We start from the raw sequence: 111,844 nt of genomic DNA on the forward strand, positions 1-111,844 counted from the left end.
GATCATGCACCCCGCTTGGCCCCCATGCTGATAGTCCATTTGAGTGAACGGACTCACTCTGAGTAGATCGAAACTGGGCAGAATTCCGCCCCGATCACCGCGGATGTCCCGATCGTGATAGCGGACCGCGATGTCACCAGTGATTACTCGACTACAGCTCCCGAAGACACCGCCAAGCGGGCTATGTGCGGCAGGAAATCCTATTTGCGATGCCGCCCCGAAGCGGAGCGCGCCGTGTCCTCCGCCTGTCCGAATCGCGCGATCGCCCGGTCCCGCATGAAGCCGAGCGGATCCGGGGCGTGCATCCGCAGCATCACGCCGTTGACGTCGTCGGGGACGCCGTACGACGTCGCCTTGCTGACCAGCCACGTCGTCAGGAACGCGGCCGGCACGGTGATCAGCGCGGGCTGAGCGGCGAACCACGGCGCCCAGCCGCCGCTGTAGCCGCTGACGATGTTGATCACCACCGCGGCGAGGACGAGTCCGCCACCGACGATCATCCCGGCCAGCGCACCCGGCCAGGTCAGCTTGCGCCACCAGATTCCGAGCACCAGCAAGGGAAAGAACGTCGACGCGGCCATCGCGAACGACATGCCGACCGAGATCGACAGGTCCTCCGAGCGCACCAGCAGCGCGACGCCCACCGCCATCCCCGAGACCAGGAAAGTGGCGAACCGGAAGTCCCGCACGCGCCCGGGCAGCAGGTCGGTCGAGAACACCCCGGCGAGGCTCACCAGCAATCCCGACGACGTGGACAGGAACGCCGCGAACGCACCGGCCGCGGTCACCGCGCTGAGGATCTGCCCCCCGACCCCCGGCAGCATCGCGGTCGGCAACCGCAGGATCGCGGCGTCGGTCTTCCCGGTCACCAGCAACTCGGGCACATACATCCGCGACAGCGCGCCCAGCATCGTCGGGAACAGGTAGAACAGGCCCAGCAGGAGCAGCACGTGCACCGTGGTCCGGCGCGCGGCTTTGCCGTCGGGATTGGTGTAGAAGCGCACCAGCACGTGCGGAAGACCCATGGTGCCAAGGAAAGTCGCGAGGATCAGGGAGTACGTCTCGAGCAGGCCGGTCAACCCGGTCGCGCTGGGCCGCAGCCAGTTCGAGTTGAGTTCCGGGGCGTCGGTGACCACCGGGACCGGCGTACCCGCGGCGAACTTCAACGTCGTGCCCTCGGAAACCGTGTGCTCGACCTCCGGTCCCCAGAACACGTCGCTCTTCGAAGGCTGGCCGTCGACCGTGCCGATGGCCGTCAGATGGGTGCCGCCCTCGACCCGCACCGACACGGTGCTCCCGACGGTGACGGTGGTGTCGTGGACGAACATCGGCGGCGCGGGGTCGCCGAGCGGCCGCACCCCGCCGGGACCGCCGCCGCCGAGGAAGATCGCGCACAGGATGAACGTCGGCGCCGCGATCGCGAACAGCTTCAGCCAGTACTGGAAGGCCTGCACCACGGTGATCGCGCGCATCCCGCCGGCGACCACGTTGAACGCCACCACGATCGTCACCAGCACCGCGCCCACCCACACCGGCACGGGCAGGATCGTGGACAGCGTCAGCCCGGCGCCCTGCAGCTGCGGGACGAGGTACAGGACTCCGATGAGCATGACGAACACGGTCGACGCCCGGCGCAGTGTCGCCGAGCCGAGCCGGGCCTCGACGAAGTCCGGCAGTGTGTAGGCACCCGACCTGCGCAGCGGCGCCGCGACGAACAGCATGAGCGCGAGATAGCCGGCGGTGAAACCGATCGGGTACCACAGCGCGTCGGCACCGTTCTTGAGCACGATGCCCGCGACCCCGAGGAAGGACGCGGCCGAAAGGTACTCGCCGGAGATCGCCGCGGCGTTGCGGCGCGACCGGACCGTCCGCCGCGCCACCAGGAAGTCGTGCGTGGTCATGGCGAACCGGGACGAGCGGTGACCGAGGAAGAAGGTCACCATGGCGACCATCGTGACCGCGACCAGCGCCCATGGGTTCAACTGCACCGCGAAATCCTCGCTCGCCGGTTCAACGGCCTACCCCACACTAGTTTTCGATCATGTCCACGAACGCTCGCTCATGTCGCTCGGCGAGCCGGTTGTACCAGAGTCCGACCGCGAACAGCAGGGGGAACGGTACGACGCCGAGGATCAACCACGGCAGCGGCACGCCGATCAGCTTGAGCGAGGAAAACGAAGGCACCAGGTAAAACAGCACCGGCAGCGGCACCAACACGAGCACGACCAGGCCCGCGAGCAGCAGGCTGGTCTTGAGCTGCGCCTTGACCAGACCGGTGATCAGCAGCTCGCCCCAGCTCGTCTGCTCCTCGAGCTCGACCCGCGCGCGCAGGGTGCTGGCGGACTGGCGCGGATCGGACAGCACCACGCGCTGGCGCCGGATCTTGGCCGGGGGCTCCTGCTCGTTCTGTTTGAGGAGCGCGGCTAGTGCGGCTTCGGCGGCGGACTCTTCTTCGACGGCGGGGCGTCCCAGGTTCCGGCCGAGCGTGGGATCCGGTTTGCGGACCCCGTCGGCATTGACGTCCTGCGGGTAGAAGTCGTCGTCGCCGGCCACGGGCTAGCCGTTTCTGGTCGAACCGACGAGCCGGTCCTTGAGTTCGCGGGTGTGCCGCCTGCTGACCGGCAGCACCTTCTCCTCGTTGCCGATGACCACCTGGTAACCGCCCTGGCCCATCCGCAGCTCGGTGATCAGGCTGAGCGCGACCAGGAACGACCGGTGGATGCGGACGAAACCCGCCTTCTCCCAGCGCTCTTCCAGCTGCGCGAGCGGAATGCGCACCAGGTGGCTGCCGTCGGTGGTGAACAGGCGCGCGTAGTCGCCCTGTGCCTCGACCCAGCGCACCGACGACCGCGGGATGAGTTTCGTGGTGCCGGCCAGCTCGACCGGGATGACCTCGTCGTCGTTTTTCACCGGCGCCGCACCCGGACCGGCCGCCGCCTCGGGCATCGGCGTGGCCTGCAGTTTCTCCACGACGCGCTGGATCGCCCTGTCCAGCCGATCCTGCTTGCACGGCTTGAGCACGTAGTCGACCGCTCCGAGCTCGAAGGCGTTGACCGCCTCGTCGTCGCGGCCGGTGACGAACACGAGCAGCGGCGCGGGCCGGAGCGCGTTGAGCACGCGTGACATCTCCATCCCGGACAGGCCGGGCATCGTGATGTCGGCGAACACGGCGTCGACCGGGGCCAACCCGCGCTCCTTGCGCGCCCGGAACTCCGGGTCGTCGGAGGCGATGAGCTTCCGCAGCGCCTCGGAAGCGTCGACCGCCTCGTGCACGGTCCCGATCACCGGGTTGGAGTTGAGGCAGTGGACTAGTTCGGACAAACCAGGGAGCTCGTCGTCCACGGCGAGGACAACGAGTCGGCGGGTATCATCGTGCGCACTCACAGTGACTCGCATCCTGCCTATTGCAAGCGGTTCTGTCCAGCCTGTCGGACCTGGTCGCACCGAAGAGATACCAGCATCCGCCCCAGAACCCACACACAGTGCTCCCTAGAGGCCGAAGCGGGACCACGCGGCTTTCTGGGTGACGGCGTCGAGGAGGGCGCTCGCGGCGGCGGGTGCGCCGATGCCGAGCTTCGCCAGCAGCGGCCGCTTCGGCTCGGCGACGGAGATCTCCGCGTCCGGGTACCGCTGGGCAATCACCTGGCGGAGGCTGCCGAGACCGTCGATCAGGCCGAGCTCCAGCGCTTTCTTGCCGAGCCAGACGTCGCCGGTGAAGAGGTCCTCGGTGTCGGTCAGGCGGTCACCACGGCGTTCCTTGACCCAGTCGACGAACAACTCGTGGAGCTGGCTGTGCATCTTTTTCAGCCACTCGACGTCCTCGGGCTTCTCCGGGCTGAACGGATCGAGCCGGGACTTGTTCGCGCCCGCGGTGTGCAGCCGCCGCTCGACGCCGAACCGCTCGAGCAGCCCGCTGAACCCGAAGCCGCCGCTGATCACGCCGATCGACCCGACCATCGACGTCCGGTGCGCGTAGATCTCGTCGGCGGCGCACGCGAGCCAGTACCCGCCGGACGCGGCGACGTCCTCGGTGAACGCCAGCACCGGCACGCCCTTGTCGTCGGCGAGCTGCCGGATCCGCTCGGCCACCAGGCCGGACTGCGTCGGCGCGCCGCCCGGCGAGTTGATCAGCAACGCGACGGCCTTGAGCCGATCGAAGCCGAATGCCCTGGTCAGCGCCGATTCCACGGCCGAGAGATTGATCGAGCCCCTGGCCAGCGGTGACGGCGAAGGCGTGATCACGCCCTGCAGCTTCACCACGGCCACCACGTCGGCACGCTCGCCGCGGTCGCCCAGCATCGGGATCCGGGAAGTCAACTTGTCCGTCACACTCATGCCGTCACACTCATGCAAACCAGCGTACTGGCGGGTCAGCGGGGCAGCGCCCCGCGACGCGTGCCGTTGCCGCCGTTGACGGCGCGCCGGTCGGAGCCCTGCGACGGCACCTCCGGCGACAGGTCCGGCAGCTTCGGCTGGACCCCGCGGAGGAACTTCGGCACCCGAAGCGTCACCTTCATGCCCGCGCCCGGCGCGGTCTCGACGGCCACCGCGTAGTTCAGGCCGTAGACGCGCTGCATGCGCTGGCTGATGTTGCCGAGGCCGACGTGCGCGCCGGTGCTGTGCGAGCTGCGGACCCCGTCGAGCCGCGCGGGATCCATGCCGATGCCGTCGTCCTCGACGCTGATCAGCGCGTCGGCGCCGGCGTCCTCGGCGATGACGGTGATCATGCCGCCGCCGGACTTGCTCGCCAGTCCATGCTTGACAGCGTTCTCCACCAGCGGCTGGATGATCAGGAACGGCACCACCACCGACAGCACCTCGGGCGCGATCTTCATCCGGAACACGAGCTTGCCGCCGAAGCGGGCGTTCTCGATGGTCAAGTACCGGTCGACGTTGCGCAGCTCCTCGGCGAGCGAGGTGTACATGCCGGAGTCACGAAACTGGTACCTCGTGAAGTCGGCGAACTCCTGCAGCAGCTCACGCGCCTCCTCCGGGTCGGTCCGGATCAGCGAGGAGATCGTGTTCAGCGCGTTGTAGACGAAGTGCGGCGAGATCTGCGCCCGCAGCGCCTTGATCTCGGCCTGCTGGAGCTGGCTCTTCGACTCGTCGAGCCGGGCGAGCTCGAACTGCGTGCAGACGAACTGCGCCACCGCGTCCGCCATCTGCACCAGCCGGCCGTGGGTGCGGCCGACCACGATCAGCGCGGCTTCGGTCTCCCCCTCGACGAGCAGCGGCACGATCACGGCGGTCTTCATCCGGCAGGTGCCACGGTGGTTGCAGGGCATCCGGTTGTGCTTGACGACCTCGCGGCGGTGCCGTCGGATGGCGGCGCCGATCCCGTCGACCAGGTCGACGTAGTGCTCGTTCGCTTCGCCTTCCCAGGACAGGAGGGTGCCCTCACTGTCCGTGATGCCCACCGCGACGCAGCCGAGCATCGCGTACATGCCCCTGGTGATCTTGTCCGCGGCGTCCTCGTCGAGCCCTTCCCGCAGGTCGGGGGTCGCTTTGGACAGACCATGGACGGCATTGAGCACCGCGTCCTCGATGATGTTGCTCGGGCGGTGCGCCTTGATCAGCAGGATCACGACCGCGACCGCGAGCAGGACGACGAGACCCCACGGGACTATCTGCGCAATCGCCAGGCCGGACACGCCGTCAATGCTCTGCGCTCGACCAACCGGGTGCAAGGGCTGCAACCCACTTTCTGTGCACTTGTGACGACAATCGGTGGGGTGGATCCTACCCAAACCCCGCCTGTTGACCTGCTGGTCACTCCCCGTGCCCAACGGCCGCGGCCTCCTGCTGAGCAGGAGCGCTACTTGAGCAGCCGGGACAGCCGGCGGTCGGCCAGCGGCTTACCGCCGGTCTGGCAGGTCGGGCAGTACTGGAAAGACTTGTCCGCGAACGAGATCTCGCGGACGGTGTCGCCGCAGACCGGGCACGGCAGCCCCGTACGCGCGTGGACGCGCAGGCCGGATCGCTTCTCGCCCTTGAGCCGCGCGGCCGACTGGCCGACCGAACGCGTTACCGCGCTGTTCAGGACTTCTTGCAGGGCGTCGGCGAGCCTGTCCAGCGCCTCCGGAGCGAGTTTGCCGACCGTCGCGTACGGGGACAGCTTGGCGGTGTGCATGATCTCGTCGGAATAGGCGTTGCCGACCCCGGCGAGCAGCGTCTGGTCCGTCAGTGCGGTCTTGAGCCGCGCGGTGCGGCCGTCGAACAGCTGCTCGAGCTGTTCACGGCCCAGCGTCAGCGCGTCCGGTCCGAGCCGCGCGATGCTCGGGACCTCCTGAGGATCCTTGACGATCCACACGGCGAGGCCCTTCTTGGTCCCGGCTTCGGTGAGGTCGAACCCTGGGCCGCCCAGGTGCACACGCAGTGAGATGGGGCCCTTGCCGGGCTTGAGGGGTGTCTGGGCGAGCGCGTCGGACCAGCGGAGCCAACCGGCACGCGCGAGGTGCGTGACTAGGTGCAGATCGCCGCAGACGAGGTCGAGGTGCTTCCCGAACCGCCCGGCGCCGGTCACTTCGTGTCCGTGGAGTTCGGTCCACGGCGGAACCGCGGTCTTCAGCACGCTCAGTGAGGCCACGTCGATGCGGCTCACCGTCCGGCCGACCGCGTGTTCGCGCAGGTGGTGGGCCAGTGCTTCGACTTCGGGCAACTCGGGCACAGCACCGAGTCTGCTTGGCTACTCGACCGGATGCAACGGGCCGTCGAAGTCCGGTAGCGAATGCCGCTGGATGGTCTTGGCGATCCTGGTGACCTCGGGACGGACGGCCATCATCCCGCGCACGGTCCCGACCCAGCGTTCCGACGGCCGTTCGCCGGTCAGGTCGCCCTCGGTCTCCGCCACGACGGTCCAGGGACGGCGAAGGATCCAGCGCAGCGGGAAGAACAGCACGATGAGCAGCAGCGCCAGCAGCACCCAGGCGGGTATCTGCACACGGTCGGGCTTCCAGATGACGAGCGCGCCCCCCAGCACCACGGCCAGTACCGCCATCGCGATGCCCGGGGTATACCCCCCTGCGGCATCATGTTCGAAGGCGGAGGAGGTCGCCGGCGGGCGCCACTCCAGTTCGGCGCGGACCACCCAATCGCGGCCGTCCTCGCCCTGCACCTGCCGATCCATCGGTCCTCCTGCGCCACGACCGCTCACGGTGAGCGCGTTCAACCGTACCGTGGTCGAGACCGCCTTCGCGAGCCCGGAAAGTGCCTTTTGTGGTTCCCCCTACGGGGTGACCGCCGAAGGACTGAACTCCGTGGTCGTCACGATCACGACCGTGGTGGTGGACGAGGTCGAGGTGATGGTCACCGTCCGGGTGGCGGTGCCGTCCGAGTACTGGGTGGTCTCGGTCCGCGTGGTCTCCGGCTGGGACGTTTCCGGCTGGGTGGTCTCGGACTGGGAGGTGTCCGACTGCCCGCTCGGGGTCGGCGTGACCGATGGTGAGTCCGGGTTCCCGTCGGACCGGCTCTCACCGGTGGACGTGGGCGTGGTGCTCGTGGTGCTCGACGGATCGGTGGTCGGGTCGGGGGTACCGCTTTCGGACGTGGCGGGCGGGTTCGGGCCGCAGCCCGTAGTCGGAGCCGGCAGCGGCGGCACGGCCTGGTTCGTGGTGGTCGCCTTCGTCGGCGTCCTGTTCGGCTTGGACAACGTCGTGACCGGCGCGTTCGTGCCTTCCGGGGTGGTTTCGTAGCCGGGGTCGCCCCCGGGCGGGGCGTCGTCACGCGCTCCCGGCGTCGACGCCTTCGTCGGCACAGCCGGCTGACCGGCTCCCGCAGCCGGCACTGCCGGAGCGCCGCCCTGAGGCTGCGCAGGCGAGTACACGTTGGCCGGGACGTAACCGGAGCCGCCCGCGGAGCGCTGCGTACCGCGGCCTGGCAGAGCCGGATTCCGCACCGAAAGCTCGCCGATACCCATCGCGACCTGCGGCGGCAGCGGGACCGGCGGAACCGGCTGCACGATCGTCAGTTCGGGCGATCGACTGCCGTCCAGTCCGACGATCTGGGTCGAATCCGGCCCGAACACCACCGGCCCGACAGCCACGCCGAACGCGCCGGCCGCGGCCGTCGACGCCAGTGCCAGCCCCACTTTGACCTTGGAGCCGAACAGCAGGCTCTTCGCCGCCGTCAGCCAGCCGCCGGCCGCCCCGCTCAGGGCGAGCCCGGCCGCGGGCACCAGCAGCACGATGACCCCGGCGTGCGCGCGCAGCGACGAGCAAACGTCCCGCAGCTCGTCGTGGGTCGCCCGACACGAGGAACAACCGAGCAGGTGGGTCCTGATGCGCTGCGCTTCGGTGCCGGTGACGCTGCCCGCGGTGAACCCGCCCAGCTTCTCGACCACCGCACGGCAGCCGTCCGAACTGCGGTTGACCGCCAGGTGAGCCTGCAAGTAAGCCGCGCGCAGCCCCTGCCGGGCCCGGCGGGCCAAAGCGGCCGTCGCGTTCGCGCTGAGGCCGAAGTGCGGCGCGACCATCGCGGGCTGCTCACCCTCGACCTCGGTCTGCCACAACACCGTGCGCCAGCGCTCGGGCAGGCTGGTGAACGCCGTGGTGATCAGCGTGTGCTCGGCGGACCGGGCGTTCGTGTCCGCCCCGGCGCCCGCCCGGAAGGTCAGCTCGTCGTCGCTGACCGGGACGTCCCGGCGCGCGCCGTGCCATTCCCAGGACACCCGGCGGGCGACTGTCAGCAGGTAGGCGCGAACGTAGTCCCGCGGCCCCGCGCCTCGGCGCAGCGCCTGCAGGACGCGGAAAAACGTCTCCGCGGTGATGTCCTCGGCCTCGGACTGGTCCGAGGCGACGCTGTGCGCCAGCCGTCGGACAGCGGCGGCATGCAGCTCGAACAACTCGCCGAAGGCGGCGTCCTCACCGTCTCTGAGCCGTTGGAGAAGCGCCTGCTCGTCGGATCCCGAGGCCGCCTGTGGCGGCATCGTGCCCTGCTCGGTCATCCGGCCAGGCACCTCCTCCCCCGAAGGACTCACCGTTCGGTCGAATGGGGACACCATACGGAGCGAAACGGCCGTCGTCACCCCTTGTACGTCAGACGTAACCCGCACGGGTCGGTCAGGGGGGTGTGAACGCCTCCCGGACCGTCGTCTATAGTTGCCTAAGCACAGAGCAACACAATGTGCGGACGTGGCGCAGCTGGTAGCGCATCACCTTGCCAAGGTGAGGGTCGCGAGTTCGAATCTCGTCGTCCGCTCAGAAGCAAAATCAGGGCCCCGGTCAGGCAAGACGACCGGGGCCCTGATTCTTGTTCCCACCTTGTTTACTCCCCCCGGAACGTTCCGGAACTGCCGGTAGACCATTTGCGAACTGGTCTAGACCATCTCGCGGAATGGGCGGTTAGTCGGATTGGGCTGATTAGTGGTTCAGACCATTTGTGGTATGCGTCACACTCGGTGACACATCCTGCGAGAGGAGTAGCGATGCGGAAGAAGCTGCTTGCGGCCATGGGGGTCGCGCTGGCCCTGCCGATCATCTTCGCCGGGTTCGCGTCCGGTCACGGCTACACCCAGAATCCGCCCAGCCGGTCCTACAACTGCGCACAGGGCGTGGTGAAGAACTGCGGAGACATCCAGTACGAACCCCAGAGTGTCGAAGCGCCGAAGGGCTTCCCGGGAGCCGGCCCGGCCGACGGGAAGATCTGCTCGGGGGCGATCGCCCGGTTCGCCCAGCTCGACGACCCGCGCGGCGGGACCTGGCCCACCAAGGCACTGACCAGCGGGGCGAACTTCACCTTCACCTGGACGCTCACCGCCGCCCACGCGTCGACGTCGTTCCGGTACTTCGTCACCAAGAACGGCTGGAACCCCAGCCAACCCCTGACCAGGGCCGCCCTCGACCCGGCCCCGTTCCTGACGGTGCCGTTCAACGGCGCCAGGCCGCCGCTGACGGTCACCCACGCGGGCAAACTCCCGTCCGGCAAGACCGGCCGCCACCTGATCCTCGGCGTGTGGGACATCGCGGACACCACGAACGCGTTCTACTCCTGCGCCGACGTCAGCTTCTCCTGAGCGGATTCGGGCCCTTGGGGTCTTTGCGCGGTAGGTGTGCACGACCCCTCAGTGCCACCTGAGGGGTCGTGCACAACCCCAGGATCAGGCGGCCTGGCGGAAGGGGTCGTGTTCGGCGAGGAGCTTGTCGAGCCTGGCCTGGTCGACCCGGCTCACCAGGTAGCTGTCCTCCTGGCGGTCGCGGACGCATTTCGCCAGCGTGAACGCCGAGGTGACGGTGAAGAGCATGCCGACGGCGAGGAAGGCGCGAACCCAGCCGTCGACGGGCAGGAACGCGATCCCGATCGAGACCGCGAGCAGTGCGAGGCCGAAGGCGAGAGCGGCCTGCGCGAAGAAGGCCGCCGTCGTAGGTGCCGAGGAAGAACCTGCTTTTGTCATGGGGAAACCCTGCGCCGAAGCGCCGGGGATGTCTTGAGTACGGCTACTCAACCCGCGGTTTCAGTACGGACACGGCGTGTCCTACTCGGTGTCGAACTCGGGGTAGACGTCCACGATCACCGGCGCGACCGGTGACAGGTAGGTGTCGGCGAGCTCGGTGACCTGTCCCCTGGCCATGCGGTGGACGCGGAACTCGTTGTCGTGCTGGAGGTCCTGGTCGTCCCAGACGTGCAGCAGCCCGTAGGAGCCCGGCGCGAGCGTGCCGACCCTGGTGAACAGCTCGAGCAGCTCCGGAGCCATGACTGCGCCGTGCTTGTCCATCCCGGCGAAGTGCAGCATGGGCACCCCGTTGGCCCAGCGCAGGTCGACCAGGTCGATATCCCCGAAGTCGCGCACCGCCCGCCGCACCCGCTCGACGATGCGATCGAGCAGTGCGGTCTCGTCGTCATCGGCCGCCGAAACGCCGATCGTCACCCAGCCGTGGTATTCGAACACGCCGTGAGCCTAGGTCCAGCGGTTTTCCTCAGACGAGCGCGGTGCCGTTGCGGCGCAGAACCGTCTTCAACACGCCATCGCCGTGCCTCGAAACGGCGTCGATAAGACCTTCGCCGAACACGCACAGGGAACGCTCCCACGGGTGCCCGAGCGTGCCGAACCTGAAGTCCTGCGCCAAGAACAGGTGATAGTCGCCCTTGGGGAAGACCGGCACCGGCCAGCCTTGGTCCTCGCCGACGCGGTGCGGCCAGAAGCGGTAGGACTGGTGTTGCCAGTGCAGCGCCCAGACCCATTCGTCCGGCTCCACACAGTCACGGAGTGCTTGCAGGGAGATACCGGCGACCTGCGCCTCGTCGACCGCGTACGGGCCGAGCCGGAATTCGGCCGACGACCGGTCCAGACCACCCGGGGACAGGTCCCAGGTGACCGAAGGCTCCGGCTCGCGGAAACCCGGCCAGGCATGCGAATAAGTACTCGGCGAGAAGCCCAGGACGTCGTAGACCCAGTACCACGCGGGTTCGTCGGCGACTCTGGACAGCGCTTCCCAAGCAGGGTTCACGATCGACCTCAAAGGTTCGGGCCGGCTAAGACCAGGAAAGTTTCATGTTCGGTGCCGGAGTTGTCCAGTCGAGTCTCCGCTCGTGGCAAAAACGTGTCCCGACAGGCCCACACGACTCCACCGCCGACCTTGATCAGCATCGCGGGCGACGCCGTTGAGCTGCGAGGCGAGCGGAAACGCCTTACGTGCCAACGGCATCCTCGCCCACCCGACGCCTCCAGCTGCCCCGTCAGCTGCGCTGCGCCATCAGCGGCCGGTCGAGCTGCGGGTCGTAACCCTCCCGGCCCGTTTCGGCCTCCACGACCTCGGCGAGCGCGTAGACGAACACCATGGTCTTGGTCGAAGCACCCTGGTGCCAGTAGGGCACGGTGATGGTGAGCTCGTTGGAGAAGGCACTCAACTGGATGCCGGTCGGCGCGTGGGTGAGCTCGAGGGACTCGTCGGTGACGCTCTCTTCGACCTCGCCGAGGATCTCCTTGGCCTTGGCCACGATGCGCCCCCACGCATCGGAAGTTTCGGGGGACAGCGGCGCGTCGGCGCCGGCTTCCTCCTCGTCGAGGGCCTCGATGGCGTCTTCCCACGACTGGCCGGGCTCGCGGTAGAGGAAATTGAGGTCGTAACTCATCCCGCACACGCTAGCGATGCTCGCAAGCGGCTCCTAGGCGGTATGCGTTGTGAGCCATATTCGCCGCTTTCCGCAGGCCACAGGTCGGGAAACCAATGGCCCCATCGCTGGCTCTTGCCTCAACACCAGCAGGAGACGTACAGTATTCTGTACAACGAAGCGAGGGTGTCAGTGAAAACCATGAGCTACTCCGAGTCTCGCGCAAACTACGCCGAGACACTCGACTCAGTGGTCAACGATCGCGAAGAGGTCGTGATCACCCGCGCCGGGCATGAACCCGTGGTGATCGTTTCGCTTGACGACTACCAATCACTGAAGGAAACCGCCTACCTGCTTCGCAGCCCTGAGAACGCGCGGCGGCTGATCACCGCCATCGAGCGGCTGGAGTCCGGCGGCGGGACACAGCACGAACTCGCCGAATGAAACTGGTCTGGGACGCACACGCCTCGGATGACTACCTCTGGTGGCAGACCGAGGATCGAAAAATTCTCAAGCGGATCAACGAATTGATCAAGGATGTCAGGCGCAACGGCAACGAAGGAATCGGCAAACCCGAGCCGTTGAAACACGGTTTCCAGAGCTACTGGTCGCGTCGGATCACCGACGAGCATCGGCTCGTCTACAAGATCGCGGACGACGAGCTCCGAATCGCCGCTTGCCGCTACCACTACGGCAAATAGTGGTAGCGGCACGAGCGGTCAACGCGACATAAGTCGACGCCGCGGATCTGAAGCGGACGTCACCGCCACCCATAAGGGGCATGTAACACTGGGGCCTCACACGGGGCAAGGGGTTCCACGATGAGCTGGCAGGACGACCTACGTCGGCTGGACGACGAGCTGGCCAACGGCCGGCTTACGCACGAAACGCATCGCAAACTGCGCGACGAGCTGTTGGCGTCCGTCTCCGGTGGCAGCGCTGCTTCACCGGTCGTATCGCCGCTCCGCCGGCCGACAGCCCAGCCCCCTCAGCAGTGGCAGAGCACCTACCCCCAGCCTGCCCAGGTACCGGTACCTTCCGCGCCTCCGCGGCCCGCCCCTCCGGTTCCGTCGGCACCACCCGCCCAGCAGACAACGCCGCTACCGCACCCACCCGCACCCCCGCCGGAGCCCGCGCCTCGGGCCAGTGCGGCGTCACTCCTGTCCACCAAACGGCAGACGACCGCGCCGAGCCCCGCGGACCACCGCGCCACGGACTCCATGCCGTACCCGCGGCGGGACACCAGCGCCTTGCCGACCCCGCCTCCCCTGCGGCCGCGGTACACAGCGGCGCCTGCCGAGTCCGCGCGGGAGTTCCCGCCGGACAACCCGTTTCCGAGCGCCCGCAAGGACCGCCGCAAGCCGACGTGGCTGTTCCTGGCACTGGGCGTGCTGCTCGTCCTCGCGCTCATCATCGCCGGGACGTGGTGGGTGGGCCGCAGTTCGAACACCGTCGCCGCTCCGCCTTCCCGGTCCGCGACCGTCCCCAACGGCGCACCGGCGCCCGTCCAGGGCACCACCGGGACTCCCGCACCGACTGCCTCGTTGGAAGACCGGCTACCAGCCCTGCCGGGAACGCCGTCGGTCAACAACTCGACGATGTCGCTTGCCAAGGGCGCCGAGCTCAACTTGTACCCACAGGCATCGGTGCAGACGTTCACCGACGACGGCGCCACCGAGGTGGTCTGCCGAGCCTCCAGTGACGGCGCGGACGCCTACTTCGTCCTCGCGTTTCCGACGAAGTCCGCGGCGAACGCGCAAGCCATCGTGTCCTACCTGGGGCAGGGAGCGTTGAGCGGTGGCTACGCCAAGACGTCGGACAGCCGGTTCACCGTGCTCGGCGACAAGGCCGGCCGTTCGATGAAGGGCACCTGGTACGTCTCGGGCACCGTCGCGATCACCCTGTGGGTCTCACAACCCGCCGGCGGGGACAAGGCGGCACTGGCGGACAAGTTCGACCGGACACTCTCAGCCCTGCAGCTGAAGCTCCCGCTGGGGTGAGTTCACGGCGGGGCGTGATGGAGCGCCGCGCAAGTACTTGGTGAGCCGCTGGGTCGGCTTCTCGATGAACGTCCACGACAGGACACCGCACAGATAAGAGGCCGGAATCGCGATCGCGGCCAGCACCCACGGGTTCCGTACCCCGGCGGCGGCGATCAGCTGCTGAACCAGGAATCCCCAGAGGTACATGCCGTAGTTCCCCCGTATCCAGGCGCCGTCGCTGCTCAGCCGCTTGGGCCAGTGGTGCACCAGCACCAGCGAGCAGTACGTCACCATCACCGGCAGCAGGTACCGCATCCCGATCGGGGTGGTACGAAACTCGAACCAGCCGACGAGCAGGGCGAGGGCCGGCAGTCGCAGGAGCGGAATGCGGTCTCGCCAGGCGTAGAACACCATGCCGAGAATGAACGGCACCATGAACGTGACGAGCGAACTCAGCGGAATCGCCAGCCACGAACCCACCGTGCCGCCATTGGCGACGGCGTCCCGGGTCAGGGTGTCGAGCACGAAAATGCCGCCGAGCAGCGGAATCAGGACCACCACCCGCGGCACGCCCACCGCGATGACCACACCGGCCACCAGCAGCAGCCCGTAACTGGCGAACTCCATCGGCAATGTCCACAGCGAGCCGTTCACCGACCAGGGGTACGGGTTGCTCCAGAACACGCCGGGCAGGTTGTGCTGCATGAGCATTATGACCGACGAACCGACCAGGTATCGCCAGGTCTGCGGATGGGACCAGTAAGCGGTCTGGGTCCAGCTGGTGAGCAGCGGACCGACGATGAACACCGTGACCATCAGGACGAACAGCAACGGGGGCAGGAGCCGCAGGAGCCGCCTGGCGCTGAACCGCCACCAGGACGGGTCACGGTCCCAACTACCGCTGACCTGGTAGCCACTCATCATGAACAGCCCCGCCAGCGCCAGATCGCCCGGTGCGAGACCCCACGACCCGGGCAGCATGGGGACGCCCTGGCCGACGGCGATCGCCGAGCTGTGGTCGAAGATCACCAACGCCGCGCAGATCAGCCGCAGCCAGCCCAGGCCGGCGGTGGGTCTCGCGTACTCCTTGGTGTTGCGCCAAGAAAGCAGCGCTCTTCGACCTGCCACTCGACTGCCCCCAGTGCTGAATTGGTGCGGCCGATCGCGGCCGGTCTTGCCCGTGCGTCAGCGTACGGAACCGAACACGCCGAGGCTCGTGATCCCGGTTACTCCACCGGGTGGTGGGGCTGGGCACGCTCGAGCAGACCGGCCAAGGTGCGACCGGCTACCGCCGGGCCGAACTGGCTGTTCACGGCCTCTTTTCCGGCTGCGGAGAGCCGCAGCCAGAGCTTCTCGTCCCCGAGCAACTGAACGATCTGCTCGGCCAACTCCTCGCTTGTTTCGCCGAGCAGGACGTCCCGGCCGGGCTCGAGGTGCATGCCCTCGGCGGCCAGCGCCGTCGCGACCACCGGAACGCCGTGGCACAGGCTCTCCCCGACCTTGCCCTTGACGCCCGCGCCGAACCGCAAGGGCGCGACGACAACCTGCGCACCGCGGTAGACGGGCGCGAGGTCGGCGACCCAGCCGTGCACGAGCACGCCGTCGCCGGCCAGTTCGAGCACTTCGGCCGGCGGGTTGCTGCCCACGATGTGCGCGACCGCGTCCGGACGGCGGCGACGGACCAGCGGCATGATCTCCCGCGCGAGCCACTTCGCGGCGTCCCGGTTCGGCACGTGATCGAAGCTGCCGACGAACAGCAGGCCGGCGCGTCCGTCCGGCAGTGCCCGGCCGCCGTCCGCGCTGTGCACGTTGGACAGCACCTCGACCCGGGCCGCGGGAACCAGCTCGGCCAGCAGGTCGCGTTCCACCTCGGACACCGTGAAGGTGACGTCGGTGGTCCTGACCAGTCCGAGTTCCTGCTCCCGCAGCACTTCGGCGCGTCGGCGCAGCGTGGTCTCCGGCACGGTCTCCCCCAGGCTTCCGGCAAGGTCCGCCTGCCTGCCCAGCCGGAGGAAGTGCAGGTCGACCGTGTCGTAGGCGACCACACAGCTCGGCGCGTGTTCGCGGATCTGCTCCAGCAGCTGGAGCGCGACATGTGGCCGCGAAAGCACTGCCACCCGCAGTTCGGCGCCCGCCTCACGCAGGAACTCGGCCTGCTCCCCGGCTCCGCCGACCACGGTCACCCCGGTGTTGTGCAGCCAGCTGGTGTAGCGCTCCGGGAGCGCGTTGTTCAGCGGGAAGAACACGACTCGCTCCCCCTGGGCGACGAGCAGCTCGAGGATGCGCGCCATCCGCACCGAGCCCGAATCCTCGTCGGTCCTGGGTACCTGGTGATCGACGACGAGCACCAGACCACCGCGGTGAGCGTCCTTCGTCCGCTGCCGGCCGAGCCAAAGGTTGCCAGTGCTCGCTTCGGGCAGGTGATCGGCGAGCTGGACCGCCCATTTGTCGACAAAAACGGCCCGGTTGAGCTCCTGGTGGCGTTTGACGCCGGACGAAACGTCAGTGCCGTTGGTGATGCCTTCGTGGTGCACGACGACGGACTCCGGCTGGACCATCGTGCGGTAGCCCGCCGCCCGGACCGCGAACGCCAGGTCCGTGTCCTCGTAGTACGCGGGCGCGAACCGCTGGTCGAAGCCACCGATCTGGTCGAACAGGTCGTGCCGGACCAGCAGTGCGGCACCGGAGCAGTAGTCGACCTCGCGCAGCGTCCGGTAAACGGGGTTGTCCGGCGACTGGTGGCGACCGTAGTTCCAGCCGGTGCCGTCGGCCCAGATGATCCCGCCGCACTCCTGCAGGCGCCCGTCCGGATAGACCAGCTTGGAGCCGACGAGTCCGACGTCTTGCCGCGTCTCGACGACGTCGACCAGCGTGTCCAGCCAGCCCTGCCGAACTTCGGTGTCGTTGTTCAGGAACATCACCAGCTCGCCACGCGCGTTCTCGGCGCCGAGGTTGCAGGCGCCGACGAACCCGAGGTTGCGCGGGGCGCGCACCAGGCGGACGCCCGCGCAGGCGGTGACCCGGTCCGCGGAGTCGTCCGGCGACGCGTCGTCGACCACGACGACCTCGAACGGCGTCGACGGCAGGTTGATCTCGATGGACTCCAGGCACTGGCGGGTGTACGCCCAGTTGCCGTAGGTCGGAATGACCACGCTGACGATCGGGGCGTCGCTGGTGGTGACCGCGATCGGCCCCGGCACGGCGGGAGCCCCGGGAACGACACCGGTGGGACGCCGGAACGCCATTTCGAGCGCGTCCCGGCGCTGGGTGCCGCGGGGAGCCAGGCGCTCGACCGTGGAACGGTATCGGCCGATCACGCGCTGCGCGAGCGCGGACATCTCCGCGCGGAGTTTCGCGTTTTCCGCACCGAGTTCGTGAGCCGACCGCGTCAGCCGGGCGTTGTTGTCCGACAGCCAGGTCAACCGGGCGGCGTCGTGCTCCGCCTTGCGACGCGACTGGTCCAGTTCGTCGGCGATCCCGGCCTGCTGCGCTTCCGCGCGTTCCGCCTGCACGATCGCGGCGTCCCGTTCGTCCGATATCCGGCGCTCGGCCGCGGTGGCCCGGGCCGCCACTTCACGGGCGCTCGCCAGCTCGCCTTCGACGCGCTGCACGGCAAGCTGCAAGCCCTCGATCTCGTCCGCGCGGGCTTGGCCGGTCTCGGCCACCAGGGTCAGTACGGGGTCGACGAGCACCGAGCTGTTCGGCAGCTCGAACGGGCGCGCGGACGCGACACCGACGAAGTAAGTGTGCGGCGCGCCGGCCGTCACGCCCCATTCCTCACCGGACTTGCGCAGTGAGTGCAGCTCGGCCGCGCCGGCTCCGCCATCGTGGATCAACGAGCCGACCGCGACGTTCTGCTTGAGCAGGGCGACATGCTCGAAGCTGGCGCTCAGCAGCTCACGAAAGTCGCTCTCGTACAGCTCACGCACGTGGAACGGATTGTCGTTGCCGTGCTCGTGGGTGTACACGGCCACGTCGGGCGTGCTGCACAGGAACACGCCGCCCGGAGCGAGCCGGTGGCGGACCAGTTCCATCAACCGGTCCTGCTCGCTGATGTGTTCCACGGCTTCGAAGCAGGTGATGACGTCGAACGGCGCCTCGACGGCCAGTGCGTCCGGGTCGGTGATCGAACCCGTCTCGAAGGCCAGGTGAGCCAGCGGGTAGCGGTTGCGCGCGTGCTCCACGGTCACCGGGTCGATCTCGAGGCCGACGACCGCGCTCGCCGTCGAAGCCAGCAGCGCGGCCCCGTAGCCCTCGCCGGACGCCAGGTCGAGGACGCGTTTGCCCTCGGCGAACCGGAGCGCGAACGCATAGCGGTGGAAGTGCTCGTAGATCACCTGGAGATCCGGCGCCCACGGCACGCAACGCTCGCCGGTCCACTCGATCAGCCGCTCGCCGGAAGGCCCCTCACCCATACCCATGACCGGCAGATTAGCGCCACCCCCGTCCACGATCGGGAACGCCTTCCCGTCCCGGCACCCGGCCGCCGGACCCGCCTCCTGATAATGGTGCGCGGCAGGGGCCGCGCCTGGGCTCGGACAACACTGTGGGGAACTCGCGCAAGGAGCGGCATGGACTTCGAAATCGTCAAGAAGCAGGCATTGGCCTACCGTGAGGAGCTCCTCGCGAAGAAGGCGGCGATCGCCCCCGCGGACTTCGACTGGTATCCGTACGACACGATGGCCAACGTCTTCCACCTGGACGCCATGCTCACCGGGCCGCGACGGGAGATCTTCACGGAGCTGGCCGGCGGCCCGGTGGCCGACATCGGCGCCGCGGATGGTGATTTCGGGTTCTTCCTGGAGCAGCAGCTCGGCTGCCAGGTCGACCTGATCGACAACGCCCCGACCAACTTCAACGGCCTTCGCGGCGCGGCGCGGATGAAGGAAGAGCTGGGTTCGCCCATCTCGATCCACGAAATCGACCTCGACTCGCAGTTCGCCCTGCCCGACGAGTCCTACCGGGCAGTGTTCTTCCTCGGCATCCTCTACCACCTGAAAAACCCGTTCTACGTGCTGGAAGCCCTCTCCGCGCGGACCGAACTGTGCTTCCTGTCTACGCGGATCGCCGAGCGGACGCCGGACCGGACGCGCATCAAGGACGCCCCGGTCGCGTACCTGCTGAACCCGGCAGAGGCGAACAACGACTCGACGAACTACTGGATCTTCTCCGAGCTCGGCCTGCGCCGGTTGTTCGAGCGCACCGGGTGGGAAGTACTGGACTTCACCACCGTCGGCTGCACGAACGGCTCCAACCCGACCGACTCCGATCGTGACGAACGGGCCTTCGCGTTGCTCCGAAGCACCCGAAACCGCGCATGAAGATCGCTCGGCAGCGTTACCTTGGACGCGTGGAGGAAGCGTTCGTTTCAGCGGAGGAGCGATGAACCCCGAGCAGAGACTGCCTCCGACGCCGGAGGCCTGGCTGCCGAATGAGCACAGCCTCTACCGCCCGCGTCACAGCCGACGGCAGCGGACGGCGTTGACCTGCGCTTTGGTCTTCTTCCTCGTGCCGACCCTCGCTTTTGTCTTCGGCGTGCGAGCCACCGCCTTCGAAAACAGGGCGCTGCGCGGGTTCCCCTCGCTCTCGGACGGCTGGAACTTCTTCCCCGACCTGTCCGGCTGGGCCACCGACCACCTGGCCCTGCGGCAGGCCGGCGTCACGGCCGCGGACGGAATCAGCACGGGCGTCTTCGGCGATCCGCCGGGATCGAACGGGTCCGGTTCCCAGAGTCCGGGTGTCGCCGGGCTGCCGCAACCGGCCCCGGTCCAGCCGCCGATCCAGTACCCGATCGTCATTTACGGTTCCGACAGCTGGCTCTACCTGGGCCAGGACGTCGGCAACAAGTGCAACGCGGTGTCGGACGTGAGCACCGTGATCGCCAAGATCAACCGGTTGCGCGAGGCCGTACTGGCCTCCGGTCGGCAGTTCGAACTCATCGTGCCACCAGACAAGTCGACCCAGGATCCCGAACACCTGCCCCCGACGTTCGCGGGCCAGCAGTGCTTCGAGGCGCGGAGCGCGGAGTTCTGGAACCGGGTGCCGGCGGCGACGGGCATGATCGACCTCAGGGCCGCATTGACCCAGAGCGCGGTCGACGTCGGCCACCCGATCTACGACACCTACGACACCCACTGGGCCTACGAAGGCGGCGTCACGATGACGTATGCGCTGGCCGACAGGTTGAACCCCGGCATCACGTCCACCTGGGTCACCAAGCCCCGGGAGACCCAGACCTGGCCTGCCGACATCGTGCTGCTGCTCAATACGACCAAGTACCGCACCTTGCGCCGCTACAGCCTCGCGCCGGACGGCAAGTCCGATCGGTCCCAGTACGTCGCCAGCGACTTCCGGGTCCCGCTACGGCTCAAGCAGCCCGCAACGGCCCCGGCGACCGGCGTCGTCAGCGAGCCGGTCGGGCTCATCGCGGACTCGTTCACCCAGTTCGCGACCCCGTTTCTCGGAGCAGGCTTCAAGGACCTGACGATCGTGCATCCGGAGACGATGGCGCAGAACACCGAGCAGAACGCGACCAACCTGCTGGTCGACCGCGACGTGATCACGGTCGAACTCGCCGAACGGAACATCGCTGGTGGTGGCAGCCCGCTGCTCCAGGATTCGGTGATCGACGCGATTTCGAAGGTGCTCGAGCAAAACCCGCGCTGACCCCCACGATCGGCAGCGCTTGTGGTTTTCGACACACTGGGTTACGAGTTGGTGGTGGCCGACCGCGCACAAGTCGATACGTGCACAATATGCGGAGTCCGCATCGTCGTGTGCGCTCGAAGTGTCGGAGATCTATCCCGAAGGGGGTGCTGGGGGTGACCTGGCAGGAAGAGTTGCGCAGGCTCGACGAAGATTTGGCGTCCGGTCGGCTGGCCGCGGACGACTACCGGGCTCGCCGCGACCAGGTTCTGTCCGCCGCGGTCACACCCAGCGCGCCTCAGCCGGCGCAGGACAGCGCTGAGAGCAGCCAGGCCAACGAGACCCAGATCATCCGCCCGGTGACGCCGCCGCAGGGCAGCGCTCCGCAGGACAACAGTCCTCAGGGCAGCAATCCTCCGCAGCCGTCGGCCGAAGCCACCCAGATCGTCTCGGCCGCCGACGTCGGCGCTGAGCGGACGCAAGCGGTGTCCAACTGGCAGACCCAGCAGCCGTCGCCAGCAGGCGGATTCCAGCAGCCGCAGTCCCCGCCCGGCGGATTCCAGCAGCCCCAGTACAACCCCGGTCCGGCGTCCCCCGCCGGCGGTTTCCAGCAGCAGTACCAGCAGCAGCCGGCATGGAACGCGCCTCAGGAGGACGTGAGCCCGCCGTGGGGCGGCTCCGACCTGCCGCCGATCACGCCGGCGCGGAATTCCGACTGGGTCGCTCAGGGACCGGAAGCGTTCGAAACCAAACAGTCGTCCGGCAAGGGACGCAAGATCGCTTTGTCGGTCCTCGGCGTCGTCGTGCTCGCCGGACTCGGCTTCGGTGTCTGGGCACTGTTCATCAACAACCCCGGCCCGGACAACCCGGTCGCCCAGCCCACCCAGACGGCTCCGGTCGCTCCGACGTCGACCCCCAAACCGCTGCCCCAACCGCCCGCCATCAAGCCGGAACCGGCGGACAACGCGACCGCACTGGTGACCCCGCCGGGCACTGTCCGCGATGGTGGCGGTTCGTTCGACCTGACCAAGTTGAAGAGCAGCAAGCTGCTGCCCGACTCGGTGGTTTCCGCGCTCGACCAGGGCTCGATGACGAGCGGCCTGCTCAAGGCCAGCACCGACGGCAGCACCACGATCGGCCTCTACGCCCTGTCACTGCCGAGTTCGCAGAGCGCTTCCACCGTGGCCCAGGCGTACGCGACCACCCAGCAGACCGGCGGCCTGCCGGCGAGCCGGGACCTCTCAATGCAGGGCGTTCCCGTCTACGCCACGACGAGTGGCGCCGGCGTGTTCCGTGCGGTGTACGTCCTCTACAACCGCGTGGTGATCGTCGAAGCGTTCGGCTCCAACCGCGCCGCGGCCCAGGCGGATTTCAAGACCCTGCTCGCCCAGCAGGTCACGAACGCACCGCCGACACAGCGGGGCAACTGAGTACTTCGTTCGAGTGATCTAGCGCGCATTGGCCCACGACCTCCCACCACGATGCGTCCTATCGACGGAGCATCCGGTGAGGAGGTAGGCCATGTGGGTCCAGATCACCATCGTCGCCGTACTCGCGCTCATCTTCCTGATTCGACTGGCCGTCCAGCTGCGGCGAGAGCACTAACGTCCCTTGGGCGTGACCAGGCCGGATTCGTAGGCCAGGACGACGAGCTGGGCGCGGTCGCGGGCGCCGATCTTCGTCATGATGCGGCTGACGTGGGTGCGCGCGGTCGCGGTGGAAATGACCAGCTGCGCGGCGATCTCGTCGTTGGACAAACCTCCTGCGACCAGAGCGAGGACCTCGCGTTCGCGGTCGGTGACCTCGCGGACGGCGCTGACGTCGATGCGGCGGTTCTCGGGGCGGCCGACGAACTCGGCGATCAGGCGCCGCGTCACGGTCGGTCCGAGCAATGCGTCGCCGTCGGCCACCACTTTGAGCGCCCGCAGCAGGTCGACGGGCTCGATGTCCTTCAGCACGAACCCGCTCGCCCCCGAACGCAACGCCTCGTAGACGTACTCGTCGACGTCGAAGGTCGTCAGCATCAGCACTTTCACGCCGCTGAGCTCGGGATTCCCGGTGATCTGCCGGGTGGCCTCCAGCCCGTCCATCCCGGGCATGCGGACGTCCATCACCACGATGTCCGGCCGGTGTTCGATGGCCTGCGCGACGGCTTCCGCGCCGTCGCCTGCTTCGCCGCAGACCTCGAACCCGTCCTCGGTCTCCAGCAGCACGCGGAATCCCGCCCGCACCAGCGCCTGGTCGTCGGCCAACACCACTCGAATCATTTCTCCCCCTCGATCGGCAGTTCGGCACGCACTTCGAACCCGCCTTCGACCGGCGACGCGTGCACCGCGCCGCCGAGAACTTCGACCCGCTCACGCATACCCCGCAAGCCGTTGCCGATCTTCGGCTGAACCGCGCCGACGCCGTCGTCACGCACTACGAGCGTCAGCGTGCCGTTGCCGCGTTCGAACCGGACGTCGACCGATTGTGGCTGGTCGGCGTGCCGGACGACGTTGGTCAGTGACTCCTGCAGGATCCGGTACGCCGCGCCGTCGGTGGGCGCGGGCAGCTCGCCGGGCTCGCCGTGGACCCGGACCGTCAGCCCGGCCGCGCGAGCGTGGTCGAGCAACTCGGTCATCTGCGCGAGACTCGGGGTCGGGGCGAGGTCTTCGCCGGACCGCAGCACCGCGACCGTGGCTCGCAGGTCGTTCAACGCCGCAGCGCTGGCCTTCTTGATGTTCAGCAGCGCCTCTTTTGCCTGCTCAGGACGTCGATCCGCGACATGCGCGGCGACCCCGGCCTGCACGTTGATCATCGCGAGGCTGTGGGCGACGACGTCGTGCACCTCACGCGCGATGCGCAGCCGCTCCTGCTCGGCCATCCGCGCCCGATGTTCGTCAGCCTGCTCGCGGCGGGCCCGCGCGGCGGCGAACCGGTCGCGGACGGCCGTGGCGATGCCGACAACCGCGATCACCCAGACGATGAACAGCCCGATCCGCGCGTCGAACGTGATGCGATGGCCGGTCACGACGTAGACCACGAAACCGGCCGCGACGGCCGCTCCGCCGGCGATGCCCGCTGTCATCGGTCCGCGTTGCCGGGTCAGCATGAACAACGCGAACGTCGGCAGCACGATCGACGGCCCGCCGGGGAAGTCCGAGAGGTAGTAAGACCAGGTCAGCGCCGCGGTGACAAGGAAAACAGTCAACGGGAACCGACGGACGACCAGCAGCGGCAGGCCCGTCGCGATCAACCAGAGCACACCGTACGGGAACAGGTGCGCGGTGTTGTGCTGCCAATGTCCGACCCCGGTCGTGACCCCCAGCACGAAGACGGACGGGAGGACGGTCCGCAGCACGTCACCCCGGGTGGGCTTGCCGCCCAGTTGGTCTTCTCGCCACACCTCAGGAAAGCTACCCGGGCTCGACGTCGGCCGCGTCCGTTCAGGAGCGGCTCTTGGGGTGCGACACCTGACGTACCCGGCTGGTGAGCGCCACCATGAGCGAGACAGGGCCGAGGACCTGGAAGCCGTCGAGGCGGACGTCTCCCTCTCAGGTGGGAATGTCGGCGAGCTTGGCCGCTGTTTCGGCGTCGGCGGGGGTGTACGTGGTCATGATCGTCTCCGAGCGACGGCCGAAGTACAGGTGCGCGAATTCGAAGTGCAGCAGGCCGACGTCGGGGTGCAGGAACCGCTTGGTCATGATCCGCGAGGACGTCACGTCGTGCTGGTTCCACAGCTGCTCGAACACCGGCGACTCCTGCAACAGGCGCTTGACCAGGCATTTCCATGAGGACTCGGCGACATGCTCGGCCATCGCGGCCCGGAACCCGGAGACGACGCGGGGGATGTTGCTCTCCCAGTCGGGCAGCCGCTTGCGCCACTCGGCGTTGGTCAGGCACTGGATGAGGGTGTTGCGGTCTTCGAAGGGGATGGCGTCGACGTCGCCCATCAGCCAGTTGTAGGTGCGGTTGTACGCCAGGAGGTCGCACCGCGCGTTCTTCACGACCGCGGGATACGGCTCGAGTTGAGCCATCATCGCGTGCACGGCCGGCGAGATCGACCGGCATTCCGACTTCATCGGCGGCTCGGGCGCGCCGGCGAGGGTGAACAGGTGCTGATGTTCGTGCGGGTCGAGCCGCAGGGTCCGCGAAATCGCGTCGAGCACCTGCTCGGAGGCGTTGATGTCCCGGCCCTGTTCGAGCCAGGTGTACCAGGTGACCCCGACCCCGGCGAGCTGCGCGACCTCCTCGCGGCGAAGCCCCGGCGTGCGGCGGCGGCCCATGTGCGGCAGCCCGACCTGCTCGGGCGTGATCCGCTCGCGGCGGCTGCGGAGGAACGCCGCCAACTCGTGGCGGCGCACCTCGGCGTCACCCTGATGAGCAGGCTCGACGGCGAAGGCGGGCTCCCTGAGCGTGGTGGTCATGCTCCCAGCATCCCACGAGTCGGAGCCAGTTACCAGGTAGTCCCAATACCCGGATAAACACACTCCTGGTACCAGTTTAAATCGAGGCGGATCGTAGTACCCATGACCACGACCCAAGAAGCGCCGGCGACGCGGAACAGCGTCGACGCGCACCCCGTCAGGTCGGCTTTGACCCCGGCCGGCCTGATCACCGTGCTGCTGGGGGCGGCACTACCTATTGTCGACTTCTTCATCGTCAACGTCGCGCTCCCGACGATCGATACCGACCTCAAAGCCTCGACGGCCACACTGGAACTGGTGGTGGCCGCGTACGGCATCACGTACGCGCTGCTCCTGGTCGTCGGCGGACGGCTGGGTGACGCGTTCGGGCGGCGCCGGCTGTTCATCGCCGGGCTCGCCGCGTTCACCATTACCTCCCTGGCCTGCGGAATCGCGCCGACCGCGGAGATGCTGGTGATCGCGAGGGCCGCGCAGGGCGCGTCCGCGGCGCTGATGCTGCCGCAGGTGCTGTCGATCATTCAGGCGACGACGCACGGCGAGAAGCGCTCCAGGGCGCTCGGCCTTTACGGCGCGACCGGTGGCATCTCGACGGTCATCGGCCAGCTGCTCGGCGGCGTGCTCGTGGCGGCCGACATTGGAGGCACCGGCTGGCGGCCGATCTTCCTGGTCAACGTGCCGATCGGGATCACCGGTCTGCTGATGGCCCGCAAGACCCTGCCGGAAAGCCGCGCGGCCAACCCCGTCGGCGTCGACCGCCTCGGGACCCTTCTGCTCGGCTTCTCGATGTTGTCGCTGCTGATTCCGCTGATGGAAGGCAAGGCGCTCGGCTGGCCGGTGTGGACGATCGTGCTGCTCGCGCTGTTCCCGTTCTCCGCGGCCGCGTTCGTCGCCGTAGAACGGCGGCACGAACGGTCCGGTGGTATCCCGCTGCTGCCGCCTTCGGTGATGCGGATGCCCAGCATGCGTCGAGGACTGACCGTCGCCGTGCCGTTCTTCGTGGGCTTCGGCGGGTTCATGTTCGTCTACGCCGTGACCCTGCAGGACGGCCTCCACCTCGGGCCTCTGGGCTCGGGCGCCGCGCTGACCCCGATGGCTGTCGGCTTCTTCGCGACGTCCCTCGCCGGCTCACGCCTGGTGACGAAGTTCGGCCACCGCGTCGTGATGCTCGGCGCCGGTGTTCAGCTGCTGGGGATCCTCACGCTGATCGGCACGACCCTGGCCGCCTGGCCGGACCTCAACGTGTTGGACCTCGCGCCCGGGATGCTGCTGCTCGGCATCGGCCAGGGCATGGCGATGACGACGTTGTTCCGGATCGTCCTGTCGAAGGTCCCGACCGAGCTCGCGGGTGTCGGCAGCGGTGTCCTGACCACCACCCAGCAGACGTCGCTCGCCCTCGGTGTCGCCACGCTCGGAAGCCTGTTCACTTCGCTCAGCGTGCCGGGAGCCATGGGCATGAAGGAGGCGTTCCTGCTGGTCATGGTCCTGCAAGCCGCACTGACCATGGTCGTCATCGCGACGGGGCGGCTGCTCCCCGACCCCCGCGACTAGGACTGTCAGCATCTCGCGCCGCAGGAGTTGCTCGGCGCCAAACGAGCCGCGCAATACCTCTCCAGCGGCGAGCCCATCACCTCGGCAAAGGCGTTGACGCTGGGCCTTGTCAACGAGGTGCTCCCGCGCGGGCAACTGCTGCCCAGGGCAGGGAAGCTCGCCGAAACGATCATGTCCCGACCACGGATCGCCCGGCGGATGACACACGCGATCGTCCAACGACCGTGGAACTCGGCCGTCCTAACGTGGGACTCGCGCGCGCGAATGTGGGACTCGCCGCGGCCCAAACAAAATCACCCGGCAACGAGGCGTCGGAAAAGGGGGGCGCGGGACGACGATGGGGGTGTGACGGAACCTCGGGTGCGACCGGACCCGGCTTTCGCGCTGCTCGGGTTGTACGAGTCCGCGTTGCCGGAGGTCTACGGGTACCTGCTGTCCCGGTGCGGAAACCACACGCTCGCGGAGGAGTTGACGTCCGAGACGTTCCTCGGCGCGGTCAGCTCGTGCCGGAAGTCGGCGGTGGCGCCGGTGAGTACGGCTTGGCTGATCGGCGTCGCGCGGCACAAGCTCGCCGACCATTGGCGACGCCGTGAGCGTGAAGAGCGCGGATTACGGCTCGTCCACGAGTCCGAGCCGGAAACCGTCGACCCGTGGGACGGCGAGCTCGACGCGATGACCGCCCGTGACGTGCTCGCGGCGCTCGGCGCGTCCCATCAGGCGGCGTTGACCTTGCGGTACGTCGACGGACTCGGCGTGTCCGACGTCGCCATGCACCTCGACCGGACACTGCACGCGACCGAGGCGCTGCTGGTGCGTGCCCGTATCGCGTTCCGCAAGGCCTACCAGGAGAGGGAGGGCAGTGATGACTGATCCGTTCGACGCCCTCCGGACGCCGGCACCCGCCGTCGACCCCGATCCGCGTTTCGCCGCCGAGTTGCGCGACAACCTGCGCCGCGCGGTCCTGAACGGAGCAGAAATGACCACCACCGAAACCCCTGTCCAAGCCGAACTGCGCTCCCTGACCCCGTACCTCGCGGTGTCCGACGCCCGCGCCGCGCTGGACTTCTACGTCGAGGTGTTCGGCGCGGTCCGCCGGGCCGACCCGATCGTGATGGAGGACGGCCGGATCGGCCACGCCGAGCTCGGCATCGGCGACACCGTGCTGATGCTCGCCGAGGAGTACCCGGAGATCGGCCACGTCGCGTCCGCCGGCGGCGCGTCGATCCGGGTCGAAGTGTCCGATGTAGACGGTTCGATGGAACGCGCGCTGGCTAGGGGTGCGGAGCTGCTGCGCGCGGTGACGGCGTCGCCGTACGGCCGCGGTGGCTCGTTCCGCGACCCGTTCGGCCAGCGGTGGATGATCGCGCAGTCGCCCGCCCGGACGGCGGAAGAGCCACTGGTCAGGCACGGGCACGCCGGGTACCTCACGCTCCAGGTGCCGGTGGCCGACGCGGCGAAAGCGTTCTACGAGTCGGTGCTCGGCTGGCAGTTCTCGCCGGGACGGACCCCGGGCGGCTGGAACGTGGAAGGCAACGGGCTGCGCACCGGACTGTGGGGCGGGCCGGGACGCCACGTCGGCTGGAAGGTGATGTACGCCGTCGACGACCTCGCCTCGGCGCTCGACCGCGTCCGCGCGCAGGGTGGGCAAGCCGGCGAGCCGGAGTCCCAGCCCTATGGCCTCATGGCCGACTGCGTCGACAACCAGGGCATCGAATTCGGGCTTTGGCAACAGTGACATACCTCGCGAGAACGCAGCGGAACGCGGCTCGGGCTGGCACAGTGAAGCGGTGTTCTGGAAGCCGCGCAACGACGCCGACCTGACTGCGGGCTGGCGACTCTGGCTTGAGCTCAGCACGCAGCCCTGGCCGGACGCGAACTGGGACGACACCCCCGCGAGCGCGGTGTGGCGGCTGAGGGAACTACTCACGGTCTGCGACGAGATCGAGGCCGAATACGTCGAGGAGTCGCCCGAGAAGTCCGGCGAGATCGTGCGGCTCCTGCGCTCGCTTTGCTTCGCTGCCAGCGCGCCCGTGGGGCTGTGGTGGGACGACATGCAACCGCTCGACGCCGAACGCGCCGCGCTGCTGCACGCGGACCTCGCCGGCTTCGCCGACCACGCCGACGGCGTCTGCACGATCCTCGCCGTCGGCGGCGGCTGGAGCGCCCTCTCGGCTGTGCTGTGACGTTAGCGCCCGGCGGCGTAACCCTGCATGCCGCGGGCGTTGGCGGCGGCGCGGAGGATGCCGGTGGCCGGGTCGCGGGAGACGGCGGAGAGGCGGCCGAGCGCCCAAGGGCCGGAGTCGACGACCTGGTGACCGCGTTCGGCCAGCTCGGCAAGGGTCGCCTCCCCGAGGCGTGACTCGACGACCAGCTCGCGCGGTGTCCACGAGCGCGGGTAGAACGAGCTCGGGAACGACGTCGTGTGCCACGCGGGCGCGTCGATGGACTCCTGCAGGTTCAGGCCGCCGACGGTGTGGGCGAGCCAGAAGCACAGCTGCCACTGGTCCTGCTGGTCGCCGCCGGGAGTGCCGAACGCGAGGGTCGGCTCGCCGTGGTGCAGCGCCATGGACGGCGACAGCGTGATCCGCGGCCGCTTCCCCGGCGCGAGCGAGTTCGGCAGGCCCTGCTCCAGCCAGAACATCTGCCCCCGCGAGTCCAGGCAAAAGCCCAGGTCGGGGATGGTCGGACTGGACTGCAACCAGCCACCGGACGGCGTCGCGGAGATGATGTTGCCCGCCGCGTCGACGACGTCGAGGTGCACGGTGTCGCCCTGGGTCTGCCCCTGCGGACCGATCGTCGGCTCCCCGGTCGCGCCGGATCCCGCCTGAAGCCCACGTAGTCGGTCGAGGATCGCGGGCAGCCGCGGCGCACGTCCGCCAGGCGAGCCCGGACGCAGTTCGCCACTCGCCTCATCGGAGATCAGTGCCCGGCGGAGCGACGTGTATTCCGGGGAAAGTAGCAGGTCAAGCGGGACGTCGGCGTCGCCGTACCAGGCTTCGCGGTCGGCGAACGCGAGCTTCGCGCACTCCGTCGCAAGGTGGACCGTACGCGCGGTCGGCACACCATCCACATAGGACAGTTCGTCGCGGAAGCCGTTGAGCAGCAGCAACTGCTGGGTCAGCGCGGGTCCCTGCGTCCAGCCACCGAGCTTGACGATGCTCCAGTCGCCGAGGTCGGTGATCAGGGCGTCCTCGTACGTCGCTTCCCAGTTCGCAAGATCGTCGCCGGTGAGCAGGCCGGGGTGGTCGTGTCCGGAATCGTCGCGGAAAGCCTGCCGCGAGAACCGGTCGACGCTTTCCGCGATGAACCCGTGCGACCAAGCCCGTCGAGCGGCGTCGATCTGCGCTTCACGGCCTTCGACGGCCTCAGCCTCGGCAAGCAGCCGTTCCCAGGTGCCCGCCAGCACGGGGTTGCGGTGCAGCGCGCCCGCGACCGGCGGTTTCCCACCCGGCAGCCACAGCTCAGCCGACGTCGGCCAGTGATCCTTGAACAGGTCAGCCACCACCGAGATCGTCTGCGACACCCGGTCGATCAGCGGAATCCCTTGCCGCGCATACGAAATCGCGTACCCGAGGACTTCCCGCAGGCTCTTCGTCCCGTAGTCGCGCAGCAGGAGCAGCCAGCCGTCCCACGCGCCGGGCACGGTCCCGGGGAGCAGACCGCTGCCCGGGATCAGCTCGAGGCCGAGGTCCGCGAAGTGCTCCGGCGTCGCCGCGGCGGGCGCGACACCCTGCCCAGCGAGGACGCGCGGAGTGCGGTCGGTCGCCGTCGCGAAGATCGCCGGGACCTGCCCGCCGGGGCCGTTCAGGTGCGGCTCGGCGACCTGGAGCACAAAACCGGCCGCGACAGCCGCGTCGAACGCGTTGCCACCGCTCTCCAGGACAGCCATGCCCGTGGCCGACGCGAGCCAGTGCGTCGACGCCACCATGCCGTGGGTACCGGACAACTCCGGCCGCGTAGTGAACACGCGGCAATCCTACGCGTTGCTAACGACTTCCCACTTTTGCACTTTTGTGGGGTGTCTTACTTTCTCCGAGACCGCAACTCGCCGTCGAGTTGCGAAACGGACATCCGGCCCGATACCCAAGGGCACTGGGTCAGGAGAGAGCGCCTTGGCGCAAGGGTGCCCGCTTGAGCGGACGCCCGATGCCCTGCCAGGACAGCCCGGCGTCGAGGACGGCGCGGGGATCGAGCAGGTTCCGGGTGTCGACCACGGTGTCGCCGTGCATCAGCTCGGCCATGTACGACCAGTCCAGCCGCTTGAACTCGTTCCACTCGGTGAGCACCACGACGGCGTCCGCGGCCTTCGCGATCTGGTACGGGTCGTCGACCACGGTCATGCCCGCGATCTCGCCGCCGACCGCCGGGTCGTACGCCGTCAGCTCGGCGCCGAGCGCGCAGAGCACGGATGACACCGCGAGCGCGGGCGAGTCCCGCAGGTCGTTCGTTCCGGCCTTGAACGCCAGCCCGAGCACCCCGATCCGCGCGCCGGCCAGCGTCCCGCCGACGGCACGGGCGATCTTCGCGACGATCCGGTCCCGCTGGGCGAGGTTCTCGTCGATCGCCGAGCTGAGCATCTGGAAGTCGTAGTCGACCGATTCGGCGATCTTCAGCAGCGCGCTGGTGTCCTTCGGCAGGCACGACCCACCCCAGCCCGGCCCGGGCTTGAGGAACGACCGACCGATCCGCCGGTCGTAGCCCATCCCCGCGGTGACCAGCGAAATGTCCGCGCCGAGCCGCTCGCACAGCTCGGCGATCGCGTTGACGTACGAGAGCTTCATCGCGAGGAAACAGTTCGCCGCGTACTTCACCAACTCGGCGCTGGCCGCGTCGGCGACGACCGTCGGCGCGGAGAGATCCGCGTACAGGTCGCCGACCCAGCGCGCGGCCTCGAGGTCGTCGGAACCGACGACGATCCGGTCCGGGCCCAGGAAGTCGGCGACGGCGGTGCCCTCGCGCAGGAACTCCGGGTTCGACACCACCGGGACGTCGACGCGGCCGAGCATCGCGCGGATCCGCCGCGACGTACCCACCGGAACGGTCGACTTCGTGATCACCGCGCAGCCGGCGGGCAGCACGTCGCCGACCTCGGCGACGACCGCCTCGACCGCGCGCAGATCGGCCGAGCCACCCGCGCCCATCGGCGTCGGCACACACAGGAAGACGCCCTCCGCCTCACGCACGGCTTCGCGCGCGCCGACGACGAAAGTCAGCCTTCCGCTGGTCAGTCCTCGGTCCACCAGTTCGGACAGGCCTGGCTCGAGAATGTCCACCCGACCAGCGGAAAGCCGGGCTACCTTCCCCGCGTCGACATCGACGCAGGTGACCCGATGTCCGAGGCTCGCCAAGCAGGCCCCCGTGGTCAATCCGACGTATCCGGTCCCCACCACCACGATCCGTGCTGCGGTCATGATCTGAAGGTGACAGGCCGAGTTGACCGTCGCGCGAACAGCAGCGGTCAGGCCCGCGTACTCCTCGCGACAGGTGAGGAGGCTCATCCCCGGTGCTATGCGAACGACCGTTAACCTGAGCCTACTAAATGAGGAAGGAACCGGAGAACATGCAGATCACCGATACCGCCGCACTCGTCACGGGCGGCGCTTCCGGGCTCGGCGGCGCGACCGCCAAGGCGCTGGCGGCTCAGGGCGCCCGGGTTTTCGCGCTCGACCTCGCGGGTTCGATCGAGAAGGCCGACCAGGTCGACGGCGTCACCTACGTCGAGGCCGACGTCACGAACCCCGAGCAGGTCCAGGCCGCGGTGAACACCGCGGCGGGCTCGGGCGTGCCGCTGCGGACCGTGGTGAACTGCGCCGGCATCGGTCCGTCCGCGCGCATCCTGTCCAAAAAGGGCACGCACGACCTCAACCTGTACGCCAAAGTCATCCAGATCAACCTGATCGGCACGTTCAACGTCCTTACGCTGGCCGCCGAGGCGATCGCGAAGACGGACACGCTGGCCGACGACGCTCGCGGCGTCATCATCAACACCGCGTCCGTCGCCGCTTTCGACGGCCAGATCGGGCAGGCCGCGTACGCGTCGTCCAAGGGCGGTGTCGTCGGGCTGACCCTGACCGCGGCCCGCGACCTCGCGTCGCACGGCATCCGCGTGATGACCATCGCCCCGGGGATCATCGACACCCCGATGCTCGCGACCGTCAGCGACGAGTTCCGCGCCACGCTGGCCGCCGGGATCCCGTTCCCCAAGCGCCTCGGCAGCCCCCAGGAGTACGCGAAGCTCGCGCTGAGCATCATCGACCACGACTACCTCAACGGCGAAGTCATCCGCATGGACGGCTCGCTGCGGATGGCGCCGCGCTAGCTCGTTTGCGACTGGTCACGCCGGCTTACAGCTCGACGTCGGCGCGCACGATGCCGTAGAGGACGCCGTCACGCCATTGTCCGGCGCGGAAACTGACTCCGCGCCGGACACCTTCCCTGGTGAACCCGGCCTTTTCCAGCGCGCGCTGCTCGGCGAGGTTCCCGATGTCGGTTTCCGCCTCGATGCGGTTCAGTTGGGTGTGCGAGAACAGGTAGCGCACGAGCAGGCGCTGGCCTTCCGTGCCGTAACCCTGTCCGCGCGCTTCCGGGGCCACGATCACGCCGAGGTTCCAGCAATGCGTGCTCGGTCCGGTCGGCATTTTGAACCAGGACAGGAACCCGAGCTGCTCTTCACCGAGCACGATCATGAGCATGCCGCGCTCCGAGCCGGCCATCCCGTCCTCGTGCAGGCGGCGGGCCAGGCGGTACGGGTCGTGCCAGCCGTCCCACTGGAACTCCCCCACCCCGTCCGGTGTGTTGGTCAGCCGTTCGAGGAACGACAGGTCGGTCTCGTCGACCGGGCGGAGGGTGACTTGGTCTTCCATGGGGCGAACTCTAGAGGTCGCCCATAAAAGGGACTTCCGTGCCGGCGCGGTCGGTCATCCAGCCGCGCAGCGCCTGGGTGGCGAGGACGTCGTCCTCGTTGTACTGCAGGAGCCGCTCGCGCTGGGTCAGGTCCGGCACGTCGCCGTCCATGCCGACGGCGTCGCGGTACCAGCCCATCGACGCCTCCCCGCCCGCTTCCGGGTCACGCCAGCCGAAGCCGGCCGCGGGTGCGATCACCTTCAGGCCCTTGCCTTGCGAGCACAGGAACTGCTCCGACACGCTGAGGAAGAGGTCCACCCACTCGTCGGAGTCTACAAAGGACTTCACTTCGGCGCGGGACGGGATTCCTTCGTGGTCGCCGAAGCGTTCCACTGAGCCGAAAAGCCAGCGGTTCTCGGCGAGCGCGTTGTAGCAGTAGGCACGAAAGGTCAGGCCCGCGGCGAGCGTCCGCTCACGCACGTCGGTGAACCACGCCCAGAACTCGGCGAACGAACGCGCCTCGTCGTTCGTCGGCAACGGATCCCACGTGACGAACGCGCGATAACCCTGCTCCAGCCCGATATCCGCGCCGGACAGCAGGCAACCCCACATGTACGCTCCCGACTCGCCGAAGCTCTCCATGTCGACGTCGACCTCGACGTCACCCCGAGACACGACGACGTCGGTGACCCGGCGGACCAGTGTCAGGTCGGCGAGCCAGGCGCGCGCCAGCATGACGGCGTCGGTGAACGAACCCGCTGTCCACGACATGGGCGGCTCGTCGGCCGGGTTGAGTGCCGCCAGCGCGTCCACAGTGGACACGCCGATCTTGCGGAGCCCGTCGGCGTCCTCACCGCGGACGACCAGGCTGACGTCACGAGTGCTCGTCAGCTCGGCTTCACAGGTCGGCCACCACGGGCAGCGGCGGCATTCCAGGATCCGCGACGGCTCCGCCAGCGCGGGCTGACCCGTCGCGGCCGCACTGGCGACGGCCACCCGATCGGCGAACCGGTTGTTGTACTCGGTCACCGCGCTCCGGCCGCCGGGCCAGGTCTTCGCGTTGAGGTCGTGCCACACCACGACGTCCGCGTCGAGGCCGATCACCCCGCCGAGCGCGCGGCCCTTCTCGGCGTAACCGCCGACCTCGAGAAGCTTCCGCAGGTGGACGAGCCGGAGCTGGTCACGCGGCTGCGCGCGCACCTTGCGCGCCGGATCGGGCGACTGGTGCGCCGGGTCGAGGTCGGTCATCGCCGTGGTCGGCGCGCCGGAACCGCGGTCGGTGATCCGGTGCCGGACGACGAGCACCGGGAGATAGCCCTGATCGGTGCGCACCAACAGATCGACCCCGCCGCGCCGGTGCCCCGCGAGGTCGACCGGCAGCAACGCGCCCCAGATGAACGGCACTCCGTCGGCCAGCGCGCGCTCGGTGGCGGCTGAGCGCTCGCCCGCAGGCAGGTCGCGGGAGATGGTGACCCAGCCGTCGCCTGCCTCCGACGCCTCCGCCAACTGCTCGGCGATGCCCAGGCGATGGGCCGTGGCGTCCGCGATCCGCTGCTCGAGCGCCGGGTCCGGCGGGGCGAGCGGGACCTCCCGTTTCCCCGGATCGTTCTCGAGGTGCACGCGGCGCCGGCAGCGGCTGACCGCTCCGGCATCGAGCAACACCTCGTATCCCATATCGATCACTCTAGAAGCTGGAGTGCCAGTCGACATGCTCGCCGTCACCAAGGCCAGTAAGTTCGTCCTCGACAGTGAGAGGTGGGCCATGGCGCGTAAGACCGAAAAGCACGAGGGTGAGCCCAGGTTCACCCCTAAGAAGGCGAAGAACGCCCTGAGCGTGGCCAAGGTGATCGCGCCCGTCGTGATCCCGGTGGTGGCGCCGTTCGCGGTGAAGGCCGCCGGTGCCGTCCGCGACGGGTACGACCGCTACCAGGCACGGAAACTCGGCGTGCCGGTCGAGCAGCTCGGCCGGTTCACCGGCCGCGGCGCCGCGTTGCACGCGAGGATCGCGGGACTCAGTGACGGACTGGACGACCTCAGGAAGTCCGCCAAGGCGACTCCGGCCGACACGCAGTTCGCCGACGACAAGCTGGCGACCCTCGAGCAGCTCGCCGCGAGCGTGCGCGCCGCCGAGCGCATGCCCACCGCGCGCCGCAAGGCTGCGCACAAGGCCGTAGACGCGGAACTTGAACTGGTGGAAACCGGCCTGCTGCACCGGCTCGGCGTGTAGGACTCGTGAGCGTTCCGGCCGCCTAGAACCTGCCTAGAACCGGCCGGAACACTCACGAGTCTGCTACTCCGTCTTCACGAAGCCCCGCGACACCATCCAGTCGCGGGCGACTGAGCCGTAGTCGCGGCCGTCGACGTCGACCTCCTTGCAGAGCTCGACCATCTGGTCGTTGGTAAGCGCCTTGCTGATCGCGTCCAGCGGGCCACGGATGTCGGGGTGCGCGTCGAGGAACGCGGTCCGTGTGGTGACGGCGGCGTTGTACTGCGGGAACGCCTTCTTGTCGTCGTCGAGCACTTTCAGGTGCTGTCCGGCGATCCGGCCGTCGGTGGTGAACACCTCGCCGATCGGGCAGGTGCCGTTGGCCACGGCGGAGTAGATCGTGCCGATGCCGAAGTTCTTGACCTTGGTGACCGGGAAGCCGTACGCCTTGACCGCCGCGGGGAATCCGTCCTGCCGGCTCGTGAACTCGGTCTCCAGGCAGAAGACCGCCTGGTCCTTTTTCTCGGTGATGAGCTTCGTCAGGTCCGACACCGTCTTGAGGTTGTTCGCCTTGGCGTACGCCTCGGTGGTGGCAAAGGCGTACTGGTCGTTGAGCGGCGAGTAGTTCAGCCAGGTGATGCCGTTCTTCTGCTTGTCGGCGCTCGCCGTCGCGTTGTACTGCGCCAACTCACCGCCCGGGACCGGCAGCTCGTTGCCCTGGTAGTTGATCCAGCCGGTGCCGGTGTACTCCCAGGTGATGTCGGTTTCGCCGTTGAGCAGCGCCTGCCGCGACGAGTTCGAGCCATGGATGTCGGTCAGGTCGATGACATTGGCTCCAGCCGCCGAAAGCGCCATCTCCGCCATGTAGCCGAGGAGGATGTTCTCGGTGAAGTCCTTGGACCCGACGGTGACCTTCACGCCTTGCAGCGACGGGATCGGCTTGATCGAGCCGGGCAGGACCTTGAACGGGAGCGCGGTGTTGACGTCCAAGCCGCAGGCGGTCACCGAGGCGCACAGCAGCACAGCCCCGATCAGGGCGGCGATCCGGCGGTTCATCATCGCAGTCCCTTCGGGCCGAGTAGTTGTTCGGCGAGCGCGCCCAGCCAGTCGACCAGCAGCGCCAGCCCGACGGCCAGTACCGAACCGGTGATCAGCACCTTGATCAGGTTCAGCTTGTACCCGGTGTCGATCAGCAGCCCGAACCCGCCGGCGTTGACGAACATGCCGAAGGTCGCGGTGCCGACGGCCAGCACGAGCGACGTGCGCAGGCCGGCCAGGATCAGCGGGACGGCCAGGGGGAACTCGACGCGCCACAGCACACCCGACGCGGACATGCCGATCCCGCGACCGGCATCGATCAACGCGGGATCGATGCCGTCCAGCCCGACCATTGTGTTGCGCAGCACCGGAAGCAGCGAGTAGAACGCCAGCGGGATGGCCGCGACCCACAGTCCGCCGACGGCCCCGGTGACGATGAACCACAGCACCAGCACACCCAGCGCCGGCGCCGCCTGGCCGATGTTCGCGATCGCCAGGAAGAACGGTGCCGCCCACCGGGCCCACGGCCTGGTCAGGATGACCCCCAGCGGCACGGCCACCACGACGACGATCGCCGACACCACGATGGTGATCAGCAGGTGGTCTCGCAACGCCGTCAAGAGCGAAGACGCGTTGAGGGTTTCCTTCTCGGTCGCGTTCAGTTTGCTGGTGAACACCCAGATCAGCACGCCGCCGACGATGACGACGACCGCCGCGGGCTGGGCGAACAGCCGGATCCGCTCGGCCCGCTTGGAACCGGATTCGGTGGAGAACGCCGTATCGACAGCCGCCGTCATGCGGACTCACCGCCCGCTTGGTCACCGACGTGATCGTCAGCGTGGTCCTCGCGCAGCTTGCGGATCGTGTCGATGACGGTGTCCAGCTCGATCGTGCCGACGAACTCGCCGCGCGCGCCGGTGACCGGAACGCTGCCGCCTTCGGCGAGCATCGCCTCCAGCGCGTCCTGCAGGGTGGACTGCAAACTGACGATGTCCCGCAGCTCGTTGCCGACGGACGCGAGCGACGTTGCCGTGGCCAGCTGGCGGATGTGTACCCAGCGCGTCGGGCGTTTGCGCTGGTCGAGGACCAGCGCGAAATGCCGGTTCTGTTCAGTCATCTTCTGCCGGACCGAGGCGGGCGTCTCGTCGATCCCGGCGGTGATCGCGTCCTGGGTGAGTTCGACATCGCGGACCCGCAGCAGCGTCAGCTGCTTGAGCGAAGCACCGGCGCCGACGAACCCGGCGACCGTGTCGTCCGCCGGGTTGGCGAGGATCGCGTCCGGGGTGTCGTACTGCAGGATCGTCGACTGGTTGCCCAGCACGGCGATCTTGTCGCCCAGCTTCACGGCCTCGTCGAAGTCGTGCGTGACGAAGACGATCGTCTTCTTGAGTTCGGTCTGCAGCCGCAACAACTCGTCCTGCAGGTTCCCGCGGGTGATCGGGTCGACCGCGCCGAACGGTTCGTCCATCAGCAGCACCGGCGGGTCCGCGGCGAGCGCCCGGGCGACGCCGACACGCTGCTGCTGGCCACCGGAGAGCTGGCGGGGGAAGCGGTCGCGGTAGTCCGCGGGGTCCAGCCCGACCAGCTCCATCATCTCTTCGACCCGGGCGTTGACCTTCTTCTTGTCCCAGCCGAGCAGCCCCGGCACCACACCGATGTTCTGCGAGACGGTGAAATGCGGGAACAGCCCGGCCTGCTGGATCGCGTACCCGACCCGGCGGCGCAGAGTGTCGGCGTTGAGCTTGAGCGCGTCCTCGCCACCGATGCTGATCCGGCCCGAGGTCGGCTCGATCAGCCGGTTGATCATCCGCATCGTGGTGGTCTTGCCGCAGCCGGACGGCCCGACGAACACCACGATCTTGCCGGCGGGCACGGTCATGGTGAACTCGTTGACCGCGGCCTCCCTGGTGCCGGGATACCGCTTGGTGACCTGGTCGAGCTGGATTTCGACCCCAGAGACTTCAGACGCGGACACCTCAGACGCTGCGACTTCGGTGGCCGTCGACTCGGAAAGTGCTTCAGACACGGACACCCCTTGAGATGGTGAGACGTTTGATCACTACGTAGATGCCGTCCAGGACCAGCGCGAGGATGACCACGCCGAGCGTCCCGGTGAGTGCCTGGTTGAGCGAGTTGGCGCTGCCGGCGTTGGTGAGCCCATCGAAGACCTCGCCGCCGAGACCCGGGCCCTTCGCGTAGGCCGCGATGACCGCGATGCCCATGAGCATCTGCGTCGCGACCCGCATCCCGGTCAGGATCGCCGGCCACGCCAGCCGGAGCTCGACCCTGGTCAGCACGCCGAAACGGCTCATCCCGATGCCCTTGGCCGCGTCACTGATCGCGGGATCCACGCCCGCCAGCCCGACGATCGTGTTGCGCACGATGGGCAGCAGGCCGTAGAGCACCAACGCGACCACCGTGGTCGTCGAGCCGAGCCCGAACACCGGGATCAGCAGGCCGAGGAGCGCGAACGACGGCACGGTCAAGATGGTGCTCGCCAGCGCGGTGGCCAATGCCGAACCGAGCGGACTGCGGTAGACGGCGATACCGATGATGACGCCGATGACCGCGGCGATGATCGTGCACTGCACGACCGCGCTCACGTGGAGCAGGCCTTGCAGCCAAAGCCGGCTCCATCGATCGGACACGTACTGGAACAGGTTCACCCGTTCCCACCCCCCTTGGGCTGTGTTGATCACTGCTGGATCACCGTCGAAGCAACGTTGGAAACAGCGAAACCCGCTGGTCCAGCGCTCGTGGCGGCGTCAACCGGCAGAACACCGATGGGCTCGCACCACCGCCGTTCGACCGTCCGATGGTGGGCTCACCGTTCCCCATCACGCGGAGTTCGGCAACCGTCACGACCTTGGAAGACACCTTTCCGCCGCTGGTCAGGAGCGGTTGACCTGGGAGTATGCGCAAACTCAACTATTTTCCTTCGAGTTTGCGACCGAGCGTGTTCACCACGCGGAACACGCTGGCGTGCCGCGTCGGCCGTCCCATACCCTCAGTGCGTGAGCAACCACCGGGCCGACTACAACGCGCTACGCGTTGTGCGCGGCGGGTTGCTCGGGGTCAGTTCCGGGGCCCTCGCCGTCACCGCCCACGCGCTCGGCGACGGCGGTCTGCCCGACGCGTCGCTGACCATCGTGCTGACGGCGCTGATCGGTTGGGTGGCCGCAGCCCTCGCCACGAAGACAAAGGGCCTTCCCGGCATCCTCGTCGTGCTCGGCGTCGGACAGTTGGTCATGCACCTCGTGCTCACCGTCCTGATGACGCACTCGGAGCACGAGGCAGCCGCGCCGATCGTCGTCCACGGCGACAAGATGACAGCCGCGCACGTGAGCGCGACGGTCGTGACGGCTCTGCTCGTCACTCGCGCCGAGGCGCTGCTGCGCGTGGCCGCCGGCGTGATGCGGATGCTGTTGCCGGTCGTCTGGCTGCCGGTGCCGGTCCCCGCGGCCGCGCCCAAGCCGCCCCTGCTCTTTCCCGCCGGTGCCAGTGACCTGGCCGGCGTCCTGATCCGCCGCGTCCACGGCAGGCGCGGCCCACCCGCTTACTCCTGAACCGAACCCTTTTCTCCCCGCTCCGGCGAACCCCCGCGGTTTGCCGGCTTCCACTCGTTCAGGAGTCGATCTTGTCCAGTAAGAACTTCCTCAAACGTGCCGGTTTCGTGTCGATGGCGGTCGCCGCCACCGGCCTGCTCGGCGCGGGCGTGGCGTCCGCGCACGTCACGGCCAACGTCTACGGCTCGCAGCCGACCAAGGGCGGCTACGCGGCCATCTTCTTCCGCGTTCCCAACGAAGACGCGAACCTCGGCACCATCGGGCTCGAGGTGGACTTCAAGCCCGAGTACGGCATCGGCGGCGTCCGAACCAAGCCGGTTCCGGGCTGGACCGCGGTGGTCACCACGTCCGACCTGCCCGCTCCGGTGAAGACCGCTTCGGGCACCGAGGTCACCAAGGCCGTCACGAAGGTCGTCTGGACCGCCCAGCCCGGCAACAAGATCGCCGCCGGCTCGAGCGAGTTCCAGGAGTTCGAGGTCAGCGCCGGCCCGCTGCCCAACAACGTCGACGAGCTGGTGTTCCCGACGATCCAGACCTACGAAGGCGGAAAGGTCGTCGACTGGACCCAGCTGAGCACCCCCGGTGCCGCCGAGCCCGAGCACCCGGCGCCGACCGTCCAGCTGGCCGCGCAGGTCAGCGGGGACGGCGACAGCCCGGCGATGAACATGGGCGGCACCACAACGACCGAAGCCGCCGCGCCGAGCGGCAGTGACAACACCGCCCGCTGGCTCGGCGGAGCCGGCTTGGTGGTCGGCGCGCTCGGACTCGGCGTCGGCGCGGGCGCGACGCTGCGGGCCCGCAAAGCGGGAGCTGCCGGATCGAACAGGACCGAAGGAACCGAATAATGCGGAAAGTGTTCACCACGGCCGGGGTGGCCCTGGTGCTGATGGTCACCATGGTCACCCCCGCGCTGGCACACGACGTGCTGATCTCGACGGACCCGGTGAAGGGCGCGCAGCTCACCACCGGTCCGGCCAAGGTCACGCTCACGTTCGACCAGTACGTGCAGACCGGCGGCGCCAACGAGGACGTCAACCAGATCGCCGTCACCGGGCCCGGCGGCCAGGGGCAGTGGGCGGACAGCCCGGTCACGGTCAGCAACAACCTGGTGAGCGCGCCGTTACGGCCGCTCGGCCCGGCCGGGGTGTACACGATCGGCTACCGGATCCTGTCGGCCGACGGCCATGCGGTCACCGGCGAGTCCACTTTCACCCTGACGAAGGCGGGCACCGGCACGCCGGCGAGCGCGTCGGCGGCTACGGCCGGAACCAGCGGCCGGCAGAGTGACTCCGGTGGGGTCCCGATCTGGGTGTGGATCGCCGGCGCGGTGGTCCTGCTGGGCCTCGGCCTCACCGTCGCTCTGCGGACCGGCAGGGAGTCGCCGAAGTCATGACCAGGGCCGAGACCACTTCACCCAGCCGCTATTCCGTTCTCTTCTGCGTGATCACGGCCGGGCTGGCCGGCGCGCTCATCGGCCTCGCGCTGTCCACCACGGCCCAGATTCCCGGGGTGGAGAACGTCAGTGAGGTGGTCACGGTCGCCATCCCGATCGTGCGCGTACTGCTGGATATCGCGGCCGTCGTCACGATCGGGCTTTCGCTGCTTTCGGTACTGGTCGGTTACGACCGCCCGAAGCTCAGCGAACCGGTGATGAAGCTGGCCCGGCCGGCGGCGGTGGCGAGCGCGCTGGTCTGGGCGGTCACCGCGCTGGTCGCGCTGGTGCTGCAGACAGCCGAATACCGGCCCCGGCTGAAGACGATCTCCCTCACCGACGTGTGGGCGTACATCGTCGAGGTCGGGGCCGGTAAGGCGCTGCTCATCGTCGCCGTGCTGGCACTTCTGCACGGCGTCGTCGGGCTGCTCTCGCTGCGCCACGGCGAGAAGGTGCCGGCCGAGGTGCGCGTCGGGCTGGGGCTGTTCGCCCTGCTCCCGCTGCCGGTCACCGGGCACGCGTCGAACTGGACCTATCACGACTACACGATGATCTCGATGGAGCTGCACGTGATGAGCGCCGTCACGTGGACCGGCGGGCTCGGCGCGATGACGGTGCTGCTCATCGGCAACCGGACGCTGCTGGCCCACGCGATGCCCCGGTTCTCCAAACTCGCGACCCTCTGCCTGATCGCGTCGACGGTCACCGGGCTGTTCAACGGCATGGTCGAGATCCTGCTGAACCCGGTGCTGAGCTTCTGGGCCGGCCTGTTCACCACCCCATACGGCCAGCTGATGCTCCTCAAGCTCGCGTGCACCGGGGTCATCGCGCTGCTCGGCGCGCACGCCCGCTGGCGGCTGATGCCGCAGATCATCCGGCACAACCGCACGGCGCTCGCCACCTGGGCGACGCTCGAGCTGACCGTCATGGGACTCGCGTTCGGTTTCGCGGTCGTCCTGGCCCGCGCACCGGTCGCCGTTGGCTGACCCTGCTCGATCATCAGGGCACTTCACCCGATAAGGTGGCGCACGGTAGTTGCAACTTGCTCATTTGGACTTGCGGATCGGCCGAACAGGGTGATCAGTCGGGCCGAATTCTCTACTCGGAGCGGGTGTCCGGGCCGAAAACGACGAACGGTCATTAACGATCGCCGAGGGCCGATTTTTTGTCCCTTTTCCGCCTTTAGTGGTATCGGACCCAACGGGTTTCCGTCCGTCCTTCGCGAAGGTCGTCCAAGCGGCGACGGAATTCCGACCGCACGCTGTGGTGGCTCCGCAGGATGGGCAGCACGCTGGTGGTCAGCTTGAGCTCGCGGATCGCCCTGAGCACCGGAAACCCCGCCCACGACGTCACGTCGAAGCCGTAGACGTCGGCCAGCATGCGGTAGCGGCCCAGCGGGTCCCCGAACCGTTCACGGCCGACAGCGAGCGGCGTCAGGTCCCATTCCGGCGGCCCGACGCACGAAGAGTCGAAATCGCAGAGCACCGGTCCGGCCGGTCCGACGATCACATTTCCCGGATGCGCGTCGCCGTGGACTAACCCGCGCGGCAGTTCGAAAGTAAGCCCGGCCAGTGCATCTTCGACTTCGGCACAGCGTCGTAGCAGGAATTGTCGATCTCGCTCGCCGAGCTCCTCGGCATCCGCCAGTCTCGCGCGGACGGCGTCCAGCGGAGCCCACTCGATGAGCCCGGGCGGCGGCGGCAGCGCGTGGACACGCCGCAGAAGCCGGGCGAGGTCGCCCGCGGTCGCCGCGCGCCCGGCCGACGGCACCTCGTGCCACGCCGTGACCAGGTGCTCCCCGATATGCAGTGGCTGGTGGAACCCGGTCAGCAGGCGGATCGCGGGGATGTCGTGCCGGGCGAAGTGCTCGGCGACCGTGACGAGGGTGCCGACCCGGTTTCGCAGCCCCCGCGAACCGACGATGCGCACCACGACAGGGGCGCTGACCAGCGCGTATACCGCGTTGTTGGTGAACCGGAGAAGACGAGCGCCGGCGGGGTCCAGGCCGAGCTGGGCACAGGTCCCCGCCAGCGCTTCGTCGAGTTTTTCCCTGGTGAACCGGCCGTCCATGGACCGGGCGGCAGGTCAGGCCGCGTAGAACGCGTGCAGGCGGTCGGCCAGGTCACGGGCGTCGGCGTTGTTGCGCCGCTTCTCGGCTTCGATCTGCATGGGCCGCATCCGGTCACGCACCCGCTCGGACTTGATGCCGTCCGCGCAGTCGAGCGCCTTGCCGCCGACCCGCGCGCCCTGGTCGAGGTCGCCGTCGATCAGGTGGTTGGTCGCGAGTGCGCTCAGCATGAACGCCTTGCTGCGGGCCATGTCGTCGTCGTAGGAGTCGACCGCCCTGGTCAGCGCGGGGATCGCGTACTTCGTGTGCGCGGCGTTCTGCTGCGCGAGCACGGTGTGCACGGTGCCGATCATGGCGTAGACGTCGGTCTCGTTGAAGAACTTGACCCAGGACTCGGCGTTCGCGATGTCGGCGCGGGCGAACTCGTCCTTGCTCCGGCCGAGCAGCTTCATCGCCTGGTCGTCGTTGCCCATCATCGCGTAGGCCCACGCCTCGTTGGCGCAGAGTACGGCGACGGCGAGCTCGGACCCGGATTCCTGGGCGGCGATCTGACCGAGCTGGAACAGTTTGAGCGCGTCGTTCGGGGCTTCCTGGTGCAGGTAGACCCGGCCCATCCGGTACAGCACGTTCGCGACGAGCGGGTGGTTCTCGCCCTGTTTCGCCAGGTCCAGCGCGTTCGCGAAGTGACCGCGCGCGGAGTCCATCAGGCCGGTGTCGAACGACGTCCAGCCGGCGAGGCTGTGCAGATCGGCCAGCGCAACGAACAGCCGCGACTTCACCAGCTCGGTCCCGTTGGACTCGAGCATCTGCTGTCCCCAGGACAGCTGCGCGACCACCGCGTCACGGCAGAAACCGCCGCCGTACTGGTAGTCGAGCGCACGCAGCGCTCTGGTGGCGGCCTCCACCTGGCGCACGTCGGTCATCCCGATGCGCCCCGGTGCCGGCGTTCTCGCCGGGTTGGCCGCCCACGTTCCCGATTCCGAACCGAACACCGCCGCACCCATCGTGACCTGGGCGGCGTGCGCGAGGAACCTCCGTCGCTTCACGGACTCGTCCTCCTCAGCCTGCTGGCCGTCGGCCGCGCCGACGACCCGTATCGCCGTCGCCTCGTCGTATGCGAGGCCCATGTACCCACGGGGGACGCCCAACCCGTCGGAAATCCTGGTGAGGACGTCGTAGGCCATGACCTGACGTCCCTTGAGGATCTCCGACACTTCCGACTGTGACTGGCCGGTCAGCGCGGCGATCTGGCGCTGGGACACGCCATGCTGCCGCAAGAGCCGGTAGACGGTGCTGATCTCGCGTTTCGACAGCGCCGCTCTCATATCCGGGCGCTCCCAAGCGTCCGCAGGGATGAGCTGGCCTTGACGGCCTTCTCGACCACTACCGCCATGACTGGCGTCCATACCGCGCCCCTTCACAGTCCGTCGGGCGTCTGCAAACAGCGTAAGCACACCTATTCAACCGCGCGAAACCCGGAAACCGCAGCCTGATCGGTCCAGGTGAACTTCACGTACCGCTTACCGTGGAACCCGCGCCGGTCGCCGCTATGACGGCGTTTCGGCTTCTTTCGCCTGAGGTTTGGTCGCAATGTAGTTATCAGTTCTTCGTGACTGCATGAGCACCGTCCGCGATCACAGAGAGCTACGACGAAACGAACGAGATACGCGACCGAACACTGTGAAGCATACGGACAGAGCGGAGTGACCCAGTGGAACTGGTGGACTCGATCACCGCAGGACGAGCCGGGACTGCCACGACCCACGTGCGGCCATCCGGACCGATCGCGGTGGCCCGCTCAGCGGCCCCCGCGGTCGTCGACCCGCGTACCGCGGCCGTGCGGAAGTACGAAGGCGGCCAGCTGGTGTGGCGTGTGCAGTGCAGTGACCTCATCGCCCGTGAGCGTGCTGTCACGGTGTTCGTCGAAGAGAACCAGGTGGTGCTCGTTTCGCCGCCAGGGGAGACCGCGCGACTGACAACCGGTCAACTGTCCCAGCTCAGGGCCGCGCTCAACGAAGCCGCCAAAATGGCGGAAAGGTAAGGGTGGTTCCAGGTGGATCAAATTCTCGGGCAGGTTCTCCGTAATGCCGTATGGGAACGCCTCGACATGCTCTCCGATCTGGCCACCCGTGCCGACGCCCACTCGCTGGTGTCCGTAGCGCGGTCAGAGCTCCCCCGGCTGGCCGAAGGCTGGCGCTCGATGCTGCGGGCCCACGAGCCGGACGACCGCGGCGACTGCCCCACGTGCTCGACCCGGTGGCACCGCTGCAAGGCGCCCTGCTCGGTCTGGCAGGCCGCACACGAGCACCTCGTTGCCGGCGGCCTGGCCCCGCAGCCGGACCTGCGTCGTCAAGGACGGCGTAGGGGCCCGCTGCCCGCCCAGACGCGCAGCGGCAGCATCGCCCCCACCCCAACCGAGACGACCGGCCGCCACGCATTGGTCGTCACCCCTCGGCGCGCCGCGGTCGGCGCCTGACCCCGCAGACTGGCGAGCGCGGTCGACCGAGTGCCCCCTCGGGTTGACGCCACACTCGCCATTGCCGAAGGTCGGCTCGTCCGTACCCCCGAGCGCGACGAGCCGACCTTCGGCCCCAAGATCTTTCCCGATTAATCGAAAATAAATCGTGTAGGCCCTAGCGGGGGTGACAATCCGCCGCTAGGTTGATCTTCATACACCGGCTACTTCACCCAGCCGGTGGTACCGCATCAGCCGTAACAACTGAACGCGCCCCTGAACACCGCGGGCCGGTGCCGTTGCACTCCCCTCCCCCGACCGGCACCGGCCTGCGGTCCCACTCGACAGTGGGCTCCCCCTACTCGCGGAGAACGCTCGTCGAGTTGCCTCGCTCGTATCTCCTGGGGTGCAACCCCAGCCCCGCCCGGCTGGCTTCGCCCCCGGACCCCCCGCCTTGGGTCACCCGCCGTCGCTCGCCCCGGCTGGGTCCTTACGTGCCGCTCACGAGTTTTCGGTACCAGTCGAACGAGTCCTTCGGTGTGCGGCGCTGGGTTTCGTAGTCGACGTGCACCAGCCCGAACCGCGGCGCGTATCCCTTCGACCACTCGAAGTTGTCCAGCAGGGACCAGGTGAAGTAGCCGCGAACGTCGACCCCGGCATCCATCGCTTCGCGCAGCGCGCCCAGATGCCCGGTGAGGAAGTCGATGCGGTCCTGGTCGTGCACTCCGCCGTCGGACGCGACCACGTCGTCGAAGCTGCAGCCGTTTTCGGTGATGTAGACCGGCGGCAGGTCCGGATAGCGTTCGTGGAACGAGACGAGCAGCTCGCGAAGTCCGTCCGGCACGATCGGCGAGTCGTTCGTCGTCACCGGGTAGCCCTCGACCGGGCGAAGTTCGAACGGCAGTGGGTTGCCCTCACCGGGCGCGGCCGCGCCTTGCGGCTCGTAGTAGTTGACGCCGTAGAAGTCGAGCGGCTGGGCGATGGTGGGCAGATCGTCGGCGAACCGCTCCGGGAGGTGCTCGACGATCTCGTCCGGATAGCTGCCGAGCAGCAGCGGCTCGGCGAACGTGCGGTTGAGCAGCGCGTCGAGCCAGGCCGCCGCCGCGTTGTCCGCGGGAGTGTCCGCGGCCGCCCAGATCGGCGAGTGGTTGTTCGCCGTGCCGATGTTCGTCGCCCCCGCGGCCCGCAGCGCCTGGACGGCGAGCCCATGCGCGAGGTTCTGGTAGTGCGCGGTGGGGATGGCGTCCAGCAGAAGGAACTGCCCCGGCGCGTACTCGCCGATCGCGTAGCCATAAATCGACATGACCATGGGCTCGTTGAGCGGGATCCACATCTTCACCCGATCGGCGAAATGCTCGCCGAGGATCGACGCGTACTCGGCGAACCGCTCAGCGGTGTCCCTGACGAGCCAGCCGCCCGCGTCTTCGATGGGTTGCGGAGTGTCCCAGTGATACACCGTCGCGGCCGGCGCGATGCCCGCCTCGCAGACGGCGTCGATCAGCCGGTCGTAGAACGCCAACCCTTCGGCGTTCGGCGCGCCTTTCCCGTCCGGCTGAATTCTGGGCCAGGCAAAGGACATCCGGTAGGCGTCGACGCCCAGTTCGGCCATCATGGCGATGTCCTCCGGGTAGCGGTGATAGTGATCCGCAGCTACCTTTGCTTGCTCACCCCTTGCGATCTTGCCGTCCGTGGCGGTGAAGGTGTCCCAAATGGACGGTCCGCGGCCACCCTCGGTGGTGGCGCCCTCGATTTGGAAGGCCGAAGTGGACACACCCCAGACAAACTCGGACGGGAAGGTCAGGTTCTCCACCGGCGACGCACCTCTCTGAGAAGACGCAAGACACGAATACTGCGCAAGAACGTGAAAAGTTCTCATATAATAGGCGTTTCCTCGACCGTGGGGAAGGCCGTGGACACGATAAAGTCGCTGATCAGCACAGGAGGAGCACCAAGTGTCCGAGATCCAGGCGGCGAAGGTGCCGGCGGAGGCGACCTCGCTTCGCCGGCAGCCCGTTCAGCAACGCAGCGCGAAACGCGTCGAGCAGATGCTCAACGCGAGCGCCGAACTGATCGACGAACTCGGTTACGACGCGCTCACGACCACCCTCATCGCCAAGCGGGCCGGGGTGGCGGTGGGTTCGCTCTACCAGTTCTTTCCCGACAAACGCGCGGTCGTGCAGGCGCTGACCCAGCGCAACCTCGAGCAGTTCATCGCTTCGGTCACCGAACGCCTCGCCCAGATCGACCACGGGCACTGGTGGGAAGTCGTCGACTCGGTCCTCGACATCTACCTGCGGATGCACCGCGAGATCCCCGGGTTCTCGAAGGTGCACTTCGGCGACGTCGTCGACCTGCAGCTCCTTGAGGACGACCGCGACAACAACGCCGTGCTCGTCGACGCGCTGACCGAGATCCTCGTGCCGAACCTCGAGGTGCCTGCCGAGGATCTCCGGCTCGCGCTGACGATCGCCAACGAAACCGCCGACGCACTGCTGAAACTCGCGTTCCGGCGTGACCCGATGGGCGACGAGCAGATCGTCGCCGAGGCGAAATACGTGGTCAAGGGCTATCTGGCGAGCCGTTTCGGCGAGTAGTCCACCGGTTGTCCACAGTTATCCCCAGCTGTGGACAACTCCGCCGATCCGGCCCGATCAGGCCGGGCCGGCCGGTGGGGGCCGGTAGAATGGAGCGGGGCGGCCCCCCAGGGAGGGTGGGGGGTTGGGTACCGCGACTCAGCCGAAGTTCTGGCCCTCACCGCGGTAGGTCGGCACGGTCCGTTCGATGCGCTCACCTGCGATGATGTGGTATTCGTCGAAGCGCTCGGCGAGTTCTCCGGCCTTCACGTGTCGCAGGTAGACGCGGTCACCGAGGCGCAGATCGTGGGCCGCTTCGCCGGTTACCGGGGTCTGCACTTCACCGGCACCTTCGAGGCTCACCAGCTTGAGGCCGGCCGGCAGGTAGGGCGACGGCAGGCGGGCAGGCCCGACCGGCCCGGAAGCGACGTAGCCACCGGCGTAGAGGGTCGCGATCTTCTTCGTCGGCCGCCGCACCACCGGCAGCGCGAACAGTGCCGCCGGCCTCGGGGTGAACCGCGTGTACTCGTCGAACAGGGTCGGCCCGATCAGGCCCGAGCCGGCGGCGATCTCGGTGACCGCGGCCTCGGCTCCGGTCGATTCGATGCTGCCCGTGCCGCCGCCGTTGACGAACTCGAGGTCGACCAGTTCCCGCACCGCGCGCACAGCGGCACCACGCCGCTTCGCGAGCTCGGCGATCGAACGGCGCTGGATCCACCGGACGACAGTGTTCTTCAAGCCATTGCTCGCCTTGTCGCCGAGACCGGCGATCTGCCCTTCGTACCCCATCATGCCGACCAGCCGGAAACCCTTGCGTGCCATGACATTCCGCGTCATCGCGACGGCTTGCTTCGGGGTGAACACGGGCGAGCGCCGGGTGCCGACATGCACTCCGGGCAGCGGTCGCCACGATGCGTCGAGCTCGAGGCAGACTCGGATCTCCGGGTGGTCGTGACCCAACGCGGAATCGACCAGGTCCAGGTGCTCCGAGGAGTCGATCATGATCGAGATGGCCGCCCGCGCCCGCTCGTCGGCCGCCAGCCGCCGCAGCGCCGCGTGGTCCGCGGTGGGGTACGCGATGAGGATGTCGTCGGTGGTGCCCTGCTCGACATGCCACAACGCCTCGGCGAGCGAGTAGCACATCAGCCCCTCGAAACCGGGCTGCGCGAGCACCCGTTCCAGCAGGTACCGGCACCGCACGGACTTGCTGACGACCCGGATCGGCTTGCCGGCCGCGCGGCGCGCCAGATCCGCGACGTTCGCGTCGAACGCCTCGAGGTCGACGAGGGCGAACGGCGCGTCGATCCCCTTGGTAGCCAGGTCGTACGTCGCCGCGTTCACAATGGTCACGAATCCAAGGTACGACACTTGGGCTTGAAACGCGAATACTTTTCACTTATCGTTTGAACAGTCACACCTTCGATTGAACGGGCGTACCGATGACACGGTGGACGAACTGGGCCGGCACGGCGACGGCCGATCCGCTGCGGGTGCACCGGCCCCGGAGCACGTCGGAAATCGTCGACGCCGTCACGACTTCCGCCACCGACGGACGCCGAGTGAAGGCGTGGGGCAGCGGGCACTCGTTCACGCCGATCGCGGTCGCGGACTCCGACGCGCTCGACCTCACCGCCTGGACTGGCGTCGCCTCGGCCGACGTCGAGACCGGACTCGTGACCGTCCGCTCCGGCACGACGTTGAAGGTGCTGAACGCCGAGCTCGACAACCTTGGGCTCGCGATGGTCAACCTCGGCGACATCGACACGCAGACCGTGTCCGGCGCGATCTCCACCGGCACCCACGGCACCGGCGCCCGCCTCGGCGGAATCGCCACGCAGGTCGCCGCGCTCGAACTGGTCCTCGCGGACGGTTCCGTGGTGAAGTGCTCGGCCGACCACCGGCCCGACCTGTTCGCCGCGGCCCGGGTCGGTCTCGGCGCGCTCGGCGTGATCTCGACGGTCACCCTGCAGTGTGAACCCTCGTTCGTCCTGTCCGCACAGGAACGTCCGGAACCCCTCGACCAGGTCCTCGAAGGCTTCGACGAGTTCGCGGCCACCAACGACCACTTCGAGTTCTACTGGTTCCCCTACGGCAGCAACGCGCTGGTCAAGCGCAACAACCGGCTTCCGGCCGGTAGCGTGCCCGAGCCGCTGAGCAAGGCGCGTGAATTCCTCGACTACGAGGTCATGGAAAACCTGGCCTTCGGGACGCTCTGCCGGATCGGGCGGACCGTGCCGAGTCTGGTCCGCCCGCTCGGCAAGCTTTCCTCGAACCTGCTGTCACCCCGCGAGTACAGCGACGTTTCGCACAAGGTGTTCGTCACGCATCGCGCGGTCAAGTTCACCGAAGCCGAGTTCGCGATCCCTCGCGAAGCGCTGCACGACGTCCTCGCGGAGCTACGGGCGCTGGTGCCGAAGCTGGAAGTCCCGGTGATGTTCCCGGTCGAGGTCCGGGTCGCGGCCGGCGACGACATCTGGCTGTCCACAGCGAACGGTCGCGACTCGGCCTACATCGCGATCCACCAGTTCGTCGGCATGCCGTACCGCGAGTACTTCACGCGCTTCGCGGCCATCGTCGGTGAGGTCGGCGGCCGTCCGCACTGGGGCAAAATGCACGACCTCGACGCCGAAGCGCTGCGGGCTCGCTACCCGCATTTCGACGACTTCCGGCGCATCCGCAAGGACGTCGACCCCACCGGCGTGTTCGCCAATGCCTACCTCGACCAGGTGCTGGGACCGATCGGTTAGTCGACGGTCCCGGCTACGGCTGCCTCGACCAGAGTCTCGCCCTCGATGAGTTCGAGGGTGCGCTTGACCGTGTGCGGCGCGTTGAGCAGAGCGGCGAGCACCGCGGCGACGTCGTCGCGGGACACGCTGCCGTAGCCGGTCGACTCGGCGATGAGCACCTTGCCGGTGCCTTCGTCGTTGGTCAGGCTGCCGGGCCGGAGGATCGTCCAGTCGAGGTCGCGCGTGCGCAGGTCGTCCTCGGCGGCCTTCTTGGCGCGGAGGTAGATCGCGAACGTCGGTTCGATGCTGGGGTCGTCCACCCGGTCGGCGCCCATCGAGCCGACCTGGATGTGCCGCCGGACACCGGCCCGCTCGGCTGCCTCGGCGAACAGGGCCGCGGCACCGCGGTCGACGGTGTCCTTGCGGTCCGTCCCGCTCGCCGGTCCGGCGCCGGCCGCGAAGATGGCGGCGTCGGCACCGGACAGCACCGCGGCGACGGTGTCCACATCGGACTTCTCCAGGTCGAGCACTACCGGCTCGGCTCCGCGCGCCTTCAGATCTGCGGCCTGGTCGGCGTTCCTGATGATCCCTACCGGCTGGTCGCCGCCCGCGCTGAGCAGCTTTTCCAGTCGTAGGGCGATCTGGCCATGTCCACCTGCAATGACAACTCGCATGTGGCCGAGGGTAACGCTGTTACTCGGCCTCTGCCTCTGCCGGAACCTCGGCTGTGGCGAGCAACTCCTCGTAGACCATCTCGTTGACCCAGCGCGAGACCGGGTCCTCGTCGAGCAGGATGCGTTCGGTGCGGCCCTCGAGGTCGACGTCGACCATCGCCTCCGGGTCGGCGGTGACCACGGCGAGCCCGTACGCACGGGCGCGCGGCAGGCAGTTGGCGACGTAATCCTCGGTCATGATCGCCGGTGAGGGCAGGACCATCGCGGCCTCGCCGTAACGGGCGAACGGCACCGCGGACGCCATCGCCGTGCGCCAGTGACGGGCGACCACGATGACGCCGAGGATCTCGGCGGCCGGGGCGGGCGCAGTCGCCGCAAGCTCCGGCCAGGTCCAAGTGTCGACGGTGGCGCGGTCGGCGATCGGCGGCATGCCGACCGCGATGCGCTCGGCGTGCACCTCGGTGCGCAGCTTCGCGACCACGCAGACCTTGCGGCCCAGCAGCGTCATCTCCGGCAGGACCTGTCCGTGCCAGCCGAGCAGCGCGGCGGCCTCCCGTGCCAGGGTTTCGACGCTCGCGGGCAACTCGACCGGGGGCACCACCCGACTCGGCAGGGACCGGCTGCTCTTCGCCGCATCGGTCACCGCGGTGTTCTGGGGTGTGGGTGTTGCCGCCACGAGTTCCGCCTCCCTCTTAGTGCCCGGACTCTCCAACCACGAGAGCTTCCGAGTCCGGCTGTTTCAAGCTGGCGTGCCCGCCGCGGCTTCACAGCCGCAAAAGTGCACATGACTTTGGTACCAGTGCGCCGCGTCGGGGACGCCACCTTGCGAGAGTGGCTGCGATCGGCGGCGGTCAGCGGTCGGTGACCGGTCGACGGGCGGTCACCGGACTTCAGCCCGACCGTGCCGCCGGACGGGTGAGAGCGGGCTGAGTGGCGTAACGAGTGGTCAAAAATGCGGAGCCCGGTGTCATGCGACACATCCCCGGCAAAAGGTTCAAGGCATACGGCCGTTCGGCGTAACCGAGGCGGCCATCCACTGTGGACGCGCCTGGTGGAGGGTGACGTACACCGCAGCGGTCCCCGGGCATCCGGTTTAGGGTTACCGACGGGTTACACCACAGCCGTGATGACAGCCGTGATGGAGGATCGATGCGCTCGCCGAAGGACTTCTTCGCCCCGCTCGCCATTGGCGCGCCGGACCCGCTCCGCCAGATTCCGGTGCCGCCGTCGAGGATGATCCACTTCTTCGACCCGAGCAACGAGAAGATGGCGGCCAAGGTGCCGGACCTCGCGAGGAAGGTCGACGTCCTGCTCGGCAACCTGGAAGACGCCGTGCGGGCGGACCGCAAGGAAGCCGCGCGTGACGGGCTGGTCGCCATCGCGAAGGCCACCGACTTCGGCGCGACGCAGTTGTGGACCCGGGTCAACAGCCTCGATTCGCCGTGGGCGCTCGACGACCTGGTGACGCTGGTCACCGAAATCGGCGACAAGCTCGACGTGATCATGGTGCCGAAGGTCGAGGGCGCACAGGACATCCACTATGTCGACCGGCTGCTCGCCCAGCTCGAAGCGCGTGCCGGGCTGACGAAACCCCTGCTGGTACACGCGATTCTGGAGACCGCCAGCGGCGTGGCGAACGTCGAGGAGATCGCCGGCGCGAGCCCGCGGATGCAGGGCATCTCGCTGGGCCCGGCGGACCTCGCCGCGAGCCGCCGGATGAAGACCACGCGGGTCGGCGGCGGGCACCCCGGCTACCTCGTGCGGACCGACCCGGTCGGCGAGGACCTCCACGAGGGCCGCACGACCTACCAGCAGGACCTGTGGCATTACACGGTCGCGCGCATGGTCGACGCCTGCGCGGCGAACGGGATCCTGCCGTACTACGGGCCGTTCGGTGACATTCGCGACGTCGTCGGCTGCGAAGACCAGTTCCGCAACGCGTTCATCCTCGGCTGCGTCGGCGCGTGGAGCCTGCATCCGGTGCAGATCGACATCGCGAAGCGGGTTTTCTCGCCCGCACCCGAAGACGTCGCGTGGGCCCGCAAGGTCATCAAGGCGATGGGCGACGGGACCGGCGCGGTGATGATCGACGGGAAGATGCAGGACGACGCTTCGGTGAAGCAGTGCCGGGTGGTGGCCGAACTGGCCGACGCACTGGCCGAAAACGACCCCGAACTGGCCAAGGCGTACGCGGCCGCCGAAGTGTTATCGGAGGACTGAGAAGATGACCGAGCTGAAGCCGAGACGTTCTGTCCTCTATATGCCCGGCGCGAACGAACGCGCGCTGGAGAAGGCGAAAACGCTGCCCGCCGACGCGCTGATCCTCGACCTCGAGGACGCCGTCACGCCGGACGCGAAGGAAGCCGCGCGGGAACGCGTCTGCGCCGCCGCGGCGTCCGGCGAGTACGGCACCCGCGAGGTGACCATCCGGGTCAACGGCATCGACACCGAGTGGCACGAAGCCGACGTCCGTGCCGCCGCGAAAGCGGGCCCGGCCGCCGTCGTCGTCCCGAAGGTGAACTCGGCTCGCGAAGTGCACAACATCGAGCGCGCCCTCGAACTCGGCGGAGCGCCGGAGCACACCAAGATCTGGGCGATGCTCGAAACCCCCGTCGCCATGCTGCACGCCGAGGAGATCGCCGCGGCGAGCGAGCGGCTGACCGTCCTGGTCATGGGCACCAACGACCTCGCGAAGGAATTGCACGCCGAACACGTCCCGGGCCGCGCGCCCCTGCTCGGCGGCCTTTCGCTGAGCCTCCTGGCCGCACGCGCGTCCGGCAAAGTGATCCTCGACGGCGTCTACAACGACGTGAAAGACCTTGCGGGTTTCGAAGCGGAGTGCCTGCAGGGACGGCAATTCGGCTTCGACGGCAAGACGTTGATCCACCCTGGCCAGCTCGAAGCCTCCAACCGCGTCTTCGCCCCGTCCGCCGAGGAAATCGAGCGCTCGCAGCGGATCATCGAGGCCTTCACCCAGGCGCAGGCCGCCGGCCAAGGCGTCGTGACCGTCGACGGCCGGATGATCGAAAACCTCCACGTCGACAACGCCCGCCGCACCCTGGCCCTCGCCGACGCCATCGGCGCGCGGTAGGACTCGTCAGCCGATGGCGGTGAGGACGCCGTTGCGAGCGCCGATGATCAGGGCGGCGTCCGCGGTGAGGGCCGGGTAGCCGTCGATCGGGGCGCCGAGGTCGACGTCGAACAGGCGCTTTCCGCCGACGTCGTAACCGTCGGCGTGGCCGTTCTGGCCACCGAAGTAGACATCGTAGGCCCGGTCGAGGACCGTGGAGCTCCAGATCTGCGCGCCCACCGGGCCGTAGCGGGCGAGTTCGGCACCCGTGCGGACATCGAAGACGTGCACCAGCTCAGCATGGTCGCCCACATAGGCCAGGCCAGACGCGGTCACCGCGGGCGAGGAGTACGTGATCGCGCGTTGCGCGTTCCACGCTGGGGTTCCGTCGTGGTGGTAGGCCCATTCGCGGGTTCCGTTGGTTCCGAGCAGCGCGGTTCCGTCGGCGGCCAGACCGGCTGAAACTTCGGTGATGTCGTCGCCGGGGTCGGCTCGCCACGCCACGGCGGCGGACGCGCCGCGATCGTCGATCGCGACCAGTGCTGAGCCGGCCGTGGTGTACAGCCGCCCGCTCCCATCGGTGACCACCGACCCGTAGGACACCGAGCCTGCCTGGACCGTCCACACGACACGGTGTGCCGACGCGACGTCGAGAGCGGTCACCGAGCCGGACGTATCGCCGACGTAGACCCGTTTTCCGTCGACACTGACCGGTGAAGTGGGCTCACCTGACAACGTCTCCGACCACAGCCGGGCGCCGGACGGCGACACCGCGACCAGCTCATTGCCGGCCGTGGGCACGAGCAGGACGCCGCTGGACAGCACAAGCGGTGAGCTGGACAGGTCGCCGCCGCCCTGCTTCCCGGTGTCGAACGTCCAGCGGTCGGCACCCGTGGCGGGATCGAGCGCGTGCAGCACGCCGGCGTTCGACGAGACGTAGATCGTGCCGTCGGCACCGACCACCGGCCCCGGCGTGACCGCGCCTTCGAGTGTTCGGCGCCAGCGCACGTTCCCGGTTCGAGGACCGTCCACTGCGGACGATCCACTGTGCCGGGCGTCGTGCAGCGCCGACGGCCACGGCGTCCAACTCGCGACGCCGGGAGCCCCTGCCGGGAACGATGACAGCGACGGCAACGACGAGACGGGTTTCGCCACCGGCTGGGCGTCCGTACACGCTGCGGCCAGCGAACACACCAGCACGAGCGCCCCGGCGGTGACGAGCTTGCGGCCGATGGTCTTCACGACCTCGACCCTACGATCAAGCGGCCGCCGAAACCGCCACGACGGGCACCGGTAAGAAACCCGCAACCAGTTCCCGCTGGGGCAAGGGCTAGGCCCGTCCGGGTGCGGGTGTCCCGCAGGGCACCGTAACCGGCCGGAACGCTCACGAGTCTTTAGCCGCGCGACCCCAAGCGGTACAAGGCTTTGCGGGCGGCTTTGGCGACGACTTTGTCGCCGTGCTCGGTGGCGATCATTTCCAGCGCCTCCGCCGCGCGGGGGTGGCCGGTTTTGGGTATGTCGCCGAGCAGGTCGAGCTGGACGTCGCGCGGCTGGGTAGCGAACTCGTCGACGAGTTCGTCCGGCATGGTCAACAGGACGTCGAGCATGCCGTAGACCACTTCGGACCGGCTGAGCTCACTCGCATCGAGCAGCCCGGCTCCGACGAGCCAGGTCCCGGCGGACGGTCCGGCGGACGGGTGGTCCCGCAGCGACCGGATCACCTCGACGCCTTCGTCGCCGAGCTTGCCGAGGACCTGGAACGTCGAAAGGCGCTGGCCGGGGTCGTCCGTGCGAGCGGCGAGCGCACTCAGTTCCGCTCGGGCCCGCGCCGGTTCCCGCTTGGCGAGCCAGCCGTCGGCCGCCTTCTCGAATGTTTCCGTCGTGGCCTCGTCAAGTCGCGTGACGAGCACTTCGGCGGTCTCGTCCGCCAGGTCCTCGATCGTGGTGGTGGGAATTCCGTTGGCGGCGAAGATGGTCCAGACCGCGAGGTGCCCCAGCGGGAGCAACTCGTAGATCTGCCGTGTCATCGGCTCGTCGCCGAAATCCATCTCTGCCAGGAATTCCTGGAGGTCGTCGAGTTCCTCGCCGGTCGCTTCCGCCACCTTCAGCGCCCCGAAATCCGCCAGCAGCCGGGCGTCGGATTCGAGATGGGTGTCGTCGATGCCGTCCTCGACGGTCTCTTCGAGCATGGTGAGCAGAATCGGCGCCGGCAGCGGGAGCGGCGACGCCGCCAGGCCCGACAGAATCGGCCCGGAGAGATACGGACTCGGTTCGTACAGCCGGTAGCGCGCCTCGTCGATGACGTCGAGCTCGGCGAACGCGGCTTCCCACAACCGGAGCGGGTCCTCCAGCACGGTGGTCGCCGCGGGCACCCGCAACACTCGTCCCTTGGTCACCTGAACAAGGTGGATCGCCTTGGCCGCTTCGAAGAGGCCGTGCAGTTCCGGCAGATCGAAGCTCGTCTTGGGTCGGAACACCTGACCGTCGATCTCGGCGTCGAACTCGTCGCCGGTGTCGAGCAGGTTGACGAGTTCGCGGCAGTCTTCGAGCTTGAAACTCCCCTTCGACGTCACGGCGCGGCCCTCACCGACCCACTCGAACAGTCCGCGCAGCCGCGCGACGATCTTCGTTTCGCCGGCCAGCTCGCGCAGCTCGTCTTCGCCGAGCAGGTCGAACACCATCGACGCGTGCTGCGCCGGCAGATCGGGATCACCCAGTTCCTGCCGTTGGGCGATGGCCGTCAGCAGTTGCTGGTCGACCTCGATCTCCCCGGCCTGGACGAGGTCGCTGAACTCGGCCATCGCCACCGGATCAGTCGGGTCGACCCCGGCGTTGACCATTTCGGCCGCCCAGAACTTGGAGATGCCGAAGTTCGCCGGATCCGCCATCGCGGTGGCGAACTCCGTGGCCAGCCGCTGGGTCGTCTCCCGCAGGACAGCGACCGGTTCACTGCGTTCGTCGAGCAGGTCGCTGTCGTCGAGGAAGTCGAAGAACGCTTCGACCGTCGGCAACACGGTTGCCTGTTCCTGCTCGTCGAGCGTCAAGTGGCGCGGCATCCACAGCAGGAGCATGTCCCGGAGCGTCTTCTCGTTCCAGCGGCCCAGCAGCCCGTCGGACTCATAACGCTGGGTCAGCATCGCGTCGGCGAGATATACGTCGACCGCGCGCTCGCGCACCTGCGCCCAGGTATCGAACTTGGCCAGAATCCGTCGCGCGCCGTCCGAGTAGACCTCGGGGTCGGCTCCGGTGAACACCATCCTCATGCGAGCAGCCTCCCATGCTTGCCGACGTCGAGCGCGCTTAGGCGATAGGCCAGTCGCGTTGAGCGGGACGGAGGCGTTCGAAAGCCGCGGCCATCCGGAGGACGCCGAGGTCGTCGAAGCGGCGGCCGGCGATCTGCAGGCCGATCGGCTGGTCCTCGCCGGTGTAACCGCAGTTCACCGATACCGCGGGCTGGCCGGACATGTTGTACGGCACGGTGAACGCGATGTGCTCGAACGGCTGCCGCGGGTCGTTGGTCGGCGAAGCCCACTCGGCCGGCGGCGCGGACACCGGGCACACCGGGGAGAGCACGAAATCGAACGGCTCGGTGGCCCGCAAGGCCGCGACGCTCATGACGTCCATCTGCGCGAAGCCGGTGTAGACGTCGACGCCGTTGAGCGACGCGCCGCCGGCGGCCCACTCGGCGATGTAGGGCAGCACCCGCTCGCGTCGGTCGACAGGAAGCCTGGACATGTCTGCCCACGCGCGTGTCTGCCAGAACCGGTTGAGGCCGTCGAGCATCTCGCGTCGCAGGAACGGCTCCACCGGCTCGACCGTCGCGCCCGCGGCTTCGAACAGCCGCGCCGCTTCGGCCACCGCGGCGGCGATCTCCAACTCGACGTCCAGGCAGACGCCCGCGTCGAGCTGGACGCCGACCCGCACTCCCCTCAGGTCGATGTCGAGCTCCCGCCACGGGATTTCCGCAGGTGGGAGGCTCAGGTGGTCGCGCGCGTCCGGCTGCGCCAGCACGCTCATCAGCAACGCCGCGTCGGCCGCGGTGCGGGTCAGCGGTCCGGCGCACCGGCCGAGGAACGGCGGGTCGACGGGGACCCGGCCGAAGCTCGGCTTGTGCGCGACCAGGCCGCACCAGCCGCCTGGCAACCGGATCGAGCCACCGATGTCGGTGCCGACGTGCAGCGGTCCGTACCCGGCGGCGGCCGCCGCCGCGGCTCCCGCGCTGGACCCGCCCGGGGTGCGCGCGGTGTCCCACGGGTTACGCGAAGCCTTGTGGAAGCTCGACAAGCCGGAGGTGAGCATCCCGTAATCGGGCATGGTCGTCTTCGCCAGCAGCACCGCACCGGCCTCGTGCACCCGCGCGGCGGCGGGCGCGTCCGCGAGCGCCGGGACGAGCTCGGTCGCGGCCGTCCCGAGCGGCACCGGAATGCCGCGGGTCGCGATGTTCTCCTTGAGTGTCAACGGAACGCCGTCGATCACACCGATCGGCGCCCCCGCGTGCCAACGCGCTTCGGACGCCTTGGCCTCGGCCCTCGCCGCTGTCGGGTCGTAGGCGTACAGCGCGTGGAGGGTCGGCTCCAGTGCGTCGATGCGGGCGAGCACGGCGTCGGTGACCTCGACCGGGGACAACGTCCCGGCCCGGTACTCGGCGATCAGTTCCACCGCGGACAGGTTCAGCAGGTCAGTCAAAGCGGCTCCTCAGGACGGAGGTTCGAAGCGGCCGTCGACCGCGGTCCAGCCGCCGTCGACGGCGAGCACGGACCCGGTGACGAAGGTTGAGGCTTCGGAAGCGAGGTAGATGACGGCGCCGACGATCTCCGAGGGACGCGCCCAGCGACCGAGCGCACTCTTGCTGGCGTAGGCCTCGTACCAGGTCGGATTGGCCTTGATCTGCGCGGTCAACGGGGTCTCGACCACGCCGGGCGCGATCGCGTTGACCCGGACCCCGGCCGGCCCGAACTCCGCGGCCGCGGTGCGGAAGAGTTGGACGAGCCCGGCTTTCGTGGCGGCGTACGGCCCCTGGCCCGGCTCCACCGTGGTGCCGCGGATCGAGGAGAAACCGATGATGCTGCCGCGTTTCCGCTCGACCATCCCGGCGCCGAACGCGCGGACGACCTCGAACGTCGCGCCCAGGTTCAGCGCGATCACCTGGTCGAACTCCTCGCGGGTGTAGTCGAGCAAACGTTTGCGGACGTTGGTGGCCGCGGTCAGCACGACGATATCGATGTCACCGAGGTCCTTGGCGGCACGCTGGGCCGCGCCGGTTTCGAGCAGGTCGATCTCGTAAACGTCGGCACCGATCACCTCGGCGGTTTGCTGAGCAAAACCGAACTTCAGGTCCGCGCACACGACCTCGGCACCATAGTCGGCCAGCGCGTAGGCCGACTCTCGGCCGATCCCGCTGCCCGCGCCGAGCACGACCGCGCGCTTGCCGTCGAGCCGGAACAGTTTCTCGTAGTTCATGGACACATCTTTCATGGCCGCAGTACGGCCATCCTCGTCACGGTCAGCTCCTCGATCGCGAAACGCGGCCCTTCGCGGCCGACGCCGGAATCCTTGACACCGCCGTACGGCATGGTGTCCGAGCGGAAGCCGGGCACTTCGTTGATCACCACACCGCCGACGTCGAGCCGGTCGAGCGCGCGAAACGCGGTCTTGAGCGAGCGGCTGAAGACACTGGCGTGTAGCCCGTACCGCGACGCGTTGACCTCGTCGAACGCGGCGTCCACATCGGACACCGTGCGCAGGCAGACGACCGGGCCGAAGACCTCCTCGTCCCAGCACTCGACGCCGTCGGGCACGTCCAGCAGCACGGTCGGGCGGTTGACCGTGCCGTCCACGCCGCCGCCGGCGAGTTTCGCGCCCGCCGAAACCGCCGCGGCAACCCAGTTGAGCACCCGGTGGGTGGACTTCTTGTCGATCAGCGCCGACACCCTCGTGGTCTGCTCACGCGGGTCACCGACGACGACCTCGTCGAGCCGCCCCAGCAAACGCTCGGTGAACTCCTGCGCGACCTGCTCGACGACCAGCACACGCTGGACCGAAATGCAGGCCTGCCCGGACGCGTAGAACCCGCCGCGAACCACGGCGTCGACGGCCGCATCGAGGTCGGCGTCCTCGGCGACCACGAGGGCGGCGTTGGAACCCAGCTCCAGCAACGTCTTGGTGGGCGCCGCGTCGCGGGCGATCCGGTGCCCGACGGCGGCCGAGCCGGTGAACGACACCGCGCCGACGCGGCGATCGGTGACCAGCACTGACCCGACCTCGGCATCCCCGGTGACCAGTTGGACCGTCGCGCGCGGCACGTCGAACTCCTCGCACGCCTGCCGGACGAAATGGACCAGTCGCAACGTCGCGAGCGGCGTCTGCGGCGCGGGTTTGCACACCACCGGGCAGCCGGCGGCGATCGCGGGCGCGATCTTGTGCGATGCCAGCAGCAGCGGGTAGTTGAAGCCGGCGATGCCGACAACGACCCCGATCGGCTTGCGCGTCCAGAATCCGACAAGCCCGTCACCGGACGGCAGGAGGTCCAACGGGACCGTTTCGCCGTGCAGCCGCGAGACCTCCTCAGCCGCTGCCTGCCAGGTCACGATCGTGCGGGCGACCTCGACCCGGCAGTCGACGAGCGGCTTCCCGGTCTCCGCGACGAGGAGTTTCTCGAGCTGTTCGCGTTCACTCTCGATCGACTCGGCCACGCGGTTGAGCAGCGCCCGGCGGGTCCGCGACGGCAGCGCCGCGACCTCACGAGCGACCGCGACAGCCTCGTCCAGCGCTTGCTTTGCCAACGCGGGTGTCCCCACCGGGGCGTACGACACGAGCGTGCCGTCGTAGGGGAAGGTGATGGGTTCGCTGTCTTCGGTGGCGATCCAGCCTGAACCGATCGGCAGTCCGGCCGAGAGCGGGAACATCAGTCACCTTCTCCTCAGTTTGGCGAGCGCCTTCCGCAGGCTGGGCGCGGCGGCGATCAACTCGCGGGTGTACTCGTGTTTCGGCTGGTCATAGACCTGGTCGACGTCGCCCAGCTCGACGATCTCGCCGCGCCGCATCACCGCGACCGTCTCGCACACATGCCGCACGACTCCCAGATCATGGGACACGAAAACCAGCGTCAGCTGGAACCTCTCGACGAGATCGGCGAGCAGCGCGAGGATCTGCGCACGCACCGAAACGTCCAGCGCGCTGACCGGCTCGTCCGCGATGAGCACGCTCGGCCGCGGCGCTAGCGCACGCGCGATCGAGATTCGTTGCCGCTGCCCGCCGGAGAACTGGTGCGGGTAGCGCTCCCCCGCGTCAGCCGGCAACCCGACGGCGTCGAGCAGCTCGGTGACACGCTCACGGCGTCCGGCGGCCCGGCCCAGCGGCTCGCAGATGATGTCGCGCACGCGCATCCTCGGATCGAGCGAGCCCATCGGGTCCTGGAAGACGATCTGCAGCTCGGACCGCAGGAAGGCCAGTTTCCGTTCGGGGACACCGTCGACACGCTTGCCGTCGAACGTGACCGAACCGGAGGTCGGCTGGTCGAGCCCGGCCAGCAGTCTGACCAAAGTGGACTTCCCGGAGCCCGACTCGCCGACGATGCCGAACCGCTGGCCTGCTTGGACGTCGAACGACACCCCGCGCAGCGCGTGCACGTCACGCCGTGAGTACCGGCGCTCCAGGTCGCGGACCTCGATCAACGGAGTCATGACGCCTCCAGGTCCGAAGCCTTCAACAAGCGCTGGGTGTACTCGTGTTTCGGCGCGGTCAGCACGTCGTGGGTGCTTCCCGCCTCGACGATCTCGCCGTCGAGCATCACCAGGACCCGGTCGCACACGGTCGCGACCACGGCGAGGTCGTGGGTGATGAACAGCAGCGCGGTTTCGCGCTCGCTCACCCCGGCGAGGATGAGGTCGAGGATCTGCGCCTGCACGGTGACGTCGAGCGCTGTCGTCGGCTCGTCGCAGATCAGCAGCGCGGGATTGTTGGCCAGCGCGATCGCGAGGACAACGCGTTGCCGCTGGCCGCCGGACAGCTGGTGCGGGTATGCCTTGGCTGTCTGCTCCGGATCGGGCAGGTGGACGGCGTCGAGCAACGCGACCGCGGCTTGCCGCGCCGCGCGGCGATCGGGCTGGGTGCGGTGGACGAGCATCGGCTCGGCGACCTGGCGCCCGACGCGCATCGCGGGGTTCAACGCCGTCATCGGCTCCTGGAACACCATGGCCATCTCGTTGCCACGCAACCGGGACAGGTTGCGCTCGGACGCGCCGAGCAGTGGGCGTCCGTTGAGTTTCACCAGCCCGGTGGCACGCAGCCCGTCCGGCAGCAGCCCCATGATCGACAACGCCGTCAACGACTTGCCTGACCCTGACTCGCCGATCAGCCCGACCCGCTCGCCCTTGCCGACCTCGAACCCGATCCCCTTCACCAGATTCCCGACAGCCAGGGCCGTCACCTCGAGCAGGGGCGTTCCCTCGGGGCCACCCTTGTGGCGTTGAACGCCACTGGGGTGGCCCTGAGGGGTCTTTTGCGACGGCGGCACGTGCCCAGGAGTGCTCATCGGGTGCCTGCCAGGCGGGGATCGAAGCGATCGCGGAGGCCGTCGCCGAGGAGGTTGAAGCCGAGCACCGCCACCGCGATCGCGATGCCCGGGACGAGCGCGAGTCGCGGTTGGACGGTCAGCAACTCCTGCGATTCCTGCAGCATGCGGCCCCAGGACGGCGTCGGCGGGCGGGTACCGAAGCCGAGGAACGACAGCGCAGCCTCGGCGAGCACCGCGATCGCGAACGACACCGACGCCTGCACGATCAGCATGCCGGAGATGTTCGGCGCCACGTGCCGCACGGCGATATTCCACCGCGAACGGCCCGCCGAACGCGCCGCGAGGACGTATTCCGTGCTCATCACCTGCAACGTCCCCGACCGCGCGATCCTGGCGAACGACGGGATGGTCGCGATGCCGATCGCGACCATCGCGGTGAGCGTGCTCGCGCCGTAGACCGCGCCGAACATGATCGCCAGCAGCAGCGCGGGGAACGCGAGCACGAGGTCGTTGACCCGCATGACGAACTCGCCGACCCACCGCCGGGACATCCCGGCCAGGATGCCGAGCGGGGTCCCGATCACCGCGGCGATCCCGACCGCCACCACGCCGACGTACAACGTCGTGCGCGCGCCGACCATGATCTGGCTCGCCACGTCACGCCCGAACTTGTCGGTGCCGAACACGTAGTCGCCGGTCGGGCCGATCAGCCGCACGGCCGCGTTGACCTTCTCCGGATCATGCGGGGTCCAGAAGAACGACACCACCGCGGCCAGCACCACCAGCCCGATCAGCACCGCGCCGACGATCGTGCTGGTGTTGCGGGTCCGTTCGGCCACCGCCATCACGCCTCCCGCAGCCGAGGGTCGAGCACCGTGTAGAGCAGGTCCACCACGAAGTTCACCAGCAGCACCGCGACCACCAGTACCAGCACGATCCCTTGCACGGTCAGCAGATCGCGGGACGACACCGAGTCGAGCAGCAGGCTCCCGAGCCCCGGTAGCACGAACACCCGCTCGACGACGACAGCGCCGATCAACAGGGTCGCCAGCTGGAGCCCGAGCACGGTCACCACCGGCACCGACGCGTTGCGCAGTCCGTGCCGGAACAACGCCTGGTACGGCCGCAATCCCTTCGACCGCGCGGTGCGCAGGTAGTCCTGCCCGAGCGTGTCGAGCACGGCCGACCGGACATAGCGGGTCATCACCGCGCCCTGGACCAGGCCGAGTGACAACGCCGGCAGGATCAGCCCGCGGATCCACTCACCGAGGTTCTGATCCGGTGGTGTCCACCCGCCCGAGGGCAGCCACCGCAGCTGCACCGCGAAAATCTGCACCAGCAGGATCGCCGCGATGAACGCCGGAATCGCCACACCCAGCTGGGAAAGCCCGGAAATCGCGGTACCACTGGCCTTGCGGTGGCGCACCGCGGCGAGCGTGCCCAGCGGCAGCGCGATCACCAGCGCCACCACCATCCCGGCGCCGACCAGCCACAACGTCACGCCGAGGCGGTCGATCAGCTGCGGTCCGATGGCATCGCCGGTGACGTAGGAACGGCCGAAGTCGCCATGTGTGATCCCGCCCATCCAGTCGAGGTACTGGGTGATCAGCGGCCGGTCGGTGCCGAAGGCGTGCCTGGTCTTCGCGAGCAGTTCGGGCGTGGCGTTGACGCCGAGCGCCACCTGCGCCGGATCGCCCGGCAGGATCGCCATGAACGCGAACACCACGACCGACGCCGTGAACACGCTCACCAGCAGAATCGCCAGCCGCCGCACGATTTTCACTGTCACGCGGGCCCCAATCCCGTGAGGTCGAAGGACTCGCTGACCTGGTTCGCGGCGAACCCGGTCACCTTGGTCTTCGTCACGATCACGTTGGGGAACAGGAACAACCAGTCGGCGGCGGCGTCGGCGTTGATCGTTTTCGCCACCTGGCGCATGTCCGTGATCTGCTCCTGCACGGTGCCGCTGTCGGCCTCCGCGAGCAGCTTCGTCACCGTCGGATTGTTGTAGCCCCAGTAGTACTTCGGCTTTCCGAACGTCGTGATGTCCCGCGCTTCGACGTGCTGGATGATCGACAGGTCGTAGTCGTGATCGGTGAACACCTGCTTGAGCCACACGGCCGGGAAGTCGAGCGGCTCGATGTTCACCTTCACGCCGACGTCGGCCAGTTGCGACGCCACCACCTGCGCCGCCGAGACCGCGTACGGCAGGTTCGGGATGCGCAGGCGCAGTGAGAGATTCGTCTGCCCGGCCGCGGCGAGCAACGCCTTCGCGCGCGCCGGATCGAACGGGTAGACCCCGGAAAGGTCCTGGTACCAGGGATCGGTCGGCGGGACCATGCTGCCGATCAACGTGCCGCGGCCGGCCCACGCCGTGTCGAGCAGCGCCTTCCGGTCGATCGCGTAGGTCAGCGCCTGCCGCACGCGGACGTCGTTCAGTGGTGCCTTCGCGTTGTTCATCGCGAGCGTGACTTCGCTGTTCGTGGTGCCCTGGATGACGTCGAACCGCTTGTCGTTCTGGAACTGCGGGATGGAGTCCGGCGCGGTGATCGTCGAGATGACGTCGATCCCGTTGCTCAGCAAGGCGTTGTTCAACGCCGTCGGGTCGGCGATGTACTTCAGGTAGACCGTCGAGTACGCCGGCTTGCGCCCCCAGTACCCCGGGTTTTCGCGCAGCACGATCGAGTCCCCGCGACGACGGCTCGCGACGACGTACGGGCCGGTGCCGACCGGCTTGTTCACGAGGTCGGCGACCCCGGTCGGGCTGAACATCGCGCCGACGCGGGTGGTCAGGTTGAACAGCCAGTTGTTGCTCGGCTTGCTGAGCACGACCCGCGCGTGCGTCGGGGACACGACGTCGACGTGGTCGACGACGTCCATTTCGGACTTGATCGAGATCGTCCAGTCGGTCTTGACGCGCAAGAGCGAGAACTTGACGTCGGTGGCGGTGAACGGCGCGCCGTTGGAGAACTTCACCCCGGGCTGGAGCTGGAAGTCGTAGGTCTGGCGATCCGGGCTGACCGTCCACGAACTCGCCAGCAGGGGCACGATCTTGCCGGCGGAGTCGAGCTTCACCAAGCCCTCGTAGACGTTGTAGAGCAGCGCCTGCGGGATGGCGGCCCCGTCGGTCTTGGTGAAGTCGAAGTTCTGCGGCTCGGCGGTGAACCCGACCGTCAGCGAGTCCGGATCGCCGCTGACGATGGCACTCGAACCCGCCGAGCAGCCCGAAACCACAAGCAGCAGCGCAAGCGCGGCGACGTGAAGTCGGGCTTTCATCCACCCTCCCGAGCGGTATGCTGGTCGGACCAGTAGCCAGAGGTTCGCACCACGCGCCGTCGTCGTCAAGGGGGCACCTCCCAATGAGATTCGAACCGGTGGCCACCGTCCGGGCGTATGAGCGGGTGGTCCAGCAGATCGAAGAAGGCGTGTTCAGCGGCCTGTTGAAGCCCGGCGAGCGGCTTCCCGGCGAACGCGAACTGATGACGCAGTTCGGGGTCAGCCGGTCGACCATCCGTGAAGCTCTCCGCGTGCTGCAGGCCGCCGACATGATCCGCTCGAAACCTGGCGACCCTCGTGGGCCGGAGGTGCTCGCCGCGTCCCCGGTCGCGCTCCACAAGTCGATGCACCGGCTCGCCCGCGCGGACCACCTCGGGCTCGCCGAGCTGTTGCAGTTCCGCATGGCGCTCGACGGCTCGGCTCACTTGCTGGCGGCGAAGCTGCGGACGGACGAGAACCTCGCCGATCTCGACGTCGCGTTCGCCGCCATGCGTGCGGGTCTCGACGTCGGGTACGCCGAGTTCAGCCGCGCCGACGTCGCGTTCCACGAAACGATCGCGCGCGCCACCGGGAACCCGTTGCTGGTGGTGTGCCTGGAAGTCGTCCGCGGGGTGGTCCTCGAACAGATCGAGGAGAGGCTCGCGCACGCGCAGGATCGCCCCACGCTGATGCGGACCTGGCTGACGCACCACGGCGAGGTGCTCCAAGCGATCCGTGACGCCGACGGTATCCTCGCGTCGAAGCTGGCGCGGCGCGCACTGTACGACAACTACGCCGAGTACGTACCGCTGAACGAGCGAGCGCTTCTCCAACCGCTGCTCGAAGAGGCGGACATTGCGTAACGCGGGCGATCCGGGCGCCGACTTCTTTTAGACTCGCCGCATCGGCTGGCAGGAGAAGTCATGAGCAGTCCCGAGCTCGCGCCCCAGGGCGTCGGCCTCTGCCTGTCCGGTGGCGGATACCGCGCGATGCTGTTCCACACCGGGGCGTTGCTGCGTCTGAACGAACTCGGCTGGCTGCCGAAGTTGAGTTGCGTTTCGAGTGTCTCCGGCGGATCCATCGCGGCCGGCGTGCTCGCGCACGCGTGGGGAAAGCTCGCCTTCACCGCCGAAGGGGTCGCGCAGAACTTCGCCGACGAGGTCATCGCGCCGCTGCGCAAACTCGCGAGCACGCGGGTGGACGTCCCGGTGATCCTCAGCGGCATGGTCAAACCGTGGCGCAGTGTCGGCGAAGAACTGGCCGCCGCGTACGCCCGGCATCTGTTCGGCGACGTCCTGCTCGAGGAACTCGATCCGAACGGCCCGCAGTTCGTCTTCACCGCGACGAATCTGCAGAACGGCGAGCTGTGGTGGTTCTTCCGCCAGGACGGCCCGTCCAGCCGGGTCGCGCTCGCCACCGCGGTCGCCGCATCGTCGGCGTTCCCGCCGTTCATGTCGCCCGTGCTGATCGACGACCCGTTGCGGCCGGGCACCGGCGAGAAGATCGTCCTCAGTGACGCCGGCGTCTACGACAACCTGGGCCTCGACCCGGTCGAAGGGCAGTACGCGACGGTTCTGGTCAGTGACGCGGGCAAGAAGATGAACCGGACCGGGCGGGTGCACCGGAGCTGGCCGCTTCAGGTGCTGCGGGTCCTCGACATCGCCGACGACCAGGTTCGCGAACTCCGCACCGGGGCGCTGCTGCAGTCCTATGTGGAAAAGGACTTCGCGGGAACGTACTGGGGCAGCTACAGCGACATCACGCACTTCGGCCTGCCTGACGCCTTGCCGGCTCCGGTGGACAAGACCACCCGGCTGGCCGACACGAAGACCAGGCTGACGGCGATGCCGGACGAGGTCCAGGAGCACCTGATCAACTGGGGCTACGCGGTATGCGACGCCGGCATGCGCCGCTGGGTCACCCCGACTTCGCCCGCCCCCGCGGCGTATCCGTACCCGGCTGTCGGCGTCGGCTGAGGTGCAAAAACCCTCAGGGCCACCCCGGTGGCTTCCAACGCCAAGGCGGTGGCCGCCATCAGGATGGCCCTGAGGGAGCTTGCGACGACGTCAGGCGAGATTCGCGTAGACGACGATGTTGTCTTGGTAGCTGTGCGCGGCGTGGTCGAAAACGCCGCCGCAGGTGATCAGCCGCAGCTGCGGCTTGGTGGTGTTGCCGAACACCGCGTCCTGCGGGAAGTTGTCCTTCGGAACCTCGGTCTTGTGGTCGACGACAAACTTCTCCTGCTTGCCGTCACTGCGGTCGACCAGGATCTCGTCGCCCGCCGCCAGTTTCTTGAGGTTGAAGAACACGCCTTCCTGCTTGTTGCCGTCGACGTGGCCCAGGATGATCGCGGGCCCGACGTTGCCGGGCACCGGGGAAAGCTGGTACCAGGCGGCCTGCATCGGCTTGTTCGCGCTCGGCACCGCGATGTTGCCGCTCGCGTCCAGCGCGATGGAGATCAACGACGAGTCCGCGCCGATCTTCGGCACCCGGACCCGGGTCGGCCGCAGCCCGCTGAACGGCTTGGTGACCGGAGCGTCGGCGGCAGCCGCGTTGTCACCCGCGGCGGGAGCCGCCGCCGGTGCCGCCGCCGGGTCCGACGACGAGCAGCCCGCTAACGCAACGGAAGCCAGCAGTGCGACCGCGACGACCGCGCCCTGGTTACGAATCGACAAGGACATCGATTCAGGCCATTCCGCCGAAGCCGGTTTCGGGCGCCTTGACCGGGCGGACGACCTGCTGCGGACCGCTCGGGGTGGAGCTGCCGACGGGCTTCACGGGGCACGTGACCGTGCCACCGCTGGGCGGCGTCGTGTCACTCGTCGGCGCGGCCGTGGTCGTGTCGCTGGGCGGCGTGGTCGCGCTCGAGGACGGCGACTCGCTGGTGCTGGGGGTGTCGGTTGGCGAAGTCGCGCTCGAGGTGGGCGTCTCGCTCGACGTGGGGGTGTCGCTCGTCGTCGGCTTTGCGCTGGTGGTCGTCGTGTCGCTCGGCGTCGTGTCCGAAGTGGACGGCGTCGTCACGGTCGTCGACGGGGTGGTCGGCTTCGTCTTCGTCGGGCGGGTGGGCTTGGTCGGGTGACCGCCACCGCCGCAGTGCCAGGAGACGCTGGGCTCGTTCTTCTTGAAGGACTTGGTCCCGTGGAAGCGGACCTTGGCTTCCCAGCTCCGGGAGTCCTCCGAGGCCTGGAACACCGTGCCGACGATCTCGAAGTCGGCCGAAGCGAGGTCGAGCGGTTCACCGGCGGTGGAGTTGATGCGCAGCATGCCGTAGCCGCCACCGATGTCGACACCGGTCGCGGTGTTGTCGGTGAACGCGCTGACCGACACCGACGGAGCGTTGTACTGGTCCGCGGCGGACGCGGCAGGGATGAAGGAGAGGGGAATGGCGACGCTGGCGAGAACAGCGACGGCCAGGCGACCCAATGGTTTCCTCAAGACGAACTCCAGGATTCCTCGATACGCACGGTTAGATATCCAGCTCGATACGTTCGAGTGGACGACCCACGTATGGGTGAGGGCGCAGATCATGCCGTACCCAGAATGGTGCCCTTAACTCAGGGCCACCAAAGTGGTGCCCCGAAAGGGGAAACTGGCTCCGAAGTGGACCGGGGTTTCAGCCCAATGCCTGGTAGAGGTCCTCGAGAAGATCATCCGGGTCCTCGAGACCGACGCTGAACCTGATCAATCCGGCCGGCACGTGCGCGTCACCGGACAACCCGGCCCGCCGCTCGACAAGGCTCTCGACCCCGCCGAGACTCGTCGCGCTCCGCACAAGTCGTAGCGCTCCGCAAACCTTGTCGGCTTCCTCGGCACCGGCCAGTTCGAACGCGATCATGATGCCCTCGCCCGGATAACGGACCTCGGTGACAGCCGGATGTTCCGCCAGCCGGGGCGCGAGCCACGCCGCGGTTTTCGACTGTTCCGCGAGCCGGACGTGCAATGTGCGCAAGCCGCGCAGGGCCAACCACGCCTCGAGCGCACCCGGCGTCGCCCCGCCCCGCGTGCGGGAATCCCGGAGCTCGTCCGCGATTCCTTTATCGGACGCAATTGTCAGACCCAGGAGGAGATCACTGTGCCCGCCGATGAGTTTCGTCGCGCTGTGCACCACGATGTCCGCGCCCATGCTCAGCGGCTGCTGCCCGAGCGGGGTCGCGAAAGTGTTGTCGACGACCACCTTCGGCCGATGCGGACGCCCGGCCGCACCGGCGGATATCGCCGCGATGTCCATCAGGTGCAGCGTCGGGTTGGTCGGCGATTCGAGCCAGAGCAGGTCGGCGTCGGCCGTCGCGGCGACCCACGCGTCGACGTCGTCGGGCGCCAGCTCGGTGACGACGAGCCGCCCGATCTTGTGCGCATGCGCCAGCAGCCCGCGGTTCCCGGCGTAACTGAACGTCGGAACGACGACGCGCGCGCCGACCGGCAGGATGTCGACCACCGCGGCCAGCGTCGCGATCCCCGAAGCGAACGCCGTCGCATGGCCGCCTTCCAGCGCGCCGATGGCCTCTTCGAGGGCCTCCCAGGTCGGCGTGCCGTCCTGGCGGGAGTACGCGCGATCCCCACCGGCGCCGAACGTGCTCGCCGGCACGATCGGCACGTTCATCGGCTCGCCGGGCCCGTCGGGCCGGCCCGCCGCGACGGCGCGGGTACGGGATGACCAGTTGTTGTTGTCCACGCCGTCACGGTAGCGCGGCTAGGACTCGTGAGTGTTCCGGCCGGTTAGAACCAGGTTAGAACCGGCCGGAACACTCACGAGTTGTCTACCTGCGGAAACGTCATCCTTCTACTGTGCGTAGACCTGGAACTCGTAGAGCGAGTAGCCGTACTTGGTTCCGCGCTGCACGCCCGCCATCCGGACGAACCTGGCGCTCGTCGTGGCGAAGGCGACGTTGTCCTGCCCGCCGTCACCGTCCACGACGGACACCGCGTCCCGCCAGGTGACACCGTCCGCGGAGACCTGGATCTTGTATGACTTTCCGTACGCCGACTCCCAGTTCAAGATCACCCGCGAAACCGGCTGCACCGAACCGAGGTCCACGGTGACCGACTGGTTGTCGCTCCAGTCGCTGGCCCAGCGGGTGGCGCTGTCGGCGTCGACGGCGTTGGCCGCCGGCGAGGGGTACCCGCCGGTTTCCGCGCTGGTGGCGGTCACCGGCTTGTTCGCGGCCAGGTTGGCCACGTTGTTCCCGCGCTTGGCCGGGTATTCGACGACCTGCTGGAAGGTCGGGCGGTTCTGCCAGCTGATCTTGTCCTGCGTGACGCCGCCGAGCGGGGTCTGGATGATCGAGTCGGCACACCACTGGTCACCGGCCGTGCAGCTCGCGTCGCCCGGGTAGATCGCGGTCGCGGGTTGCGCCGCCGCCGAGGTCAGGGAGTTGAGCAACACCGTGCGGCAGGCCGTCAGGTCGCCGCCACCGCAGAACTTCGCGCCGAGCGGACCCTGTTCCGTGGCACCGAGAACAGACCGGATGTCCTTGTCGACATATCCCCACCAGCCGTGCTGGAACGAGGAACCCGAATGCGGCTGGCCGACGTGTTTGCCGGGGATCTCCTGCTGCCAGCCCGAAGGCGACTCGTTGATCTGCAGCACGTTGGTCATCGCGGTGAACGCCGTGCCGCCCATCCCCGGTTTGAACTCCGCGGTGACCAGCTGCGGCCACCAGGCGTCGAGGATCCTGATCGCGTCCGCGTCGGAGTAGGCCTTGCTGCCCGGGGTGGTCTCCTTGCGCTTGCCGCCGTTGGTCAGCCAGGTCTGCAGTTTCGTGACGGCGTCGAGCGCGGCGCCGGTGACCGGCGTTTTGTTGATCACCTGCAGCAGCTCGGGCAGGACCCGTTCGGCGCGGAGGTCGGTCAGCGCCGCGTCCTCCATCGCCTGGTCCAGGTTCACCCTGGTCACCTTGGTGCCACTGGTGATCAGCTTCTTGACGCGGCTGTCCAGCAGGTCGGCCCGGTGCACGGACGACTTGTCCGCGCCGCCGGAGGCGTACCCGTTGGCCTGGGCGTTGTTCCAGCTGACGTAGTAGTCCTGGTTGATCGACTGCGGGTGCTGGGCGGGCGGGGTGTAGTTCGCCTGGTTCCCGTCAGGGTTCCAGCCCTGCCAGTCGAACCCGGCGTTCGCCGCGACCGGCATGGACGGGTCGACGTTCGGGTTGCGGACCGGGTTCGCGCCCGAGTTGTAGTACGCGATGTCCTTGGAGTCGGCGTAGAACCAGTTGAAGGTGAAGTTGACGTCCTGCGCGGCCTTTTCGAAGTCCGCCGCCGAGTGGATGACGCCGGGGTCGTTGAACTCCTGGAAACCGATCAGCGAGTCGACCTCGTGGAAGTAGCTCGACCGCAGCGCCGAGTAGGCGACCGGTTTACCGCCGACCGTCGCCCGGCTGGTCACCGGCCCGTATTTCGTCCGGTAGCTGCGGAGCGTGTACGAACCGGCAGCCGTCGAGTCGGCGACCGTCGACGTCCACGCGTCCTGCCGTTCGACGATGTCCATCGGCACGCACTGGCCGTTGTAGAGGTAGTAGTTGGAGTCCTTTGTGGCCGGCTTCCCGCTCGGGTCGCACAGGGTGACCGCGAAGGTGTCGATGATGTCCTGCGCGGCCGAAGTCGCGCTCCACGAGTAGTCCTGGCCGCGACCGAGCAGCACGTAGAAGCTGAGACCGGCGAAGGACGCGCCCCGCGAGCTGATGCCCGGGCCCTGGAGCTCCTCCAGCATCAGCAGTTGCGGAGCGAAGTAGCCGGTCTGCGGGCCGAAGACGGCGACCGGGTGCCCGCTGGCGGTCTTGCTGCCGTTCACCACCAGCGCGTTCGACATCCCGTGCTTCTCGGACAGCAGGTTGTCCGGCAGGACGCCGTTGTCGAACATGCCCTTCGCCGCGTCGAGGTTCGGCGTGCCGTCGGGGTTCGTGGTGGACGTCGCCGTCACGGGCGGCGCCTTGACCGCCTGCGTCGAGGTGGCCGAGCCGGTCGGGTTGAACACCAGCTGCTGGTCGGTCACCGAACCGGGATCGGGCATCGCCGCGCCCTGCGGGTTCGCCGGCGTCTTGCCGTAGTTGAAGGTCTGGCCGTTGTGGAGCGTCTTGATGGCTTCGGGGTCGTCCTGGGACTGGAGGCTCTGCCACACCTTCTCGCCCTGCGCGAGGCCGTACTGCTCCTGGATGGCGAGCTTGGCGACAGCGTTCTGCACCTCGCCGCCACCGCCCGCGCCGAACTGCGCGCCGACCACGGAAGCGAGCACGACGAGGTCAGTCAGCTTGAACGGGTCGATCGTGCCGGCGTTGGTGATCGCGTCGATATGCCCGGTGAGGACGTACTCACCGGGGAAGGTCCGGCCGTTGTGCGACTGGACGATGTACGCGTTGATGCCGTCGATGTAGGCCTGCGCGTCGGCGAGGCCCTGCGCGCCGGCGGGCCCGCTGGCGGCCATCTTGTCGACCTGCTGCTGGAGCTCGGGCTCGGTGTACGGCGCCGCGGCGAAGAACTGCTGCTCGAGCGCGCGGTTGGCGGGCGCGCCGCCGGCGAACGGCGACAACTGGCCGCGGCCGACGTGCCGCAGCACGTCCATCAGCCAGAGGCGGTCCTGCCCGGCGGCGTAACCCGCACCGTACTCGGTGCCCGATCGGGTGGTGCCCTGGATGTGCGGCGATCCGGTCGCCTTGTCCCGGGTGATCGTGACGTCGGCGCGCGGCTGGATCGCGCTCTCCACCTGGTCGGCGGGGACCCCGAAGGACGAGTCGTTGTAGAACTTGTTGATCGTGTCGGTGGTCAGCCCGCTGTAGCCGCCCGGCAGTGCGGAGTACTTCGGCAGCTGGTCGTCCGCGTGCGCGGGCCGCGTGCCGAAGACCTTGTTCGCCAGGATCTCGGCGACGGTCGCGTTACCGTTTTCCCCGGCCGGGAGGATGTCGTTGCACTGGCCGGCGCAGTAGTCGTTGCCGGGAAGCGCAGCAGGCGACGCCGCACTGGTGGCGGCCGCCGGTATCTGCGCGACGGCGGCCACCATGGCCAGTGCCGCCGTAGCTGTCAATGTGCGAATGCCTCGTCGCATGCCCAGAACTCCCGTCGAAGTGGAGTGACGCAGCACACGCTACCGACGGGTAAGGAAATAGTGAAGACTTTTCGCGTTTGCCTCGCCTCGATGGACTAGCACCGGTGCGCCCACCCTGCGGAGAGTGAGCAAAGCTGGGTACCGTAGGGCCATGACGTTGGAAAAGCCGGTAGTCGACGCCCCCGAAGGCACCCCGCCCCCCGCACTGGAAACGGTCGACCTCACCGTCGGCGACGGCCAGGAAGCGGCCCCGGGCCACGGTGTCTCTGTCCACTACGTCGGAGTTTCGTTCTCCTCTGGTGAAGAGTTCGACTCCTCCTGGAACCGCGGCGAACCGCTCCAGTTCTCCCTCGGCGCCGGCCAGGTGATCCCGGGCTGGGATCAGGGTGTCGCCGGCATGAAGATCGGCGGCCGTCGCCGCCTGACCATCCCGCCGCACCTCGCCTACGGCGACCGCGGCGCCGGCGGCGTCATCAAGCCGAACGAAACCCTCGTCTTCGTCGTAGACCTGGTCGCCATCCGCTAGCCCCCACACGCCCACCTCCAGGCGGGATGAACTCCGGTTCATCCCGCCCTTTTTCACCCCACGACGACACGTCACCAGGTCGAGGGCCGCCAGGCCCAACGACCGACCCACCGCAATCACCAAGGTCCAGGGCCGCCAGGCCCGAAGACCGAACGCACCCAGCTCGTCAAGGTGAGATACCGCACCGTGGGGGGTTTGGGGGGCTCGGCCCCCCAAAACGAGGACGACCCCCAACGGGAAAGAGCCCCATCGGCGCCAGCCGACGGGGCTCTTGAACACGGTGCGCGAGGGGGGAGTTGAACCCCCACGTCCTTACGGACACACGGACCTGAACCGTGCGCGTCTGCCATTCCGCCACTCGCGCAAGCGACTTTTTACTTCGACAGCTAGAACAGACTAGCAGGCCAACCGAACGGGTTTTACCGGGGCCGGTGTCGAGACGGGCATACCCAGATAGGATCGGTGCGTAAGCACATGTGTGAGGAGGCTTGTCCAGGTGGGCCGCGTTGAGCGATTTGATCGACGCCTTGAGGGTCTGGTGGGCAATACGTTCGCGCGGATGTTCGGTGGAAACGTCGTCACGCAGGAAGTTGCGTTGGCGTTGGAGCGGGAAGGTGAGGACAACGTTCGTGAGCTGGCTGGAGGTCGTCGTCTCGCCCCGAATCACTACATCGTGTCTCTCGGACAGGCGGATCATGACCGGATGGCCGGTGATGAGCAGCGTGTCACCGGAGTGCTCGCCGCCGCGGTGGCGGAGCATCTCGTCGAGCAGGGTTGGGATACCTATGGTGACGTCGTAGTCTCGCTCGAGCGCAACGAGGCGCTGCATACTGGACAGTTCAAGACCCGCTCGTCCGTCGATCCCGACGTCAAACCGCACGACGCCGGCAGCTCTGGACGGTCAGCACGACCCAGCAACGCAGGAGACCCAGCAATGAGCCAGCCCCCCGGCTACGGCCAATACGACCAGGGTGACCCGTACGGCCAGAAGGGCCAGTACGGCTACGGACAGCAGGGCCAGCAGGGCCAGCCGCCGGCTCAGCCGGGTTATGACCAGGGCTACCAGCAGCCTCCGGCTCAGCCGGGTTATGACCAGTACGGCCAGCCGGCCGGGCAGCCCGGTTACGACCAGGGTGCTCAGCAGGGCGGTTATGACCAGTACGGTCAGCCCGCTCAGCCTGGTTACGACCAGTACGGCCAGCCCGCGCAGCCCGGCTACGACCAGGGCTACCAGCAGCCTGCCCAGCCTGGCTACGACCAGTACGGGCAGCAGCCTGCCCAGCCCGGTTACGACCAGTACGGGCAGCAGGGTGGCCAGCCTGGTTACGACCAGGGCTACCAGCAGCCCCCGGCCCCGGGCGGTTACGACCAGTACGGCCAGGCACCCGCTCCGGGTGGTTATGACCAGTACGGTCAGGCGCCCGCGCAGCCCGGTTACGACCAGTACGGGCAGCCTCCGGCACCGCAGGGTGGGTACGCCCCGCCCGCTCCGGCCGGCAACCGCCAGCTCGCGGCGAGTCTGCAGCTTGACGACGGTTCGAACCGGACGTACTCCCTCAAGCAGGGCAGCAACGTCGTCGGCCGTGGTCAGGATGCCGACTTCCGGCTGCCCGACACCGGCGTCTCCCGCAGGCACCTGGAGATCACCTGGGACGGTCAGAGCGCCACGCTGGCGGACATCGGCTCGACCAACGGGAGCACGGTCAACGGCACTCCGGTGCAGACCTGGCAGCTCGCCGACGGCGACGTAATCAGGGTCGGTCACTCGTCCCTGGTCTTCCGGACACAGGGCTGACTCTCACCGGATTGAGGGGTTCCCGCAGAATTGGCGTGCGGGGGGACCTGCGGCGAACCGGCGCCGCAGGTTTGCGTGAAGAGTCGGGAGCTGACACACCAGGTGCCAGAGCTGATCGTTCAACTCACCCGAGCAGGGTTTCTTGTGCTGCTCTGGCTGTTCGTGTTCGCCGCTCTCAGAGTGGTGCGCTCGGACCTTTACGCCGCGTCCGGTCTCCGTGTCGCGATCCCGACGTTTCGCCGCAAGAAGGAGAAAAAGCCACGTACCGGCGGGGGAAAGTCCCCGCAGCAGTTGATCGTGACCCATGGCGCGTTGTCCGGCACGAGGATCACGTTGGACGGCAGGCCGATCCTGATCGGCCGCGCCGACGACTCGACACTGGTCCTCGACGACGACTACGCGTCGACCCGTCACGCGCGAATCGCGCTGCGCGGAGAGGACTGGTACGTCGAAGATCTGGGCTCGACGAACGGCACGTACCTCGACCGGGCTAAGGTCACTGCACCCCTCCGGGTTCCACTCGGGGTCCCCATCCGAATCGGCAAAACGGTGATCGAGCTTCGCCCATGACCCTCGTACTCCGCTACGCGGCCCGCAGCGACCGTGGCCTGGTTCGTTCCAATAACCAGGACTCCGTGTACGCCGGTCCCCGCCTGCTCGCGCTCGCTGACGGCATGGGAGGCCATGCCGCCGGTGAAGTGGCGAGCAAAGTCGTCATCGCCTCCCTCGCCCCCCTCGACGACGACGAGCCGGGTGACGACCTCCTCGCCCAGTTGCGCGAGGCGGTCGGCAACGGCAACGGCGCCATCGCCGAGCTGGTGTCCAACGATCCGGATCTCGACGGGATGGGCACCACCCTGACCGCGGTCCTGTTCTCCGGGTCCCGGCTCGGGCTGGCGCATGTCGGCGACTCCCGTGCCTATCTGTTCCGCGGCGGGCAGTTCGCGCAGATCACTCGTGACGACAGTTTCGTCAACGAGCTGCTCGAACAAGGCCGGATCACCGCTGAAGAGGCACTCGTCCATCCACAGCGTTCGCTGCTGCTCAAGGCGTTGACCGGGCACGAGGTCGAACCGACGCTCACCGTCCGCGAGGCCAGGGCGGGCGATCGCTACCTGATCTGCTCGGACGGCCTGTCCGGCATGGTCACTGACGAGACGCTCGGCGAGGCCATCCAGATCCGGGATCCGCAGGACTGCGCGGACCGGATGATCGAGCTCGCGCTCAAGGGCGGCGGCACCGACAACGTCACGGTGATCATCGCCGACGTGGTCGACGTCGATTTCGGCGATGACGCGCCGATCGTCGGCGGCGCGGCCGGTGACGGCAGCGACGAGCGTCCCCAGGGCGACTCCCCCGCTGCCCGGGCCCACGCGCTGACCAACCCGCTCCCGCAGCCGCGCCAGCAGCCCACCGAGCCGCCGCCGGATCCGAAGGCCAAGCGCCGGAAACGGTTCCGTTGGCTGGTCGGGATCCTGGTGGTGCTGATCGTGCTCGCCGCGGCCGCGGTCACCACGCGCTACTTCGTGCTGAGCCAGTACTACGTCGGCGCGGACTCCTCGGGTGAGGTCGTCGTCTACCGCGGCGTTCCCGGCAGCATCCTCGGCATCCCGCTGCAGCACGAGGAGCAAGGCTCCTGCGCTCCGGGTGCGACGGCGTGCGAGCCGCTCAAGCTGTCGGAATTGCAGGAAGACGCGCAGGTCGCGGTCAAGAACGGAATCAAGCGGGACAACCTCGACGAGGCCCGCAAGTACATCGACGAGACCCTTCGCGCCCGCAGGCAGCTCACGACTTGCCCGCCCGGGCAGACCGTCGTCACCCAGCCGACGACGAGCCAGACTCCTCCTCTCTTGAGTACGGCGCCGGCAAACCCCGCGGGGAGGGACTGCTCGACGCCGGGGGGCGGTAACTAATGGGTCAGCCCGTGGCCGACCCGACAGCCGGGCAGTACACGACCAACCCGCCGCGCGACATCCCGACCAGACGCGGTACCGAACTCCTGCTCCTCGGCTTCGCCGCGCTCATCGTCACCATCGCGTTCGTCCTGGTCGAAGCCAACCAGGACCAGGACCTCACCATCGCCGTGCTCTGGTACGGACTCGCCTATCTCGCCGTTTTCGGCATCGCGCACGCGGCTGTCCGCCGGTGGGCGCCGTACGCGGACCCGCTGATCCTGCCGTGTGTCGCGCTGCTCAATGGCATCGGCCTGGTGATGATCTACCGGATCGACCTGGCGCTGGCCGAGAAGGCCACCCAGACGAACACCAACGTCGCTTCGGCCGGTGCGCCCAAGCAGGTCCTGTGGACGGCGATCTCGCTGGCGTTGTTCCTCGCCGTGCTGGTGATCGTCAAGGACCACCGCACCCTGACCCGCTACGGCTACACCGCCGGGCTCGCCGGGATCATCCTGCTGGCCCTGCCCGCCATGCTGCCGGCCGCGCTGTCGGAGGTGAACGGCGCCAAGGTCTGGATCCGGCTCGGTCCGTTGTCGATCCAACCGGGTGAGTTCGCGAAAATCCTGCTGATGATCTTCTTCGCTGCCTTCCTGGTGTCGAAACGCGACCTGTTCATGGTCGCGGGCAAGAAGGTCATGGGGATCGAGCTGCCCCGCAGCCGGGACCTCGGCCCGATCCTGATCGCCGCGGCGGCCTGCATCGGCATCCTGGTCCTCGAAACGGACCTCGGCACTTCGCTGCTGTTCTTCGGCATCATCCTGATGATGTTGTACGTCGCCACCGAACGCGCCATCTGGGTCGGGGTCGGCCTGAGCCTGTTCGTGGTCGGCGCGGTCGTGGCGGACCGGCTGTTCACCCACGTCCAGCAGCGGGTGGCGAACTGGATCGACCCGCTGGCCACCTACGACAAGCAGGGCGGCGGTTACCAGATCGCGCAGGGCCTGTTCGGGCTCGGCACCGGCGGGGTCGCCGGCACCGGGCTCGGCGCCGGCCGGCCGGACATCGTGCCCTTCGCCAGCTCCGACTTCATCACCGCGGCGATCGGCGAGGAGCTCGGTTTCATCGGACTCGCCGCGGTCCTGATGGTGTACCTGATCCTGGCGATGCGGGGGATGCGCAGCGCGCTCGCCGTGCGCGACACCTTCGGCAAGCTGCTCGGCGGCGGGTTGTCGTTCGCGCTGATCATGCAGGTCTTCGTCGTCGTCGGCGGCGTCACCAAGCTGATCCCGGAGACCGGGATCACCGCGCCGTTCCTGTCGCAGGGTGGTTCTTCCCTGCTGGCCAACTACATCCTGGTGGCGCTGCTACTTCGGATCTCCGACGCCGCACGCCGTCCGCAGTCCCGCCCGAAGCCGCCGACCCCGCCGCAGGCGCCGCTCGCGGAGGCACACACAGTCATGGTCCAACGTCCCGTGATGGGGCCAGGCGGCGGGAGCACCCAGTGAACAAACCGCTGCGCAAGGTCGGCATCACCATGCTCGTCATGGTGATGCTGCTGCTCGCGAACGCCACCTACATCCAGGTCTTCAAAGCCGACGCCTACCGCACCGACCCGCGCAACCAGCGGGTCCTGCTCGACGAGTACGCCAGGCAGCGCGGCCAGATCGTGTCCGCGGGCGGCGCCGTACTCGCCGGTACCGCCACCACCACGGACCGGCTCAAGTACCAGCGCACCTACGCCGACGGTCCGCTGTACGCGCCGGTCACCGGTTACTACTCGATCCGCTACGGCGCGGGCGGCTTGGAGCGCACCGAGGACGACTTCCTCAACGGCTCCGACCCCCGCCTGTTCGTACGGCGGCTCTCCGACATGATCACCGGCCGGGACCCCGGCGGCGGCAATGTCCGGCTGACCATCAACCCGGCCGTGCAGAAGGCCGCGTACGACCTGATGACACAGCGCGGGTACACCGGCGCCGTCGTCGCGATGGAGCCGAAGACCGGTCGCATCCTGGCCTTGGTGTCCACGCCGTCCTACGACCCGTCGAAGCTCGCTTCGCACGACGGCGGGGCGCAGCAGAGCGCCTGGACTGTGAACAACGCCGACCCCGGCCAGCCGATGCTGGACCGGGCGATCTCCCAGACCTACCCGCCCGGCTCGACGTTCAAGATCGTCACCGGCTCGGCCGAGTTGAACGACGGCGGCACGCCGGACACCCCGGTCAGCAACGCGCCGAATGTCACGCTCCCCGGTACGAACGTCACGCTGGAGAACTACAACGGCGAGATCTGCCCCGGCACCACGTTCGCCGCCGCGCTGGCGCACTCGTGCAACGTCCCGTTCGCGACCTTCGCCGGCCAGCTCGGCAAGGACAAGCTGACCAAGACCGCGGCCAACTTCGGCATCGGCCAGGCGGACCTCACCGTCCCGATGAAGGTCGCGCAGTCGACCGTCGGCGCGTTGGACTCGCAGGGTGCGCTCTACCAGAGCGGCATCGGCCAGCGCGACGTCCGGCTCACCCCGCTGCAGGACTGCCTGCTCTCGGCAACCATCGCCAACGGCGGTATGGCGATGAAGCCGCAGCTGGTGGACGCGCTGCTGGCGCCGGACCTGTCGACCATCGAGGGCTTCTCCCCCGCGGAGCTGACCGGCACCGCCGCGCTGTCGCAGACGAACGCCGGGATCATGCGCGACATGATGATCCAGTCGGAGTCCTTCACCGCGGGCAAGGGCAAGAACCCGGCGCTGAAGATCGCGTCGAAGACCGGTACCGCCGAGCACGGCACGGATTCGAAGAACACCCCGCCGCACGCCTGGTACACCGCGTTCGCCCCGTCGGACAACCCGCAGATCGCGGTCTCGGTCATCGTCGAGAACGGCGGTACGCGCGGTCTGGACGCGACCGGCGGCTCGGTGTCGGCCGAGATCGGGCGGGCCGCGATCGCCGCGTTGCTCGGGGGTGGATAGCGCATGCTGTCCTCGGGTCTGCTGCTGGCCGAGCGCTACAAACTGACGAACCGCATCGCCGTCGGCGGTATGGGCGAGGTTTGGCAGGCCAGTGACACCCGGTTGGACCGCATCGTCGCGGTGAAAGTACTCAAAGGGGAGCTTTCGGGCGACGCCGAGTTCCTTCACCGGTTCCGTACCGAGGCCCGGATGACGGCTTCGCTCAACCATCCCGGCATCGCGGCGGTCCATGACTACGGCGAGACGATCGAGCCCGGAACCCAGCCCGAAGAGGGCGACGCTCCCGGCGCGCACCACGTCGCGTACCTGGTGATGGAATTCGTCGAGGGTGATCCGCTCGCCGGCATCCTCGCCAGGGAAGGCCGCATCTCGCCGGAACGCACGCTCGACATCCTCGAGCAGGCGGGCCGCGGTCTGCAGGCCGCGCACGAAAACGGCCTGGTGCACCGGGACGTCAAACCGGGCAACATCCTGGTGACCCCGACCGGGCAGGTGAAGATCACCGACTTCGGCATCGCGAAGGCCGCTGACGCCGCGCCGGTCACCCGGGGCGGCATGGTGATGGGCACCGCGCACTACATCGCGCCGGAGCAGGCGCTTGGCCAGGACGCGGAACCGGCGAGCGACGTCTACTCGCTGGCCGTGTGCGGGTACGAATGCCTGACCGGGCACCGGCCGTTCCTGTCGGAGAACGCGGTGACAGTCGCGATGATGCACATCCGGGACCTCCCGCCGCCGCTGCCGCCGGACGTGCCGCCCGGCGTCCGCGCGGTGATCGAAGCTACCTTGGTCAAGGACCCCCGCCAGCGCTACAACAATGGGGGCGAGTTCGCGGCCGCCGTGGCCGCAGTCCGGGCGGGGCTCCCACTCCCCACACCGTCAGGGCTGGTCAACGTCGCCTACGCCCCGATACCGGTCAACCCGCACAACACGGTCGGCCCCGGATCGCATCCCATGATGCGCCCGGTCCCGCCGCCGGGGATGCACCCGATGCAACAGCACCTCATGCAGCAACCACTGATGCCGCGGCCCCGACGGCGCAGCCAGGCAGGTTGGTGGGTGCTGCTGGTGGTGATCCTCGTCGCGCTCGCGGTGGCAGTGGCGGTGGTAGTCGTGAAACTGGTGGGGTCCGGCGTCAGCGGCAAGCCGACGACAACCGAACAAAGACCCGGCGGGCTGCCGGCCATCACGTCGGTCCCGGCCGGCGGACCACCTGACCACGTAGCACCAGGCCAGACCCAGAGCGAAGGCCCACAAGGCATGATGACCACACCTTGGACGGAATGGAACGGCACGCAGAAATGAGCACACCCAGACTGCTCTCCAACCGGTACGAGCTGGGCGACACGCTCGGCTACGGAGGCATGTCCGAGGTCCACCACGGGCACGACGTGCGGCTGGGCCGGGAGGTGGCCATCAAGATCCTGCGCGCGGACCTCGCGCGGGATCCACAGTTCCAGGAACGGTTCCGGCGTGAGGCACAGAACGCGGCCGCGCTGAACCACCCGGCCATCGTCGCGGTGTACGACACCGGTGAGGCGCAGACCGAAGTCGGTCCGCTGCCGTACATCGTGATGGAGTACGTCGAAGGCCGGACGCTGCGCGACATCGTCAAGACCGAAGGCCCGATGTCGCAGAAGCGGGCCATGGAGGTCATGGCCGACGTCTGCGCGGCGCTGGACTTCTCGCACCGCCACGGGATCATCCACCGCGACGTCAAACCCGCGAACGTGATGATCACCAAGAACGGCGCGGTCAAGGTGATGGACTTCGGCATCGCCAGGGCGCTGCACGACGGCCAGGCCGCGATGACCCAGACCGCCGCGGTGATAGGGACCGCGCAGTACCTCTCCCCGGAGCAGGCACGCGGTGAGCAGGTCGACGCGCGAAGCGACGTCTACGCCGCCGGCTGCGTGCTCTACGAACTCATCACCGGCGAACCGCCCTTCACCGGCGACTCGCCGGTCGCCGTGGCGTACCAGCACGTCCGGGAAGACCCGCACCCGCCGTCGACGGTGAACCCGGCCGTCTCCCCGGAGCTGGACGCCGTCGTGCTGAAGGCGCTGGCCAAGGGCCCGGCGAACCGCTACCAGTCGTCCGCCGAAATGCGCTCCGACCTGGTCCGGACGTTGTCGGGCCAGCGCCCGTCCGCGCCGATGGTGATGTCCGAGGACGAGCGCACCCAGGTGATGGACTCGGACCGCCGCCAGCCGCAGCGCTACGACGAATACGCCGACGACGACCCGGAAGCCGAGGCCGCCGCCAAGCGCAAACGCCGCACGGTCATCGCGGTCATCAGCGCCGTGCTCGTAGCGGTCATCGTGCTGCTGATCCTGTTGCTCAACGGCACCTTCAAGAACAGCGGCACCAAGGTCGCGGTACCGGATGTCACGGGTCAGCTGCTTGCCCAAGCGAGGGACACCCTGCAAACCAGCGGGTTCACCAACATCGTCCCGAAGAACGTGACGTGTGGCGGCACCCCCGTCGCGGGTCAGCCGACGTGCTCCCTGGATCAGGTCAACCACGTCATCTCGATGGACCCGCCCGGAAAGACGCCGACGCTGACCACCACGGCCATCACCCTCTCCGTAGGAACGGCGCCGAACCAGGTCCCGGTTCCGGATCTCACCGGCCTGTCGCAGGTCGATGCGGGGACGAAGCTCACCCAAGCGAGCCTTCAGCTGAACCCGAACATCCAGCAGGTGGACGTCACCGACCAGACCCAAGACGGCAAGGTCCAGACACAAACCCCGGCAGCGGGAACTTCGGTTGCTCCCAACGCGTCCGTCCAGATCACCGTCGGGAAGTTTCAGACGCAGGCGAACGTCCCGGACGTCACCAATGAGAGCTACAACGACGCGAACACCCAGCTGACCGGTTTGGGCTTCAAGGTCAAGAAGACGTCGACGGCCGGATCCCAGCCCAAGGACACCGTGATCGACCAGAGCATCAAGGGCCTTCCGGCTCCGAAGGGCACCACGATCACGCTGACCGTGTCGGACGGCTCGCAAGGTCAGATCACGATGCCCGACCTGACCGGCAAGACCTACGACCAGGCAGTGGCCGCGCTGCAGGCCAAGGGCTGGAACGGTCAGCCGACCCAGCGGTCCGACAAGTCGAGCGACCCCACCGCCACCAACACCGTCACCAGGACGGATCCGGCCGCGGGCAGTCAGATCGCAAAGGACCAGGCAGTGTCGATCTACGTCGCCGAACCCAACGGCGGCAGCACCACACCGACGACTTCAGGTCTCTTCCCGCCGAGTCACTGATAACTGACGAAGGCCCCGTACCGGTTCCATTCGGTGCGGGGCCTTCGTCATTCGTCCAGCCAGGTCATCTCGAAGTCACCGATGATCTGCTGCAGCTGAAACACCCGATCGGCTGGCTCCGCCTGGTGAATCACCCGGTTCTCGAGCCACTGGAACGGGCGCCTAATCGACACCCAAGTCAGCACGCATGACTCGCCAAGGCGCGCTGCGCCGCAACGGCCGACCGTCCTTACGGCTGGAAGCGATCCTCAGCGAAGCAGCACTACGTCGGGTGCAATGTGATGACTGCCCCGAACCTCACTACCGCCACCTGGATCAAGAGCAGCTACAGCGGTGGCAACGGCGGTAGCTGTGTCGAGGTCTCGCTCACCGCTCGGACTGTCGGTATCCGGGACTCCAAAGACCGCACCGCCTGCCACCTCGCCGTCCCCGCCGACGCCTGGCTCGCGCTGACCAGCGCTGTCAGCGCCTGATCACACCTCTTCGTCGAGGAACTGGCGGACGCTGGCGAGGACGTCTTCGTTATCCGACATCGAGCCGCACGACAGGTCCAACTCCTCGATGGTGCCGGAGCGCTTGATCTTCAGCGACAGTTTCTGGGTCTCCTTGCGTCGGCCGAGCCAGCCGAACAGTGAGGTGCAGAAGACTGTCGCCGACCTGCTGGTCACCGCGACCACCACCGAATCGACCACGCCGCCGAACTGACCGGCCTGGACCGGGATTTCGGCGAGCTGGACGCGGCCGCGGAGTTCGTCCTCGTCGCGCAGCCAGGCCGCAAGCTGCCGCAGCTCATCGCCCGACCCAGGCACGGTGATAGCGACAATCCCAGATGTCAACGGACGTTCCCCTCGCTTCGGCGGAGGGCGAGCGTACCGTCGAATCGCGTCAAACCTAAAGACCCGATCGGGTAATCGCACTCTGCAATTTGCAGTTCACGCTCAGGGTTTGCGGACCAGGAGGTGCCCCTGCTGCGTCTTCTCGTCCGGGCCTGGTTCGGCCAGCAGCTCTCCGACCATGACGAACCCGGCCTGACGCAACAGGTCGGCGATCCGGGCAGGCGGCAAGCGGTAGGCGTCGTAGGAAACCGTGTGTCCGAACCGCTGCCACAGCGGTCCAGGATTCCGGCGCTCGTCACCGACCTGGAACGCGACGAGCAAATGCCCACCGGACGCCAGCACCCGGAAGAACTCCGCGAACACCGCGGGATGCACCTCCGGCGGGACGTGAATGATCGAGTACCACGCCACAATGCCGCCGAGCGACCTGTCCCGCTGGTCCAGCGCGGTCATCGAACCCACCTCGAACCGCAGCTCCGGATACTCCCGGCGAGCGATCGCGATCATCCGCGGCGACAAGTCGACACCGAACGTGTCGAGCCCGAGCGCGTCCAGATGTGCCGTCACCCGCCCAGGCCCACACCCGATGTCCGCCGCCGGGCCAACATCCGCAGCCCGCACAACCTCAACGAACGCGGCTAACATCGCCCGCCCGAGCGGCCGAAGCGCCAACTCATCACGCACGTAGTCGGTGTAGTCGGCCGCCACGGTGTCGTACGCATCCCGAGTCGCCGTCAGGTAGGAGGGTTCCGTCATGCCCCGACACGCTAGCGGTTTTCCCTTGCGACACACCCGCCCCCGCGCGCTACCGTCCTCGGTGACGTCAATTCCCCGCCCGCAACGCCCGGTATTCATCCCTGCCGACGACTTCTTGGCCCTGCTCGGGGACTTGCCGAGGGCCAACTCCGAGGAGTTCTTCGCCGACATGGACGCAGCTGTCGATACAGATCCACACCATGCCACCTCAGCTGCGGCGGCGGGCCAGGGTGCCGACGGTGGTCGCGCTTAACGCCAGCACGACGGCGCAGACGACGGTGGCGACGAGGATCGGCTCTTCGATGGGCTTGTCGTTGGTCATCGCGGACAACATCGGGTTCACCAGCGGAATCCAGCGCGAAAGGATCACGAGGCCGAGTACGACCAGCGCCGAAATCACCGTCCAGCCGGCGCGCGCGACGAGCAGGCGCGAGCAGGGCAGGCCGATCGCGATGCCGAGCGCCGCGCACGACAGGTGAGCCAGCGCCGAAAGGCCGAGGGAGCCGGTGAAACCGTTGTGGTGCTCGACAACGGACCAGGTTTCGGAAACGACCGTCATCGCCGCGGCACACAGCAACACCGTCAGCACCACACCCGTGATCAGCGGCCACCATTTACGCGCGTGGCTCAACGTGACCAGCCGCTGGACGGGATCTTCGACGTCGAGCAGTGCGATCGTGAGCCAGCAGGACACGATCATCAGGGTCGCCGCGCTGACGGCGAATTCCGGAACCGGCGGCGAAGTCGGAAAGGTGTACTGGATCGACAGCACCGCGAGGAACAGCAGCGCACCAGGGACATAGCGCTGAGAATGGCCCAGCAGAGCCAAGTTGTAGCGGGTCACAGCTAGCACGGGACGACCTCGCGAACGGACCACCCGCGTTGCAGCGCCAGCAGAAGTACGGCGTCCGAACGCGGTGCCGGCACGGTCAGCTCGACCCGCTCGCCGGTCGACTTCGTGAGCAGGACGTCCGGCTCGTCGAGCCAGTCACCCTCCCCAGGGCCGTCGAGGACGATCCGCACGTCGGGACCACGGACGTCGACCTGCTCGGTTCGCGACAGTTTTCCCCGCACGATGCGGAAAACCTCGTCGGCGTGCTCGTGCGCGATCGCCGGCCTGTGGTCCGTGAACACGACGCTCGCGCCGCGCTCTTTTGTCTCCGCGACGAGTTCGCCGAGCACGTCGTGCGCCTCGGCGTCGAGGCCGGACCATGGTTCGTCGAGCACCAGAAGGTCCGGCCGGACGAGCACCGCCTGGGCGAGCCCGACCTTCTGCGCATTGCCCTTCGACAGCTGCCGCAGCGGCATTCGCGGGCCGCCGACCAGCGCGAGCCTGTCGAGCAGGACGTCGACCTCGGACAGCCCGGCCAACCCGTGGATGCGGCCCATGTGCCGCAGGTACGCCCGCGCGCCCATCCGTTGCGCGGCGGGAAAACGATCCGGCAGGTAGCCCACGGTCGGCTGTCCTGTCATCGTGCCCGAGCTCTGCCTCGACAGCCCCGCGAGGATGCGCAGCAACGTCGACTTGCCGGACCCGTTCGCGCCCAGAATCCCGATCACCCGCCCGGCTACGACCCGCAGGTCGACGCCATCGAGCACCGGATCCCCCTGCCCGAAGCGCTTACCGACCCCGGCGAGCTCGACCAGCACGGTCACGCAACGGCGGACTTTTGCAAGGCGCGGGTCGCCTGCTCCAGCTCGTCCACAATAGACTCCGCGACCGGGTGCCCGGCGGCGGCCATCCAGTTGGCGAGCATCCGGTGGCCGCCTTCGGTGAGCACCGACTCCGGGTGGAACTGCACGCCCTCGAGCGGCAGCGTCCGGTGCCGCATGCCCATCACGACGCCGGAATCGGTGCGCCCGGTGACTTCGAACTCCGGCCCGATGGTGTCGGGCACCACAGTCAGCGAGTGATAGCGGGTGGCGGTGAACCCGTCCGGCAGCCCGGCGAGCACGCCGGCGCCATTGTGGTGGACCTTGCTGGTCTTGCCGTGCAGCAGCTCGTGCGCACGGTCGACGGTCGCCCCGAAGGCGACCCCCAGCGCCTGGTGTCCGAGGCAGACACCAAGCATCGGCACGCCTTCGGCGGCGCAGCGCTTGACGACGTCGATGCTCTGACCAGCGCGTTCGGGAGTTCCGGGGCCGGGCGAGACGAGCACGGCGTCGAACTCGGTGATCCGGTCCAGGTCGACGACGTCGTTGCGCCAGACCGTGCACTCGGCGCCGAGTTGGGCCAGGTACTGGACCAGGTTGTAAACGAAGCTGTCGTAGTTGTCGACGACGAGGACGCGCATGACGCCCAGCTTAGCTGGTCCCACCTGCTGGACCGTACGCCAAATCACAATGAAAGTTAGGACTGCCTAACTTACCGTGGGTACGGTGAGCCGATCCCTTCGCGTAGCCATCGTGGGCGCAGGTCCCGCGGGCATTTACGCCGCCGACCTCCTCGACAAGTCCGACGCCGACGTCAGCATCGACCTGTTCGAGCGCATGCCGGCGCCGTTCGGGCTGATCCGCTACGGCGTCGCCCCCGACCACCCCCGGATCAAGGGCATCGTCACCGCCCTGCACAAGGTGCTCGACAAACCGTCCATCCGCCTGCTCGGCAACGTCGACTACGGCACCGACATCAAGCTCGACGACCTGCGCGAGTTCTACGACGCTGTCATCTTCTCCACCGGCGCGACGGCCGACCGCACGCTCGACATCGACGGTGTCGAACTGGACGGCAGTTACGGCGCCGCCGACTTCGTGTCCTGGTACGACGGCCACCCGGACGTCCCGCGCACGTGGCCGCTCAACGCGACCAGCGTCGCCGTGCTGGGCGTCGGCAATGTCGCGCTCGACGTCGCGCGGATCCTCGCGAAGACCGCCGACGAGCTGCTGACCACCGACATCCCGGCGAACGTCTACGACGGTCTCCAGGCCAGCCCGGTCACCGACGTCCACGTCTTCGGCCGCCGCGGCCCCGCGCAGGCGAAGTTCACCCCACTTGAGCTGCGCGAACTCGACCACTCACCGAACGTCGAGGTGATCGTCGACCCCGAGGACATCGAGTTCGACGAAGGCAGCATCGCGACGCTTCGCGCGTCGAAGCAGGCCGACATGGTCGTGAAGACGCTGCAGGAATGGGCGATCCGCGACCAGGGCACCCGCCCGAAGCGCCTGCACCTGCACTTCTTCCACTCGCCGTCCGAGATCGTCGGTGAGGACGGTCGCGTGACCGGCCTGCGGACCGAGCGCACCGAGCTGACCGGTGACGGGAACGTCCGCGGCACCGGCCAGTTCCACGACTGGGACGTCCAGGCCGTCTACCGCGCGGTCGGCTACCTGTCGACGCACCTGGCCGAGGTCCCGTTCGACCACAACGCGGGCGTCGTGCCCAACCAGGCCGGCCGGGTGCTGGACCTCGACGAGAACCAGCTTCCCGGCGTGTACGTCACCGGCTGGATCAAGCGCGGACCGATCGGCCTGATCGGGCACACCAAGGGCGACGCGGCCGAGACGGTCGCGAGCCTGTTGGCCGACGTCGACACGCTCGCCACTCCGGGCCAGGCCTCGCCCGCCGCGATTCTCGAGTTCCTGACCGAGCGCGGCGTCCCGTTCACGACCTGGGAAGGGTGGGGCAAGCTCGACGCCCACGAGCGCGCCCTCGGCGAGCCGCACGGCCGCGAGCGGATCAAGGTCGTCGAGCGCGAAGAGATGACCCGGGTTTCGCGCGCCTAGGACTCGTGAGCGACCCTAGCGCCCGCCCAGGTACGCGAGCACGGCCAGAACGCGGCGGTTGGTGTCGTCGGAAGCGACGATCCCGAGCTTCGCGAAGATGCTCGCGGTGTGCTTGGCGACCGCGCCCTCGCTGAAGAACAGGCGTGCGGCGATGGCGGCGTTCGAGCAGCCCTCGGCCATGGCACCGAGGACGTCGAGCTCACGCGGGGTCAGCACGCCCAGCGGGTCGTCCGCCGCGCTGCCGCCGCCGACCAGTTTCGCGATCACCTCGGGGTCCATCACCGTGCCGCCGTCGGCCACGCGGCGGACGGAGTCGATGAACTGCTCGGCGTTGAACACCCTGTCCTTGAGCAGGTAGCCGATCGCGCCGGTGCCATCGGCCAGCAACTCCCTCGCGTACAGCTGCTCGACGTGTTGGGAGAGCAGGAGAATCGGCAGGCCAGGGTGCTCGCGACGGGCGGCGAGGGCGACCTGCATGCCCTCGTCGGTGTTGGTCGGTGGCATCCGGACATCCACAATGGACACGTCCGGCCGGTGCTCGCGCAACGCCGCCTCCAGCTCCGGACCCGAGCCGACGGCCGCGACGACGTCGAACCCGTGCGCCATGAGCAGGTGTGTCAGGCCGTCTCGGAGGAGGTACTGGTCCTCGGCGATGACGGTTCTGGGTCGGGCTGGCACGTTAGCTCCACGGTCACCTTCGTCGGTCCCCCCGCCGGGCTTTCGAGCGTCAACCTACCGTCGAAGGCGCCGATCCGGCGCTCGATCCCGCGAAGTCCGGTCCCGCGTACCGGGCTCGCGCCGCCGCTGCCGTCGTCGGTGACCACCATCCGCAGTACCGAGCCGTCATACCGCAGGTCGACCGACGCGTACTTCGCCTCACCGTGCTTGACCGAGTTGCCGAGCAATTCGCACACCACGAAGTACACGCACGCCTCCGCCGGCCGCTCCAGCCGTTCCAGCGGCTCGATCGTCACCTCGACCTTCAACGGGCTGTCCAGCGCCACCGCGCGCACGGCGTCGGCTAGTCCGCGCTCGGACAACACCGGCGGGTGGATCCCGCGGACCAGGTCGCGCAGCTCGGTCAACGCCGTCGACGAGGACTCACGTAGGCCCCTGACCAGCTTCTTCGCCTCCGCCGGATCATTGTCGATCAGCGCCTCGACCGCGGCCAGCTTCATCCCCATCGCCACCAGCCGCGACTGGACGCCGTCATGGAGGTCGCGTTCGATCCGCCGCAACTCGGTCGCCTGCGCGTCGGTAACCGCCGTCCGCGTCCGCTCGACACGCTGGACGCGCTGAGCCAGTCGCGAAGCTTCGGTCGGACCGAGGAGCAGCCGTCCAAACCGCGCCTGCACACGGGCGAGCCACGGCGACACGACAATCGGGGCCAAGAAGAACGCAAGCGCGAGCGGGGTCGCCACGAGCGCCTGGACGTTCGTCGTGATGTGCGCGAAGCCAAAGGGCGCGAACCAAGTGAAGTCCGCCCAGTCAGTCTGCGTCGACCCGCCGAGCGGCCGCCAGATCCACAGGCACTGCAGCGCGATGAACCCGAAGCCGACCAGCGCGACCACCGGCAGCGCGAGGAGTCCGGAAACGAACGGGTTCAGCACCGCGGCGGCCGCGTCCCGGCGGGTCGCCTTGTCCTGCCACACCCACTTCATCCGGTCGAGCCTGCCCGGCCCCCACGGCTGGTCGTACAACCGGCGTCCCCGCTGGTAGAGCCCATCCGCGCGCGGCACCGGGAACGGCGGCGAGGGCAGATACGGACGATCGATGCGCACCCCGATCCACTCGGTCGACACCCGTCGGAACTCGTTGGTGACCTGCCGGGCGGCGACGACTGTCGGCGGGAAGATCTGCCAGACCCAGACCAGCACGAGAAGCTGCGGTGCCAGGAAGACGAACCCGGCCACGGACAGGCCGAACAGCGCCAACTGGTGCCAAAGTGCCTCGAAATGCCGGTTCAACCACCGCTGCGGCTTCACTCCCGGCTTCTTCGGAGTCAACGCATACAGCGTCCAACGCCCGTGAAGACGCAGTGCTGGCGGCCCGCTGAACAGCGACGACAAGGCCAGGAACGGGCTGACCAGTGGGTTCCAGAGCAGCCAGTAGACGTCGCGGGCGGTTGCCTGATCTTCGAACATCCAGTTCATCCGCCGCTGCACGCCGACCCACCAGGACCGCTTATAGAGCGAGTTTCCGTCGCGGTACCAGCCGTCGGCTTCCCGTTCCGGGTCAGTCGGCTTCAGCCAGTAGTAAGTCGGTATGTCGACTTCGCACCACTGCGCTGCCAGCCGACGCGCTGTTGCGATACGCGGCCGAGCTCGTTCGATCGCGGGTCCGAGGAAGAACACCAAACCGACACACAGGCAGCAGAACGCGAGGAAGACGATCACCAGGTCGAACAGCCCGGCGATCGCCAACCCCCCGAGTACGAACGCCCGTCCGACTGACAACACGTATCGGCGGACCATCGCACCTCCTCCCCTCGACCTGGATCCTGGCGCACGACGCCGGTCGGCACACTGCGTCCAGGGCCACAAAGGGGTGGACCCAGGCCCACCCCCAACCGGTGCCCAAGGGGATTCTGACACCCCGACCTGCGCAATAGCGTTTTTCCCATGCCACTCATCGAGGTCAAGAACCTCCGCAAGACCTACCGCGACAAGGTCGCCGTCGAAGACGTGTCCTTCACCGTCGAGCGCGGCGAGATCTTCGGGATCCTCGGCACGAACGGCGCCGGCAAGACCACGACCGTCGAATGCCTCCAGGGCCTCCGCACGCCGGACGCCGGGTCGATCTCGGTGCTGGGGCTGGATCCGCGGAAGGACGGTGTCGCGCTGCGACAGAAACTGGGTGCACAGCTGCAGGAGAGCCAGCTGCCGGAGAAGCTCAAGGTCATCGAGGCGCTCGAACTCTTCGCATCCTTCTACGACAACCCGGCAAACCCCGAGACGCTGATCGAGCAGCTCGGCCTGACCGAGAAGCGCAAGTCGTACTTCAAGGACCTCTCCGGCGGGCAGAAGCAGCGGTTGTCGATCGCGCTCGCACTGGTCGGCAATCCGGAGATCGCGGTGCTCGACGAGTTGACCACCGGCCTCGACCCGCACGCCCGCCGAGACACCTGGAAGTTGATCGAAGACGTCCGCGACCACGGCGTCACCGTCATCCTCGTGACCCACTTCATGGACGAGGCGCAGCGCCTGTGCGACCGCATCGCCGTGATCGACGGCGGCCGCGTGTGCGCCCTCGACACCCCGGCGGGTCTGATGGCCACCGCCGCCGAAGCCACCCTCGACGACGCGTTCGTCGCCCTGACCGGCCGAAACTGAACGGACCACGATCATGAACGCGCTCGCCAAACTCACCAGGACCGAAGCGAAACTACAGCTGCGCACACCGACATTTCTGCTGCTGGGTGCACTCTTCCCCAGCGTCATCCTGCTCGCGGTCGGGTCCATTCCCGGGATGCAGCAGTCCTATCAGGGTGGACCCCGGTTCATAGACGCCTGGGCACCGTCGCTGATCGTGATGGCCATAACCGTCCTGGGGCTGCAATCGATCCCGGCCTATCTGGCCACCTACCGCGAACGCGGCATCCTGCGCCGGCTCGCGACCACCCCGGTGCACCCGGGCAAGCTCCTGCTCGCACAACTTGTGATCAACGTGGTCGTCGTCCTGATCGGTGTCGGCCTGCTGCTGGTGGTCGGCGCGACCGTCTTCCACATCCCCGGGCCGAAACACCCGCTCGGTTTCGCGCTGGCACTGGTCGTCGGCATCGGCTCGGTCTTCGGTATCGGCCTGCTGGCCGCCGCGCTGGCCAGGACCAGCCGCGGCGCGGGCGGTCTCGCGGCGATCGCATTGTTCCCGGTGATGATCCTCGGCGGCGTCTACCTGCCGCGGCAGTTCCTGCCGGGCGTACTCAAGACGATCGGCGAGTTCACTCCGCCGGGAGTGCAGGCGCTGCAGGATTCCTGGACCGGCGGCGGCCCCCAACCGCTGCAGTCCGCGGTACTCGCCGTGTTCACTGTCGCGATCATCGCGCTCGCGACTCGTCTCTTCCGTTGGGAATGAACTGTGGTGGGTGTCGAATTGCGTAGAGCCCGTTCGTCGACAGGGTGAGAGGCCGGCAACGGGCGGCCGTCACGCACAGGAGGCCCACTGTGTGCCAGGAGAACGTAAGCGCCACCCTGACTGTCGCCGTGCCCGCCACAAGGGTTTTCGCGGTGCTGGCAGATCCGACGACCCATGCTGCGATCGATGGCACCGGCTGGGTTCAGGAATCTGTCGACCAGGCACCGCTGTCCGGAGTGGGCCAGATTTTCCGGATGGACATGTATCACGCCAACCATCCAGCCGGTGACTACCGGGTGGTCAACAAGGTCGAGGTGCTCGAATCGCCGCGCACCATCGGCTGGCTGACGGGGTCCGAGAAGGTCGACGGCGACCTGGAGTTCGGTGGCTGGATCTGGCGCTACGACCTGGCGCCGCTCGGTCCGTCCGACACCGAGGTCACGCTCACCTACGACTGGTCGGCGGTGCCGCAGTTCCGCCGGGAGTACATCCAGTTCCCGCCGTTCGGTCCCGAGCATCTCATCAACTCGCTGCACCACCTGGCCGCGCTCGCCGCACCGGCGTTCCGGAACTAGTCGACACCTGGAGGGCATCATGACCGCTACCTACACCTTCGACGTCTTTTCCAGTCTGGATGGCTTCGGCGCCGCTGGCGGCGATTGGACTGGCTACTGGGGCAAGCAAGGCCCCGAACTACTCGAGCACCGCCTCGCCTTGTACGGCGGGGAGCAGCGGATGGTCTTCGGAGCCACCACGTATCGGGCGTTCGCGCAGATGTTGGCCTCGAGCACCGTGGAGTCCGAAGTGCGTGACCCCTGGGTCACCCAGATGAGGAGCCTGCCGGCAACGGTGGTGTCGACCACGCTGCAAGGACCGCTCGACTGGCCGGACGCGACCGTCGTGAGCGGCGACGCCGTCGACGTCGTCGCCCGGCTCAAGGAGGAGTCCGAGGCGCCGTTGCGCTCGCACGGAAGCCTGGCGATGAACCGGGCACTGATGGCCGCCGGTCTGGTCGACCGCGTCCAGGTGACGGTCTTCCCGGTGATCACCGGGAAGACCGGACTGGGCCCGATCTTCGAGGGTGCGGCCGACTTCGACCTCGAGCTGCTCGAGAGCCTCACGCTCGACGGCCACATCCAAGAGCTCATCTACCGGCCCACCCTGCATGTCTGAGTCATCACAAATGATCAGCCATATTGGTGATGATTGTCGTTTTCTCTTGTGGCTCACCGGCAAGCCCGGTAACTAGGAAAGGGTGTCCGCCACTTCGGCGGGCACCCTTTGACCACGGAGGTTCTCTTGTCGCTTGACGTTTCCCCCGCGCTGCTCGAAAAGGCCGAACGCGGTGAGGTGGCCGACGCGGAGTTCGTCGCCTGTGTGCGGGAGTCGCTGCCCTATGCGTGGGACGTGATCACCACGGTGATCGCCGACCTCGAAGGCGCGACGGACGGGTTCGCCGACCACGAGACACCTCCGCCGAGCGAAGCCGAACGCGGTCAGCTGCTGCGCGCGCTGGCGTCGGACGCGATCCGCGGTGGCCTGGAACGGCATTTCGGCGTGAAGCTGGCCTTCCAGAACTGCCACCGCGTCGGGGCGTTCACGCCCGCCGAAGTCGACAGCGACCGGTACCGCGCCTTCATCTCACCCCGCGGCCAGCTGCTGAACCAATCGCCTGAGCTGCGCGACTGCTGAGGCTACGGACGTTCCCTCGGGGCCATCCTGATGGCGGCCGCCGCATTGGCTTCCAACGCCACGGGGATGGTCCCGAGGGGTCTTTACTGCTGCACCGAGACGTCGTTGAAGGGCAGCATCGGCTCCACCCAGGGGAAGATCACGAACAACAGCAGGGCCACGACGGCCAGGACGAGGACGCCGGCGGTCAACGCCTTCGCCCCCGTGGTCCCGGGCAGCCGTCGCCAGATCCAGGCGTACATCAGCTGGCCTCCCCAAGCTTCGACAGCAAGTCCCCATAGCTCTTGACCTGCGTCTTCGGCACCTGGCGGACCAGCACCGAGGTCACGATGAGCCGCTGCTTGTCGGAGAACTGCGGGTTGCACGTCGTCAGCGTCAGCAGCGCGATCTGCGACGCCGTCGGGATGACGTCGACAACCTGGTACGGCACCGGGTTCACCGCGTTGCCCTGGGTGGGCAGCACGATCTTGCGGCCGGACGTCTGGCCGTAGACACCGCCGCCCGCCTGGCTCGGGTCGCGGAGCGTGGACACGCCGGCGCACTTCGGGTCCTTGCCCTTGCCGGTCGCCCAGCCGTTGATCTCGTCGTCGTGTGGCAGGACCTTGTAGACGAAGAAGTCCGTCTGGGTCTCGATGAGGATCGAATCGCACGAGTTCAACTGGTCGAGGTCGTTGAACGGCGCGCCCTTGCCGACGCGGTGGCCGGCGACGGCGAAGTTGCCGGGCAGCCCGGGCAGCGCCGTCCCCTTGTAGTGGCCGGGCCCGATCGCCAGCGCGTTCTCGTCGGTGCCTTCCTGGATGGTGAAGTGGTAGTCGGCGCCGAACGACGGGATGTACATCCGCGCGAACGCCTGGCCGTCGATCAGCTCGGGGTGCAGCGCCCGATCCTTGGCCCACTGGTTGTCCAGGGTCGAACTCGCGTCGGCCTGCTTCGCCGCGGAGAACAAGTCGGTGACGTACAGCTCGTAGACGACGAAGAGCAGGACGATCAGCCCGGCCGTGATGAACAGTTCGCCGACCGTCCGGACGGCGATACTGCCCGGGCCAGGGCGGTGCGGCGCCGGGCCGTCCACCGCGACCGAGCCGCCGGGACCGGTGTCCGGTCCGACGAAATCCCGGCCGCCGGGCTCTGCCGGTTCTTCGCGCGTAGCCACGCAAGCTCCCTTCAGGGGTAAACTTGTGCTCTTAGTCACATGGTGGTCACAGGTCGGGTGAAAGGAGCGCTCGTCCCCGGTGCTTACGCGTCCTCGATTACGTTAACGTGTGCACGAGGCGCTGGTTGCGCACCCGAAAGCGGGAACTTCTCCACCAGTCGAGCCGGAACAGCACGCGAGGATTCAGATGCCGAAGTCCAAGGTCCGCAAGAAGACGGCGTACACCCCGCCGATCGATCGCCGCACGCCGGTGAAGGTCAGATCGGCGGCAGGGCCGTCGAACCTGTTCTACAAGATCGTGATGTTCGGTCTGATGTTGCTCGGCCTGGTCTGGCTGGTGGTCAACTACATCGCGGGCGACAAGATCGGTTTCATGATCGATCTCGGGAACTGGAACTTCGCCATCGGCTTCGCGCTGATGATCGGTGGTCTCCTGATGACGATGCGGTGGCGCTAGTTGTTGCTCCGAATGGCGGCTTGACACCGAATTACACGCGTGTGACTCATCCCCATTGTGGATAAACCCTGTGGATAACTCTCCAACAGAGCAGGCCCCGGAGACCCGGTGGTCACCGAAGCCCGCGCTGGTCGGCCTCGGCTGGGCAGTGACGGTCCTGGTGGCCGTCGGGGCCGTTTTGGACGGCTTCTCCGGCGACCACGGGGGCATCGTCCTGTTCTCGCTGGCGGCGTTGGCCGTGGGGGCGTTCACCGTGCACGCGACCTTCGTCCGCCCGCGGCTGGCCGCCGACCTCACCGGGATCAGCGCCAGGACGCTATCGGGCACGGTCAAGCTGGACTGGCCGTCAACCCGGGTCCGCCTGCGCACCACGCGTCGGCTCGGTCGCGACGGCATCACGCTCGAGGTCGAAGCCGAGGACGTCCTGCTGATCTTCGGACGGCTCGAGCTGGGCGAAGACCCGCATGACGTGCTCGACGTCCTGAGCGCCCTACGAGCGCGCAGCTAGCGGTCGGACACGCAGGTCACCGCACCGGTGGACTCCTGGGTGCACGTCAGTTGGCTGAACTCCGCGTTCCGCACGAAGACGAGCCCGATGGCGGCGACCAGGACGACCACGAGCATCCCGGCCTGCCAGGCCACGCGGTTCTTCGCCGGGGCGTAGACGATGGCGACCATGGCCACCACGCCCGTCACCAGCCCGCCGAGGTGCGCGAACACGGAAATGCCCGGGATCGCGTAGGTGAGGGCCAGGTTCAGCACGATCGTGCCGATCACGGTGCCCGGGTTCAGCTTGAGCCGCAGAACCGCCACGAGCAGCGCACCCAGCAGCCCGTACAGGGCACCCGAGGCGCCCGCGGTGGCCGTGCCGGGGTCGGCGAACAGGTAAACCGCCGCGCCACCGCCGAGCATCGCGATGAAGTACACGGCCAAGAAGCGGACCTTGCCGAGCAGACGCTCGAGATCGCGGCCGATCATCCACAGCGAGAGCATGTTCACCGCGATGTGGATCGGGCCGAGGTGCAGGAAACCCGAGGTCAGCAGCCGCCACCACTCGCCGTTCAGGCCGACGCTCGGCGGGAACAGGACCCAGTCGTTGAACAGCGTGGACCGCTCGTTGTCCCACGGGCTCTTCGCCAGCACCGCGGTGATCAGGTAGATCGCCACGTTGACGCCGATGAGGATCGGGGTCACCACGGCCTTGTCGAGCGGCCGGGTGCCGGCGATCGTCGTCACGCCGAGGCCGGCGGCCCGGTACTGCTTCTCCTGCGTGCGCTGCTGCCGCTGGCCGGTCTGCACGCAGTCGGTGCACTGGAAGCCGACGGCGGCCTCACGCAGGCAATCCGGGCAGGCCGGACGCCCGCACCGCGCACAGCTCAATGCCGTGGGGCGGTTCGGGTGCCACCAACAGCCGGGCGTGGCCGCCTGCTGCTCAGGGTCCGGCTGGCCAGAAGAGTGGGGGTACGGGGGTTGGTTCACGATGACACCAACCTACCCGTATCCGCCCGACTGCCTCTGTTCGTCAGCCTTCGCGGTTGACGCTGATCTTCTCGATCACGACGTCCGACAGCGGCTTGTCCGCCTGGCCGGTCGCGGTGCGCCCGATGGCGTCGACGACGTTGCGCGACTCCTGGTCGGCCACCTCACCGAAGATCGTGTGCTTGAAGTTCAGGTGCGTCGTCGGCGCGACGGTGATGAAGAACTGCGAGCCGTTGGTGCCGGGGCCGGCGTTCGCCATGGCCAGCAGGTACGGCTTGTTGAACTGCAGCTCCGGGTGGAACTCGTCGCCGAACTTGTACCCGGGTCCACCGCGGCCGGTGCCGGTCGGGTCGCCGGCCTGCAGCATGAAGCCGTCGATGACCCGGTGGAAAATTGAGCCGTCGTAGAACGGCCCCGAGGTCGTGCCCTGGGCATTGGGCTGGGTGTACTCCTTGGTGCCCTCCGCGAGACCGACGAAGTTCGCGACGGTCTTCGGTGCGTGGTCAGGGAGTAGGTTCAGGTGGATATCACCCTGGTTGGTGTGCAGCGTGGCCTTCAACGCACCACCAACGAGGGATCCATTGCTTTCAGTCACAGGACTCATCGTGCCATCCACGGCGGAATCCGTGGGGAAGGGGCACGATAGGTTACAAGCAACGAAGCAGAATCCAAACGATTGATGAGGTGAAGGCCATGACTCGGGCCGCAGATTCCGTGGGTGAGTCGGTCAAGACCGGCTTGCACGACCTGCGTAAACGAGCCGCCGAGGCCGGCAAGGCGGGCGCGGAAGCGACCGCCCAGGCCGTCGAGGCGGCCGAGCACAAGCTCACCGAAGGCGCGAAGACCAGCCGTCGCGCCGGCAAGAAGGCCGCTAAGAAGCTCGCGAGCAAGGGCAAGACCAGCCGAAAGGACCTCGCCCGCAGCTCCAAGGCCGCGCGCAAGGAAGCTCTCGCGCGGGTCGCCGAGCTCCGCAAGCCGGGCCGGAAGGCGAAGAAGGCCGCCATCAAGGCCGCGAAGGCGGCTGGGCAGTCCAAGCGACGTGGCAAGAAGGACTTCAAGGGCGCGAAGAAGGACTTCCGGGCCGCACTGATCGAGGCGAAGGGCGCAGCCAAGGGCGTGCGCACCAAGCGTCGTCGCTGGCCGTGGGTCCTTGGCCTCGGGGTGGTCGCCGCGGGGACGGCGTACGCCCTGCGGTCGAAGCCGGAGCCGCCGATCGCTCCCGCGCCGCCGCGCACCCCTGCCAAGCCGCCGGTCCCGGCCGCAAAGCCCGCCGCTGAGGCGAAGCCCGCTCCGGCACCGAAGCCCGCCGCCCCGGCCAAGCCGCCGGCCCAGCGCAACGGCAACGGACAGCAGGCTGCGACGCCGGCTTCCGAGAAGAAGAACTAACTACTGACACAAAGAGGGCCCGGAACTCGCGTCCCGGGCCCTCTTTGTCGTAGCTGGAAATCAGACAGCTGCGGCGTGCTTGTCGATCAGCTGGCCCAGGCGGGGAAGCGCCTCGGCGACGTTCTTCTTGCCGTTCGGGCGAAGCTTGCTGTACAGGCCCTTGATGCTGTCGCGGCTGCTCTTCTCCGCACGGGCGTCGGTGACGCTGAGCAGCGCGTCGGCGGCCTCGTCCGAGCGACCGGTGAGGTAGGCACCGAAGTCGCTGCCACCGCTGGTCTTGTAGGCGCCGTAGAAGGGCTCGAGCGCACCGGCGAAGTCGTCGAGCAGGGTGTCGACGGCCGCGGGGATGATGCCCGGCTTGATCTTCTTCACCGCTGCGAAGCCGGTCTTGACGACGGCACCGGAAACGCCGCCCTTGTCCGAAACCTCTTCGTCGACCAAGCCCTGGAGGTCGGTCACGACGGCCGGACGCCTGCTGGAGTCGAGCAGGATTTCCTTGAGGGTGTCAGCCACGAATATCTGTCCTTTTTAATCGAAGTACACGACTTTGCTGTGCCGTTCGCTTCAGCGGTGCGAGGGGCAACGCTTGGCTCCGGCAGTGCGCCAGTACTCGAAACCTGCGCGTGCGGAACAGGGTAGTACAAGATCAACTTCACTCGGACGTGCGGAGGGTTGTACTACATCCGCAGGTTGGCGATAGCCTGTTTCGCCACAATCCGCCCCTTGATGCTCTGTTTCTGGTTGGTCGTCACCACGACCGCCGCCCCCTGTTTCGCGACGGCGTAGACCGCCCCGGAATCGGTCGACTCGTAGCCACCGTGCCAACCGGCCGGCTCGTCGGCCGGATCGGACGTGTCGATCGGCGCGACCTGGTTCACGAGCGCCGTCGCCACCGCCGGCTCGCCGACGTAGACGCGGACAGACAACTGGAGCTTGCCGGTCAGCGCGTAGAAGAAGCAGGTCGGCTGCGGTTTGTCCGCCGAGGTTTGGACCTTGGAGACATGCTGCCCGTTCGACTGCGCGACGAATTCGGTGTCCAGATAGGGGCATGGACCCCCGCCGCTCGGGGTCGGCGCCGGTGGCACGACGGGCGCGGTCGACGTCGGAACGGCCTTGGATGACGTTGACGACGCTGCAGGAGCCTCCTTTGACACGGAGGGTGCGCATGCCGTTAGCAAGAGAGTGACAGCGAGCGGCAGAACGGCCGTTCGTCGCATAGCGTAACCAGCCAATCACAAATCACACGAACGTGGGGCATCGAAGGTTCAAACTTCACCAAGTATCGGAGCTATCACACAAAGTGTCGCGCTGTGACTTTCGACACTCCTACCCTGACGGTTCTCATTTCAACTACCGGGAGGCTGCGATGAAGATCTTCGAGCAAGGCCGCGACCACGCACTGGCGCTGTTCCGGATCGTCCTGGGATTCCTCTTCTTCTGCCACGGTGCCTCCCAGCTGTTCGGCGTGTTCGGCGCGAAAAGCCAACTCGCCTTCGGCGTCTGGCCAGGGTGGTGGGCCGCGGCGATCCAGCTCGTCGGCGGAGCGGCGGTCGCTCTCGGCGTCGGGACCAGGGTCGCCGCAGTCCTGTGCTCTGGCTCCATGGCCTACGCCTACTTCTTCACGCACGCGCCCAAGGCTCTCCTGCCGCTGCAGAACGGTGGCGAGCAGGCCGCGATGTTCAGCTGGGGCTTCCTGCTGATCGCCTTCCTCGGCAGCGGCCGCTGGGCGCTGAGCTCGGTCCTGCACCGCGTCGAACGCCAGAGCGGACACCAGGCGGAACCCGCGCGATGAGTCACCGGCCTGCCGCCGCCGTGCGACGATGGCTCACCGACGACGGAGTCGGTGAGGAGGTCTGTGGTGATCACCCCGGAGCAGTATGTCGGCGTGGTGGCCGAACGGATCCAGCGCGGTGGCGGCAGGCTCAACTCGGTACAGCTCGGCCCGGCGATCGCGGCGGTCGGGCTGTTCACCGAGCGAACGTGTCAGGCACCTTGGATTGGAACGCCGCCTCGATCGTCATCGCCGGCCTGGTGGGTAACCACGTCTACCCGGATGGTCGCCGTGGACATGACGACCGGCTATCTGTACGCGTTCCCCGGGGACAGACTGTCGGGTACGGCCGCGCAAGCCTCGATTCACGCGCGGCTCACGTTCTGCTTCCCGCAGCCACCGGAGATCTACGCGCAGCTCCAGTGGCAGGCGCAGCAACAGGCCCCACCGCCTCCCCCGGGCTGGGAGCCGCAAGTGCCTCCGCAGCCGGCACCTCCCCCGCCGCCGTACGGTTACTGACATGGCAGGACTACGCGGCTGGCCGTCGTTCCCTGAAGAGCTGCCGGAGTTCGACCCCGGTCAAGCCCCCGCGACGCCGCAGGAACTCTTCGAGTCATGGCTGTTCGAAGCAGGCGAACACGTACTCGCCCCGCACGCGGTCACCCTGTCCACTGTGGACGCCGACGGCCTGCCTGACGCCCGGGTGGTGATCCTCAAGGACGTCGACGCCACCGGCTGGTACGTCTCGACGAGCGCGGACAGCCCGAAAGCCGTCCAATTGCGCGAAAACCCCCACGCCGCACTGACTTTCTTCTGGCCAGGCCGCGGCCGTCAGGTCCGGCTGCGGGGCCCCGTAACCACCGCGGCACCGGAAGTCTCAGCGTCGGACTTCTCGGACCGGTCACCGGCCTCGAAGGCCGAATCGCTGATCGGCCACCAGTCCGAAGTCCTCGAAAACCCCGCCGACCTACTACGCGCAGCCGAAGCCGCTGAGCGCCAGGTGCGTGAAAACCCCGACGTGGTCCCGGATTCCTGGACGCGCTACCGCGTCTCCCCGACTGCTGTCGAGTTCTGGCAAGCCTCCAACGATCGCCGGCACGTCCGTCTCCGCTACCGCCGCACCGGCGAAACCTGGCTCCCCGAACACCTCTGGCCCTAGCAGGGCTCGTGCGTAGTTAGGCCGGTTCTAACCGGCCGGAACACTCACGAGTTCGCTGGAAGCCGGACAGGGTGGGGGCCCAGGGAGCGGGAAGTAATCGTTCTCGTGGCAGACGGTCTCGGCAACGACGAGATCGCGGCTCAGATGTTCCTGTCGCCGCTCACCGTGAAGACGCATGTGGTGCGGGCCATGACGAAGGTCGGCGCACGTGATCGAGCGCAACTCGTCTCATTCACCTTCCGAGCCGGTCTCAACCCCTGAGTCTGCCGAGCCATCCGGGTGGGGTCTGGGGGTTGCACCCCAGAAAGCACAAAGGAGCGAGCCGATTCGCGCTTGCCGCGAATACGATTCGCCCCGAGTGACGTGGAGCTGAGGGGAATCGAACCCCTGACCCCCGCCTTGCAAAGGCGGTGCTCTACCAATTGAGCTACAGCCCCGAGCGCGGACGGCGGGTGGCCGTCCGCGGGGAGATCAGTTGTTGGCCGCGTCGGAGGAACTGGCCTTGGCCGGCGAGCTTCCGTTGGTGGAGACGGCGCCGAGCGGCTTGGTCGGCGCGGTGGCTTCACGCCAGAGGTCGGCTTCTGCCTTCGAGTCCTTGTTGCGCTTGACCACGAACAGAACACCGCCCGCGATGACCGCGAGTGCCAGCAGCTTCTTCACCTGGAGCCCCCTCTTCCTTCGACAACTTGCTCAACCTGCGTGCCAATGTTACTAGACGCCCTGAGTCGAGGTTTTGGCGGTGCGACGTGTTCCACGTGGAACCGGACGAACGGGGGTTACTGCTGGGCAGCCGCCTGGGCGCGGAGTTTCTCGTCGGCCTCGCGGCGCTCGGGGGTCAGGTTGTCGCCGAAGTCCTCCGGGCTGAAGACCTGGCGGATCTCGATCTCGCTGTCACCCAGCATCGGCGACGGGCAGCGCTTGACCCATTCGATGGCCTCTTCCTTCGACTTGACCTCGAAGAGCCAGAACCCGGCGATCAGTTCCTTGGTCTCGGCGAACGGACCGTCGACGACCGTGCGGTCGGTACCGGAGAACTTGACCCGCACCCCGTTGGAGCTGGGGTGCAGGCCCTCACCGGCGAGCATGACGCCGGCCTTGACCAGCTGCTCGTTGTAGGCGCCCATCTCGGCGAGCAGCTCCGCGGTGGGCAGCACGCCGGCTTCGCTGTTGGCATCGGCTTTGACCATGACCATGAATCGCATCGCGTGTCTCCTTCGTGGCGAGCGGCCCCTCGGCCTGCTCTGTACTACCGCGTCGAACGGCCCTCGCCCGGATCGACACCCACGGCGAAGTTTTTCCCGAGATTCACAAAAAGCAGAAGGCCGGTTCGCGATTTTCGCGAACCGGCCTTCTGCTGGGTGGGCCCACCAGGACTTGAACCTGGGACCTCTTCGTTATCAGCGAAGCGCTCTAACCACCTGAGCTATGGGCCCGTGGGAACGAAAGAAAGGTTACCCGACGCCCCCGGGTGGCCCGCAACCGGGTTACTCACGTTCCGACAGCGTGACCTCAAGTCCGCCGGCGAGGTCCGCGGACACGTTGTAGATGAACGCGCCGACGGTGGCCAGCGCGGAGACGAGCACGATGTTGATCGCGCCGAGGATGGCCGCGATGCCGAGGACACGGCCGACGCTGATCAGCGGACCCGTCGCCGCGGCGGTGCCTTCGCCGCCGACGAGCGAGGAGTACGTACCGTTCAGTTTGTCCCAGACGCCCATGCCGTCGAGGACGGTGTAGAGCACACCGACCGCGACCATCCAGACGAAGAACATCGCGACGCCGAGCACGAGCGAAAGCTTGAGCACCGACCACGGGTCGAACCGCTTGATCTGCAGACTCGCCCGCCGCGGCCCGCGGCCGGGACGGCGCAGGGCGGACGGAGTCGTCCGCCCCCTGCCCGTCGGCCCGGCCGAGGCGGCGGCGTTGTCCCGGTACTGACCTTCGCCCTCGTCAGCGGCGTCCCCGAACAGCCGGCGCGCGGCAGTGCCACTCACCACCGGGTAGTCCCCGGTGCCGGGGTGGTACTCCCTGTCGCTCACCTGCTGTCCGTCCTGCGCATGATTCGAGTACAGCACATCGCCGGACCCCGCCGCCGGGTCAACGGCGGTGGACGACTCGCCGTCCTTGCCCACACGCTGCCATGGCGGCGAGGCCGCCGAACCGGCCGGAGCACCGTTCGAGCCGGGCGCCTCGGACTTGTCGGGTGATGTCACGAAGAGTCAATCCTTACCTGGGGTGGCGTCGTCCAACTACTCCGTCGCCGGGGTTTCGTCTCCTGCAGGACCGTCGGTACCTTCAGCGCCGTCGACAGCTTCGACGCCTTCGACAACTTCAGCAATGTCGGTGGTGTCAGCGACGTCGACGGTGTCAGTGACCTCGACCACTTCGCCTTCGACGACTACGGCGTCACCGGTACCTACAGAGGCGACGTCTGAGGGCTCGTCCGCGTTGCGTGCGATGGCGAGAAGAGTTGTCCCTTCGTCGAGATTCATCAGCCGGACCCCCTTCGTCTGCCTGCCCGCTTTGCGTACCTGCTCGGCCATCGTCCGGATCACGCCGCCGGTCGAGGTGATCGCGTACAGCTCGTCGTCGATGTCGACGATCACCGCCCCCACCAGCCTGCCACGCTTCCGGTCGTACTGGATGGTGAGAACGCCCTTACCGCCGCGACCCTGCACCGGGTAGTCGTCGATCGGGGTGCGCTTCGAGTAACCACCGTCTGTCGCGACCAGCAGGAACTTGTCCTCCGCCACGACGTTGATCCCGAGCAGCTCGTCACCGTCGTTGAACCGCATCCCGAGCACACCCGAGGTGGCGCGGCCCATCGGACGCAACGCCTCGTCGGAGGCGTGGAAACGGATCGACTGCCCTTCCGAAGACACCAGCAGCAGGTCGTCCTCGGCCGAGACCAGCACCGCGCCGACCAGCTCGTCACCCTCGCGGAGGTTGACCCCGATCAGGCCGCCGGAGCGGTTCGAGTCGAAGTCGCTGAGCTTGGTCTTCTTGACCAGGCCCTTCTTCGTCGCGAGGACCAGATACGGCGAGACCTCGTAGTTCGGGATCTCGATGATCTGGGCGATCTTCTCGTCCGGCTGGAACGCGAGCAGGTTCGCGACGTGCTGGCCGCGAGCGTTGCGGTTCGCTTCGGGCAGCTCGTACGTCTTCGCCCGGTACACCCGGCCCTTGTTCGTGAAGAACAGGATCCAGTCGTGGGTCGAGCAGACGAAGAAGTGCTGGACGATGTCGTCCTGCTTGAGCGTGGCGCCCTGGACACCCTTGCCGCCGCGCTTCTGCGAGCGGTAGAGGTCGGTCTTCGTGCGCTTCGCGTAACCGGTGCGAGTGATTGTCACCACCACGTCCTCGACGGCGATGAGATCTTCGACCGAGACCTCGCCGTCGAACGGGATGATCCGGGTACGCCGGTCGTCGCCGTACTTGTCGACGATGGCCATCAGCTCGTCGCGGATGATCTGCCGCTGACGCTCCGGCTTCTCGAGGATGTCCTTCAAGTCGGCGATCTCGAGCTCGATCTCGGCCAACGTGTCGATGATCCGCTGCCGCTCGAGGGCGGCGAGCCGCCGGAGCTGCATGTCGAGGATCGCGACAGCCTGGACCTCGTCGACGTCCAGGAGCTCCATCAGGGCCGGCCGCGCGTCCTCGGCCGACGGTGAACGCCGGATCAGCGCGATGACCTCGTCGAGCATGTCGAGGGCCTTGACCAGACCACGCAGGATGTGGGCGCGTTCTTCGGCCTTGCGCAGCCGGAAGCGGGTCCGCCGGACGATGACGTCCATCTGGTGGTTGACGTAGTGCCTGATGATCTGGTCGAGCCGCAGCGTGCGGGGCACGCCGTCGACCAGCGCCAGCATGTTGACGCCGAAGTTCTGCTGCAGCTGGGTGTGCTTGTAGAGGTTGTTCAGCACCACCTTCGCCACGGCGTCGCGCTTGACCGTGATGACGATGCGCTGGCCGCTGCGGCTGTTGGACTCGTCGGCGATGTCCGAGATGCCGGTGAGCTTGCCGTCGCGGACCAGGTTGGCGATGTTCTCGACCAGGTTGTCCGGGTTGACCTGGAACGGCAGCTCGGTGACGACGAGGATCGTGCGGCCCTTGGCGTCCTCCTCGACCTCGACGACCGAGCGCATCCGGACCGAGCCACGGCCCGTGCGGTACGCGTCCTCGATGCCGGAGTTGCCCAGGATCAGGCCCTTGGTCGGGAAGTCCGGCCCCTTGACCCGCAGCAGCAGCGCCGCGAGCAGCTCGTCGTCATTGGCCTCGGGGTTCTCCAGTGCCCAGACGACGCCTTCAGCGACCTCACGCAGGTTGTGCGGCGGGATATTGGTCGCCATCCCGACCGCGATCCCGGAACCACCGTTGACCAGCAGGTTCGGGAACCGGCTCGGCAGCACGTCCGGCTCTTGCGTCCGGCCGTCGTAGTTGTCGGAGAAGTCGACGGTCTCTTCTTCGATATCGGCCAGCATGTGCATGGCCAGCTGCCCGAGGCGAGCCTCGGTGTACCGCATCGCGGCGGCGGGGTCGTTACCCGACGAACCGTAGTTGCCCTGGCCGTCGATCAGCGGGTACCGCATCGACCACGGCTGCGCGAGGCGGACCAGCGCGTCGTAGATCGAGGAGTCACCGTGCGGGTGATAGTTACCCATCACCTCGCCGACAACGCGCGAGCACTTGTTGTACCCGCGGTCCGGCCGGAAGCCGGAGTCGTACATCGCGTACAGCACGCGGCGGTGAACCGGCTTGAGCCCGTCACGCACGTCCGGCAGCGCGCGGGACACGATCACGCTCATCGCGTAGTCGATGTACGAGCGCTGCATTTCGTGCTGGATGTCGACCGGTTCGATGCGGTCGTGTTCCGGCGGCAGGGTTTCCGTCATCTCGTCCTTCTTGTGGTGACAGTCCTCATTGGACAGGCAGTGGCCAGTGGTGGACTACACGTCCAGGAAGCGAACGTCCTTGGCGTTGCGGGTGATGAACGAACGGCGCGCTTCGACGTCCTCGCCCATCAGTACGGAGAACAGCTCGTCGGCCTGCGCCGCGTCGTCCAGGGTGACCTGGCCGAGCAGCCGGTGGGCCGGGTCCATCGTGGTGTCCCACAGCTCTTCGGCGTTCATCTCGCCGAGACCCTTGTACCGCTGGATCGCGTCGTCCTTCGGCAGCCGCTTGCCGGCCTCGACCCCCGCGCGGATGACGGCGTCGCGCTCGTTGTCCGAGTACACGTACTCCGGATCCGCCCGCGGCCACTTGATCTTGTACAGCGGCGGCCGGGACAGGAAGACGTGACCGTGCTCGACCAGCGGCCGCATGAAGCGGAACAGCAGAGTGAGCAGCAGGGTCGTGATGTGCTGGCCGTCGACGTCGGCGTCGGCCATCAGCACGATCTTGTGGTACCGCAGCTTCTCGAGGTCGAACTCGTCGTGGATGCCGGTGCCCAGCGCGGTGATCAGCGACTGGACCTCGGTGTTCTTCAGGACGCGGTCGATGCGGGCCTTCTCGACGTTGATGATCTTGCCTCGGATCGGCAGGATCGCCTGGTACATCGAGTCCCGGCCCTCCTTGGCCGAGCCGCCGGCCGAGTCACCCTCGACGATGTAGAGCTCGCACTCTTCGGGCTTGGTGGAGCGGCAGTCCTTGAGCTTGCCGGGCAGGCCGCCGATGTCGAGCGCGCCCTTGCGGCGGACGAGGTCGCGGGCCTTGCGCGCGGCGTCACGCGCCTGCGCGCTGGACACGGCCTTGTTGATGATGATCTTGGCCTCGGCCGGGTTGGCCTCGAACCAGTGCCCGAGCCATTCGTTGGCCGTGGTCTGGACGAACGTCTTGGCCTCGCTGTTGCCCAGCTTGGTCTTCGTCTGCCCCTCGAACTGCGGCTCCGCCATCTTGATCGACACGATCGCGGCGAGACCCTCGCGCACGTCGTCACCGGTCAGGTTGGCTTCCTTCTCCTTGATCAGCTTCTTGTCGCGCGCGTAGGCGTTGACCACGCGGGTGAGCGCCGCGCGGAAGCCCTCTTCGTGCGTGCCACCCTCTTGCGTGTTGATCGTGTTGGCGAAGGTGTAGACCGACGGCGTGAAACCGTTGTTCCACTGCATCGCGACCTCGAGCTCGAGGCCCGGCGCCTTGGCGTCGAACGCGATCACGCTCGGGTGGATCGGGTCCTTGCTGCCGTTGATGTGCTTGACGAAGTCCTCGAGGCCGCCCGGGTAGCAGAAGGTGCGGTCCTTGATCCTGGCCGCGCGGCCTGACGCGTCTTCCTCGGCGTCTTCGTCGGAGACGCGCTCGTCGCGCAGCGAGATGGTGAGTCCCTTGTTGAGGAACGCCATTTCCTGCAGGCGGCGCGAGATCGTCTCGATGTTGTACGTCGTGGTCTCGAAGATGTTCGGATCGGCCCAGTAGGTGATCGTCGTCCCGCGTCGATCGCTCGGCCCGACCTCGACCAGCTGCTCCGGCACCGAGTGGTCGTAGTGCTGGGTCCAGTGCTGGCCGTTGCGGAAGATCTCGATGTCGAACGCCGACGACAGCGCGTTGACCACCGAGACACCGACGCCGTGCAGACCACCGGAGACCGCGTACGAGTCGCTGTCGAACTTTCCGCCGGCATGCAGGACGGTGAGCACGACCTCGACGGTCGGCTTGTGCTCGGTCGGGTGCATCTCGGTCGGGATGCCGCGGCCGTCGTCGACGACCCGCACGCCGCCATCGGCCAGCAGGGTGACGTCGACCTTGGTCGCGTAGCCCGCCATCGCCTCGTCGACGGAGTTGTCGACGACTTCCCAGATAAGATGGTGGAGGCCTCGTTCACCGGTGGAACCGATGTACATGCCGGGGCGCTTGCGAACTGCGTCGAGGCCCTCGAGCACGGTGATGGACTGCGCGTTGTACTCGTTCTCGTTCGGAGCCACCGGCTTGTTTTCTCCTCGTCTCGCCCAAGAGGACGCTCGCTACGTACATCCTACTTGGCCGCCTCCGCTCACATGCGGCAAGGACACCCCTGATTTCGTCACAGAGCCACGAACGCGGCCTGGGATGACTCCGGGCGTAGCTAAGCGTTAGGCCGACGGCTCTCGGCGCGCTCACCGTGACGACCGGCGGACATCACCCGTACGTGTCGCGCGGACCGCGTCCAGGCACGTGGCGGTAGCCTTTTCGCCAGCTCGGGGCGGTCGGCCCCTGGATGCGCATCCGCTTGACCACGCCGTGGCCGACGCCCGCGGCGATCTTGGTCAGCAGCTGCGCTTGCAGCAGACGCAACTGGGTGGCCCAGGCCGTGGAGCTGGCTTGGACTGTCAGCTCGCCGTCTTTCAGTGCGAGCGGCTGTGCATGCTCGGCGACGTCTTCACCGACCAGCTTCGCCCAGTGCCCGAAGACGTGGCCGTTGGCGAGGCTGGTGTTCCAACCGCGCTCGACAGAGAGGCGCGAGACGATCCGGCCGAGCGGCTGCGGGTCGCGCTGGTCGGCTCCCGGCCCGGACCACCGGCGGCGGCGAGGGCTCTGACCACCAAGACCACCACCGGATTTGCCGGGTTTGCGAGCTCCAGGGGACGTTCCGCGGGCTTTGGCCTTCTCCCGGACGCCCTCCAGCGCGAGCTTCACGAGGTCGCGCCCGGTGGATGGTTCTGTGGATTGACTGGCTGTGTCCGCCGAGCCCGCCGAATCCACCGAAGCAGCTTTCACGTTTGGCCCAGCAGCGCTGTCACGCTGTGTGTTAGATCGGGGGGCCTCGCTTGGGTGAACGCCCGCTTTCGGGTGACGAAACCCCTCTTTTGGCCGTTCGGTCACACGCGGCGATAACTCGTTCACGA

At 67.9% G+C, this 111,844-nt stretch carries 110 protein-coding genes, 4 tRNA genes and 2 pseudogenes; 49 read left to right on the forward strand and 67 right to left on the reverse strand.

The genetic code is table 11. The annotated features are described in order from the left end of the window. Positions 1-200: 200 nt before the first annotated feature. From JWQ81_RS31945 to JWQ81_RS31980, 8 genes are all read right to left on the reverse strand, one after another. Positions 201-1,988 carry a cation acetate symporter gene (locus JWQ81_RS31945; protein ID WP_297547488.1) on the reverse strand — a complete coding sequence of 596 codons (1,788 nt, stop codon included), beginning with the start codon at positions 1,986-1,988 and terminating at the stop codon, positions 201-203. Between the two features lie 40 nt (positions 1,989-2,028). Further along, positions 2,029-2,553: a hypothetical protein gene (locus JWQ81_RS31950; protein ID WP_297547489.1), complete on the reverse strand. Its 525-nt coding sequence runs from the start codon at positions 2,551-2,553 to the stop codon at positions 2,029-2,031. A gap of 3 nt (positions 2,554-2,556) precedes the next feature. Beyond that, positions 2,557-3,396: a LytTR family DNA-binding domain-containing protein gene (locus JWQ81_RS31955; protein WP_297547490.1), complete on the reverse strand. Its 840-nt coding sequence runs from the start codon at positions 3,394-3,396 to the stop codon at positions 2,557-2,559. Positions 3,397-3,489: 93 nt separating this feature from the next. Continuing rightward, positions 3,490-4,335, reverse strand: coding sequence for a S49 family peptidase (locus JWQ81_RS31960; protein ID WP_297547491.1), 846 nt, complete (start codon positions 4,333-4,335; stop codon positions 3,490-3,492). A gap of 35 nt (positions 4,336-4,370) precedes the next feature. After that, positions 4,371-5,660, reverse strand: a complete 1,290-nt coding sequence (locus tag JWQ81_RS31965) for a histidine kinase (RefSeq protein WP_297547649.1) — start codon at positions 5,658-5,660, stop codon at positions 4,371-4,373. 155 nt (positions 5,661-5,815) lie between these two features. Further along, positions 5,816-6,667 carry a DNA-formamidopyrimidine glycosylase family protein gene (locus JWQ81_RS31970; RefSeq protein WP_297547492.1) on the reverse strand — a complete coding sequence of 284 codons (852 nt, stop codon included), beginning with the start codon at positions 6,665-6,667 and terminating at the stop codon, positions 5,816-5,818. 18 nt (positions 6,668-6,685) lie between these two features. Beyond that, positions 6,686-7,126: a DUF983 domain-containing protein gene (locus tag JWQ81_RS31975; protein WP_297547493.1), complete on the reverse strand. Its 441-nt coding sequence runs from the start codon at positions 7,124-7,126 to the stop codon at positions 6,686-6,688. A gap of 99 nt (positions 7,127-7,225) precedes the next feature. Further along, positions 7,226-8,941 (reverse strand): sigma factor, encoded by a 1,716-nt coding sequence (locus JWQ81_RS31980; protein ID WP_297547494.1) that lies wholly within the window; start codon positions 8,939-8,941, stop codon positions 7,226-7,228. A 181-nt stretch (positions 8,942-9,122) separates the two neighbouring features. Here JWQ81_RS31980 and JWQ81_RS31985 point away from each other — a divergent pair. Then, positions 9,123-9,195 (forward strand) — tRNA-Gly (locus JWQ81_RS31985). A 226-nt stretch (positions 9,196-9,421) separates the two neighbouring features. Next, entirely contained in the window at positions 9,422-10,009 is a 588-nt protein-coding gene (locus JWQ81_RS31990; RefSeq protein ID WP_297547495.1) for a lytic polysaccharide monooxygenase, read from the forward strand. An 84-nt stretch (positions 10,010-10,093) separates the two neighbouring features. Here the strand turns inward: JWQ81_RS31990 and JWQ81_RS31995 are convergent, their stop codons facing one another. The 4 genes from JWQ81_RS31995 to JWQ81_RS32010 all read right to left on the reverse strand — a co-directional run bounded on the left by JWQ81_RS31995 (position 10,094) and on the right by JWQ81_RS32010 (position 12,066). Beyond that, entirely contained in the window at positions 10,094-10,387 is a 294-nt protein-coding gene (locus JWQ81_RS31995; protein ID WP_297547496.1) for a YiaA/YiaB family inner membrane protein, read from the reverse strand. A gap of 81 nt (positions 10,388-10,468) precedes the next feature. After that, a complete protein-coding gene (locus JWQ81_RS32000) occupies positions 10,469-10,882 on the reverse strand; it encodes an Imm7 family immunity protein (protein ID WP_297547497.1) in 414 nt (137 codons plus the stop codon). 28 nt (positions 10,883-10,910) lie between these two features. After that, a complete protein-coding gene (locus JWQ81_RS32005) occupies positions 10,911-11,441 on the reverse strand; it encodes a DUF2716 domain-containing protein (protein WP_297547498.1) in 531 nt (176 codons plus the stop codon). A 229-nt stretch (positions 11,442-11,670) separates the two neighbouring features. Next, positions 11,671-12,066 carry a hypothetical protein gene (locus JWQ81_RS32010; protein WP_297547499.1) on the reverse strand — a complete coding sequence of 132 codons (396 nt, stop codon included), beginning with the start codon at positions 12,064-12,066 and terminating at the stop codon, positions 11,671-11,673. A 180-nt stretch (positions 12,067-12,246) separates the two neighbouring features. Here JWQ81_RS32010 and JWQ81_RS32015 point away from each other — a divergent pair, with 180 nt between their 5' ends. The 3 genes from JWQ81_RS32015 (at position 12,247) to JWQ81_RS32025 (ending at position 14,045) form a co-directional block, all read left to right on the forward strand. After that, positions 12,247-12,489 (forward strand): type II toxin-antitoxin system Phd/YefM family antitoxin, encoded by a 243-nt coding sequence (locus JWQ81_RS32015; protein WP_297547500.1) that lies wholly within the window; start codon positions 12,247-12,249, stop codon positions 12,487-12,489. Continuing rightward, positions 12,486-12,746 carry a Txe/YoeB family addiction module toxin gene (locus JWQ81_RS32020; protein WP_297547501.1) on the forward strand — a complete coding sequence of 87 codons (261 nt, stop codon included), beginning with the start codon at positions 12,486-12,488 and terminating at the stop codon, positions 12,744-12,746. Before JWQ81_RS32015 ends, JWQ81_RS32020 begins: the two co-directional genes overlap by 4 nt. A gap of 120 nt (positions 12,747-12,866) precedes the next feature. After that, positions 12,867-14,045, forward strand: a complete 1,179-nt coding sequence (locus JWQ81_RS32025; protein ID WP_297547502.1) for a hypothetical protein — start codon at positions 12,867-12,869, stop codon at positions 14,043-14,045. Here JWQ81_RS32025 and JWQ81_RS32030 read toward each other — a convergent pair. Then, positions 14,013-15,155, reverse strand: a complete 1,143-nt coding sequence (locus JWQ81_RS32030; RefSeq protein ID WP_297547503.1) for an acyltransferase family protein — start codon at positions 15,153-15,155, stop codon at positions 14,013-14,015. The genes JWQ81_RS32025 and JWQ81_RS32030 overlap by 33 nt on opposite strands. Before the next feature lie 98 nt (positions 15,156-15,253). Continuing rightward, on the reverse strand, positions 15,254-18,442 hold the full coding sequence (locus JWQ81_RS32035; RefSeq protein WP_297547650.1) for a glycosyltransferase: 3,189 nt from the start codon (positions 18,440-18,442) through the stop codon (positions 15,254-15,256). Between the two features lie 156 nt (positions 18,443-18,598). Here JWQ81_RS32035 and JWQ81_RS32040 point away from each other — a divergent pair, with 156 nt between their 5' ends. The 3 genes from JWQ81_RS32040 to JWQ81_RS32050 all read left to right on the forward strand — a co-directional run bounded on the left by JWQ81_RS32040 (position 18,599) and on the right by JWQ81_RS32050 (position 22,102). Continuing rightward, complete coding sequence (locus JWQ81_RS32040; RefSeq protein WP_297547504.1) at positions 18,599-19,348, forward strand: class I SAM-dependent methyltransferase; 750 nt, start codon at positions 18,599-18,601, stop codon at positions 19,346-19,348. A gap of 61 nt (positions 19,349-19,409) precedes the next feature. Beyond that, on the forward strand, positions 19,410-20,693 hold the full coding sequence (locus JWQ81_RS32045) for a hypothetical protein (protein ID WP_297547505.1): 1,284 nt from the start codon (positions 19,410-19,412) through the stop codon (positions 20,691-20,693). A 155-nt stretch (positions 20,694-20,848) separates the two neighbouring features. Next, positions 20,849-22,102, forward strand: coding sequence for a DUF1707 domain-containing protein (locus JWQ81_RS32050; RefSeq protein WP_297547506.1), 1,254 nt, complete (start codon positions 20,849-20,851; stop codon positions 22,100-22,102). A 171-nt stretch (positions 22,103-22,273) separates the two neighbouring features. On the opposite strand, the gene JWQ81_RS32055 is transcribed toward JWQ81_RS32050, so the two are convergent. From JWQ81_RS32055 to JWQ81_RS32065, 3 genes are all read right to left on the reverse strand, one after another. Next, positions 22,274-22,939, reverse strand: a complete 666-nt coding sequence (locus JWQ81_RS32055; RefSeq protein WP_297547507.1) for a response regulator transcription factor — start codon at positions 22,937-22,939, stop codon at positions 22,274-22,276. Further along, positions 22,936-24,060 (reverse strand): sensor histidine kinase, encoded by a 1,125-nt coding sequence (locus JWQ81_RS32060; protein WP_297547508.1) that lies wholly within the window; start codon positions 24,058-24,060, stop codon positions 22,936-22,938. Before JWQ81_RS32060 ends, JWQ81_RS32055 begins: the two co-directional genes overlap by 4 nt. A gap of 148 nt (positions 24,061-24,208) precedes the next feature. Further along, on the reverse strand, positions 24,209-25,081 hold the full coding sequence (locus JWQ81_RS32065) for a helix-turn-helix transcriptional regulator (RefSeq protein WP_297547509.1): 873 nt from the start codon (positions 25,079-25,081) through the stop codon (positions 24,209-24,211). A 102-nt stretch (positions 25,082-25,183) separates the two neighbouring features. Between JWQ81_RS32065 and JWQ81_RS32070 the strand changes: the two genes are divergently transcribed. The 5 genes and pseudogenes from JWQ81_RS32070 to JWQ81_RS32085 all read left to right on the forward strand — a co-directional run bounded on the left by JWQ81_RS32070 (position 25,184) and on the right by JWQ81_RS32085 (position 28,812). Further along, a complete protein-coding gene (locus JWQ81_RS32070; protein ID WP_297547510.1) occupies positions 25,184-26,629 on the forward strand; it encodes an MFS transporter in 1,446 nt (481 codons plus the stop codon). Between the two features lie 27 nt (positions 26,630-26,656). Continuing rightward, positions 26,657-26,851: pseudogene (locus tag JWQ81_RS45140) on the forward strand (enoyl-CoA hydratase-related protein); the annotation flags it as partial. 123 nt (positions 26,852-26,974) lie between these two features. After that, the gene (locus JWQ81_RS32075; protein ID WP_297547511.1) at positions 26,975-27,499 is read left to right on the forward strand and encodes a sigma-70 family RNA polymerase sigma factor; all 525 of its coding nucleotides are present in this window, start codon (positions 26,975-26,977) and stop codon (positions 27,497-27,499) included. Continuing rightward, positions 27,492-28,364: a VOC family protein gene (locus JWQ81_RS32080; protein ID WP_297547512.1), complete on the forward strand. Its 873-nt coding sequence runs from the start codon at positions 27,492-27,494 to the stop codon at positions 28,362-28,364. The genes JWQ81_RS32075 and JWQ81_RS32080 overlap by 8 nt, the downstream gene beginning before the upstream one ends. Positions 28,365-28,416: 52 nt before the next feature. Beyond that, the gene (locus JWQ81_RS32085) at positions 28,417-28,812 is read left to right on the forward strand and encodes a hypothetical protein (RefSeq protein ID WP_297547513.1); all 396 of its coding nucleotides are present in this window, start codon (positions 28,417-28,419) and stop codon (positions 28,810-28,812) included. A 2-nt stretch (positions 28,813-28,814) separates the two neighbouring features. On the opposite strand, the gene JWQ81_RS32090 is transcribed toward JWQ81_RS32085, so the two are convergent. After that, positions 28,815-30,596: a gamma-glutamyltransferase gene (locus tag JWQ81_RS32090; protein WP_297547514.1), complete on the reverse strand. Its 1,782-nt coding sequence runs from the start codon at positions 30,594-30,596 to the stop codon at positions 28,815-28,817. A 130-nt stretch (positions 30,597-30,726) separates the two neighbouring features. Next, positions 30,727-32,040, reverse strand: a complete 1,314-nt coding sequence (locus JWQ81_RS32095; RefSeq protein ID WP_297547515.1) for a UDP-glucose/GDP-mannose dehydrogenase family protein — start codon at positions 32,038-32,040, stop codon at positions 30,727-30,729. 149 nt (positions 32,041-32,189) lie between these two features. On the opposite strand from JWQ81_RS32095, the gene JWQ81_RS32100 reads away from it, so the two are divergent. Beyond that, entirely contained in the window at positions 32,190-32,948 is a 759-nt protein-coding gene (locus JWQ81_RS32100) for an SDR family NAD(P)-dependent oxidoreductase (RefSeq protein WP_297547651.1), read from the forward strand. 25 nt (positions 32,949-32,973) lie between these two features. Here the strand turns inward: JWQ81_RS32100 and JWQ81_RS32105 are convergent, their stop codons facing one another. Continuing rightward, positions 32,974-33,492, reverse strand: a complete 519-nt coding sequence (locus tag JWQ81_RS32105; RefSeq protein ID WP_297547516.1) for a GNAT family protein — start codon at positions 33,490-33,492, stop codon at positions 32,974-32,976. A gap of 10 nt (positions 33,493-33,502) precedes the next feature. After that, positions 33,503-35,146 carry a TM0106 family RecB-like putative nuclease gene (locus JWQ81_RS32110; protein WP_297547517.1) on the reverse strand — a complete coding sequence of 548 codons (1,644 nt, stop codon included), beginning with the start codon at positions 35,144-35,146 and terminating at the stop codon, positions 33,503-33,505. 34 nt (positions 35,147-35,180) lie between these two features. On the opposite strand from JWQ81_RS32110, the gene JWQ81_RS32115 reads away from it, so the two are divergent. After that, positions 35,181-35,699: a DUF6474 family protein gene (locus JWQ81_RS32115; protein ID WP_366942362.1), complete on the forward strand. Its 519-nt coding sequence runs from the start codon at positions 35,181-35,183 to the stop codon at positions 35,697-35,699. Positions 35,700-35,762: 63 nt separating this feature from the next. Here JWQ81_RS32115 and JWQ81_RS32120 read toward each other — a convergent pair whose 3' ends face one another. The 4 genes from JWQ81_RS32120 to JWQ81_RS32135 are packed head-to-tail and all read right to left on the reverse strand — an operon-like array spanning position 35,763 to position 39,382. Beyond that, complete coding sequence (locus JWQ81_RS32120) at positions 35,763-36,734, reverse strand: glycine betaine ABC transporter substrate-binding protein (protein ID WP_297547653.1); 972 nt, start codon at positions 36,732-36,734, stop codon at positions 35,763-35,765. After that, complete coding sequence (locus JWQ81_RS32125; RefSeq protein ID WP_297547518.1) at positions 36,734-37,513, reverse strand: ABC transporter permease; 780 nt, start codon at positions 37,511-37,513, stop codon at positions 36,734-36,736. The genes JWQ81_RS32120 and JWQ81_RS32125 overlap by 1 nt, the downstream gene beginning before the upstream one ends. Beyond that, a complete protein-coding gene (locus JWQ81_RS32130) occupies positions 37,510-38,691 on the reverse strand; it encodes a betaine/proline/choline family ABC transporter ATP-binding protein (RefSeq protein WP_297547654.1) in 1,182 nt (393 codons plus the stop codon). Before JWQ81_RS32130 ends, JWQ81_RS32125 begins: the two co-directional genes overlap by 4 nt. Before the next feature lie 43 nt (positions 38,692-38,734). Beyond that, on the reverse strand, positions 38,735-39,382 hold the full coding sequence (locus JWQ81_RS32135) for an ABC transporter permease (protein ID WP_297547519.1): 648 nt from the start codon (positions 39,380-39,382) through the stop codon (positions 38,735-38,737). 348 nt (positions 39,383-39,730) lie between these two features. On the opposite strand from JWQ81_RS32135, the gene JWQ81_RS32140 reads away from it, so the two are divergent. From JWQ81_RS32140 to JWQ81_RS32155, 4 genes are all read left to right on the forward strand, one after another. Beyond that, positions 39,731-40,282, forward strand: a complete 552-nt coding sequence (locus JWQ81_RS32140) for a hypothetical protein (RefSeq protein WP_297547520.1) — start codon at positions 39,731-39,733, stop codon at positions 40,280-40,282. 113 nt (positions 40,283-40,395) lie between these two features. Beyond that, positions 40,396-41,127, forward strand: coding sequence for a YcnI family protein (locus tag JWQ81_RS32145; protein WP_297547655.1), 732 nt, complete (start codon positions 40,396-40,398; stop codon positions 41,125-41,127). Further along, positions 41,127-41,675 (forward strand): copper resistance CopC family protein, encoded by a 549-nt coding sequence (locus JWQ81_RS32150; RefSeq protein ID WP_297547521.1) that lies wholly within the window; start codon positions 41,127-41,129, stop codon positions 41,673-41,675. The genes JWQ81_RS32145 and JWQ81_RS32150 overlap by 1 nt, the downstream gene beginning before the upstream one ends. Beyond that, positions 41,672-42,700, forward strand: a complete 1,029-nt coding sequence (locus JWQ81_RS32155; protein WP_297547522.1) for a CopD family protein — start codon at positions 41,672-41,674, stop codon at positions 42,698-42,700. Before JWQ81_RS32150 ends, JWQ81_RS32155 begins: the two co-directional genes overlap by 4 nt. Positions 42,701-42,896: 196 nt before the next feature. Here JWQ81_RS32155 and JWQ81_RS32160 read toward each other — a convergent pair whose 3' ends face one another. Further along, positions 42,897-43,784, reverse strand: coding sequence for an aminoglycoside phosphotransferase family protein (locus JWQ81_RS32160; protein ID WP_297547523.1), 888 nt, complete (start codon positions 43,782-43,784; stop codon positions 42,897-42,899). A gap of 15 nt (positions 43,785-43,799) precedes the next feature. After that, on the reverse strand, positions 43,800-45,188 hold the full coding sequence (locus JWQ81_RS32165) for a helix-turn-helix transcriptional regulator (protein WP_297547524.1): 1,389 nt from the start codon (positions 45,186-45,188) through the stop codon (positions 43,800-43,802). A 305-nt stretch (positions 45,189-45,493) separates the two neighbouring features. Here JWQ81_RS32165 and JWQ81_RS32170 point away from each other — a divergent pair, with 305 nt between their 5' ends. Next, positions 45,494-45,823, forward strand: a complete 330-nt coding sequence (locus JWQ81_RS32170) for a hypothetical protein (protein WP_297547525.1) — start codon at positions 45,494-45,496, stop codon at positions 45,821-45,823. Between the two features lie 12 nt (positions 45,824-45,835). Then, entirely contained in the window at positions 45,836-46,258 is a 423-nt protein-coding gene (locus JWQ81_RS32175; protein ID WP_297547526.1) for a hypothetical protein, read from the forward strand. A 469-nt stretch (positions 46,259-46,727) separates the two neighbouring features. Here the strand turns inward: JWQ81_RS32175 and JWQ81_RS32180 are convergent, their stop codons facing one another. Further along, positions 46,728-48,047, reverse strand: coding sequence for a GH1 family beta-glucosidase (locus JWQ81_RS32180; protein ID WP_297547527.1), 1,320 nt, complete (start codon positions 48,045-48,047; stop codon positions 46,728-46,730). A gap of 142 nt (positions 48,048-48,189) precedes the next feature. Between JWQ81_RS32180 and JWQ81_RS32185 the strand changes: the two genes are divergently transcribed. Then, positions 48,190-48,831, forward strand: a complete 642-nt coding sequence (locus JWQ81_RS32185) for a TetR family transcriptional regulator (protein ID WP_297547528.1) — start codon at positions 48,190-48,192, stop codon at positions 48,829-48,831. A 138-nt stretch (positions 48,832-48,969) separates the two neighbouring features. Here the strand turns inward: JWQ81_RS32185 and JWQ81_RS32190 are convergent, their stop codons facing one another. Then, the gene (locus JWQ81_RS32190; RefSeq protein WP_297547656.1) at positions 48,970-50,154 is read right to left on the reverse strand and encodes an amino acid deaminase/aldolase; all 1,185 of its coding nucleotides are present in this window, start codon (positions 50,152-50,154) and stop codon (positions 48,970-48,972) included. A 95-nt stretch (positions 50,155-50,249) separates the two neighbouring features. On the opposite strand from JWQ81_RS32190, the gene JWQ81_RS32195 reads away from it, so the two are divergent. Further along, positions 50,250-51,557, forward strand: a complete 1,308-nt coding sequence (locus JWQ81_RS32195) for a D-arabinono-1,4-lactone oxidase (RefSeq protein ID WP_297547529.1) — start codon at positions 50,250-50,252, stop codon at positions 51,555-51,557. On the opposite strand, the gene JWQ81_RS32200 is transcribed toward JWQ81_RS32195, so the two are convergent. Together JWQ81_RS32200 and JWQ81_RS32205 are read right to left on the reverse strand one after the other, a co-directional pair. Then, on the reverse strand, positions 51,554-52,210 hold the full coding sequence (locus JWQ81_RS32200; RefSeq protein ID WP_297547530.1) for an NAD(P)H-binding protein: 657 nt from the start codon (positions 52,208-52,210) through the stop codon (positions 51,554-51,556). The genes JWQ81_RS32195 and JWQ81_RS32200 overlap by 4 nt on opposite strands. Before the next feature lie 19 nt (positions 52,211-52,229). After that, positions 52,230-52,886, reverse strand: a complete 657-nt coding sequence (locus JWQ81_RS32205; RefSeq protein WP_297547531.1) for a hypothetical protein — start codon at positions 52,884-52,886, stop codon at positions 52,230-52,232. A gap of 473 nt (positions 52,887-53,359) precedes the next feature. On the opposite strand from JWQ81_RS32205, the gene JWQ81_RS32210 reads away from it, so the two are divergent. Both JWQ81_RS32210 and JWQ81_RS32215 read left to right on the forward strand, forming a co-directional pair. Further along, on the forward strand, positions 53,360-54,430 hold the full coding sequence (locus tag JWQ81_RS32210) for a CoA ester lyase (RefSeq protein WP_297547532.1): 1,071 nt from the start codon (positions 53,360-53,362) through the stop codon (positions 54,428-54,430). A 4-nt stretch (positions 54,431-54,434) separates the two neighbouring features. Then, positions 54,435-55,301, forward strand: coding sequence for a CoA ester lyase (locus JWQ81_RS32215; RefSeq protein ID WP_297547533.1), 867 nt, complete (start codon positions 54,435-54,437; stop codon positions 55,299-55,301). Between the two features lie 6 nt (positions 55,302-55,307). Here JWQ81_RS32215 and JWQ81_RS32220 read toward each other — a convergent pair whose 3' ends face one another. From JWQ81_RS32220 to JWQ81_RS32265, 10 genes are all read right to left on the reverse strand, one after another. Next, the gene (locus JWQ81_RS32220; protein ID WP_297547534.1) at positions 55,308-56,522 is read right to left on the reverse strand and encodes a PQQ-binding-like beta-propeller repeat protein; all 1,215 of its coding nucleotides are present in this window, start codon (positions 56,520-56,522) and stop codon (positions 55,308-55,310) included. Positions 56,523-56,674: 152 nt separating this feature from the next. Further along, positions 56,675-58,543, reverse strand: a complete 1,869-nt coding sequence (locus tag JWQ81_RS32225) for a hypothetical protein (RefSeq protein ID WP_297547535.1) — start codon at positions 58,541-58,543, stop codon at positions 56,675-56,677. A 37-nt stretch (positions 58,544-58,580) separates the two neighbouring features. Beyond that, on the reverse strand, positions 58,581-59,966 hold the full coding sequence (locus tag JWQ81_RS32230) for an amidase (RefSeq protein WP_297547536.1): 1,386 nt from the start codon (positions 59,964-59,966) through the stop codon (positions 58,581-58,583). Positions 59,967-59,975: 9 nt separating this feature from the next. Further along, positions 59,976-60,740, reverse strand: coding sequence for an SDR family oxidoreductase (locus JWQ81_RS32235; protein ID WP_297547537.1), 765 nt, complete (start codon positions 60,738-60,740; stop codon positions 59,976-59,978). Between the two features lie 11 nt (positions 60,741-60,751). Continuing rightward, positions 60,752-62,185, reverse strand: coding sequence for an aldehyde dehydrogenase family protein (locus tag JWQ81_RS32240; protein WP_297547538.1), 1,434 nt, complete (start codon positions 62,183-62,185; stop codon positions 60,752-60,754). A gap of 3 nt (positions 62,186-62,188) precedes the next feature. Beyond that, positions 62,189-62,962 carry an ATP-binding cassette domain-containing protein gene (locus JWQ81_RS32245; RefSeq protein ID WP_297547539.1) on the reverse strand — a complete coding sequence of 258 codons (774 nt, stop codon included), beginning with the start codon at positions 62,960-62,962 and terminating at the stop codon, positions 62,189-62,191. Further along, entirely contained in the window at positions 62,959-63,717 is a 759-nt protein-coding gene (locus tag JWQ81_RS32250) for an ABC transporter ATP-binding protein (protein ID WP_297547657.1), read from the reverse strand. Before JWQ81_RS32250 ends, JWQ81_RS32245 begins: the two co-directional genes overlap by 4 nt. Before the next feature lie 92 nt (positions 63,718-63,809). Beyond that, on the reverse strand, positions 63,810-64,640 hold the full coding sequence (locus JWQ81_RS32255; RefSeq protein ID WP_297547540.1) for an ABC transporter permease: 831 nt from the start codon (positions 64,638-64,640) through the stop codon (positions 63,810-63,812). Next, complete coding sequence (locus tag JWQ81_RS32260) at positions 64,640-65,584, reverse strand: ABC transporter permease (protein WP_297547541.1); 945 nt, start codon at positions 65,582-65,584, stop codon at positions 64,640-64,642. The genes JWQ81_RS32255 and JWQ81_RS32260 overlap by 1 nt, the downstream gene beginning before the upstream one ends. Continuing rightward, a complete protein-coding gene (locus JWQ81_RS32265; protein ID WP_297547542.1) occupies positions 65,581-67,071 on the reverse strand; it encodes an ABC transporter substrate-binding protein in 1,491 nt (496 codons plus the stop codon). Before JWQ81_RS32265 ends, JWQ81_RS32260 begins: the two co-directional genes overlap by 4 nt. 83 nt (positions 67,072-67,154) lie before the next feature. Between JWQ81_RS32265 and JWQ81_RS32270 the strand changes: the two genes are divergently transcribed. Both JWQ81_RS32270 and JWQ81_RS32275 read left to right on the forward strand, forming a co-directional pair. Next, the gene (locus JWQ81_RS32270; protein ID WP_297547543.1) at positions 67,155-67,913 is read left to right on the forward strand and encodes a FadR/GntR family transcriptional regulator; all 759 of its coding nucleotides are present in this window, start codon (positions 67,155-67,157) and stop codon (positions 67,911-67,913) included. Between the two features lie 60 nt (positions 67,914-67,973). Next, positions 67,974-69,026: a patatin-like phospholipase family protein gene (locus JWQ81_RS32275; protein WP_297547544.1), complete on the forward strand. Its 1,053-nt coding sequence runs from the start codon at positions 67,974-67,976 to the stop codon at positions 69,024-69,026. Between the two features lie 90 nt (positions 69,027-69,116). Here the strand turns inward: JWQ81_RS32275 and JWQ81_RS32280 are convergent, their stop codons facing one another. From JWQ81_RS32280 to JWQ81_RS32295, 4 genes are all read right to left on the reverse strand, one after another. Further along, entirely contained in the window at positions 69,117-69,731 is a 615-nt protein-coding gene (locus JWQ81_RS32280; protein WP_297547545.1) for a class F sortase, read from the reverse strand. Positions 69,732-69,735: 4 nt separating this feature from the next. Then, entirely contained in the window at positions 69,736-70,485 is a 750-nt protein-coding gene (locus tag JWQ81_RS32285) for a hypothetical protein (protein ID WP_297547546.1), read from the reverse strand. Between the two features lie 178 nt (positions 70,486-70,663). After that, positions 70,664-71,722 (reverse strand): PLP-dependent transferase, encoded by a 1,059-nt coding sequence (locus tag JWQ81_RS32290; protein ID WP_297547547.1) that lies wholly within the window; start codon positions 71,720-71,722, stop codon positions 70,664-70,666. A gap of 108 nt (positions 71,723-71,830) precedes the next feature. Then, the gene (locus JWQ81_RS32295; RefSeq protein WP_297547548.1) at positions 71,831-75,085 is read right to left on the reverse strand and encodes a penicillin acylase family protein; all 3,255 of its coding nucleotides are present in this window, start codon (positions 75,083-75,085) and stop codon (positions 71,831-71,833) included. A gap of 151 nt (positions 75,086-75,236) precedes the next feature. Here JWQ81_RS32295 and JWQ81_RS32300 point away from each other — a divergent pair, with 151 nt between their 5' ends. Continuing rightward, positions 75,237-75,611, forward strand: coding sequence for an FKBP-type peptidyl-prolyl cis-trans isomerase (locus JWQ81_RS32300; protein WP_297547549.1), 375 nt, complete (start codon positions 75,237-75,239; stop codon positions 75,609-75,611). A 281-nt stretch (positions 75,612-75,892) separates the two neighbouring features. Here JWQ81_RS32300 and JWQ81_RS32305 read toward each other — a convergent pair. Then, positions 75,893-75,975 (reverse strand) — tRNA-Leu (locus JWQ81_RS32305). A 132-nt stretch (positions 75,976-76,107) separates the two neighbouring features. On the opposite strand from JWQ81_RS32305, the gene JWQ81_RS32310 reads away from it, so the two are divergent. The 8 genes from JWQ81_RS32310 (at position 76,108) to JWQ81_RS32345 (ending at position 86,014) form a co-directional block, all read left to right on the forward strand. Next, on the forward strand, positions 76,108-77,406 hold the full coding sequence (locus tag JWQ81_RS32310; RefSeq protein WP_297547550.1) for a DUF3662 and FHA domain-containing protein: 1,299 nt from the start codon (positions 76,108-76,110) through the stop codon (positions 77,404-77,406). 102 nt (positions 77,407-77,508) lie between these two features. Next, a complete protein-coding gene (locus JWQ81_RS32315; RefSeq protein ID WP_297547551.1) occupies positions 77,509-77,976 on the forward strand; it encodes an FHA domain-containing protein in 468 nt (155 codons plus the stop codon). Next, positions 77,973-79,319 carry a protein phosphatase 2C domain-containing protein gene (locus JWQ81_RS32320; protein WP_297547552.1) on the forward strand — a complete coding sequence of 449 codons (1,347 nt, stop codon included), beginning with the start codon at positions 77,973-77,975 and terminating at the stop codon, positions 79,317-79,319. The genes JWQ81_RS32315 and JWQ81_RS32320 overlap by 4 nt, the downstream gene beginning before the upstream one ends. Beyond that, on the forward strand, positions 79,319-80,806 hold the full coding sequence (locus JWQ81_RS32325; protein ID WP_297547553.1) for an FtsW/RodA/SpoVE family cell cycle protein: 1,488 nt from the start codon (positions 79,319-79,321) through the stop codon (positions 80,804-80,806). The genes JWQ81_RS32320 and JWQ81_RS32325 overlap by 1 nt, the downstream gene beginning before the upstream one ends. Next, a complete protein-coding gene (locus tag JWQ81_RS32330) occupies positions 80,803-82,269 on the forward strand; it encodes a penicillin-binding protein 2 (protein WP_297547554.1) in 1,467 nt (488 codons plus the stop codon). The genes JWQ81_RS32325 and JWQ81_RS32330 overlap by 4 nt, the downstream gene beginning before the upstream one ends. A gap of 3 nt (positions 82,270-82,272) precedes the next feature. After that, positions 82,273-83,574 carry a serine/threonine-protein kinase gene (locus tag JWQ81_RS32335; RefSeq protein ID WP_297547555.1) on the forward strand — a complete coding sequence of 434 codons (1,302 nt, stop codon included), beginning with the start codon at positions 82,273-82,275 and terminating at the stop codon, positions 83,572-83,574. Beyond that, positions 83,571-85,541 carry a Stk1 family PASTA domain-containing Ser/Thr kinase gene (pknB, locus tag JWQ81_RS32340; protein WP_297547556.1) on the forward strand — a complete coding sequence of 657 codons (1,971 nt, stop codon included), beginning with the start codon at positions 83,571-83,573 and terminating at the stop codon, positions 85,539-85,541. Before JWQ81_RS32335 ends, pknB begins: the two co-directional genes overlap by 4 nt. Before the next feature lie 281 nt (positions 85,542-85,822). Beyond that, positions 85,823-86,014, forward strand: coding sequence for a DUF397 domain-containing protein (locus tag JWQ81_RS32345; RefSeq protein WP_297547557.1), 192 nt, complete (start codon positions 85,823-85,825; stop codon positions 86,012-86,014). Here JWQ81_RS32345 and JWQ81_RS32350 read toward each other — a convergent pair whose 3' ends face one another. From JWQ81_RS32350 to JWQ81_RS32370, 5 genes are all read right to left on the reverse strand, one after another. Further along, a complete protein-coding gene (locus JWQ81_RS32350) occupies positions 86,015-86,377 on the reverse strand; it encodes a hypothetical protein (protein ID WP_297547558.1) in 363 nt (120 codons plus the stop codon). 102 nt (positions 86,378-86,479) lie between these two features. Beyond that, entirely contained in the window at positions 86,480-87,133 is a 654-nt protein-coding gene (locus JWQ81_RS32355) for a class I SAM-dependent methyltransferase (protein WP_297547559.1), read from the reverse strand. A gap of 208 nt (positions 87,134-87,341) precedes the next feature. Continuing rightward, the gene (locus JWQ81_RS32360) at positions 87,342-87,986 is read right to left on the reverse strand and encodes a hypothetical protein (RefSeq protein ID WP_297547560.1); all 645 of its coding nucleotides are present in this window, start codon (positions 87,984-87,986) and stop codon (positions 87,342-87,344) included. Next, positions 87,980-88,789: an ABC transporter ATP-binding protein gene (locus JWQ81_RS32365; protein ID WP_297547561.1), complete on the reverse strand. Its 810-nt coding sequence runs from the start codon at positions 88,787-88,789 to the stop codon at positions 87,980-87,982. Before JWQ81_RS32365 ends, JWQ81_RS32360 begins: the two co-directional genes overlap by 7 nt. Continuing rightward, positions 88,786-89,427 carry an aminodeoxychorismate/anthranilate synthase component II gene (locus tag JWQ81_RS32370; RefSeq protein WP_297547658.1) on the reverse strand — a complete coding sequence of 214 codons (642 nt, stop codon included), beginning with the start codon at positions 89,425-89,427 and terminating at the stop codon, positions 88,786-88,788. The genes JWQ81_RS32365 and JWQ81_RS32370 overlap by 4 nt, the downstream gene beginning before the upstream one ends. Positions 89,428-89,539: 112 nt before the next feature. Between JWQ81_RS32370 and JWQ81_RS32375 the strand changes: the two genes are divergently transcribed. Further along, complete coding sequence (locus JWQ81_RS32375; RefSeq protein ID WP_297547659.1) at positions 89,540-90,859, forward strand: pyridine nucleotide-disulfide oxidoreductase; 1,320 nt, start codon at positions 89,540-89,542, stop codon at positions 90,857-90,859. A 15-nt stretch (positions 90,860-90,874) separates the two neighbouring features. Here JWQ81_RS32375 and JWQ81_RS32380 read toward each other — a convergent pair whose 3' ends face one another. Together JWQ81_RS32380 and JWQ81_RS32385 are read right to left on the reverse strand one after the other, a co-directional pair. Then, positions 90,875-91,537, reverse strand: coding sequence for a response regulator transcription factor (locus JWQ81_RS32380; protein WP_297547562.1), 663 nt, complete (start codon positions 91,535-91,537; stop codon positions 90,875-90,877). Next, positions 91,477-93,333, reverse strand: a complete 1,857-nt coding sequence (locus tag JWQ81_RS32385) for a sensor histidine kinase (RefSeq protein ID WP_297547563.1) — start codon at positions 93,331-93,333, stop codon at positions 91,477-91,479. The genes JWQ81_RS32380 and JWQ81_RS32385 overlap by 61 nt, the downstream gene beginning before the upstream one ends. 147 nt (positions 93,334-93,480) lie before the next feature. Between JWQ81_RS32385 and JWQ81_RS32390 the strand changes: the two genes are divergently transcribed. The 5 genes from JWQ81_RS32390 to JWQ81_RS32410 all read left to right on the forward strand — a co-directional run bounded on the left by JWQ81_RS32390 (position 93,481) and on the right by JWQ81_RS32410 (position 96,625). Beyond that, positions 93,481-94,191 carry an ABC transporter ATP-binding protein gene (locus JWQ81_RS32390; RefSeq protein ID WP_297547564.1) on the forward strand — a complete coding sequence of 237 codons (711 nt, stop codon included), beginning with the start codon at positions 93,481-93,483 and terminating at the stop codon, positions 94,189-94,191. A gap of 13 nt (positions 94,192-94,204) precedes the next feature. Further along, positions 94,205-94,933, forward strand: coding sequence for an ABC transporter permease (locus tag JWQ81_RS32395; RefSeq protein WP_297547565.1), 729 nt, complete (start codon positions 94,205-94,207; stop codon positions 94,931-94,933). A gap of 128 nt (positions 94,934-95,061) precedes the next feature. Next, entirely contained in the window at positions 95,062-95,508 is a 447-nt protein-coding gene (locus JWQ81_RS32400) for a polyketide cyclase (protein ID WP_297547566.1), read from the forward strand. Positions 95,509-95,527: 19 nt separating this feature from the next. Further along, positions 95,528-96,106, forward strand: a complete 579-nt coding sequence (locus JWQ81_RS32405; protein WP_297547567.1) for a dihydrofolate reductase family protein — start codon at positions 95,528-95,530, stop codon at positions 96,104-96,106. A 126-nt stretch (positions 96,107-96,232) separates the two neighbouring features. Next, complete coding sequence (locus JWQ81_RS32410; RefSeq protein ID WP_297547568.1) at positions 96,233-96,625, forward strand: SCO5389 family protein; 393 nt, start codon at positions 96,233-96,235, stop codon at positions 96,623-96,625. A gap of 83 nt (positions 96,626-96,708) precedes the next feature. Here the strand turns inward: JWQ81_RS32410 and JWQ81_RS32415 are convergent, their stop codons facing one another. After that, entirely contained in the window at positions 96,709-96,867 is a 159-nt protein-coding gene (locus JWQ81_RS32415) for a hypothetical protein (RefSeq protein WP_297547569.1), read from the reverse strand. Further along, a complete protein-coding gene (locus JWQ81_RS32420; protein ID WP_297547660.1) occupies positions 96,867-97,697 on the reverse strand; it encodes a class E sortase in 831 nt (276 codons plus the stop codon). The genes JWQ81_RS32415 and JWQ81_RS32420 overlap by 1 nt, the downstream gene beginning before the upstream one ends. A 268-nt stretch (positions 97,698-97,965) precedes the next feature. Here JWQ81_RS32420 and crgA point away from each other — a divergent pair, with 268 nt between their 5' ends. Then, a complete protein-coding gene (gene crgA / locus JWQ81_RS32425; RefSeq protein WP_297547570.1) occupies positions 97,966-98,235 on the forward strand; it encodes a cell division protein CrgA in 270 nt (89 codons plus the stop codon). 70 nt (positions 98,236-98,305) lie between these two features. After that, a complete protein-coding gene (locus JWQ81_RS32430) occupies positions 98,306-98,743 on the forward strand; it encodes a PH domain-containing protein (RefSeq protein ID WP_297547571.1) in 438 nt (145 codons plus the stop codon). Here the strand turns inward: JWQ81_RS32430 and JWQ81_RS32435 are convergent. Both JWQ81_RS32435 and JWQ81_RS32440 read right to left on the reverse strand, forming a co-directional pair. Next, positions 98,740-99,714: a rhomboid family intramembrane serine protease gene (locus JWQ81_RS32435; RefSeq protein ID WP_297547572.1), complete on the reverse strand. Its 975-nt coding sequence runs from the start codon at positions 99,712-99,714 to the stop codon at positions 98,740-98,742. The two genes, JWQ81_RS32430 and JWQ81_RS32435, sit on opposite strands and share 4 nt — an antisense overlap. 43 nt (positions 99,715-99,757) lie before the next feature. Then, positions 99,758-100,318 (reverse strand): peptidylprolyl isomerase, encoded by a 561-nt coding sequence (locus JWQ81_RS32440; RefSeq protein ID WP_297547573.1) that lies wholly within the window; start codon positions 100,316-100,318, stop codon positions 99,758-99,760. Between the two features lie 89 nt (positions 100,319-100,407). On the opposite strand from JWQ81_RS32440, the gene JWQ81_RS32445 reads away from it, so the two are divergent. Continuing rightward, entirely contained in the window at positions 100,408-101,100 is a 693-nt protein-coding gene (locus JWQ81_RS32445; RefSeq protein WP_297547574.1) for a hypothetical protein, read from the forward strand. Between the two features lie 60 nt (positions 101,101-101,160). Here JWQ81_RS32445 and JWQ81_RS32450 read toward each other — a convergent pair whose 3' ends face one another. Next, positions 101,161-101,613 carry a hypothetical protein gene (locus tag JWQ81_RS32450; RefSeq protein ID WP_297547575.1) on the reverse strand — a complete coding sequence of 151 codons (453 nt, stop codon included), beginning with the start codon at positions 101,611-101,613 and terminating at the stop codon, positions 101,161-101,163. 164 nt (positions 101,614-101,777) lie between these two features. Continuing rightward, entirely contained in the window at positions 101,778-102,317 is a 540-nt protein-coding gene (locus JWQ81_RS32455) for a DUF2020 domain-containing protein (RefSeq protein WP_297547576.1), read from the reverse strand. A 149-nt stretch (positions 102,318-102,466) separates the two neighbouring features. On the opposite strand from JWQ81_RS32455, the gene JWQ81_RS32460 reads away from it, so the two are divergent. The 4 genes and pseudogenes from JWQ81_RS32460 to JWQ81_RS32475 all read left to right on the forward strand — a co-directional run. Continuing rightward, the gene (locus JWQ81_RS32460) at positions 102,467-102,892 is read left to right on the forward strand and encodes a DoxX family protein (protein WP_297547577.1); all 426 of its coding nucleotides are present in this window, start codon (positions 102,467-102,469) and stop codon (positions 102,890-102,892) included. A 66-nt stretch (positions 102,893-102,958) separates the two neighbouring features. After that, complete coding sequence (locus JWQ81_RS32465) at positions 102,959-103,390, forward strand: hypothetical protein (RefSeq protein ID WP_297547578.1); 432 nt, start codon at positions 102,959-102,961, stop codon at positions 103,388-103,390. 1 nt (position 103,391) lies between these two features. Beyond that, on the forward strand, positions 103,392-104,030 hold the full coding sequence (locus JWQ81_RS32470) for a pyridoxal 5'-phosphate synthase (RefSeq protein WP_297547579.1): 639 nt from the start codon (positions 103,392-103,394) through the stop codon (positions 104,028-104,030). Positions 104,031-104,111: 81 nt separating this feature from the next. Continuing rightward, positions 104,112-104,291 (forward strand): annotated as a pseudogene (locus JWQ81_RS32475) (helix-turn-helix transcriptional regulator); the annotation flags it as partial. Between the two features lie 103 nt (positions 104,292-104,394). On the opposite strand, the gene JWQ81_RS32480 reads toward JWQ81_RS32475, so the two are convergent. The 8 genes from JWQ81_RS32480 to JWQ81_RS32515 form a co-directional block, all read right to left on the reverse strand. Beyond that, positions 104,395-104,467, reverse strand: a tRNA-Ala gene (locus tag JWQ81_RS32480). Between the two features lie 34 nt (positions 104,468-104,501). Then, a complete protein-coding gene (locus tag JWQ81_RS32485) occupies positions 104,502-104,690 on the reverse strand; it encodes a DLW-39 family protein (RefSeq protein ID WP_297547580.1) in 189 nt (62 codons plus the stop codon). Positions 104,691-104,806: 116 nt separating this feature from the next. Next, positions 104,807-105,232: a YciI family protein gene (locus JWQ81_RS32490; protein WP_297547581.1), complete on the reverse strand. Its 426-nt coding sequence runs from the start codon at positions 105,230-105,232 to the stop codon at positions 104,807-104,809. A 157-nt stretch (positions 105,233-105,389) separates the two neighbouring features. Then, positions 105,390-105,463 (reverse strand) — tRNA-Ile (locus tag JWQ81_RS32495). Between the two features lie 51 nt (positions 105,464-105,514). After that, positions 105,515-106,243: a DUF3566 domain-containing protein gene (locus JWQ81_RS32500; RefSeq protein ID WP_297547582.1), complete on the reverse strand. Its 729-nt coding sequence runs from the start codon at positions 106,241-106,243 to the stop codon at positions 105,515-105,517. A 36-nt stretch (positions 106,244-106,279) separates the two neighbouring features. Further along, positions 106,280-108,922: a DNA gyrase subunit A gene (gene gyrA / locus JWQ81_RS32505; protein WP_297547583.1), complete on the reverse strand. Its 2,643-nt coding sequence runs from the start codon at positions 108,920-108,922 to the stop codon at positions 106,280-106,282. Between the two features lie 54 nt (positions 108,923-108,976). Continuing rightward, entirely contained in the window at positions 108,977-110,944 is a 1,968-nt protein-coding gene (gene gyrB / locus JWQ81_RS32510) for a DNA topoisomerase (ATP-hydrolyzing) subunit B (RefSeq protein WP_297547584.1), read from the reverse strand. A gap of 193 nt (positions 110,945-111,137) precedes the next feature. Then, entirely contained in the window at positions 111,138-111,701 is a 564-nt protein-coding gene (locus tag JWQ81_RS32515) for a DciA family protein (protein ID WP_297547585.1), read from the reverse strand. Positions 111,702-111,844 lie beyond the last annotated feature (143 nt).

Source organism: Amycolatopsis sp. (genome assembly GCF_025464955.1).
In the GTDB taxonomy this organism is placed as follows: Bacteria; Actinomycetota; Actinomycetes; order Mycobacteriales; family Pseudonocardiaceae; genus Amycolatopsis.

What these genes read in the sequence shown, in the direction of transcription:
- JWQ81_RS31955 (WP_297547490.1), bottom strand. Translation starts at nt 3,396, where the DNA reads ATGCGAGTCACTGTGAGTGCGCACGATGATACCCGCCGACTCGTTGTC.
- JWQ81_RS31960 (WP_297547491.1), bottom strand. Translation starts at nt 4,335, where the DNA reads ATGAGTGTGACGGACAAGTTGACTTCCCGGATCCCGATGCTGGGCGAC.
- JWQ81_RS31975 (WP_297547493.1), bottom strand. Translation starts at nt 7,126, where the DNA reads ATGGATCGGCAGGTGCAGGGCGAGGACGGCCGCGATTGGGTGGTCCGC.
- JWQ81_RS31980 (WP_297547494.1), bottom strand. Translation starts at nt 8,941, where the DNA reads ATGACCGAGCAGGGCACGATGCCGCCACAGGCGGCCTCGGGATCCGAC.
- JWQ81_RS31990 (WP_297547495.1), top strand. Translation starts at nt 9,422, where the DNA reads ATGCGGAAGAAGCTGCTTGCGGCCATGGGGGTCGCGCTGGCCCTGCCG.
- JWQ81_RS31995 (WP_297547496.1), bottom strand. Translation starts at nt 10,387, where the DNA reads ATGACAAAAGCAGGTTCTTCCTCGGCACCTACGACGGCGGCCTTCTTC.
- JWQ81_RS32010 (WP_297547499.1), bottom strand. Translation starts at nt 12,066, where the DNA reads ATGAGTTACGACCTCAATTTCCTCTACCGCGAGCCCGGCCAGTCGTGG.
- JWQ81_RS32015 (WP_297547500.1), top strand. Translation starts at nt 12,247, where the DNA reads ATGAGCTACTCCGAGTCTCGCGCAAACTACGCCGAGACACTCGACTCA.
- JWQ81_RS32020 (WP_297547501.1), top strand. Translation starts at nt 12,486, where the DNA reads ATGAAACTGGTCTGGGACGCACACGCCTCGGATGACTACCTCTGGTGG.
- JWQ81_RS32025 (WP_297547502.1), top strand. Translation starts at nt 12,867, where the DNA reads ATGAGCTGGCAGGACGACCTACGTCGGCTGGACGACGAGCTGGCCAAC.
- JWQ81_RS32035 (WP_297547650.1), bottom strand. Translation starts at nt 18,442, where the DNA reads ATGGGTGAGGGGCCTTCCGGCGAGCGGCTGATCGAGTGGACCGGCGAG.
- JWQ81_RS32040 (WP_297547504.1), top strand. Translation starts at nt 18,599, where the DNA reads ATGGACTTCGAAATCGTCAAGAAGCAGGCATTGGCCTACCGTGAGGAG.
- JWQ81_RS32045 (WP_297547505.1), top strand. Translation starts at nt 19,410, where the DNA reads ATGAACCCCGAGCAGAGACTGCCTCCGACGCCGGAGGCCTGGCTGCCG.
- JWQ81_RS32055 (WP_297547507.1), bottom strand. Translation starts at nt 22,939, where the DNA reads ATGATTCGAGTGGTGTTGGCCGACGACCAGGCGCTGGTGCGGGCGGGA.
- JWQ81_RS32065 (WP_297547509.1), bottom strand. Translation starts at nt 25,081, where the DNA reads ATGACCACCACGCTCAGGGAGCCCGCCTTCGCCGTCGAGCCTGCTCAT.
- JWQ81_RS32070 (WP_297547510.1), top strand. Translation starts at nt 25,184, where the DNA reads ATGACCACGACCCAAGAAGCGCCGGCGACGCGGAACAGCGTCGACGCG.
- JWQ81_RS32080 (WP_297547512.1), top strand. Translation starts at nt 27,492, where the DNA reads ATGACTGATCCGTTCGACGCCCTCCGGACGCCGGCACCCGCCGTCGAC.
- JWQ81_RS32095 (WP_297547515.1), bottom strand. Translation starts at nt 32,040, where the DNA reads ATGACCGCAGCACGGATCGTGGTGGTGGGGACCGGATACGTCGGATTG.
- JWQ81_RS32100 (WP_297547651.1), top strand. Translation starts at nt 32,190, where the DNA reads ATGCAGATCACCGATACCGCCGCACTCGTCACGGGCGGCGCTTCCGGG.
- JWQ81_RS32105 (WP_297547516.1), bottom strand. Translation starts at nt 33,492, where the DNA reads ATGGAAGACCAAGTCACCCTCCGCCCGGTCGACGAGACCGACCTGTCG.
- JWQ81_RS32110 (WP_297547517.1), bottom strand. Translation starts at nt 35,146, where the DNA reads ATGGGATACGAGGTGTTGCTCGATGCCGGAGCGGTCAGCCGCTGCCGG.
- JWQ81_RS32115 (WP_366942362.1), top strand. Translation starts at nt 35,181, where the DNA reads ATGCTCGCCGTCACCAAGGCCAGTAAGTTCGTCCTCGACAGTGAGAGG.
- JWQ81_RS32120 (WP_297547653.1), bottom strand. Translation starts at nt 36,734, where the DNA reads ATGAACCGCCGGATCGCCGCCCTGATCGGGGCTGTGCTGCTGTGCGCC.
- JWQ81_RS32125 (WP_297547518.1), bottom strand. Translation starts at nt 37,513, where the DNA reads ATGACGGCGGCTGTCGATACGGCGTTCTCCACCGAATCCGGTTCCAAG.
- JWQ81_RS32145 (WP_297547655.1), top strand. Translation starts at nt 40,396, where the DNA reads ATGGCGGTCGCCGCCACCGGCCTGCTCGGCGCGGGCGTGGCGTCCGCG.
- JWQ81_RS32150 (WP_297547521.1), top strand. Translation starts at nt 41,127, where the DNA reads ATGCGGAAAGTGTTCACCACGGCCGGGGTGGCCCTGGTGCTGATGGTC.
- JWQ81_RS32155 (WP_297547522.1), top strand. Translation starts at nt 41,672, where the DNA reads ATGACCAGGGCCGAGACCACTTCACCCAGCCGCTATTCCGTTCTCTTC.
- JWQ81_RS32160 (WP_297547523.1), bottom strand. Translation starts at nt 43,784, where the DNA reads ATGGACGGCCGGTTCACCAGGGAAAAACTCGACGAAGCGCTGGCGGGG.
- JWQ81_RS32165 (WP_297547524.1), bottom strand. Translation starts at nt 45,188, where the DNA reads ATGGACGCCAGTCATGGCGGTAGTGGTCGAGAAGGCCGTCAAGGCCAG.
- JWQ81_RS32195 (WP_297547529.1), top strand. Translation starts at nt 50,250, where the DNA reads ATGACACGGTGGACGAACTGGGCCGGCACGGCGACGGCCGATCCGCTG.
- JWQ81_RS32200 (WP_297547530.1), bottom strand. Translation starts at nt 52,210, where the DNA reads ATGCGAGTTGTCATTGCAGGTGGACATGGCCAGATCGCCCTACGACTG.
- JWQ81_RS32210 (WP_297547532.1), top strand. Translation starts at nt 53,360, where the DNA reads ATGCGCTCGCCGAAGGACTTCTTCGCCCCGCTCGCCATTGGCGCGCCG.
- JWQ81_RS32215 (WP_297547533.1), top strand. Translation starts at nt 54,435, where the DNA reads ATGACCGAGCTGAAGCCGAGACGTTCTGTCCTCTATATGCCCGGCGCG.
- JWQ81_RS32225 (WP_297547535.1), bottom strand. Translation starts at nt 58,543, where the DNA reads ATGAGGATGGTGTTCACCGGAGCCGACCCCGAGGTCTACTCGGACGGC.
- JWQ81_RS32235 (WP_297547537.1), bottom strand. Translation starts at nt 60,740, where the DNA reads ATGAACTACGAGAAACTGTTCCGGCTCGACGGCAAGCGCGCGGTCGTG.
- JWQ81_RS32240 (WP_297547538.1), bottom strand. Translation starts at nt 62,185, where the DNA reads ATGTTCCCGCTCTCGGCCGGACTGCCGATCGGTTCAGGCTGGATCGCC.
- JWQ81_RS32245 (WP_297547539.1), bottom strand. Translation starts at nt 62,962, where the DNA reads ATGACTCCGTTGATCGAGGTCCGCGACCTGGAGCGCCGGTACTCACGG.
- JWQ81_RS32255 (WP_297547540.1), bottom strand. Translation starts at nt 64,640, where the DNA reads ATGGCGGTGGCCGAACGGACCCGCAACACCAGCACGATCGTCGGCGCG.
- JWQ81_RS32265 (WP_297547542.1), bottom strand. Translation starts at nt 67,071, where the DNA reads ATGAAAGCCCGACTTCACGTCGCCGCGCTTGCGCTGCTGCTTGTGGTT.
- JWQ81_RS32270 (WP_297547543.1), top strand. Translation starts at nt 67,155, where the DNA reads ATGAGATTCGAACCGGTGGCCACCGTCCGGGCGTATGAGCGGGTGGTC.
- JWQ81_RS32275 (WP_297547544.1), top strand. Translation starts at nt 67,974, where the DNA reads ATGAGCAGTCCCGAGCTCGCGCCCCAGGGCGTCGGCCTCTGCCTGTCC.
- JWQ81_RS32280 (WP_297547545.1), bottom strand. Translation starts at nt 69,731, where the DNA reads ATGTCCTTGTCGATTCGTAACCAGGGCGCGGTCGTCGCGGTCGCACTG.
- JWQ81_RS32295 (WP_297547548.1), bottom strand. Translation starts at nt 75,085, where the DNA reads ATGCGACGAGGCATTCGCACATTGACAGCTACGGCGGCACTGGCCATG.
- JWQ81_RS32300 (WP_297547549.1), top strand. Translation starts at nt 75,237, where the DNA reads ATGACGTTGGAAAAGCCGGTAGTCGACGCCCCCGAAGGCACCCCGCCC.
- JWQ81_RS32320 (WP_297547552.1), top strand. Translation starts at nt 77,973, where the DNA reads ATGACCCTCGTACTCCGCTACGCGGCCCGCAGCGACCGTGGCCTGGTT.
- JWQ81_RS32325 (WP_297547553.1), top strand. Translation starts at nt 79,319, where the DNA reads ATGGGTCAGCCCGTGGCCGACCCGACAGCCGGGCAGTACACGACCAAC.
- JWQ81_RS32335 (WP_297547555.1), top strand. Translation starts at nt 82,273, where the DNA reads ATGCTGTCCTCGGGTCTGCTGCTGGCCGAGCGCTACAAACTGACGAAC.
- pknB (WP_297547556.1), top strand. Translation starts at nt 83,571, where the DNA reads ATGAGCACACCCAGACTGCTCTCCAACCGGTACGAGCTGGGCGACACG.
- JWQ81_RS32345 (WP_297547557.1), top strand. Translation starts at nt 85,823, where the DNA reads ATGACTGCCCCGAACCTCACTACCGCCACCTGGATCAAGAGCAGCTAC.
- JWQ81_RS32355 (WP_297547559.1), bottom strand. Translation starts at nt 87,133, where the DNA reads ATGACGGAACCCTCCTACCTGACGGCGACTCGGGATGCGTACGACACC.
- JWQ81_RS32370 (WP_297547658.1), bottom strand. Translation starts at nt 89,427, where the DNA reads ATGCGCGTCCTCGTCGTCGACAACTACGACAGCTTCGTTTACAACCTG.
- JWQ81_RS32385 (WP_297547563.1), bottom strand. Translation starts at nt 93,333, where the DNA reads ATGGTCCGCCGATACGTGTTGTCAGTCGGACGGGCGTTCGTACTCGGG.
- JWQ81_RS32390 (WP_297547564.1), top strand. Translation starts at nt 93,481, where the DNA reads ATGCCACTCATCGAGGTCAAGAACCTCCGCAAGACCTACCGCGACAAG.
- JWQ81_RS32395 (WP_297547565.1), top strand. Translation starts at nt 94,205, where the DNA reads ATGAACGCGCTCGCCAAACTCACCAGGACCGAAGCGAAACTACAGCTG.
- JWQ81_RS32405 (WP_297547567.1), top strand. Translation starts at nt 95,528, where the DNA reads ATGACCGCTACCTACACCTTCGACGTCTTTTCCAGTCTGGATGGCTTC.
- JWQ81_RS32415 (WP_297547569.1), bottom strand. Translation starts at nt 96,867, where the DNA reads ATGTACGCCTGGATCTGGCGACGGCTGCCCGGGACCACGGGGGCGAAG.
- crgA (WP_297547570.1), top strand. Translation starts at nt 97,966, where the DNA reads ATGCCGAAGTCCAAGGTCCGCAAGAAGACGGCGTACACCCCGCCGATC.
- JWQ81_RS32440 (WP_297547573.1), bottom strand. Translation starts at nt 100,318, where the DNA reads ATGAGTCCTGTGACTGAAAGCAATGGATCCCTCGTTGGTGGTGCGTTG.
- JWQ81_RS32445 (WP_297547574.1), top strand. Translation starts at nt 100,408, where the DNA reads ATGACTCGGGCCGCAGATTCCGTGGGTGAGTCGGTCAAGACCGGCTTG.
- JWQ81_RS32455 (WP_297547576.1), bottom strand. Translation starts at nt 102,317, where the DNA reads ATGCGACGAACGGCCGTTCTGCCGCTCGCTGTCACTCTCTTGCTAACG.
- JWQ81_RS32460 (WP_297547577.1), top strand. Translation starts at nt 102,467, where the DNA reads ATGAAGATCTTCGAGCAAGGCCGCGACCACGCACTGGCGCTGTTCCGG.
- JWQ81_RS32470 (WP_297547579.1), top strand. Translation starts at nt 103,392, where the DNA reads ATGGCAGGACTACGCGGCTGGCCGTCGTTCCCTGAAGAGCTGCCGGAG.
- JWQ81_RS32490 (WP_297547581.1), bottom strand. Translation starts at nt 105,232, where the DNA reads ATGCGATTCATGGTCATGGTCAAAGCCGATGCCAACAGCGAAGCCGGC.
- gyrA (WP_297547583.1), bottom strand. Translation starts at nt 108,922, where the DNA reads ATGACGGAAACCCTGCCGCCGGAACACGACCGCATCGAACCGGTCGAC.